118 protein-coding genes, 4 tRNA genes and 1 riboswitch (2 of these 123 only partly in view) are annotated in these 112,258 nt (G+C 72.4%); of the genes, 99 read left to right on the forward strand and 23 right to left on the reverse strand.

Annotation, left to right across the window (positions count from 1 at the left end):
• The 3 genes in view from GA0070610_RS01075 to GA0070610_RS01085 are tightly spaced (each overlapping or abutting the next) and all read left to right on the forward strand, a layout consistent with a single transcriptional unit that may run on beyond the window.
• On the forward strand, positions 1-280 hold the 3' portion of the coding sequence (locus tag GA0070610_RS01075; RefSeq protein ID WP_088998287.1) for an ABC transporter ATP-binding protein. The gene continues 485 nt to the left of window position 1, outside the view; the window shows 280 of its 765 coding nt (coding positions 486-765); its start codon lies off the left edge, out of view; the stop codon is at positions 278-280.
• Positions 280-1,170, forward strand: coding sequence for a branched-chain amino acid ABC transporter permease (locus tag GA0070610_RS01080; protein ID WP_088998288.1), 891 nt, complete (start codon positions 280-282; stop codon positions 1,168-1,170). Before GA0070610_RS01075 ends, GA0070610_RS01080 begins: the two co-directional genes overlap by 1 nt.
• Positions 1,167-2,294, forward strand: coding sequence for a branched-chain amino acid ABC transporter permease (locus GA0070610_RS01085; RefSeq protein WP_088998289.1), 1,128 nt, complete (start codon positions 1,167-1,169; stop codon positions 2,292-2,294). The genes GA0070610_RS01080 and GA0070610_RS01085 overlap by 4 nt, the downstream gene beginning before the upstream one ends.
• A gap of 185 nt (positions 2,295-2,479) precedes the next feature.
• Here GA0070610_RS01085 and GA0070610_RS01090 read toward each other — a convergent pair whose 3' ends face one another.
• Positions 2,480-2,956 carry a hypothetical protein gene (locus GA0070610_RS01090; protein WP_088998290.1) on the reverse strand — a complete coding sequence of 159 codons (477 nt, stop codon included), beginning with the start codon at positions 2,954-2,956 and terminating at the stop codon, positions 2,480-2,482.
• 109 nt (positions 2,957-3,065) lie between these two features.
• Here GA0070610_RS01090 and GA0070610_RS01095 point away from each other — a divergent pair, with 109 nt between their 5' ends.
• From GA0070610_RS01095 to GA0070610_RS01105, 3 genes are all read left to right on the forward strand, one after another.
• Positions 3,066-4,229, forward strand: a complete 1,164-nt coding sequence (locus GA0070610_RS01095; RefSeq protein ID WP_088998291.1) for a serine hydrolase domain-containing protein — start codon at positions 3,066-3,068, stop codon at positions 4,227-4,229.
• A gap of 62 nt (positions 4,230-4,291) precedes the next feature.
• Positions 4,292-6,427, forward strand: coding sequence for a RecQ family ATP-dependent DNA helicase (locus GA0070610_RS01100; protein WP_088998292.1), 2,136 nt, complete (start codon positions 4,292-4,294; stop codon positions 6,425-6,427).
• A gap of 165 nt (positions 6,428-6,592) precedes the next feature.
• The gene (locus GA0070610_RS01105; protein WP_392567282.1) at positions 6,593-7,609 is read left to right on the forward strand and encodes a hypothetical protein; all 1,017 of its coding nucleotides are present in this window, start codon (positions 6,593-6,595) and stop codon (positions 7,607-7,609) included.
• Positions 7,610-7,725: 116 nt separating this feature from the next.
• Here the strand turns inward: GA0070610_RS01105 and GA0070610_RS01110 are convergent, their stop codons facing one another.
• The 3 genes from GA0070610_RS01110 to GA0070610_RS01120 all read right to left on the reverse strand — a co-directional run bounded on the left by GA0070610_RS01110 (position 7,726) and on the right by GA0070610_RS01120 (position 11,438).
• On the reverse strand, positions 7,726-8,142 hold the full coding sequence (locus GA0070610_RS01110; protein WP_088998293.1) for a helix-turn-helix domain-containing protein: 417 nt from the start codon (positions 8,140-8,142) through the stop codon (positions 7,726-7,728).
• Between the two features lie 186 nt (positions 8,143-8,328).
• Positions 8,329-9,531 carry a class I SAM-dependent methyltransferase gene (locus GA0070610_RS01115; protein ID WP_088998294.1) on the reverse strand — a complete coding sequence of 401 codons (1,203 nt, stop codon included), beginning with the start codon at positions 9,529-9,531 and terminating at the stop codon, positions 8,329-8,331.
• Positions 9,532-9,785: 254 nt separating this feature from the next.
• Positions 9,786-11,438 (reverse strand): DEAD/DEAH box helicase, encoded by a 1,653-nt coding sequence (locus tag GA0070610_RS01120; protein WP_088998295.1) that lies wholly within the window; start codon positions 11,436-11,438, stop codon positions 9,786-9,788.
• Positions 11,439-11,752: 314 nt separating this feature from the next.
• On the opposite strand from GA0070610_RS01120, the gene GA0070610_RS01125 reads away from it, so the two are divergent.
• Complete coding sequence (locus GA0070610_RS01125) at positions 11,753-12,406, forward strand: ferritin-like fold-containing protein (RefSeq protein ID WP_088998296.1); 654 nt, start codon at positions 11,753-11,755, stop codon at positions 12,404-12,406.
• 61 nt (positions 12,407-12,467) lie between these two features.
• Here GA0070610_RS01125 and GA0070610_RS01130 read toward each other — a convergent pair whose 3' ends face one another.
• Together GA0070610_RS01130 and GA0070610_RS01135 are read right to left on the reverse strand one after the other, a co-directional pair.
• A complete protein-coding gene (locus GA0070610_RS01130) occupies positions 12,468-12,695 on the reverse strand; it encodes a DUF3107 domain-containing protein (protein ID WP_088960194.1) in 228 nt (75 codons plus the stop codon).
• 65 nt (positions 12,696-12,760) lie between these two features.
• Entirely contained in the window at positions 12,761-13,399 is a 639-nt protein-coding gene (locus tag GA0070610_RS01135) for a TetR/AcrR family transcriptional regulator (protein ID WP_088998297.1), read from the reverse strand.
• A gap of 145 nt (positions 13,400-13,544) precedes the next feature.
• On the opposite strand from GA0070610_RS01135, the gene GA0070610_RS32055 reads away from it, so the two are divergent.
• From GA0070610_RS32055 to GA0070610_RS01165, 6 genes are all read left to right on the forward strand, one after another.
• Complete coding sequence (locus tag GA0070610_RS32055; protein WP_449288791.1) at positions 13,545-16,658, forward strand: hypothetical protein; 3,114 nt, start codon at positions 13,545-13,547, stop codon at positions 16,656-16,658.
• A gap of 34 nt (positions 16,659-16,692) precedes the next feature.
• The gene (locus GA0070610_RS01145) at positions 16,693-17,667 is read left to right on the forward strand and encodes an alpha/beta fold hydrolase (protein WP_088998298.1); all 975 of its coding nucleotides are present in this window, start codon (positions 16,693-16,695) and stop codon (positions 17,665-17,667) included.
• Positions 17,668-17,672: 5 nt separating this feature from the next.
• Entirely contained in the window at positions 17,673-18,614 is a 942-nt protein-coding gene (locus GA0070610_RS01150) for a DUF3152 domain-containing protein (RefSeq protein ID WP_088998299.1), read from the forward strand.
• Positions 18,615-18,815: 201 nt separating this feature from the next.
• Positions 18,816-19,541 carry a DUF3152 domain-containing protein gene (locus GA0070610_RS01155; RefSeq protein WP_231925868.1) on the forward strand — a complete coding sequence of 242 codons (726 nt, stop codon included), beginning with the start codon at positions 18,816-18,818 and terminating at the stop codon, positions 19,539-19,541.
• 110 nt (positions 19,542-19,651) lie between these two features.
• Entirely contained in the window at positions 19,652-20,833 is a 1,182-nt protein-coding gene (gene moeZ, locus GA0070610_RS01160; RefSeq protein WP_088998301.1) for an adenylyltransferase/sulfurtransferase MoeZ, read from the forward strand.
• A 99-nt stretch (positions 20,834-20,932) separates the two neighbouring features.
• Positions 20,933-21,754 carry a prenyltransferase/squalene oxidase repeat-containing protein gene (locus GA0070610_RS01165; protein WP_088998302.1) on the forward strand — a complete coding sequence of 274 codons (822 nt, stop codon included), beginning with the start codon at positions 20,933-20,935 and terminating at the stop codon, positions 21,752-21,754.
• 93 nt (positions 21,755-21,847) lie between these two features.
• Here GA0070610_RS01165 and GA0070610_RS01170 read toward each other — a convergent pair whose 3' ends face one another.
• From GA0070610_RS01170 to proB, 8 genes are all read right to left on the reverse strand, one after another.
• Positions 21,848-22,363, reverse strand: a complete 516-nt coding sequence (locus GA0070610_RS01170) for an SUKH-4 family immunity protein (protein ID WP_088998303.1) — start codon at positions 22,361-22,363, stop codon at positions 21,848-21,850.
• A gap of 44 nt (positions 22,364-22,407) precedes the next feature.
• On the reverse strand, positions 22,408-23,028 hold the full coding sequence (locus GA0070610_RS01175; protein ID WP_088998304.1) for a hypothetical protein: 621 nt from the start codon (positions 23,026-23,028) through the stop codon (positions 22,408-22,410).
• Positions 23,025-23,642, reverse strand: a complete 618-nt coding sequence (locus tag GA0070610_RS01180) for a hypothetical protein (protein ID WP_088998305.1) — start codon at positions 23,640-23,642, stop codon at positions 23,025-23,027. The genes GA0070610_RS01175 and GA0070610_RS01180 overlap by 4 nt, the downstream gene beginning before the upstream one ends.
• On the reverse strand, positions 23,635-24,129 hold the full coding sequence (locus tag GA0070610_RS01185; RefSeq protein WP_088998306.1) for a WXG100-like domain-containing protein: 495 nt from the start codon (positions 24,127-24,129) through the stop codon (positions 23,635-23,637). The genes GA0070610_RS01180 and GA0070610_RS01185 overlap by 8 nt, the downstream gene beginning before the upstream one ends.
• Before the next feature lie 27 nt (positions 24,130-24,156).
• On the reverse strand, positions 24,157-24,483 hold the full coding sequence (locus GA0070610_RS01190) for a WXG100 family type VII secretion target (protein WP_088998307.1): 327 nt from the start codon (positions 24,481-24,483) through the stop codon (positions 24,157-24,159).
• A gap of 2 nt (positions 24,484-24,485) precedes the next feature.
• Complete coding sequence (locus GA0070610_RS01195) at positions 24,486-24,884, reverse strand: YbaB/EbfC family nucleoid-associated protein (RefSeq protein WP_088998308.1); 399 nt, start codon at positions 24,882-24,884, stop codon at positions 24,486-24,488.
• Between the two features lie 86 nt (positions 24,885-24,970).
• Entirely contained in the window at positions 24,971-26,215 is a 1,245-nt protein-coding gene (locus GA0070610_RS01200; protein WP_088998309.1) for a glutamate-5-semialdehyde dehydrogenase, read from the reverse strand.
• 10 nt (positions 26,216-26,225) lie between these two features.
• A complete protein-coding gene (gene proB / locus GA0070610_RS01205) occupies positions 26,226-27,335 on the reverse strand; it encodes a glutamate 5-kinase (protein ID WP_172896337.1) in 1,110 nt (369 codons plus the stop codon).
• A gap of 61 nt (positions 27,336-27,396) precedes the next feature.
• Between proB and GA0070610_RS01210 the strand changes: the two genes are divergently transcribed.
• From GA0070610_RS01210 to GA0070610_RS01220, 3 genes are read left to right on the forward strand one after another with little or no spacing between them, the layout of a single operon-like run.
• Positions 27,397-27,708 carry an MGMT family protein gene (locus tag GA0070610_RS01210; RefSeq protein WP_088998311.1) on the forward strand — a complete coding sequence of 104 codons (312 nt, stop codon included), beginning with the start codon at positions 27,397-27,399 and terminating at the stop codon, positions 27,706-27,708.
• 32 nt (positions 27,709-27,740) lie between these two features.
• On the forward strand, positions 27,741-29,159 hold the full coding sequence (locus tag GA0070610_RS01215) for an MFS transporter (RefSeq protein ID WP_088998312.1): 1,419 nt from the start codon (positions 27,741-27,743) through the stop codon (positions 29,157-29,159).
• 27 nt (positions 29,160-29,186) lie between these two features.
• Positions 29,187-30,770 (forward strand): pyridoxal phosphate-dependent decarboxylase family protein, encoded by a 1,584-nt coding sequence (locus GA0070610_RS01220; RefSeq protein WP_088998313.1) that lies wholly within the window; start codon positions 29,187-29,189, stop codon positions 30,768-30,770.
• A 43-nt stretch (positions 30,771-30,813) separates the two neighbouring features.
• On the opposite strand, the gene GA0070610_RS01225 is transcribed toward GA0070610_RS01220, so the two are convergent.
• The gene (locus GA0070610_RS01225) at positions 30,814-32,001 is read right to left on the reverse strand and encodes a hypothetical protein (protein WP_088998314.1); all 1,188 of its coding nucleotides are present in this window, start codon (positions 31,999-32,001) and stop codon (positions 30,814-30,816) included.
• Positions 31,994-32,548, reverse strand: coding sequence for a SigE family RNA polymerase sigma factor (locus GA0070610_RS01230; protein WP_088998315.1), 555 nt, complete (start codon positions 32,546-32,548; stop codon positions 31,994-31,996). The genes GA0070610_RS01225 and GA0070610_RS01230 overlap by 8 nt, the downstream gene beginning before the upstream one ends.
• A gap of 189 nt (positions 32,549-32,737) precedes the next feature.
• On the opposite strand from GA0070610_RS01230, the gene GA0070610_RS01235 reads away from it, so the two are divergent.
• Positions 32,738-33,298, forward strand: coding sequence for an NADH-quinone oxidoreductase subunit B (locus GA0070610_RS01235; RefSeq protein WP_089003196.1), 561 nt, complete (start codon positions 32,738-32,740; stop codon positions 33,296-33,298).
• 127 nt (positions 33,299-33,425) lie between these two features.
• Here the strand turns inward: GA0070610_RS01235 and GA0070610_RS01240 are convergent, their stop codons facing one another.
• Positions 33,426-34,175 (reverse strand): VOC family protein, encoded by a 750-nt coding sequence (locus GA0070610_RS01240; protein ID WP_088998316.1) that lies wholly within the window; start codon positions 34,173-34,175, stop codon positions 33,426-33,428.
• Positions 34,176-34,321: 146 nt separating this feature from the next.
• On the opposite strand from GA0070610_RS01240, the gene GA0070610_RS01245 reads away from it, so the two are divergent.
• Positions 34,322-35,638, forward strand: a complete 1,317-nt coding sequence (locus tag GA0070610_RS01245; protein ID WP_088998317.1) for a DUF2252 domain-containing protein — start codon at positions 34,322-34,324, stop codon at positions 35,636-35,638.
• A gap of 7 nt (positions 35,639-35,645) precedes the next feature.
• On the opposite strand, the gene GA0070610_RS01250 is transcribed toward GA0070610_RS01245, so the two are convergent.
• Entirely contained in the window at positions 35,646-36,692 is a 1,047-nt protein-coding gene (locus tag GA0070610_RS01250) for a glucose 1-dehydrogenase (RefSeq protein ID WP_088998318.1), read from the reverse strand.
• 170 nt (positions 36,693-36,862) lie between these two features.
• On the opposite strand from GA0070610_RS01250, the gene GA0070610_RS01255 reads away from it, so the two are divergent.
• Both GA0070610_RS01255 and GA0070610_RS01260 read left to right on the forward strand, forming a co-directional pair.
• Entirely contained in the window at positions 36,863-37,621 is a 759-nt protein-coding gene (locus GA0070610_RS01255) for an NADH-quinone oxidoreductase subunit C (RefSeq protein ID WP_088998319.1), read from the forward strand.
• Positions 37,621-38,583 (forward strand): complex I subunit 1/NuoH family protein, encoded by a 963-nt coding sequence (locus tag GA0070610_RS01260; RefSeq protein WP_088998320.1) that lies wholly within the window; start codon positions 37,621-37,623, stop codon positions 38,581-38,583. Before GA0070610_RS01255 ends, GA0070610_RS01260 begins: the two co-directional genes overlap by 1 nt.
• Positions 38,584-38,592: 9 nt before the next feature.
• On the opposite strand, the gene GA0070610_RS01265 is transcribed toward GA0070610_RS01260, so the two are convergent.
• The gene (locus GA0070610_RS01265; RefSeq protein ID WP_088998321.1) at positions 38,593-39,684 is read right to left on the reverse strand and encodes a glutathione S-transferase family protein; all 1,092 of its coding nucleotides are present in this window, start codon (positions 39,682-39,684) and stop codon (positions 38,593-38,595) included.
• Positions 39,685-39,837: 153 nt separating this feature from the next.
• On the opposite strand from GA0070610_RS01265, the gene GA0070610_RS01270 reads away from it, so the two are divergent.
• Positions 39,838-40,272, forward strand: coding sequence for an ester cyclase (locus tag GA0070610_RS01270; RefSeq protein ID WP_088998322.1), 435 nt, complete (start codon positions 39,838-39,840; stop codon positions 40,270-40,272).
• Here GA0070610_RS01270 and GA0070610_RS01275 read toward each other — a convergent pair.
• A complete protein-coding gene (locus GA0070610_RS01275; RefSeq protein ID WP_088998323.1) occupies positions 40,253-40,825 on the reverse strand; it encodes a Uma2 family endonuclease in 573 nt (190 codons plus the stop codon). The two genes, GA0070610_RS01270 and GA0070610_RS01275, sit on opposite strands and share 20 nt — an antisense overlap.
• Before the next feature lie 93 nt (positions 40,826-40,918).
• Between GA0070610_RS01275 and GA0070610_RS01280 the strand changes: the two genes are divergently transcribed.
• The 6 genes from GA0070610_RS01280 to GA0070610_RS01305 are packed head-to-tail and all read left to right on the forward strand — an operon-like array spanning position 40,919 to position 47,446.
• The gene (locus tag GA0070610_RS01280; protein WP_088998324.1) at positions 40,919-41,545 is read left to right on the forward strand and encodes a NuoI/complex I 23 kDa subunit family protein; all 627 of its coding nucleotides are present in this window, start codon (positions 40,919-40,921) and stop codon (positions 41,543-41,545) included.
• Entirely contained in the window at positions 41,542-42,153 is a 612-nt protein-coding gene (locus tag GA0070610_RS01285; RefSeq protein ID WP_088998325.1) for an NADH-quinone oxidoreductase subunit J family protein, read from the forward strand. The genes GA0070610_RS01280 and GA0070610_RS01285 overlap by 4 nt, the downstream gene beginning before the upstream one ends.
• Positions 42,150-42,473: an NADH-quinone oxidoreductase subunit NuoK gene (nuoK, locus tag GA0070610_RS01290; RefSeq protein WP_088998326.1), complete on the forward strand. Its 324-nt coding sequence runs from the start codon at positions 42,150-42,152 to the stop codon at positions 42,471-42,473. The genes GA0070610_RS01285 and nuoK overlap by 4 nt, the downstream gene beginning before the upstream one ends.
• Complete coding sequence (locus GA0070610_RS01295; RefSeq protein WP_088998327.1) at positions 42,470-44,428, forward strand: NADH-quinone oxidoreductase subunit 5 family protein; 1,959 nt, start codon at positions 42,470-42,472, stop codon at positions 44,426-44,428. Before nuoK ends, GA0070610_RS01295 begins: the two co-directional genes overlap by 4 nt.
• Positions 44,425-45,930, forward strand: a complete 1,506-nt coding sequence (locus GA0070610_RS01300) for a complex I subunit 4 family protein (protein WP_088998328.1) — start codon at positions 44,425-44,427, stop codon at positions 45,928-45,930. Before GA0070610_RS01295 ends, GA0070610_RS01300 begins: the two co-directional genes overlap by 4 nt.
• A 40-nt stretch (positions 45,931-45,970) precedes the next feature.
• Entirely contained in the window at positions 45,971-47,446 is a 1,476-nt protein-coding gene (locus GA0070610_RS01305; RefSeq protein ID WP_088998329.1) for an NADH-quinone oxidoreductase subunit N, read from the forward strand.
• Here the strand turns inward: GA0070610_RS01305 and GA0070610_RS01310 are convergent.
• On the reverse strand, positions 47,443-48,441 hold the full coding sequence (locus GA0070610_RS01310; RefSeq protein ID WP_157747286.1) for an IS481 family transposase: 999 nt from the start codon (positions 48,439-48,441) through the stop codon (positions 47,443-47,445). The genes GA0070610_RS01305 and GA0070610_RS01310 overlap by 4 nt on opposite strands.
• 502 nt (positions 48,442-48,943) lie before the next feature.
• Between GA0070610_RS01310 and htpX the strand changes: the two genes are divergently transcribed.
• Positions 48,944-49,819, forward strand: coding sequence for a zinc metalloprotease HtpX (htpX, locus tag GA0070610_RS01315; RefSeq protein ID WP_089003197.1), 876 nt, complete (start codon positions 48,944-48,946; stop codon positions 49,817-49,819).
• A 142-nt stretch (positions 49,820-49,961) separates the two neighbouring features.
• Positions 49,962-51,221 (forward strand): MFS transporter, encoded by a 1,260-nt coding sequence (locus GA0070610_RS01320; RefSeq protein WP_088998331.1) that lies wholly within the window; start codon positions 49,962-49,964, stop codon positions 51,219-51,221.
• 225 nt (positions 51,222-51,446) lie between these two features.
• Here the strand turns inward: GA0070610_RS01320 and GA0070610_RS01325 are convergent, their stop codons facing one another.
• Complete coding sequence (locus tag GA0070610_RS01325) at positions 51,447-51,941, reverse strand: YajQ family cyclic di-GMP-binding protein (protein ID WP_089003198.1); 495 nt, start codon at positions 51,939-51,941, stop codon at positions 51,447-51,449.
• 148 nt (positions 51,942-52,089) lie between these two features.
• Here GA0070610_RS01325 and GA0070610_RS01330 point away from each other — a divergent pair.
• The 60 genes from GA0070610_RS01330 (at position 52,090) to GA0070610_RS01625 (ending at position 101,828) form a co-directional block, all read left to right on the forward strand.
• Positions 52,090-52,173 (forward strand) — tRNA-Tyr (locus GA0070610_RS01330).
• A 511-nt stretch (positions 52,174-52,684) separates the two neighbouring features.
• Positions 52,685-53,380: a YdcF family protein gene (locus tag GA0070610_RS01335; protein WP_231925871.1), complete on the forward strand. Its 696-nt coding sequence runs from the start codon at positions 52,685-52,687 to the stop codon at positions 53,378-53,380.
• A 24-nt stretch (positions 53,381-53,404) separates the two neighbouring features.
• On the forward strand, positions 53,405-56,311 hold the full coding sequence (locus GA0070610_RS01340; protein ID WP_157747016.1) for a phage tail protein: 2,907 nt from the start codon (positions 53,405-53,407) through the stop codon (positions 56,309-56,311).
• An 800-nt stretch (positions 56,312-57,111) separates the two neighbouring features.
• Positions 57,112-59,640, forward strand: coding sequence for a putative bifunctional diguanylate cyclase/phosphodiesterase (locus tag GA0070610_RS01345; protein ID WP_088998334.1), 2,529 nt, complete (start codon positions 57,112-57,114; stop codon positions 59,638-59,640).
• A gap of 96 nt (positions 59,641-59,736) precedes the next feature.
• A tRNA-Thr gene (locus GA0070610_RS01350) sits at positions 59,737-59,809 on the forward strand.
• A 25-nt stretch (positions 59,810-59,834) separates the two neighbouring features.
• Positions 59,835-59,907 (forward strand) — tRNA-Met (locus tag GA0070610_RS01355).
• A 133-nt stretch (positions 59,908-60,040) separates the two neighbouring features.
• Positions 60,041-60,208, forward strand: coding sequence for a 50S ribosomal protein L33 (rpmG, locus tag GA0070610_RS01360; RefSeq protein WP_013288652.1), 168 nt, complete (start codon positions 60,041-60,043; stop codon positions 60,206-60,208).
• A 126-nt stretch (positions 60,209-60,334) separates the two neighbouring features.
• On the forward strand, positions 60,335-60,781 hold the full coding sequence (locus GA0070610_RS01365; protein WP_088998335.1) for a MaoC family dehydratase N-terminal domain-containing protein: 447 nt from the start codon (positions 60,335-60,337) through the stop codon (positions 60,779-60,781).
• A 1-nt stretch (position 60,782) separates the two neighbouring features.
• Positions 60,783-61,175 (forward strand): MaoC family dehydratase, encoded by a 393-nt coding sequence (locus tag GA0070610_RS01370; protein WP_088998336.1) that lies wholly within the window; start codon positions 60,783-60,785, stop codon positions 61,173-61,175.
• A 128-nt stretch (positions 61,176-61,303) separates the two neighbouring features.
• Positions 61,304-61,376: transfer RNA gene (locus GA0070610_RS01375), tRNA-Trp, on the forward strand.
• A gap of 214 nt (positions 61,377-61,590) precedes the next feature.
• On the forward strand, positions 61,591-61,983 hold the full coding sequence (gene secE, locus GA0070610_RS01380; protein ID WP_088998337.1) for a preprotein translocase subunit SecE: 393 nt from the start codon (positions 61,591-61,593) through the stop codon (positions 61,981-61,983).
• Between the two features lie 38 nt (positions 61,984-62,021).
• Positions 62,022-62,744 carry a transcription termination/antitermination protein NusG gene (gene nusG, locus GA0070610_RS01385; RefSeq protein ID WP_088998338.1) on the forward strand — a complete coding sequence of 241 codons (723 nt, stop codon included), beginning with the start codon at positions 62,022-62,024 and terminating at the stop codon, positions 62,742-62,744.
• A 184-nt stretch (positions 62,745-62,928) separates the two neighbouring features.
• A complete protein-coding gene (gene rplK, locus GA0070610_RS01390) occupies positions 62,929-63,360 on the forward strand; it encodes a 50S ribosomal protein L11 (RefSeq protein ID WP_088998339.1) in 432 nt (143 codons plus the stop codon).
• An 80-nt stretch (positions 63,361-63,440) separates the two neighbouring features.
• Positions 63,441-64,157 carry a 50S ribosomal protein L1 gene (gene rplA / locus GA0070610_RS01395; protein ID WP_088998340.1) on the forward strand — a complete coding sequence of 239 codons (717 nt, stop codon included), beginning with the start codon at positions 63,441-63,443 and terminating at the stop codon, positions 64,155-64,157.
• Positions 64,158-64,234: 77 nt separating this feature from the next.
• A complete protein-coding gene (locus tag GA0070610_RS01400; protein ID WP_088998341.1) occupies positions 64,235-65,056 on the forward strand; it encodes an ATP-binding cassette domain-containing protein in 822 nt (273 codons plus the stop codon).
• On the forward strand, positions 65,053-65,742 hold the full coding sequence (locus GA0070610_RS01405; protein ID WP_088998342.1) for a hypothetical protein: 690 nt from the start codon (positions 65,053-65,055) through the stop codon (positions 65,740-65,742). Before GA0070610_RS01400 ends, GA0070610_RS01405 begins: the two co-directional genes overlap by 4 nt.
• A gap of 457 nt (positions 65,743-66,199) precedes the next feature.
• Positions 66,200-66,745 (forward strand): 50S ribosomal protein L10, encoded by a 546-nt coding sequence (rplJ, locus tag GA0070610_RS01410; RefSeq protein WP_088998343.1) that lies wholly within the window; start codon positions 66,200-66,202, stop codon positions 66,743-66,745.
• Positions 66,746-66,799: 54 nt separating this feature from the next.
• Positions 66,800-67,183: a 50S ribosomal protein L7/L12 gene (gene rplL, locus GA0070610_RS01415; protein ID WP_088998344.1), complete on the forward strand. Its 384-nt coding sequence runs from the start codon at positions 66,800-66,802 to the stop codon at positions 67,181-67,183.
• A gap of 574 nt (positions 67,184-67,757) precedes the next feature.
• Positions 67,758-71,189: a DNA-directed RNA polymerase subunit beta gene (gene rpoB / locus GA0070610_RS01420; protein WP_088998345.1), complete on the forward strand. Its 3,432-nt coding sequence runs from the start codon at positions 67,758-67,760 to the stop codon at positions 71,187-71,189.
• Between the two features lie 80 nt (positions 71,190-71,269).
• Entirely contained in the window at positions 71,270-75,157 is a 3,888-nt protein-coding gene (locus tag GA0070610_RS01425; RefSeq protein WP_088998346.1) for a DNA-directed RNA polymerase subunit beta', read from the forward strand.
• Between the two features lie 109 nt (positions 75,158-75,266).
• Entirely contained in the window at positions 75,267-75,638 is a 372-nt protein-coding gene (locus GA0070610_RS01430; protein WP_088998347.1) for a hypothetical protein, read from the forward strand.
• 535 nt (positions 75,639-76,173) lie between these two features.
• The gene (locus GA0070610_RS01435) at positions 76,174-76,518 is read left to right on the forward strand and encodes a hypothetical protein (protein WP_089003199.1); all 345 of its coding nucleotides are present in this window, start codon (positions 76,174-76,176) and stop codon (positions 76,516-76,518) included.
• A gap of 493 nt (positions 76,519-77,011) precedes the next feature.
• Positions 77,012-77,386 (forward strand): 30S ribosomal protein S12, encoded by a 375-nt coding sequence (rpsL, locus tag GA0070610_RS01440; RefSeq protein WP_014440718.1) that lies wholly within the window; start codon positions 77,012-77,014, stop codon positions 77,384-77,386.
• Position 77,387: 1 nt separating this feature from the next.
• The gene (rpsG, locus tag GA0070610_RS01445; RefSeq protein WP_077938296.1) at positions 77,388-77,858 is read left to right on the forward strand and encodes a 30S ribosomal protein S7; all 471 of its coding nucleotides are present in this window, start codon (positions 77,388-77,390) and stop codon (positions 77,856-77,858) included.
• Positions 77,859-77,932: 74 nt separating this feature from the next.
• Positions 77,933-80,029, forward strand: coding sequence for an elongation factor G (gene fusA, locus GA0070610_RS01450; protein WP_088998348.1), 2,097 nt, complete (start codon positions 77,933-77,935; stop codon positions 80,027-80,029).
• Positions 80,030-80,248: 219 nt separating this feature from the next.
• The gene (tuf, locus tag GA0070610_RS01455; RefSeq protein WP_088998349.1) at positions 80,249-81,442 is read left to right on the forward strand and encodes an elongation factor Tu; all 1,194 of its coding nucleotides are present in this window, start codon (positions 80,249-80,251) and stop codon (positions 81,440-81,442) included.
• A 350-nt stretch (positions 81,443-81,792) separates the two neighbouring features.
• Positions 81,793-82,101, forward strand: a complete 309-nt coding sequence (gene rpsJ / locus GA0070610_RS01460; RefSeq protein ID WP_007073037.1) for a 30S ribosomal protein S10 — start codon at positions 81,793-81,795, stop codon at positions 82,099-82,101.
• An 11-nt stretch (positions 82,102-82,112) separates the two neighbouring features.
• Positions 82,113-82,778, forward strand: coding sequence for a 50S ribosomal protein L3 (rplC, locus tag GA0070610_RS01465; RefSeq protein ID WP_088998350.1), 666 nt, complete (start codon positions 82,113-82,115; stop codon positions 82,776-82,778).
• A complete protein-coding gene (rplD, locus tag GA0070610_RS01470; protein ID WP_088998351.1) occupies positions 82,775-83,425 on the forward strand; it encodes a 50S ribosomal protein L4 in 651 nt (216 codons plus the stop codon). The genes rplC and rplD overlap by 4 nt, the downstream gene beginning before the upstream one ends.
• Positions 83,422-83,724, forward strand: a complete 303-nt coding sequence (gene rplW / locus GA0070610_RS01475) for a 50S ribosomal protein L23 (protein ID WP_088998352.1) — start codon at positions 83,422-83,424, stop codon at positions 83,722-83,724. The genes rplD and rplW overlap by 4 nt, the downstream gene beginning before the upstream one ends.
• Before the next feature lie 12 nt (positions 83,725-83,736).
• Complete coding sequence (rplB, locus tag GA0070610_RS01480) at positions 83,737-84,576, forward strand: 50S ribosomal protein L2 (RefSeq protein ID WP_088998353.1); 840 nt, start codon at positions 83,737-83,739, stop codon at positions 84,574-84,576.
• A 12-nt stretch (positions 84,577-84,588) separates the two neighbouring features.
• On the forward strand, positions 84,589-84,870 hold the full coding sequence (gene rpsS / locus GA0070610_RS01485; protein ID WP_013735950.1) for a 30S ribosomal protein S19: 282 nt from the start codon (positions 84,589-84,591) through the stop codon (positions 84,868-84,870).
• Between the two features lie 40 nt (positions 84,871-84,910).
• Positions 84,911-85,378 carry a 50S ribosomal protein L22 gene (gene rplV / locus GA0070610_RS01490; RefSeq protein ID WP_088998354.1) on the forward strand — a complete coding sequence of 156 codons (468 nt, stop codon included), beginning with the start codon at positions 84,911-84,913 and terminating at the stop codon, positions 85,376-85,378.
• Positions 85,378-86,235 (forward strand): 30S ribosomal protein S3, encoded by an 858-nt coding sequence (rpsC, locus tag GA0070610_RS01495; protein ID WP_088998355.1) that lies wholly within the window; start codon positions 85,378-85,380, stop codon positions 86,233-86,235. Before rplV ends, rpsC begins: the two co-directional genes overlap by 1 nt.
• 3 nt (positions 86,236-86,238) lie before the next feature.
• Positions 86,239-86,664 carry a 50S ribosomal protein L16 gene (gene rplP, locus GA0070610_RS01500; RefSeq protein WP_007465292.1) on the forward strand — a complete coding sequence of 142 codons (426 nt, stop codon included), beginning with the start codon at positions 86,239-86,241 and terminating at the stop codon, positions 86,662-86,664.
• A complete protein-coding gene (rpmC, locus tag GA0070610_RS01505; RefSeq protein ID WP_007073028.1) occupies positions 86,664-86,900 on the forward strand; it encodes a 50S ribosomal protein L29 in 237 nt (78 codons plus the stop codon). The genes rplP and rpmC overlap by 1 nt, the downstream gene beginning before the upstream one ends.
• Positions 86,897-87,172 carry a 30S ribosomal protein S17 gene (gene rpsQ, locus GA0070610_RS01510; RefSeq protein ID WP_088998356.1) on the forward strand — a complete coding sequence of 92 codons (276 nt, stop codon included), beginning with the start codon at positions 86,897-86,899 and terminating at the stop codon, positions 87,170-87,172. The genes rpmC and rpsQ overlap by 4 nt, the downstream gene beginning before the upstream one ends.
• A 97-nt stretch (positions 87,173-87,269) precedes the next feature.
• The gene (rplN, locus tag GA0070610_RS01515) at positions 87,270-87,638 is read left to right on the forward strand and encodes a 50S ribosomal protein L14 (protein WP_007465279.1); all 369 of its coding nucleotides are present in this window, start codon (positions 87,270-87,272) and stop codon (positions 87,636-87,638) included.
• Positions 87,635-87,955: a 50S ribosomal protein L24 gene (rplX, locus tag GA0070610_RS01520; RefSeq protein ID WP_172896341.1), complete on the forward strand. Its 321-nt coding sequence runs from the start codon at positions 87,635-87,637 to the stop codon at positions 87,953-87,955. The genes rplN and rplX overlap by 4 nt, the downstream gene beginning before the upstream one ends.
• Positions 87,955-88,524 (forward strand): 50S ribosomal protein L5, encoded by a 570-nt coding sequence (gene rplE / locus GA0070610_RS01525; RefSeq protein ID WP_088998357.1) that lies wholly within the window; start codon positions 87,955-87,957, stop codon positions 88,522-88,524. The genes rplX and rplE overlap by 1 nt, the downstream gene beginning before the upstream one ends.
• Before the next feature lies 1 nt (position 88,525).
• Entirely contained in the window at positions 88,526-88,711 is a 186-nt protein-coding gene (locus GA0070610_RS01530) for a type Z 30S ribosomal protein S14 (RefSeq protein ID WP_088998358.1), read from the forward strand.
• Positions 88,712-88,828: 117 nt separating this feature from the next.
• Complete coding sequence (gene rpsH, locus GA0070610_RS01535) at positions 88,829-89,236, forward strand: 30S ribosomal protein S8 (protein ID WP_013288624.1); 408 nt, start codon at positions 88,829-88,831, stop codon at positions 89,234-89,236.
• A gap of 16 nt (positions 89,237-89,252) precedes the next feature.
• Positions 89,253-89,795: a 50S ribosomal protein L6 gene (gene rplF, locus GA0070610_RS01540; protein ID WP_088998359.1), complete on the forward strand. Its 543-nt coding sequence runs from the start codon at positions 89,253-89,255 to the stop codon at positions 89,793-89,795.
• Positions 89,792-90,181 carry a 50S ribosomal protein L18 gene (gene rplR / locus GA0070610_RS01545; protein ID WP_088998360.1) on the forward strand — a complete coding sequence of 130 codons (390 nt, stop codon included), beginning with the start codon at positions 89,792-89,794 and terminating at the stop codon, positions 90,179-90,181. The genes rplF and rplR overlap by 4 nt, the downstream gene beginning before the upstream one ends.
• 33 nt (positions 90,182-90,214) lie before the next feature.
• Complete coding sequence (rpsE, locus tag GA0070610_RS01550; RefSeq protein ID WP_007073019.1) at positions 90,215-90,829, forward strand: 30S ribosomal protein S5; 615 nt, start codon at positions 90,215-90,217, stop codon at positions 90,827-90,829.
• Positions 90,829-91,011: a 50S ribosomal protein L30 gene (gene rpmD / locus GA0070610_RS01555; protein WP_012015110.1), complete on the forward strand. Its 183-nt coding sequence runs from the start codon at positions 90,829-90,831 to the stop codon at positions 91,009-91,011. Before rpsE ends, rpmD begins: the two co-directional genes overlap by 1 nt.
• A complete protein-coding gene (gene rplO, locus GA0070610_RS01560) occupies positions 91,011-91,454 on the forward strand; it encodes a 50S ribosomal protein L15 (protein ID WP_088998361.1) in 444 nt (147 codons plus the stop codon). Before rpmD ends, rplO begins: the two co-directional genes overlap by 1 nt.
• A 234-nt stretch (positions 91,455-91,688) precedes the next feature.
• Positions 91,689-93,017 (forward strand): preprotein translocase subunit SecY, encoded by a 1,329-nt coding sequence (secY, locus tag GA0070610_RS01565; RefSeq protein ID WP_088998362.1) that lies wholly within the window; start codon positions 91,689-91,691, stop codon positions 93,015-93,017.
• Positions 93,018-93,671 (forward strand): adenylate kinase, encoded by a 654-nt coding sequence (locus tag GA0070610_RS01570; protein WP_088998363.1) that lies wholly within the window; start codon positions 93,018-93,020, stop codon positions 93,669-93,671.
• Between the two features lie 99 nt (positions 93,672-93,770).
• Positions 93,771-94,622 (forward strand): type I methionyl aminopeptidase, encoded by an 852-nt coding sequence (gene map / locus GA0070610_RS01575; RefSeq protein WP_088998364.1) that lies wholly within the window; start codon positions 93,771-93,773, stop codon positions 94,620-94,622.
• A 125-nt stretch (positions 94,623-94,747) separates the two neighbouring features.
• A complete protein-coding gene (locus GA0070610_RS01580) occupies positions 94,748-95,419 on the forward strand; it encodes a DUF1707 SHOCT-like domain-containing protein (RefSeq protein ID WP_231925872.1) in 672 nt (223 codons plus the stop codon).
• A gap of 489 nt (positions 95,420-95,908) precedes the next feature.
• Entirely contained in the window at positions 95,909-96,130 is a 222-nt protein-coding gene (infA, locus tag GA0070610_RS01585) for a translation initiation factor IF-1 (RefSeq protein WP_007073013.1), read from the forward strand.
• Positions 96,131-96,223: 93 nt separating this feature from the next.
• Positions 96,224-96,337, forward strand: coding sequence for a 50S ribosomal protein L36 (gene rpmJ, locus GA0070610_RS01590; RefSeq protein ID WP_012184307.1), 114 nt, complete (start codon positions 96,224-96,226; stop codon positions 96,335-96,337).
• 263 nt (positions 96,338-96,600) lie between these two features.
• The gene (gene rpsM / locus GA0070610_RS01595; RefSeq protein ID WP_088998365.1) at positions 96,601-96,981 is read left to right on the forward strand and encodes a 30S ribosomal protein S13; all 381 of its coding nucleotides are present in this window, start codon (positions 96,601-96,603) and stop codon (positions 96,979-96,981) included.
• 17 nt (positions 96,982-96,998) lie between these two features.
• Positions 96,999-97,406 carry a 30S ribosomal protein S11 gene (gene rpsK, locus GA0070610_RS01600; RefSeq protein ID WP_014440747.1) on the forward strand — a complete coding sequence of 136 codons (408 nt, stop codon included), beginning with the start codon at positions 96,999-97,001 and terminating at the stop codon, positions 97,404-97,406.
• Positions 97,407-97,419: 13 nt separating this feature from the next.
• Positions 97,420-98,046 (forward strand): 30S ribosomal protein S4, encoded by a 627-nt coding sequence (gene rpsD / locus GA0070610_RS01605; protein ID WP_088998366.1) that lies wholly within the window; start codon positions 97,420-97,422, stop codon positions 98,044-98,046.
• Between the two features lie 98 nt (positions 98,047-98,144).
• The gene (locus GA0070610_RS01610) at positions 98,145-99,167 is read left to right on the forward strand and encodes a DNA-directed RNA polymerase subunit alpha (RefSeq protein ID WP_013735931.1); all 1,023 of its coding nucleotides are present in this window, start codon (positions 98,145-98,147) and stop codon (positions 99,165-99,167) included.
• A 34-nt stretch (positions 99,168-99,201) separates the two neighbouring features.
• Positions 99,202-99,762 (forward strand): 50S ribosomal protein L17, encoded by a 561-nt coding sequence (rplQ, locus tag GA0070610_RS01615; protein ID WP_088998367.1) that lies wholly within the window; start codon positions 99,202-99,204, stop codon positions 99,760-99,762.
• Positions 99,763-99,831: 69 nt separating this feature from the next.
• Entirely contained in the window at positions 99,832-100,662 is an 831-nt protein-coding gene (gene truA / locus GA0070610_RS01620; RefSeq protein WP_088998368.1) for a tRNA pseudouridine(38-40) synthase TruA, read from the forward strand.
• Between the two features lie 113 nt (positions 100,663-100,775).
• Positions 100,776-101,828 carry a P1 family peptidase gene (locus GA0070610_RS01625; protein WP_231925873.1) on the forward strand — a complete coding sequence of 351 codons (1,053 nt, stop codon included), beginning with the start codon at positions 100,776-100,778 and terminating at the stop codon, positions 101,826-101,828.
• A gap of 98 nt (positions 101,829-101,926) precedes the next feature.
• Here the strand turns inward: GA0070610_RS01625 and GA0070610_RS01630 are convergent, their stop codons facing one another.
• Positions 101,927-102,979, reverse strand: coding sequence for a hypothetical protein (locus tag GA0070610_RS01630; protein ID WP_231925874.1), 1,053 nt, complete (start codon positions 102,977-102,979; stop codon positions 101,927-101,929).
• 189 nt (positions 102,980-103,168) lie between these two features.
• Between GA0070610_RS01630 and GA0070610_RS01635 the strand changes: the two genes are divergently transcribed.
• The 10 genes from GA0070610_RS01635 to thiC form a co-directional block, all read left to right on the forward strand.
• On the forward strand, positions 103,169-103,774 hold the full coding sequence (locus GA0070610_RS01635) for a class I SAM-dependent methyltransferase (RefSeq protein WP_088998371.1): 606 nt from the start codon (positions 103,169-103,171) through the stop codon (positions 103,772-103,774).
• A gap of 41 nt (positions 103,775-103,815) precedes the next feature.
• A complete protein-coding gene (locus GA0070610_RS01640) occupies positions 103,816-105,495 on the forward strand; it encodes an ABC-F family ATP-binding cassette domain-containing protein (RefSeq protein WP_088998372.1) in 1,680 nt (559 codons plus the stop codon).
• A 129-nt stretch (positions 105,496-105,624) separates the two neighbouring features.
• Positions 105,625-106,587, forward strand: a complete 963-nt coding sequence (locus tag GA0070610_RS01645; protein WP_172896346.1) for an aldo/keto reductase — start codon at positions 105,625-105,627, stop codon at positions 106,585-106,587.
• A 200-nt stretch (positions 106,588-106,787) separates the two neighbouring features.
• Positions 106,788-106,896: riboswitch (TPP riboswitch) on the forward strand.
• Positions 106,891-107,517, forward strand: coding sequence for a thiamine phosphate synthase (thiE, locus tag GA0070610_RS01650; protein ID WP_088998374.1), 627 nt, complete (start codon positions 106,891-106,893; stop codon positions 107,515-107,517). Its footprint overlaps the riboswitch before it by 6 nt.
• Positions 107,511-108,746, forward strand: a complete 1,236-nt coding sequence (gene thiO, locus GA0070610_RS01655; RefSeq protein ID WP_088998375.1) for a glycine oxidase ThiO — start codon at positions 107,511-107,513, stop codon at positions 108,744-108,746. Before thiE ends, thiO begins: the two co-directional genes overlap by 7 nt.
• On the forward strand, positions 108,737-108,937 hold the full coding sequence (gene thiS / locus GA0070610_RS01660; RefSeq protein WP_088998376.1) for a sulfur carrier protein ThiS: 201 nt from the start codon (positions 108,737-108,739) through the stop codon (positions 108,935-108,937). Before thiO ends, thiS begins: the two co-directional genes overlap by 10 nt.
• A gap of 4 nt (positions 108,938-108,941) precedes the next feature.
• Positions 108,942-109,712: a thiazole synthase gene (locus GA0070610_RS01665; RefSeq protein WP_088998377.1), complete on the forward strand. Its 771-nt coding sequence runs from the start codon at positions 108,942-108,944 to the stop codon at positions 109,710-109,712.
• A gap of 71 nt (positions 109,713-109,783) precedes the next feature.
• On the forward strand, positions 109,784-110,578 hold the full coding sequence (locus tag GA0070610_RS01670; RefSeq protein ID WP_392567308.1) for a thiamine phosphate synthase: 795 nt from the start codon (positions 109,784-109,786) through the stop codon (positions 110,576-110,578).
• The gene (gene thiD / locus GA0070610_RS01675; RefSeq protein WP_088998378.1) at positions 110,575-111,363 is read left to right on the forward strand and encodes a bifunctional hydroxymethylpyrimidine kinase/phosphomethylpyrimidine kinase; all 789 of its coding nucleotides are present in this window, start codon (positions 110,575-110,577) and stop codon (positions 111,361-111,363) included. Before GA0070610_RS01670 ends, thiD begins: the two co-directional genes overlap by 4 nt.
• 17 nt (positions 111,364-111,380) lie before the next feature.
• Positions 111,381-112,258 carry the 5' portion of a phosphomethylpyrimidine synthase ThiC gene (thiC, locus tag GA0070610_RS01680; RefSeq protein WP_088998379.1) on the forward strand. 715 nt of this gene lie beyond the right edge of the window, so only the first 878 of its 1,593 coding nucleotides appear in the window; the start codon lies at positions 111,381-111,383; its stop codon lies beyond the right edge, outside the window.

Genomic DNA, 112,258 nt, shown 5'->3' on the forward strand with positions numbered 1-112,258 from the left:
CACCAAGGGGCTCGCGCCGAAGGTGGTGACCGAGGTGGCCGAGGTGCTGGAACGGGTCGCCGAGTCCGTGCCGGTGCTGCTGGTCGAGCAGAACCTGGCCGTGGTGCGGCGGCTCGCCCGGGACGCGGTCGTGCTGGCCGCCGGCCGGGTCGCCTGGACCGGTGACGCGCAGGAACTGCTGCTGGAGACCGCCTTGACGAAGTCGCTGCTGGGCGTCGGCTCGGCGGAGGGACACCACCCCGCCGGTACGCCGGCCGGCGCGCGGAAGGACCAGCACTGATGGACACCGTCATCCTGTTGACGCTCACCGGGCTCGGCCTGGCGGCGCTCTACTTCCTGGTCGCCAGCGGTCTCTCCCTGGTCTTCGGCCTGGCCGACGTGCTCAACTTCGCGCACGGCGTCTTCCTGGGCGTCGGCGCGTACGGGACCTGGTGGGCGGCGCACAACCTGCCCGGCGCCGGCTCGGACGGCTTCGGCTTCGTGCTCGCGGTCGCCTTCGGGGTGGCCGCCGGCACGCTGGTCGCGGTGCTCGTCGAGCTGGTGCTGATCCGGCCGCTCTACTCCCGCACCATCGAGCAGGTGCTGGTCACCGTCGGCCTCTCGCTGGCCGGCGTGGCGTTGCTCCAGGCCACGTGGAAGGCGGACGCCCGGCCGTTCCCGCGCCCCGAGTGGACCCGGCAGGTCACCTCGATCCTCGGGGCGAACGTGCCCAACGGCGGCCTGCTGCTGATCATCGCCGCGGTGCTGGTGCTCGGCGCGATCCTGGCCTTCCTCCGCTGGACCCGCTACGGCCTGATCATCCGGGCCGGCGTGGAGAACCGGGAGATGGTCACCGCCCTCGGCATCGACGTGCGCAAGGCGTTCACCCTGGTCTTCGCGATCGGCGGGGCGGCGGCGGCGCTGGCCGGCGCGCTCGGCGGCGTCTACTTCGGCACCATCTCGCCCGGCCAGGGCAGCTCACTGCTGATCTTCGCGTTCATCGTGGTGGTCATCGGCGGGATGGGCTCGGTGATCGGCTCCGCGTACGCGGCGGTCGCCGTCGGCCTGACCCAACAGTTCGTCAACTACTACGGCACCTCCGGGCTGGGCGACATCTGCGTGGTCGCGCTGCTGGCCGTGGTGCTGCTGCTGCGCCCCCAGGGCATCGCCGGAAAGGTGGCAACGGCATGACCGAGGTCAAGAGCCCCGAGGTTCCGGCGCCGCCGGCGGCGGTGCCCGACGAGCTGACGCCGGGGCACCGGCGGTGGCACGGGCTGCGCCCGTTCCTGCCGCTGGTCGCGCTGGTGGTGGCGCTGATCCTGCCGTACTCCACCCTGCACCTGCCGGGCGTCTTCGAGGGGGCGCTGAACTCGCCGGGCACCCTGCAACTGCTCGCCGTCTGTCTGGTCTTCGGCGGCCTGGCGGCCGGCTACGACCTGCTGTTCGGGCGGACCGGGATGCTCTCCTTCGGGCACGCCCTCTACTTCGCCGCCGGCGTGTACGGCACCGACATCCTCGTCACCAAGGCGGGACTGCCGCTGTGGCAGGCGGGGCTGCTCGCGATCACCGGCGGCACGATCCTCGCCGCGCTGCTCGGGGCGGTGGCGCTGCGTACGGTCGGCATCGCGTTCGCCATGGTGACGCTCGCCTTCGCCCAGGTCGGGGCGATCCTGGTGGCCCGCGACTTCGGCGGGCTCACCGGCGGCGAGGAGGGGCTGCCGCTGGACGTTTCCGGGCTGCCGCAGGGGCTGGTCGGGGTCACCAACACCGTCAACCTCTACTGGCTGGCGCTGGCGTACCTGGTCGTGGTGGTCTTCGTGGTGCACCGGGTGTCGGGCTCGCCGACCGGGCGGGTGCTCGCCGGCCTGCGCGACGACGAGCGGCGGATCGGGGTGCTCGGGCTCGACCCGTACCGGTTCAAGCTGGTGGCGTTCACCCTGGCGGGTGGGCTCGCGGCGGCCGGCGGCGTGGTCTACGTCCTGATCGTCGGCGGTGCCTCGCCGCACATCACCTCCTCCGAGTGGACCCTGGCCCTGCTGGTCATGGTGGTGCTCGGCGGGCCGGGCACCCGGTGGGGTCCGGTGATCGGCGGCATCCTCTACATGTACCTGGACCACCGGCTGGTCGCGTTCGGCACGTCCGACGCGGTGGAGGCCCTGCCGGCGTTCCTGAGCAACCCGCTGTCGCAGCCGCTCTTCGTGCTCGGCACGGTCTTCATCCTGGCCGTCTACTTCTTCCCCGGCGGCCTGGCCAGCCTCGCCCCGCGCCTGGCACTGCTGCGGCACTCCCTGCGCACCCCGTCCCGCCGCCCCTGACGGTCGCGGGCCCGGCCCCGCTGATGACGACGTCGCCACCGCCTGGCGGCTGCTCGTCATCGGCGGGGCTTCCGTGTGGACGGGGATCGACGGCTCGCAGGGCGGTGGGCTGTCGAGGGGACCGTCGATCGTGTTCGGCGCGCGCCCGCCGTGCGCCGTGAGCGGGGTCGCGCCTGCGGATCCGATCAGGCGGAGGGTTTCGGCGGTGTGAGGTTGCGGAACCGCTCGTGCGCCGACTGCCGGCTGATGCCGAGCGCGTTGCCGATCTCGGCCCAGGAGAGCCCGGCCTCCCGCGCCGCCACGACGGCGCGCTCGATCAGCGGCCGTTGCCAGCGTTCCACCTCGGCGAGGATGCCGAGCGCCTGCAACGGCCAGGTGGTGGCCAGCTCGGCGACGTTGTCGCGGAGGGTGTCGGAACGGCCCAGCAGCCAACCGGGCGGTGTGGCGGCCAGGACCGGTCTGATGTGTCCGCCCCACTCGGAGGTGGCCATCCAGCGGCCCTCCTCGGCGGCCGGGTAGTCGCTGGTGCCGACCCAGCCGCAGCTGCACCGGGCCCGGTAGCCGACGGCCGTCGCGGGTGCTGCGGCGTCGGTACTCAGCGTCCCGTCCGGCAGTCGGAACCCGACGAGGTTCGCGTGCCCCGGGACCTCTGCCTCCGCCATCCCGCAAGCATATGCTTGTCAGGTCTTCCTGACTGACTCCGTCAGGCTATCCTGACATGGTTGCCCGGGCTGATCGTCGTCCGGGCCCGACGCCCCGAGAGGAGAGCGCATGTCCGTGGTCAGCGGCACCGTGGCGGCGGGTTACGAGCCGGTCCGGGAGGCGTTCCTGGCGAACTTCGAGACGCGGTCCGAGATCGGCGCGGCCCTCAGCGTCTACCGGCACGGCCGGGAGGTGGCCCGTCTGTGGGGCGGGCTCGCCGATCCCGCCACCGGCCGCGCCTGGCGGGCGGAGACCCTCCAGGTGGTCTTCTCGGCAACCAAGAGCGTGCCGGCGGCCTGCGCGCACCTGCTGGCGCAGCGCGGGCAGCTCGACCTGGACGCACCCGTCGCCGAGTACTGGCCGGAGTTCGCTGCGGCCGGCAAGGACGCCGTCCCGGTCCGCTGGCTCCTGTCCCACCAGGCGGGGCTGCCGGTGCTCGACCGTCCGGTTCCACAGGCGGAGGCACTGACCTGGGAGCCGGTCGTCGCCGCGCTGGCGGCCCAGGCGCCGGCCTGGGAGCCGGGCACGGCACACGGCTACCACGGGCTCACCTACGGCTGGCTGGTCGGCGAGGTGGTACGCCGGGTCTCCGGCCGCAGCCTCGGCACGTACTTCGCCGACGAGATCGCCACACCGCTGGGCCTGGACTTCTGGGTCGGCCTGCCCGCCTCCGAGGCGCACCGGGTCGCCCGGCTCGTCGAACAGCCGGCCGCTCCGCCCGCCGCCGCCGGGGTGGCGCCGGAGGCGCTCGCGGCGTACACCGATCCGACCTCGCTGGTGGTCCGCTCGACGATGGTGACCGACCCGCCGCTCGACCTCGTCGACCCGCGTGCCTGGGCGGCCGAGATCCCCTCGGTGAACGGCATCTGCACCGCCTCGTCGCTGGCCCGCTTCTACGCGGGCCTGATCGGCGAGGTCGACGGCGTCCGGATCCTCGACGCGACCACCCTCGACGCCGCCATTCGGCAGCAGGCGGGCGGAGTCGACCGGGTGCTGTTGGTGCCGACCCGGCCGGCGCTCGGCTTCGGCCTGCCGCTGCCCGAACAGCCGTGGTGGTCGCCGACCGCCTTCGGCTTCCCCGGCCACGGCGGCTCGCTCGGCTACGCCGACCCGGCCAGCGGCGTCGCCTTCGGGTACGTGACGAGCGGACTCCGCGTCACGATGGGCCCGGACCCCCGCACGACCAGCCTGGTCGAGGCGGTCCGGGCGGCGGTGTCCCGCGAGCCGGCCTGACCCCTGCCGGCTCGGCCCCGTCGTCCGGCGGGGACGTCCGGCGTAGCTGGTAGAAATGCCGGATGAGCCAGGATCGGACGGCGGTACGGGAGCGGGCCGAGGCGGTGCTGCGGCGGCTGGCCGGCGAGCACGCCCGACTTCGGGAGGACCAGTGGCGGGCGATCGAGGCGCTGGTGGTCGACCGCCGCCGGGTGCTCTGCGTGCAGCGCACCGGGTGGGGCAAGTCGGCGGTCTACTTCGTGGCCACCGCCCTGCTGCGGGACCGGGAGGCGACCGGCGCAGAAGGCGTCGCCGGCCCCACCGTGATCGTCTCGCCGCTGCTGGCGCTGATGCGCAACCAGGTCGAGTCGGCGGCCCGCGCCGGCATCCGGGCCCGCACCATCAACTCCGCCAACCTCGACGAGTGGGACGAGATCACCGCCGAGATCCACGCCGGCGCGGTGGACGTGCTGCTGATCAGCCCGGAACGGCTCAACAATCCGGACTTCCGGGACACCGTGCTGCCGAAGCTGGCGGCCACCACCGGCCTGCTGGTGGTCGACGAGGCGCACTGCGTCTCCGACTGGGGGCACGACTTCCGGCCGGACTACCGCCGGCTGCGTACGTTCCTGGGCAACCTGCCCGAGCGCACCCCGGTGCTGGCCACCACGGCCACCGCCAACGCCCGGGTCACCGCCGACGTGGCGGAGCAGTTGGGCGACGCCCTCGTGCTGCGCGGCAGCCTCGACCGGGAGTCGCTGCGCCTCGGCGTGGTCGAGCTGCCGAGCCCGGCGCACCGGCTGGGCTGGCTCGCCGACCACCTGGACCGGCTGCCCGGCTCGGGCATCGTCTACACGCTCACGGTCGCCGCGGCGGGGGAGACCGCCGAGTTCCTGCGGTCCCGGGGCTACGCCGTCGCCTCCTACACGGGCCAGGCCGAGGACGCCGACCGGCGGGCCGCCGAGCAGGACCTGCTGGACAACAAGATCAAGGCGCTGGTCGCCACCAGCGCGCTGGGCATGGGCTTCGACAAGCCCGACCTCGGCTTCGTGGTGCACCTCGGCGCGCCGCCGTCCCCGATCGCGTACTACCAGCAGGTCGGCCGCGCCGGCCGGGCCGTCGCGCACGCGGAGGTGCTGCTGCTGCCCGGCGCCGAGGACGCCGCCATCTGGCGCTACTTCGCCTCGCTCGCCTTCCCGCCGGAGGGGCAGGTCCGTGCCGTCCTGGCCGCCCTGCACACCGACCGCCCGCTCTCCACCCAGGCGCTCGAACCGATCGTCGACCTGCGGCGGGCCCGGCTGGAGTTGATGCTCAAGGTGCTCGACGTCGACGGCGCGGTCCGCCGGGTGCGCGGCGGCTGGCTGGCCACCGGTGAGCCCTGGGTCTACGACGAGGCCCGGTTGCGCCGCGTCGCCGAGGCACGCACCGCCGAGCAGCAGGCCATGCGGGAGTACGCGGCCACCGCCGACTGCCGGCTGCGCTACCTGCGCGAGTGCCTGGACGACGCGGGGGCCGCCGACTGCGGCCGGTGCGACCGCTGCGCCGGCCCGCTCTTCACGGCCGACGTGTCGGACGCCGCGCTGAGCGCCGCGCAGACCTTCCTCGGCCGGCCCGGCGTGGAGATCGCGCCGAAGAAGCTCTGGCCGACCGGTCTGGAGGCGGTGGGCGTACCCCTGAAGGGGCGGATCGCCCCGGCGGAGCAGGCGTTGCCGGGGCGCGCGGTGGGGCGGCTGTCCGACCTCGGGTGGGGCGGCCGGCTGCGTGACCTGGTCGGGCCGGAGGCGGCGGACGTGGCCGTCCCCGACGACGTGGCCGCCGCCGTGGTCGAGGTGCTCAAGGCGTGGGCGCACGGCGACGAGCGGTGGCCGCGCCGCCCGGTCGGCGTGGTGGCGGTCGGTTCGCGTCGCCGGCCCCGCCTGGTCGGCTCGCTCGCCGAGCGGATCGCCGCCGTGGGCCGGCTGCCGCTGCTCGGGCAGGTGACGTCGGTCGGCGCGCCCGCCGGGGGCCCGCGCGGCAACAGCGCCCAGCGGGTACGCGCCCTGCACGGCGCCTTCGCCGTGCCGGACGAACTGGCCGACGCCCTCGCCGGGCTCGACGGGCCGGTGCTCCTCGTCGACGACCTGGTCGACTCGGGCTGGACGATGACGATGGCCGCCCGGGAGCTGCGCCGGGCCGGCGCCCCCGACGTGCTCCCCCTCGCGCTGGCCGTGGCCGGCTGAGCCGCCCGCGCCGCCGATGCTTCCCGGCAGGGCCCGAGCTGCGGCGACGTCGGTCGAGCAGCGATCGGGAAAGTTCCCGGCGGGAGCGGACTGCGACCGTCGCCACGCCGCACCGCTGGCGGGCCGGCGTCGTGCCGACGGGCGGTAGCGTGGGCGGCATGACCGATGAGCAGCACGGCCGTGACCGGGACGGCGGCGGTGCCTGACCAGGTGTCGGCGGCGCCCGACCACGCAACGGACGTGCCGGACGGCATGACCACCGCCCCGGAGCACGTGTCGGCCGTGCCGGACCGGAGCACCCTCCGGCTGGCGCTGGTCGTCGGCGGGCTGGTGCTCGCCGTCCTGCTCGGTTTCGGCCTCGGCCGGCTCAACGGCGGCGGCCCCTCCGCGGCGGTGGGAACCGACAGCGCCCTCACCGGGCACAGCCACGCGCCGGGCACCGGCGCCCACGAGCACGGCGCCGACCAGGCCGCGGCGGCGCAGGCGGGCGGCCTCTCGGTCAGTTCGGCGGGCTACACCCTCACCCCGGTGGCCGCCGCGTTCACCGCCGGCCGTCCGGGCGAGCTGCGCTTCCAGGTGCGGGACGCGCAACGTCGGCCGGTGACCCGGTTCGCGGTCGTGCACGACAAGCCGATGCACCTGATCGTGGTGCGGCGCGACCTGACCGGCTACCAGCACCTGCATCCGACGATGGCGGCCGACGGCACCTGGTCGGTGCCGCTGAACCTGCCGCAGGCCGGGGTCTGGCGGGCGTACGCCGACTTCACCGCGCTCGCCGACGACGGCCGGCAGACCGCCGTGACCCTCGGGGTCGACCTGACCGCGCCGGGCGGCTACCAGCCGAGGCCGCTGCCGGCACCGGCGTCCTCGGCCACCGTCGACGGGTTCACCGTCAGCTACCAGGGCACGCCGCAGGCCGGCGTGACCGTGCCGCTGACGTTCCGCGTCGACTCGGCGGGCGGGCGCCCGGCGCTGGAGCGCTACCTCGGCGCGTACGGGCACCTGGTCGCCCTGCGCGAGGGGGATCTCGGTTACCTGCACGTCCACCCCGAACCGCAGCCGGTCGACGGGGCAGTGACGTTCTGGGTGACCGCGCCCGACCCGGGCCGCTACCGGCTCTACCTGGACTTCCAGGTCGCCGGCGTGGTGCGGACCGCCGAGTTCACGGTCACGGTGGCCTGACTGTGGGCTGGCCGGGTTGGCCCGAAGGTGATCAGGACACCGTGGACCTCAAGAGCGCCCGATAGCGTCCACAGCGTCCTGATCACCGGGGCGCGCACCGGGTGGCGGTGGGGTGCTCAGCCGGCGCGGCGGATGGGGCGGCGGGCCAGGTAGCGCAGCAGGTCGCGGATGTGGTGCTTCTCCTCGGCCGGCACGGTGGGGTCGGCCAGCCGTTGCAGGATCACCCGGACGTCCGCCTCGACCGGGCCGTCGTCGGCGCGGCGGCGGGGTGCGGCACCGGCGTCGGGCAGACCGAGCGCGCGGAACGCCGCCGCGACCGGCAGGTCCAGCGCTGCGCAGAAGCCGCGCACCTTCGCCAGCTCGGGGTAGTCCTGCCAGTCCCCGGCGAGCCAACGGAACACGGTCGACCGACCGACGCCCGTGTGGGACGCCAGGTCGGTGACGGTCCAGCCGCGTTCCTCGCGGGCGTCGTCGATGGCGCGCCGCACGAAACGTGCGAAGGCCATCTGCGGCGAAACCTCTACGGAACCCATCCCTGCGGGTCTTCCCTCCCGGCCGGCACCCGGCGGTGCGCCCTCGAGGGTAGTACGGAAAGGTAAGGAAACGATTGACTGACCGACCAGACCGTCTCGTGTATGGGATGTTCCGCCCTCTCCAATGGCGCGGATCACATCCGAGGACCGCCGCTCAGGCGGGCGGCCGGTCCGGGCGGCGTCCCGTCAGTGGGCGGCCGCGACGTCGTCGGGCACCGGGGCGTCGGGGGCGGTGCCCGGCGAGGGCAGCGGTGGCAGCAGGGCCGCCAGCCGTGGGGTCACCGCCCACTGGTCGATGAGTTCCCGGTACTCCGCCCGCTGGGCGACGGTCGGCGCGGTGCCGGTGCGTCGCGCGCGGATGAGCAGGTTGCGCGGGGTGTGCCGGGAGTCGACGAACTCCACCACCTCGGCCCGGTAGCCGTGCAGCCGGAGCAGCCCGGCCCGCAGCGCGTCGGTGAGGACGTCCGCGAAGCGCTCGCGGAGGATGCCCTGCCGGGTCAGCAGCTCGTACGGAGCCGGGGCCGGCCGCGCGCGGAGCTGGGCCGCGACGTCGTGGTGGCAGCAGGGCGCGGCGAGCACCCAGCGGGCCTTCCAGCGCACCGCCCGGGCCAGCGCCTCGTCGGTGGCGGTGTCGCAGGCGTGCAGGGCCAGCACCAGGTCGGGGGCGGGCTCCACGACGGCGTCGGCGATGGTGCCGGCCACGAAGCTGACCCGGTCCGCCCAGCCCAGCCGCTCGGCCAGCTCGGTGTTGCGTCGCCGCTGGTCCTCCCGGACGTCCACGCCGACCAGCTCGACGTCGAGCCCGCGCTGCGCGAGCCACCGGTACGCGGCGAAGGTCAGGTAGGCGTTGCCGCAGCCTAGGTCGACCACCCGCAGCGGGCCGGTCAGGTCGTCCGGCAGGGTCGCCGCCAGCGCCCGCAGGAACGCGTCGACCTGGCGGCGCTTCGCCGCCGAGCCACCGATCTCGGCGAAGATCGGGTCGCCGGGATCGAGCAGGTACTCCTTCGCCCGGTCGTGCCCACCCGGCTCGGCGGCCGGCCGGCTCGCGGCGGCCCGGTGCACCTGCGCCTCGCCGGACTTGGTGACCCGCAACTGGAGCGTGGCGTCGGCCGTCTCCACGTGCCAGTTGCCGAACGGCTCGGCGAGCAGCGCGTCCACCGCCGCGTCCGCCTCCGGGCCCGGGGCCACGTTGCGGGTGTACGGGCGGGAGCCGTCGGAGGTGGAGATCTGCAACCGGGCGCCGGCCTTGAGCGCGACCGGCCGCAGTTCGGCGCGGACCATCGAGGGCCGGTGACCACGGCGTCGGCCGGCGGCGACCGCGCGGGTGAGTGCCGGGTCGAGCAGCAGTGCCCGGACCTCGGTCAGGGCGGCGTCCAGCGGTTCGGGCATTGCTCCATCTTCCTCGTCGACCGGCGACTTCCCCGGCACACGGGGTGCCCGCCGGGGCTCTTCCCCGTGGGGCACCCGCCCCGGGGCCGGTGCCCCACGGGGCCAGGTGTCCGCCTGGGGTGAGTGTCTGCCCGGGTCGGCGTCCGCCCAGGGCCGGTGCCCGTCCGGGGTCAGTGTCCGCCGGGGCAAGTGCCCGTCCGGACGAGGAGATCCCCCGGACACGGGTCCGGGGGATCTCGGGTGACGTGCGTCGGTCAGTCGGCGGTCGCCTCGGCCGGCGTACCGCTGGCGGAGCCACCACCACGACGGCGCCGGCGGCGGCGGGGCTTCGCGGCCTCGCCCTCGGCGGCGGCCGGGGTCTCGCCCGCCTCGGCGGCGATCACCGTGGTCGGCTCGCCCGCGACGGTCTCGCCGGCACGGCGACGACGACGGCGACGCGGGATGCGCGGGCCCTCCTCGGCGGCGTCGGCGGGCGCGTCGGTCACCGGCGCGTCGGTCGCACCACCGGCGCGGCCCGGACGGCGGTCGCCGCGACCGCGACCCTCGCCGCGCCGGGCGCCCCGGCCGCCCTCGCCCCGGCGGGAGCGTCCGCCGCCGAGGTCCTCCTCGACCTCGGCCGACAGCCCGGCGCGGGTGCGCTCGGCGGTCGGCAGGGTGCCGCTGACGTCCGTGGGGATGTGCAGCTCGGTGTAGAGGTGCGGGGACGTGTGGTACGTCTCCTGGGGCTCCGGCATGTCCAGGCCCAGCGTCTTGTCGATGATCCGCCAGCGGGGCATGTCGTCCCAGTCGACGAAGGTCACCGCGACGCCCGTCGCCCCGGCCCGGCCGGTACGACCGATCCGGTGGGTGTAGGTGTCCTGGTCCTCGGGGCAGTCGTAGTTGATGACGTGCGTCACGCCGCTGACGTCGATGCCGCGCGCGGCGACGTCGGTGGCGACCAGGGTGTCGATCTTGCCAGCCCGGAACGCCCGCAGCGCCCGCTCGCGCGCGCCCTGCCCGAGGTCACCGTGCACGGCGGCGACCGCGAAGCCCCGGAAGTCGAGGTCCTCGGCGACCCGGTCGGCGGCCCGCTTGGTGCGGGTGAAGATCATGGTCAGCCCGCGCCCCTCGGCCTGGAGGATGCGGGCCACGATCTCGACCTTGTTCATCGAGTGGGTGCGGTAGGCCAGCTGCTCGGTCTGCGGCGACGGGCCGGTCTCGGCGGTGTGCCCGGCGTGGATCGTCATCGGCTGGCGCAGGAAGCGCCGGGACAGGGTGACGATCGGGTCCGGCATCGTGGCCGAGAAGAGCATGGTCTGCCGGTCCTCCGGCAGCATCGCCAGGATCTTCTCGACGTCGTCGAGGAAGCCCAGGTCGAGCATCCGGTCGGCCTCGTCCAGCACCAGCGCGCGGACCCGGTCCAGCCGCAGGTGCTTCTGCTTCTGCAGGTCCATCAGGCGGCCGGGGGTGCCGACCAGGATCTCGACGCCCTTGCGCAGCGCGTCGATCTGCGGCTCGTACGCCACGCCACCGTAGATCGGCAGCACGCGCACGCCCCGGGTCCGGCCCGCGGCGGCGAGGTCCTTGGCCACCTGGATGCCCAGCTCACGAGTGGGTACGACGACCAGCGCCTGCGGCACGCCGTCGCTGCCCTCGCCCGGCGCGAAGACCCGCTCCAGCAGCGGTACGCCGAAGCCGAGGGTCTTGCCGGTGCCGGTGGGCGCCTGGCCGATCATGTCGACGCCGCGCATCGCGATCGGGATCGCGTACTCCTGGATGGCGAAGGCGCGGGTGATGCCGGCCGCGGCCAACGCGTCGACGGTCTCCTGACGCGCGCCCAGCTCGGCGAAGGTGGGTGCCTCCGGGCGTACCGGGGCGGTGGCGGCCAGTTCCTGGCCGTCCATGAGGTCCTGAGTCAGCTCGCTCATGTGGATTTGGGGGTGCCCTCTCGTGGGTGCGCCCCGTCATGTCCTCAGGGCGCGTTCGGTGTGGCGCGGGCCACACGGTCGGCGGCTGACTGCCTTGCCGGACCGGGCCGCACGCGCGCCGCGGGCCTCACACTCGATCGAACCGCCTGATCGCGCGGATCAGGCTGGCCAGGTCGGCGCCCGCGGCAACTGCTCCATGCTACCTGAACCGGCCCGGAGTCGTCCTGATTCCGTACGCACGCGCCACGCCGGGGGCGGTGGGTGTGACTTGCGTCACTTCCGACCGGGTTGCCGGCGGGCGGTAGCCTGCGCTCGTGTCCGAGACCGATCTGCCCGACCGTGCCGTCGTCGATCTGCTCGGCCTGGTGGCCCTCGGTGAGCTGCTCGCCTTCGAACGGATGGCCGTCGACGCCCGACTCGCCCCGGACCTGCGCCGGCGGGCGGCGCTGGGGGAGATGGCCGCCGCCGAGATCGGCAACTACCGGCGGCTGGCCGACCGGATCGCCGCGCTCGGCGTACTGCCCGACGACGCCATGGCGCCCTACGTGGGGCCGCTCCAGGCGTACCACGACTCGACCGAGCCGCGGGACTGGGCCGAGGCGGTGACGAAGGCGTACGTGGGCGACGCCATCACCGACGACTTCCTCCGGGGGGTCGCCGCGACGCTGGCCGAGCCGGACCGTCAGCTCGTCCTCGACGTGCTGCACGACTCGTCGTACGCAGACTTCGCCGTCGCCGAGATCCGGGCGGCCGTCGAGGCGGACCCCAGGGTGGCCGGCCGGCTCTCGATGTGGGCGCGGCGCCTGCTCGGCGAGGCGCTGTCGCAGGCCGGCCGGGTGGCCGCCGCCGAGGGCGGGGCGTTCGCCGCGCTCGTCACGCGCGGCGGGCGGGTGGACGTGCCGGAACTGTTCCGGCGGCTGACCGCGGCACACACCACGCGGATGACCGCCGCCGGGCTGAACAACTGACCGCGACCGGCGGTCCGCGACGGGCGACCGTCCGGCCACCCGTCGCGGCCGACCGGACCACTCAGCGGACGGTGAACCCGACCGCGCGCGGCGACGCCTCGGCGATCTCGACGTAGGCGACCTTGTTGACCGGCACGATGACCCGCCGGCCCTTCTCGTCGGTCAGGGAGAGGGTGCCCTCGTCCTTGCCGAAGGCGTCGGTCACGATCTGCTCGATCTCGGCCGGCGACTGCGCGCTCTCCAGGACCAGCTCACGGGGCGCGTACTGCACGCCGATCTTGACCTCCACTGTGCCTCCTCATTCGGGCGAAAGAGCCGCCGATGGGAAGGCTATCCGATCTCGGGGCCGGATGTTCAGGCTGACTCACCTTGCAGCGGGAAGCTGGCGATGCCCCGCCAGGAGAGCGCCGCGACCAGTGCCTCCGCCTCGGCCTTGGGCAGTTGCCGGCCCCGGGCCAGCCAGAACTGCGCGGCGGTCTCGGCCGCGCCGACCAGGCCCGAGGCGAGCAGCTCGGCGTGCGCCCGGCTGATCCCGGTGTCCGAGATGATGGTGTCGGTGATCGCCGCGATGCAGCCCTGCTCCACCCGCTCGACGCGCTGGCGCACCGCCGGGTCGTTGCGCAGGTCCGACTCGAAGACGAGACGGAACGCCTCGCTCTCGTGGTCGACGAAGTCGAAGTACGCGCGCACCGACGCGCCGACGCGCTCCTTGTTGTCGTTGGTGCCGCGCATCGCGTCGTCCACCTTCGCGAGGATCGCGTCGCAGTGCGTGTCCAGCAGGGCGAGGTAGAGCTCCATCTTGCCGGGGAAGTGCTGGTAGAGCACCGGCTTGGAGACCCCCGCCCGTTCGGCGATGTCGTCCATCGCGGCCGCGTGGTAGCCCTGGGCGACGAACACCTCCTGGGCCGCGGCGAGCAACTGCTTGCGGCGCGCGGAACGGGGCAGGCGGGTGGGCCGGCCGGCGGTCTGGGCACCGTTCCCCACAGCGGTCATGGGAACCTCCGAGTTCTTCGTACGAGCCGGCATTTCACCCGAACCGGTCGGGGCCCGGGACCCGTCGCGGAATTGGCCCGCCGCCGTAACTTATCGCCACTGTCACCACACGGTAGCCTCAGCGGGGGCGACCAAGGAGCGCGCGGTGAGTGAAACAGGGCAACCCGGTGCCGCCACCCCGGGAGAGCACGGCGACGGCACGGGTCCGCAGGACGACCTGGCCCGTTCCGGCAGCGGGTGGGAGCCCTCGGCGGCCGGTTGGGCCCGGGGCGGGGAGATCTCCGGCACCCGCGAGCCGGCTTCGCCGTGGGGTCCGCCCGAGCAGAGCCCCGGCTGGGCCGCCTCGTCGCCGCGCCACGGCGACCTGCCGCCACCGCTGCCCGGCCTGCCGGCCGAGCCACCGGCCCGGGTCAACGGCCACCGCGCCAACGGCGTCGACCACGCCGCCGACGACGCTCCGGTCAACCGCCAGGCCCCGGTGAGTGCCCCGCCCGGCATCCACGGCGAGCAGCGCCGCGACCCGGGCAACGACCGGCTGGTGGTGCCCGCGCAGCGCCCGGCGCCGACGGCCGAGCAGCCGCCGGGGCCGCAGCACGGGTTCACCGACCCCGAGCCCGGTCCGGTCCGGCGCTCCTCCGACGACCCGTCGACCGGCCGCCAGACCCGCTGGTCGGACCCCGGGTTGCCGACCTCGGCGCCCCCGGCCGTCCAGGTCCCGCCCGTCGGCACCGCCGCCAGCGGTTTCGAGGTGCCGCCCGGCTTCCACGCGCCGACCGTCGACCGCGCCGCCGAGGGGCCCCCGTCTGCCGCCGGCCCGGCGCGCGGTTGGAGCGACCGCTTCCCGCCGGAGCCGCCGGCCCACGACCCGCGTCCCTTCCCGCCGCCGGCCGAGCCTTCGTCCACCGAACGGGTCGACGCCGCACCCGCCGCAGCCGACCAGGGGGGCGACCGGGTCACCGGCGTCGACCGCGCGCTGGGCGCGGAGCGCGCCTTCCGTGAGGACCAGGGCCCCTACCCGGTCGCCGCCGGCTCGGACGGCGCGTCCGGGGAATCCGGCCAGGACCGCGCCACCGGCGGGCCGGGCCAGGGCGGCCGCCGCGCCGAGCGGACGCCAGGTGCCGGCGGCCAGGACCGGGCGCCGGACGCGTACGACCAGGACCGCACGGCGGCTGGGCCCGGGCAGGACCGCGCGTCGCGCGCCGCCGGGCACGATCGCGCCGGCCGTGGCGTCGGCGCGGAGCCGAACCAGTCGCCGGCCGCCGATCCGGCCGCCGCTGCCGAGCACCCCGACCGGGCAGCGTCGTCCGACCCGGAGACGGGCGCCCCGCGGCAGTCGGCCGCCGAGTGGCCGCCGACGACCGAGCCCGACTGGACCGGCCCGAACTGGAACCGCCCGAGCTGGGGCGCCGCGTGGGCGCCGCCCTGGTCCCGCGAGGAGCCCGAGTCGACGGGGCGGCGCTCCCGCGAGGAGGCCGCGCCCGTCGGCCGCCGTTCCCGGGAGGAGCCCGAGTCCGTCGGCCGTCGGTCCCGTGAGGAGCCCGAGCCGGCGGGGCGGCGCTCCCGCGAGGAACAGCCTCCGGCCTGGGCCGGCGAGCCGCATCGACCGTACGAGCCGCTGCGCGCCGAGCCCGCCCGGCCCTACGAGCCGCCCCGCGAGCCCGGCCGCCCCTACGAAGCCGCCCCGACCGCTTCAGTGCCCCGACCGTCGTACGAGCGGCCGGCCGGGCCCGACGCCGAGCAGGCGGTTCCGACCGAGCGGCCGGCCTGGGCCGCCGGCGGTTCCGTCCCCGCGCCGGCGGGCGCGCCCCCGCTCGCGTACGCCCCGGAGGCGGCGCCCCGCGCGGAGGACGCCCCGGAGCGGGTGACCCGGCCGTTCCGGCTCCGGCCGGAGAGCGTCGAGCCGCCCCCCGTAGCTCCGGTCGGCCCCCAGGCCCCCGGCGCCGAGGCCGCCACCGGCGGGTTCGGGCGGCGTGACCGCGATCCGTCCCTGCCCGCCCCGACGGGTGCACCCTCCTACGCGGCCCGTCGATCCGCTTCCGAGCCGGTGCCGACGGCCCCGCCGGCCGCCGCCGACCAGGCGCCGGAGCCGGCGTCGGCGGTGTTGCCGCAGCGCGTCCCCGCCGAGCCGGACGTGCCCGTCGTGCCGGAGCCGCCAGCCGTGGAGCCACCCGCCGAAACCCCCGAACTCGCCCGCATCGCCACCCACCTGCGCCGCGACGACGAGCCCGCCCCGCTGCGGGAGCGCCCGGAGGGCTTCGACGTCAACGCCATCCTCGACGCCGTCCGCGGTGTGGCCGGCGTCCGCGACGCGGCGCTGCGTCGCACCCCGGCCGGCGCGCACAGCCTGCGGCTCGACCTCGCCGACGGGGCCGACCCGGCCGAGGTGAGCCGGCAGGTCGCCCGCCTGCTCCAGGACCGGATGGGGTTGGCCGCCGCGCCGCAGAACCTGCCCGGCATGCCGGCCGCGCCCGCCCCGCCGGTACGCCGCCGCTCGGCCGAGCCGCGCGGTGTCGAGCCCAGGTCAGCGGGCCCGGCGACGCGTACCGGCGAGCCGTCCTCCGCCGAGCCCCGGGTGCCCGGCGGCAGGGTGGCCGGCAGCCCGCCGGAGGCCCCGCCGACCCGCACCGAACCGCGTCCCGAGACCGAGGGCCCGCGTCGGCGCCGGCAGCCCGCGGCCCCGCACCGGGGCCGGGCCACCGTGGAGGAGCCGGGCTCGGTCTCGGCCGCCCCGGCCGGGGCGGCGTCCGGTGTCCCGGCGACCGTCGGCACGTCGTACTCCGGTGGGCAGGTGACGACGACGGAGACCGCGCCGTCGCGGCCGCTGGACACCGGCGGCGCGGTGGGTCCCCGGGTGGTGATCGACCACGTCCAGGTGAGCACCTTCGGGCTCGACGCCACGGTGGAGGTACGCCTGCTCGCGGGCGGGGAGAGCGCCGCCGGCTACTCGACCGGGCCGGCCGTCGACGGCTACGTGCTGCGGCTGTGCGCGGTGGCTGCCGCGGCGGCGGTCGACGAGCTGCTGCGCGGCGGTGAGCGTGCCCCCGACGCCGGCCCCGACCGGGGCCGCTGCTTCGTCGAGCACGCCGCCGTGGTGCCCTTCGGCAACTGCGACGTGGCGACCGTCGTGGTGCTGCTGGTCTGCGACGGCTGGGTGGAGCAGCTGGTCGGCTCCGCGCTGGTCGCCGGCGATCCCCGGCAGGCGGTCGTCCGGGCCACCCTGGCCGCGGTCAACCGCCGGCTCGAGGCGCTGCTGGCCTGAGCGCCCCGGGCGGCACCTCGGGCAGACTGGAGTCATGAAGAGCGCCACCCTTCGGCCGGACCACCTGCTCCCCGGGCATTCCGTGCCACCGCCCTGGCCGGGGCGGGAGGTACGCCTCGACGGCACGGTGACGTACGTGCGGGACACCCCCGCCACCGCGCCCGGTGCGGAGCCCGCGCTCTACGTGCACGGGCTCGGCGGCTCGTCGCAGAACTGGACCGATCTGGCGTACCTGCTCGCCGACCGCCTCGACGGGCAGGCCATCGACCTGCCCGGGTTCGGCCGCAGCGAGCCGGGCCGCCGGTACACCGTCCCGGCCTTCGCCGACCGGGTGATCCGCTGGATCGAGCACTCGGGTCGCGGGCCGGTGCACCTCTTCGGCAACTCGCTGGGCGGGGCGATCTCGGTGCAGGTGGCGGGGGTGCGGCCGGACCTGGTCCGGAGCCTGACGCTGATCTCGCCGGCCCTGCCGTTCCTGGACTTCCGGCGCTCGTTGCAGGGCCGGATGCTGCCGCTGCTGGCGATCCCCCGCGGCGAGCGCCTGGCGGCCTGGCGGCTGGCCCAGATCGCGCCCGAGGTGATGGCCCAGCAGGTGATGGAGTCGTGCGTCGCCGACCTCAGCCGCATCAGCGACCAGCGCCGGGAGGAGGCGCTGGAGGAGATCCGGGTGCGCCACGAGGTCCCGCACTACGCCGCCGCGTACGTGCGGACGTTCCGTGGGCTGGTCTCCAGCTTCCTGCGGTCGTACCTGCCGGGGTCCGGGTCGCTGTGGCGGCTCGCCGCGACGGTCGCGGCGCCCACCCTGGTCGTCGGGGGCCGGGCCGACCGGCTGGTGGACGTGCGGGTGGCGCCGCAGACGGCGCGGGTCGTGCCGGACAGCCGGCTGCTGATGCTCGACGGCGTCGGTCACGTGGCCCAGCTGGAGGTGCCGCGCCTGGTGGCCCGGGCCGTGTTGGGCCTGCTCACCGAAACGGGGGACACCGCCGAGCGGTCCGACATGGCAGGCTGACCGGGATGCCCCCTGCCCGTCGCCCCACCCCGACCCGCCGTGCCCCGGCTTCCGCCGACGGCCGCCGCCGTGCCCCGGCCGGCTCACCCCCGCGCGACGCCGGCGTGGACCTGACCCGCGCGCGACACCGTCGGCCGGCGCGCCGGCGACGGCTCGTGGAGCTGGTCGCGCTGGTGCTCGCGGTCGGCGCGGCGGTGGCGGTGATCGCCGACCGGCGTGCCGACGTCGGGGCGGAGGCGCTCACGCCCGAGGAGTTGGCCCCCGCGCCGATGCTCGCGCCGGCGGCGGCCTCGCCGTCGTCGCCCGCCGCGTCGCCCTCGGCCGCCGCGCCCCCGCCGGCCGTGCTCCGGCTGCCCGGGCCGGTGCCGTCGGCGGGCCGGGGCAGCTTCGGCTACGACGACCGGACGGGCCCGGTGCTGGGCGACGCCGGCACGCTGCGCCGCTACCGGGTCGCCGTGGAGTCGGGCGCCGGCGAGGACGCGGGCCAGTTCGCCGCCGCCGTCGAGCGGGCGCTCGCCGGGCCGGGGAGCTGGGTCGACGGCGAGCTGCGGTTGCAGCAGGTGGGTGCCGCCTCCCGACACGACTTCACGGTCTACCTCGCCACGGCGAGGACGGCGGGCCGGATGTGCGCGGCCGGAGGGGTCGACATCCGGGTGGGCGGGCGGCCCTACACGTCCTGCCGGGCGCCCGGCAAGGTGATCGTCAACCTGGAGCGCTGGCGGCTCTCGGTGCCGCACTTCGTGAGCGCGAAGGTGCCGCTGTCGGTCTACCGGACGTACGTGGTGAACCACGAGGTCGGGCACCAGTTGGGGCACCGGCACGAGCGCTGCCCCGGCAGGGGGCGGGTGGCGCCGGTCATGATGCAGCAGACGCTCTTCCTCAACGGCTGCGTCGCGAACCCCTGGCCGTACCGGGACGGGCGGCGGTACGCGGGGCCCCGGCTCTGACGCAAGGCCCCGACGGGCACGGCGAGGAGGAACGAGCACGCGGCACAGTCGGGGGTTGAGCGGGATTCGCGTTTTACGCGGCGCAATGCCCGATTGGTGTGCAACGCTCGGCTCATGACGTCGTCGTCCCCTTGCGACCCGCCTGGCCCGGCCCGCCGCGCGACTCCGCCCCGACCGTCGGCCCCGCTCCACGGGCGGCGCGTGGTGGGGTTCGGCGTACTCCTGCTGCTCGCGGCGACCGCCACCGTGACGCTGGCCCGGGCCGGCGACCGCGCGAGCGTGCCGGCCACCGGCGACGGGCGTCGCACGTCGTACGCGGCGGGAACGGACGAGCGGCCCCGGCCCTCCGCCTACCCCCGCGCGGGTACGGGCGACTTCGTCACGGCGCCCGGCGAGTCCCCGGTGCGGGGCACCGACGGGCCGCTCCTGCACTACCGGGTGGCCGTGGAGCAGGGCACCGGCCAGGACGTCGACTCCTTCGCCGTGGCCGTCGACGAGGTGCTGGGCGATCCCCGGAGCTGGATCGCCTCGGAGGAGCTGCGGCTGCGGCGGGTGGCGGAGGCGGACGACGCCGACTTCACCGTCTACCTCGCCACCCCGGACACCTCCGAGCGGATGTGCGCCGAGGGCGGGCTGAGTACCGAGGGCTACACCTCGTGCCGGCTCCCCGGCCAGGTGATCGTCAACCTGGCGCGCTGGCTGGAGGCGGTTCCCGACTACGGGGCGCCGCTGGCGATCTACCGCGCCTACGTGGTCAACCACGAGGTGGGCCACGAGCTGGGCGAGGTGCACCAGGCGTGCCCGGGGCCCGGCGAACCGGCGCCGGTGATGCAGCAGCAGACGTACGGCCTGGACGGCTGCGCCGCCAACGCCTGGCCGTACGTGGACGGCTCCCGCTACGACGGCGAGGTCGTTCCCGGCACCTGAGTTATTCCCCTTCCCGCAGTTCGGGCGACGTGTCGCTCCTCATGGCCGATCGAGGCCGGTGCGAGCGACAATGGCTCGGTTCGCCTTCAGCCGATCCCGGGGAGTCCACCGTGTCGTTGCCCCCGCTCGTCGAGCCCGCCGCCGAGCTGACCGTTGACGAGATCCGCCGCTACTCGCGCCACCTGATCATCCCCGACGTCGGGGTGGAGGGGCAGAAGCGGCTGAAGAACGCCCGGGTGCTCTGTGTCGGCGCCGGTGGTCTCGGCTCGCCGGCGCTGATGTACCTCGCCGCCGCCGGGGTCGGCACGCTCGGCATCATCGACTTCGACACCGTCGACGAGTCCAACCTCCAGCGCCAGATCATCCACGGCGTCTCCGACGTCGGGCGCTCCAAGGCCGAGTCGGCCGCCGCCTCGATCCGCGAGATCAACCCGCTGGTGCACGTGGAGATCCACAACACGGCGCTGGACCGGGAGAACGTGCGGGACATCTTCTCCCGCTACGACCTGATCGTCGACGGCACCGACAACTTCGCCACCCGCTACATGGTCAACGACGCGGCGGTGCTGCTCGGCAAGCCGTACGTCTGGGGGTCGATCTACCGCTTCGACGGCCAGGCGTCGGTGTTCTGGGCCGAGCACGGCCCCTGCTACCGCTGCCTCTACCCGGAGCCCCCGCCGCCCGGCATGGTCCCCTCCTGCGCCGAGGGCGGCGTGCTCGGCGTGCTCTGCGCGTCGATCGGCTCCATCCAGGTCAACGAGGCGATCAAGCTGCTCGCCGGCATCGGGGAGCCGCTGGTCGGCCGGCTGATGGTCTACGACGCCCTGGAGATGAGCTACCGCAAGATCAAGGTCCGCAAGGACCCGGACTGCGTGCTCTGCGGCGAGAACCCCACGGTCACCGACCTGCTGGAGGACTACGAGGACTTCTGCGGCGCGGTGTCGGTGGAGGCCCAGGAGGCGGTGGTCGACGCGACCATCACCGCGCTGGAGCTCAAGGAGTGGCAGGACGCCGGCAAGGACATCTTCCTCGTCGACGTGCGCGAGCCGGCCGAGTACGAGATCGTCCGGATCCCCGGCGCGACCCTGATCCCCAAGGGCGAGATCATCTCGGGCGAGGCGCTGGCCAAGCTGCCGCAGGACCGGCAGATCGTGCTGCACTGCAAGTCCGGCGTCCGCTCGGCGGAGGCGCTCGCCGCGCTCAAGTCGGCCGGCTTCCGCGACGCCGTGCACGTGCAGGGCGGCGTGCTCTCCTGGATCAAGCAGATCGACCCGTCGCTGCCGGCGTACTGACCCGGCGCCGGCCGAGGTCGCGGCGGGGCCGTCCCGACCCCCGCGACCTCGGCCGATCTGCGGAGGCGCGATCATGTTTACGCAGGTAGCGTTGCCGCCGTGGTCGACATTGATGCGGCGGTGGGGTTCGTCGTGGCGCACGGGGACGCGGTGGATCGCGCCCGGCTGTCCCGGCTGCGCACCGGCGCGCCGCCCCCCGACAAGCTGCTCGACGACGCGGAGGTCGGTCAGGCGCCCGACGGCGGCTGGCCGGCGACGCTGGGCGGCGAGGTCTCCTCCGTGGACGCCACCTGCTTCCGACTGTCCGAGTTGGACGATCTGGGCGCGCTGGGCCGTCCGGCCGCCCGCCGGGCGCTGGACTGGCTGGCCGCGCGGCAACTGCCCGACGGCGGCTGGGAGGAGGACCCGGCGCTGGCCGGGGTCGCCCCCGAGTGGGCCCGGCCGGGCGACCCCGAGGCGGCGTTCCACCTGACCGCGAACGCCGGTTTCTGGCTGACCGTCGCCGGCCTGGACGCGCGGGCCGCCGGGCCGCTCGACCACCGCGTCGGCGGCGCGTACGCGGGCGTCGTGCACGCCGCCGCGCAGTCGCTCGTCGCCCGGCTGCGCCCGGACGGCAGTTGGCCGTCCTTCCTGCCCGCCGGCTGGCTCAGCGCGGCCGTCCTGTACCGGCAGGAGATGTTCCACGAGGCGGCGCGGATCCAGGTGATCCTCGCCGAGCGCATCCCGGAGCTGTCCCCGGGCGACGTGGCCTGGCTGGCCGCGACACTGCGCCGCGTCGGCATCGTCGGGGACGAGTGGCTGCTGGCACGGGCACGGCGGCGGCTGGCCGAGACCCAGCGCAGCGACGGCGGCTGGGAGAGCGACGACGGGCACCAGTTCGACGTGCACGCCACGCTGAGCGCCATCCGTGCCTGCCGCTGACCGCGACTGACCTGCCCGCCGCCGGGGCCGGGGCGTGTCGTCTGCCGGGCCGCCGCCGTCGGCCCGTATGCCCCAGGCCGCCTCCCGTCCGACCTACTTGAGCTGACTGATCACCAGTGGCCACCAGGCGTCCGGGGCGAACGCGGCACGGTCGACGCTCTCCAGGACGGTGCGCAGCGTCTCCGCCCGCTCGGCCCGGCCCGGCTTGCCCTCGTCGGCCTCCACGAAGAGCGCGAACTGGTAGAGGAACTCGACGAAGGTGCGGAAGTTGCTGTTGACGGCCTGGACGTCCTGCTGCTCCAGGTCGAACTGGAGGATCTCGCCGGTCTTCGGGTCGAGCACGTAGAGCAGGTCGGGGTTGTCGGCGACCGCGCCCACCACGATCAGCCGGATGTCCAGCGAGCCGTCCTCGGTGCTGAGCTGGATCGTGTCGAACAGCTCGATGTCGCCTTCGAGGAACGCGGTGTAGACGACCGCCACGTCCAGTGGGATCTCGTCGCCGGCGGGCAGCAGGTCGGGGTCGAATCCCCCCTCCAGCCACGCCTCGCGCGGGTACGGGATGAGCTCGTCCTCGTTCCACAGTGAGCGGAACCGGGGGTCAGCGGCCATCGTTGGTCCTTCGCGTCTCGGGTGCGGACGGCGTGCGGGCGGCGTCAGGACGCCAGGTCGGCGGCGATCAGCAGGCGCCGCCAGTTGTCGGCGTACTCGCCGGCGTGCCGGCCGGAGCGGAGCCGCCGGTCCCGGACTCCGGGGCCGAGGACGACGGCGACGAGTTCCGGGTAGGCGGGGCCCAGCACGTGCTCGTCGAAGAACGTGGCCACGTCGGGCGCGACGACGGTGAACTCCACGTCCTCGTCGGGGTGCTCGTACTGGAAGACGTAGTCGTCCGGCTCCATCCAGTAGACGTCGAGATCCTCGGGGTCGAGGTAGATGGGCGCCCCCGCCTCGATCTCGCCGCGCAGCCGTTCCGGGATGCTGTGCACCTCGTGGCCGACCGCGAGCGGGCTGCCCATCGGGTCGTCCTCGTCCACCGTGCGGGCCGCCCAGGCGGCCGGGCTGCTGATCTCCTCGGGCGTCTCGAACCGGAAGTTGTCGCCGGCCAGCCGGCCGAAGAGGCCGTAGACCTCGGCCACGCCGGGCAGGTCGGGGATCGGCTCCAGCGGGGTCGGCTCACCGATCACCACACCGAAGCCGCGCTCGGCCTCCAGGCGCCGCAGCAGCGCGAGCTTCTCCCGGATGCGCTCCAGGCGCGCCGGGTCCTGCAGGCTGGTCACGGGATCACCTTCACGATGACCGGGGTGCCCTCGGGAACGTCCCGCAGCGCGACGGAGATGTCGCTGCCGAGCTGGCGATTCGTCCAGGCGTCCATCGGCCTGAGGTTATCGTACGTGTCCGTTCCGTCCAGTTGCAGCTCCTGGATGTGGTCGGGGTCGTAACCCTGGCCCCGGGCGGTGATCGGCCCCTTGCCCGCGTAGAGGCGCTCGACCACGTTCTTGTTGGCCAGGTACTTGTTCGTCTCCGGGGTGCCCATGTCCTGGGTGAGGCGGCCGTCCTTGGTCAGGTTGCGGATCATCCGGTCCCGGTAGACGTTGGTGCGGGTGCGTCGCTTGCCCGTGGAGGGGTCGTAGACCTTGTTGCTGTCCCGGTCCGACGGCGCCTTCTTCAGCGCCCCGTCCTGGCCGAGCCGTTGCAGGTCGCGGGCCTTGCGGTCGAAGTCCCGCCTGTCGAAGTCCGGCCGGTTCTTCAGCACCAGCACCGCCGGGCCCTTCGGCTTCGTGCCGGCCGACTTCGCGGTGCGGAAGACGTCGGCGTTCTCCAGATAGGCCGAAACGACGCGGGCGCCCTTGGCCTGCGTCTGCCGGGGCGGGCTGGTCCGCTTCCTAGCCATTGAGCACCGTCTCGACGGCCATGCCGATGAGCTGGTCGATGATCATCCCCGTGATCATCTTGAAGATCGGGATCTGGAGCAGGGACGCCCCGAAGGTGACCGCCGCCGTCACGATGGCCTGCGCGATCTGGATCGCCAGCAGGGCCAGTTGGACGATCACCTGGATCTTCAGGGCCAGCACCACGCCCGCCGCGACCATCAGCCCGACGCCGATGACGGTGGCCGGGCGGGCGACGTCGGCGACGTTGCGGGCGGCCGACTCCTTGTCGTTCCACTCGCCGGCGAAGGCGGTGAAGCTCTCGCCCCGGTTGTTGTCGAGCACCGTGCGCGCCGCCGACTCCAGCTGCGCCACCGAGCCGGAGATCTGGCCGGCCATGCCGGTCCACTCCCCGGCGAGCTGGAAGATCGCCGTCTCGTCCGACTGGGGCCACTCGTAGCCGAGCATCGAGAGCAGGGAGGCGAGCTCACCCGGGAGCGTCAGACCCACCGCGACTCCTTTCCTAGGTCGGGCGGCTCAGGCGCCCAGCGAGCCGAGGATCGAGCGGAACGACGCGGCCGCGTTCTCCTCGGCGGCGCGGTAGCCGTCGGCCATCCCGCGCAGGCCGTCGACGTAGCTCTCCAGCTCGGTGATGTTCGTGCCCAGGCACTCGGCCAGCGCGTCCACGCACGCCTGGTGGGCGACCCCCAGCAGCGAGCCGATGTCGTCGCCGCCGAAGGCCGCGGCGTAGCCGCCGACCGCCGCCTGGAAGCCCTCGAAGACCTGGCGGACGGACTCCTTGGCCTGCTCCAGCTCGTCCGCGCCGCGACCCAGCGCGTCGAGGTCGACGTCGAGGCTCTCCACGCTCAGCTCCCGTGCAGTTTCCGCATTGTCTCGCTGACGGCCTGGCTGATCTCCCGCATCTGCCGCAGGCCCTGGTCCTGGAGGCGTTCGATGGTGGCGGTCATCGCGGCGAGGTCGGGCATCGGTTCGCTGGCGGCGACCCCGTCGTCCTGGCCGTCGAGCGCGGCGTTGACCGCCTGGCGCAGCTCGGCCGCGAGGTATTCCGAGCCCTCCCGGAGCACCCGCGGGTCGATGTCGACGGCGCTGACCCGGCCGTCGGTGCCGAGCGTGACGCGGATGCGGCCCTCGGCGGCCTCGGCCACCGACTCCGTGCGCTCCCGGGGTGCGGCGGCGCCACCCACCTCGCGCAGCGCGGCCCGCGCCTGCGCCAGTTGCTGTTCCAGGGCACTCTCGCCCAGCATGCCGCCTCCCCAAGACAAGCCGTGCCGAACCCGACCCAGACTAGCGGTCGCCCGCACCCGGGCGGGGACCCCGGAGCCGGCGGCGGTCAGCTGCGCAGGTGGCCGTCGCCGGTGACCACGTACTTGGTGGAGGTCAGCTCGGGCAGGCCCATCGGCCCGCGCGCGTGCAGCTTCTGCGTGGAGATGCCGATCTCGGCGCCGAAGCCGAACTCACCCCCGTCGGTGAACCTGGTCGAGGCGTTGACCATCACGGCCGCCGCGTCCACCCGGGCCACGAACTCCCGGGCGGCGGTGGTCGAGTCGGTGACGATCGCCTCGGTGTGCCCGGTGCCGTACCGCCGGATGTGCGCGACCGCCGCGTCGAGCGAGTCGACGACGGCGACCGCGATGTCGGCCGAGAGGTACTCGGTGGCGAAGTCCTCGTCGGTGGCCGGCCGTACGGCGGCCGAGTGGGCGGCGACCCGCTCGTCGCCGTGCACGGTGACGCCGGCCTCGACGAAGGCGGCCAGCATCGGCGGCAGGAAGGCGTCGGCGACGGCCGCGTGCACGAGCAGCGACTCGGCGGTGTTGCAGGTGGACAGCCGCTGGGTCTTCGCGTTGAGCGCGATCGCGACGGCCTTGGCGAGGTCGGCGGCGGCGTCCACGTAGACGTGGCAGTTGCCGACGCCGGTCTCGATGACCGGCACGGTCGACTCCTCGACCACCGTGCGGATCAGGGACACGCCGCCGCGCGGGATCAGCACGTCGACCAGGCCCCGGGCGCGCATCAGCTCCTTGACCGAGTCGCGGCTGCTGGCGTCGAGCAGCTGCACCGCGTCCGCCGGCAGGCCGGCGTCGCCCACCGCGTCGCGCAGCACGGCGACCAGGGCGGCGTTGGAGTTGGCCGCCGACGACGAGCCGCGCAGCAGCGCCGCGTTGCCCGACTTCAGGCAGATGCCGGCGGCGTCGACGGTCACGTTCGGGCGGGCCTCGTAGATGATGCCCACCACGCCGAACGGCACCCGGATCTGGCGCAGCTCCAGCCCGTTGGGCAGGGTCGAGCCCCGGACCACCTCGCCCACCGGGTCCGGCAGCGCCGCCATCTGCCGCAGTGCGTCGGCGATGCCCGCCACCCGCCCCGCGCCGAGGGCGAGCCGGTCCAGCACGGCCGCGCTCAGCCCGGCCTCGCGCCCGGCCGCCAGGTCCGCCGAGTTCGCGGCCAGGATCTCCGGCGTACGCGCCACCAGCGCGTCGGCCATCGCCGTCAGCGCGGCGTCCTTCGTCGTACGCGTGGCGACGGCCAGCGCCTCCGCCGCCGTACGCGCCCGCCGGGCCTGCTCGCTCACGCTCATCGCGCACTCCTCACAACAGCACGAGGTCGTCGCGGTGGACGACCTCCCGTTCGTACGCCGGGCCGAGCGCCGCGGCGAGTTCCGTGGTGGAGCGGCCGAGCAGCCCCGGCAGCTCGACCGCGTCGTAGTTGACCAGTCCCCGGGCTACCGGCGCTCCCTCGGCGTCCACCAGGTCGACCGGGTCGCCGGCGGTGAACGCCCCGTCTACGGCCGTGATGCCGGCGGGCAGCAGCGACTTGCGCCGGCCCACCACCGCCGCTACCGCGCCCGGGTCGAGGTGCAGCCGGCCCCGGGGCGAGGTGGCGTGGGCGAGCCAGAAGAGCCGGGCGGTCGGGCGCCGGCGGCTGGGGTGGAACAGGGTGCCGACGGGCTCGCCGGCCAGCGCCGGGGCGGCCAGCGGCGCGGCGGTCAGCACCACCGGGATGCCGAACCCGGTGGCGATCCGGGCCGCCTCCACCTTCGTCACCATGCCGCCGGTGCCCACGCCGGCCCGGCCGGCGCCGCCGATGGCGACCCCGGTCAGGTCCCGCTCGTCGTGCACCTCGCTGATCCGGCTGGAGCCCGGACGGGCGGGATCGCCGGTCCAGAGGGCGTCCACGTCGGAGAGGAGCACCAGCAGGTCGGCGTGGACGAGAGCGGCGACGAGGGCGGCCAGCCGGTCGTTGTCGCCGAACCGGATCTCCTCGGTGGCGACCGTGTCGTTCTCGTTGACGATCGGCACCGCCCGCAGGTCGAGCAGTTTGCGCAGGGTGCGGTACGCGTTGCGGTAGTGCGCCCGCCGGGTCACGTCGTCGACGGTGAGCAGGACCTGTCCGACGGTCAGCCCGTGCCGGGCGAAGGCGGTCGCGTACCGGCCGATCAGCAGGCCCTGCCCGACGCTGGCGGCGGCCTGCTGGGTGGCCAGGTCGCGCGGGCGCCGGGACAGCCCCAGCGGCGCGAGGCCGGCGGCGATCGCGCCGGAGCTGACCAGCACGACCTCCCGGCCCTCGGCGGCGAGCGCGCCCAGGGTGCCGACGAGCGCGTCGACCCGCCCGTCGTCCAGCCCGCCCTCGGCGGTGGTCAACGAGGAGGATCCGATCTTGACGACGACCCGCCGGGCCGCCGTGACCATGTCGCGCACCCGCCCATTCTGCGTGGTCGGTCCCGGCGGACTCCGGCGCCTTCTCATATCGTGGCCGGTCGTGAGACCTGACGAGTACGTCGAGGCGGTGCTGGAGCTCGTCGAGCGGATCCCGCCCGGCCGGGTGATGTCGTACGGGGCGGTCGCCGACGCGCTGGCGGAACGCTCGGGGCGGGCGTCGGCGCGGCTGGTCGGTTCGATCATGGCCCGGCACGGCGGGGGCGTGCCCTGGTACCGGGTCGTGAACTCGGCCGGCCGCCTGCCGCCCGGGCACGAGCGGGAGGCGCGGGAGCGGCTGCGCGCCGAGGGCACGCCGCTGCGCGGCACCGGGGTGGACATGACGGCGAGCTGGTCCCCCGAGGAGGGGATGTGACCCGTGCCATAACGTGAGTAACATTCGGCGCCATGGACGCGCCGTCGGGTGGAGCAGGTCCGGTCGCTGGCGCGCTGCCGCGCCGGGTGCACGCCGGTTACGCACTCGGATCGCTGGCCACCGGCGCGTTCGGCACCGTGCCCGGCCTGCTCCTGCTGCCGTACCTGACCGACACCCTCGGCGTCGCGGCGGGCGCGGCCGCCCTGCTGGTGCTCCTGCCGAAGGCGTGGGACGTGCTGGTCAACCCGGTCGCCGGCCGGATTTCCGACCGCACCCGCTCGCGCTGGGGCGCCCGCCGGCCGTACCTGCTGGTCGCCGGGCTCGCCCTCGGCGTGCTCTTCGCCGCCATCTTCGCCGCGCCGTTCGGTGCCGGGCCGGCCGCCGGGGCGTACGTGGCGGTCGCCTTCCTCGCCACGGCCACCGCGTTCGCCTTCTTCCAGGTTCCGTACGTGGCGATGCCGGCGGAGCTGACCGACGACTACGCCGAACGTACCCGCCTGATGAGCTGGCGGATCGCGGTGCTGGCGCTGGCCATCCTGGTCTCCGGCGCGGTGGCCCCGCTGGTGCGCGACGCCGGCGGCGGAGGCCTGCCCGGGCACCGCTGGATGGGCCTCTTCGTCGCCGGGCTGATCGTGCTCGGCGCGGTCGGCGCGTTCCTCGGCACCCGGTCCGCCCCCGGTGGCACGGTGGCGGAGAGCGAGCCGACGCTGCGCGCCCAGCTCGCCGTCGTCGCCGGCAACCGGCCGTTCCGGGCGCTGCTGGTCTGCTTCGTGGTGCAGTCCGCCGGGGTCGCCACCGTCCTCGCCGGGGTCAACTACTTCGCCGAGCAGATCCTGCGCGACCCCGGGGGCGGGCCGACCATCCTGTTCGCCTGCTTCGTCGCGCCGGCGCTGCTGGTGATGCCGCTCTGGACCCGGGTCGGCGCGCGGGTCGGCAAGCTCGCCGCCCTGGTCGCGGCGTCGCTGATCTTCGCGGCGGGCGCGCTGGCCCTGGTCGCCGCCCCGGTGCTGCCCGCCCTCGCGGTCTACCCGCTGGTGGCGCTGATCGGCGTCGGCTACGCCGGGCAGCAGGTGTTCGCCCTCGCCATGCTCCCGGACTGCATCGCGTACGACACGGCGCGTACCGGCCGGCGGCAGGCCGGCGTCTTCACGGGGGTCTGGACGGCCGGCGAGACCTTCGGGCTGGCCCTCGGGCCGGGCATCTTCGGCCTGGTGCTCCAGCTCACCGGCTACGTCTCCTCCGACACCGGCACGGCGGCCACCCAGTCCGACACCGCCCGACTGGGCATCCTGATCGGCTTCACGGTCCTCCCCGCCCTCCTGGTGGGCCTGGCGGTCCTCTTCCTCCGCCCCTACGACCTGACCTCGGCCCGCCTGGCCGCCGAGCCCGACCCGACCCCCCACACCCACCCGGCCGATCATGCGGTTGTGGTGGGGGACGAAAGCCGCTGACCCGCATGGAAAGGGCACCGCAACTCCATGATCGACGACGAAGCTGACCGGCGGGCGCTGCCCGGGAACGGCCTGCCCGCCGAGCGCGTGTTGGCGGAGGTACGGGCGCTGCGCGCCGCCGACCGGCCCACGCACGGGGGACGGCTGTTCGCCTACGTCTACGACCCGGCGGTGCCCGGCCTGGACGAGCTGGCCGCCGCCGCGTACGCCGGCAGCGCCCACGTCAACGGGCTCGACCCGACCGCCTTTCCGTCGCTGCTGGCGATGGAGAACGCGCTGGTCGGTGCGGCCGCGCGGCTGCTCGGCGGCGGCCCCGGCAGCGCCGCACCGGACGTCGTCGGCAGCGTCACCAGCGGCGGCACCGAGTCGCTGATCCTGGCCGTGAAGGCCGCCCGCGACGCCCACCCGGAGATCGCCGCGCCCCGGATCGTGGTGCCGGCCAGCGCGCACGCCGCGTTCGCCAAGGCGGCGCACTACCTGCGGGTCGCCGTGGACACGGTGCCCGTGTCGGCGTCGACGCTGCGGCCGGCCGCCGCCGACGTGGCAGCCGCCATCGGCCCCGACACGGTGCTGGTGGCCTGCTCCGCCCCCTCGTACGCGCACGGCGTCGTCGACCCCGTCGCCGAGATCGCCGGGGCCGCCGCCACGGCCGGGGTGCGCTGCCACGTCGACGCCTGCTTCGGCGGCTGGACCCTGCCGTATCTGCGCCGGCTCGGGGTGGACGTACCGCCGTTCGACTTCGCCGTCGCGGGGGTCACCTCGATCTCCGTGGACCTGCACAAGTACGCGTACGCCCCAAAGGGCGTGTCCGTGCTGCTGCACCGCGACGCGGCGCTGCGCGCCCCGCAGTACTTCGCGTACGCGGACTGGCCCGGCTACACGATGGTGAACCCGGTCATCGCCTCCACCCGCTCCGGCGGGCCGATCGCCGCCGCGTACGCCACCCTGCGGCACCTCGGCGACGACGGGTACCTACGGCTCGCGGCGGCCACCCGGGACGCCGTCGCCGGCCTGGCCGACGCCGTGCGCGCGGCCGACGGGCTGCGGCTGATGGCCGAGCCGGAGTCGACCGTGGTCTGCTTCACCGCCACCGACGCGGGTCTCGACCTCTTCGTGCTGGTCGACGAGCTGGCCGCCCGCGGCTGGCACACCCAGCCCCAGCTGTCGTACGCCGATCTGCCGCCGAGCGTGCACCTGACGGTGACGGCCGCGGTGGCGCCGCGGGTGGCCGAGTTCGGCCCGGACCTCGCCGCCGCCGTGGCCGCCACCCGGGCCGCCGGGCCGGTGGCGCTCCCCGCCGAGCTGCTGGCCCTCGCGACCACGCTGACCCCTGACGCGCTCACCCCCGACCTGGTCGCCGGCCTGGCCGCCGGACTGGGCCTGACCGGCCCCGCACCCACCGCCGCCGACTCCGCCGGTGCCGAAGAGGCCGCAGGCCCCGCCGCCCCCGCCGACTTTGCCGGCGACGGCGACGGCGCCAGCGCCAGGACCGCCGCGCCGCCGCCCGGGCGGATGGCGGTGGTGAACACCCTGCTCGACGCCGCGCCGCCGGCGCTACGGGAACGGCTGCTGGTGGAGTTCGTCGGCCTGCTGCAACGCCCCACCTGGTGAGCGGCGGCGGCGTCCACCGCGCCGGGTGGACGCCGCCGCCGGATCATCCGTCCACCCGCAGGTCGATCTGGTTGTCCCCGGGTGCCAGGTCCGGCCAGTAGCGGTGGTCGGCGCTGTGGTGGACCACCCGGGCCGACACGTCCGCCCCCGGACCCTCCGGCTCGACGCGGAAACGGAAGGTCCAGCTCCGGCGCTCCCCGGCCGGCACCCCGTCGGTCAGGCACGGCGGCCAGTCCGACCTTCCCCGGGCCGACTCGCACCGGTCCCAGTCGCCGCCGTCGGGCGTGCCGACGCGCTCCAGCTCGTGGAAGGCGACACGGTCCGCGTCGACGGAACCCCGGTTGGTCACGGTCACCGTCACCGTGCCCCGCCGCCGGCCGAGCTGGTCCGCCGGCTCGAGGACGAGTGGCCCGGCGGAGATCGCCAGGTCGGTGAGGCGGGAGTCCCGGCCCCAGGTGGTCGGCCCGGCGGTCTGGGTGAACCGCTCGCCGTCCCAGCCGTACGTCCGCCACTGCTGTCGCGCCCAGTACGCCGGGATGCTGCAACAGGGCTGGATGTCGGCGACCTGGATGCGGACCTTCCCACCGGCCACGGCGACGGCACGGACGTCCTCGAAGCCGCCGTCGCCCTTCTCGTGCGTCCGGGCCACCCGGCCCAGCGTGACGATCCGCCCGGCGGCGTCCCGGTCGAAGGCGACCACCTGCTTCGCCGACGCCTCGCCGATGCGGCAGCCGAGCAGGGCCAGCGTCTCGGTGGCGCCGTCGGCGTCGACGTCGCCGTGCGTGACGCTGATCAGGTACGGCCGGTCCACCTCCGTCGTGGCGGCGGGAAGCAGGGTGACCCGCGTGGTGTCGGCGCAGCTCCGGCCGGCCCACGCCGGCAGGTCGAGTGCGACGGCGCGTAGCTGCCGTCCGGTGATCCGGCCGTCCGGCGCGGTCGGTGCCGACGGTGACCGCGACGCGTCGGGAGAGGGTTCGGGCGACGGGGACCACGTCGGGCCGGCCGTCGGTGTGGCCGCTGGCGGCCCCGGGGGCGCGGCGTCCCGCAGCGCCGCGACGGCGGCGATCGGGGCCACCACCAGCGTGACGGCGAGGGCCCCGGTCGCGACGGTGGCGCGGCGGCGACGCCGCAGCGTGCGCCGGGCCGCGTCCGGACCCGGACCGTCGATCCGGTCCGTCAGATCTCCGCGGTACGCGGCGAAGCGCGCCCGCAGCGGGTCCTGCTCAGGCATGGCCGACTCCCTCCGGGTTCTCGTCGAGCAGGGTGGCCAGGGCGGCGCGGCCCCGGTGCAGCCACGACTTGACCGTGCCCTCCGCGACCCCCTCCTGCGCCGCGATCTGGGCGACGGACATGTCGGCCAGGTAGTGCAGGACGACGGCCCGCCGGTGGTTCGCCGGCAGCGCCGCGAGTGCCCTCTCGATGTCCACCCGGTCCGGCGTAGGTCCCGCGACCTGCGTCTCCACCCGCCGCTGTCGCAGCAGGTGGCCGCGGGCGGTACGCAGCCGACGCCACCGGCTGCGCGCGAGGTTCCAGGCCACCCGCCGGATCCAGGCCACCGGGTCGTCGTAACGGGCCAGCCGGTCCCACCGGGCGAGCGCCCGGCAGAACGCCTCCTGGGCCAGGTCCTGGGCCTGGCCCAGGTCGCCGGTGTACGCGCAGAGTTGCGCGGTGACACCCCGGAAGTGCGCGTGGTAGAAGTCGTCGAAGGTGATCGGCGTCCCGCCCTCGGCGGCCCGCGCGTCGACCGTCGGGGGTGGTTCGTTGGCGCGGGCTCCCATCGTCACTGTCACTGTCCCTCCCCGTTCGAGCCACCGTGGCTGTCTGGCGGCGGTAACACTCCACCGGGCTCCGGCCGGTTGCGGCCGGCGCGGTCGTGGATCCGACGGCGACCCGCGGCCGCCGACGGGTCGACCGGTGCCGCCGCGGGCTGTGGTTGACTTGGGGCGGTGCTCGGGAAGGGGGCGGTCGTGCAGGTGCCGGGAGTGCTCGGTGAGCCGATCCGGTTCGTGCTGAACTGGGGCCGCCGCTACTCGCTCTGGGTCTTCAACTTCGGCCTGGCCTGCTGCGCGATCGAGTTCATCGCCACCAGCATGGGCCGGCACGACTTCATGCGGCTGGGCGTGATCCCGTTCGCGCACGGGCCCCGGCAGGCCGACCTCATGGTCGTCTCCGGGACGGTCACCGACAAGATGGCCCCCGCGATCAAGCGGCTCTACGACCAGATGCCCGAGCCGAAGTACGTCATCTCGTTCGGTGCGTGCTCCAACTGCGGCGGCCCCTACTGGGACTCGTACTCGGTGACCAAGGGCGTCGACCAGCTCATCCCGGTCGACGTCTACGTGCCCGGCTGCCCGCCCCGGCCCGAGGCGCTGCTGCACGGCATCCTGCGTCTCCAGGAGAAGATCGCCGCCGAGCAGTCCGGCATCGGCGGCGTGCCCCGGCCCGACGCGCTCGCCGCGCCGGTCGACGCCGCGCCCCGCCCGGTGGAGTCCCTCACCGCGCCCCCGGTACGGCCCCCGGCCGACTGAACGACCCACCCACTCCGCGCCAGCCGAGGTGATCAAGAGGTTTGGTCGCGGCGTGGAGATCGAACCGCACCGAAACCTCTTGATCGACGGTACGCACAGTTCGGCGGGCCACCATCGGGTCGAGGCGTCAGGTCCCCGTCGGCAGCCACGACGTGAGCAGGGCGGGGTCGGCGACGGCGGATTCGACCTCACGACGCTCCTGCCCGGTCAGGGCGAGCTGCCGGAGCCGGGCCCCGAACTCCGCCACCCGTTCCGGCTCGTCGAGGGCCGTGCACAGCTCGACGAGCATGGCGAGCGCAGTCGCCTGCTGCACGACCGACGCGCCGTCGCCATGGCGGCGCAGCCCCGAGTTCAGCGCCCGGAACGCGGCGCGGTCATCGGTCTTGAACTCCCGCAGGATCCGCGCGTTGTCCAGGACCCGGGCCAGCCCTTCGAGCCGCTTGGAACCGCCGTACTCCAGCTCCGTCGGCTCGTCCCGCCGAATGAAGACGATCGAGTTTCCGGACGGGTCCAGGACGGTGAACCGGGAGGCGCCCGGCCGGTACCGGGTCATCCGGGGCAGCCCCTTGTCGAGCACCCTGCCGTACGCGCGGCGCATGGCCTCGGTGAACGCGGCGTGGTAGGGCGCGACGTCGTCGACCATCACGAGGCATCCGCCGGTGTCCTCCAGCGCCGCATCCACGTTGCCGGACGCGGCCTTGTATTGCAGCTCGAACCCGCTCCACCGGAACGCCAGGGACAGGTAGGGCTTCTTCTGCTCGTAGGTCACGGCGAAGCCCAACGCACGCCAGAAGGCCAGCGTCGCGTCGGGATCGACGCAGGGCAGCAACGGCACGACGGTCTCGGTCGGCGGGACGGGGTTTTCCAGCATCGTCATCGCATCCTCCTGAGCTGGGACGCGACGACTGTGCCAAACGATCGACGAATGCGCACATGCAAACGTTTGCAACGAGACCGCGCCGGGGCGGCGAGGGTCCGGCCGGTCGAGCGGAAGAGTGGCGACCGGGGGTTAGCCTGCGCACCATGAACCACTCCGCCGACCAGCGTTCCGCCCACATCGTCGACGTACTCACCGAGGAGTTCGGCGCGTCGATGGCTCTCGACCCGGCCGCCTTCCGGCGCAAGTTCCGCAAGATGGCCGCGTCGCCGTTCGCCTTCTACCGGGGCAGCGCCTCGCTCTTCTACGCCGACCAGGTCGGCGACTTCGCCGACGACCGGTTCCTCGACGACCGCACCAGCCGGGTGTGGATCCACGGCGACCTGCACGCGGAGAACTTCGGCACGTACATGAACGCCTCCGGGCAGCTCGTGTTCAACGTCAACGACTTCGACGAGGCGTACGTGGGGCCGTTCAGCTGGGACCTGAAGCGGCTCGCGGCCAGCGTGGCGCTGCTCGGCTACGCCAAGGCGCTCTCCGACCGGGCGATCAGCGACCTGGTCACCGGCTTCGCGCAGTCGTACCTGACCGAGCTGCGGGCCATCGCCGCCGGTGGCGACGACGCGATCGGCTCGATCACCCTGGACAACGCCGACGGCGTGCTGCGCCGGGTGCTCCAGCAGGCGCGGCTCAGCACCCGGGTCGACCTGCTCGCCACGCAGACCACCATCGACAACTACGAGCGCCGGTTCTCGCTGGGCGACGGCGTCTTCGAGATCGACGCCGAGACCCGGGAGCGGGTCTGCGCCGCGTTCGAGGACTACCTCGGCACGCTGCCCACCTCCTCCGCCCAGTCCCGTCCGGTGGCCACGCACATCAAGGACGTGGTGCTGCGCAAGGGCGTGGGCATCGGCTCGGCCGGGCTGCCGTCGTACAACCTGCTGCTGGAGGGGCACACCCAGGCGCTGGAGAACGACGTCGTCATCTACATGAAGCAGGCCCAGGTGCCGGCGGTGGCCCGACACATCGCCGACGAGTCGGTCGCGGGCTACTTCCAGCACCAGGGGCACCGCACCGCCGAGTCGCAGCGCGCACTCCAGGCGCACGCCGACCCGTGGCTGGGCTTCACCGAGCTGGACGGGGCCGGCCAGCTCGTCGCCGAGGTCTCCCCGTACGCGGCCGACCTCGACTGGTCCGACGTGAACGAGCCGGAGGAGCTGGCCGGGGTGCTGGCCGACCTGGGCCGGGCGGTCGCCCGGATGCACTCGGTGGCCGACGACGAGTCCAGCCACGACCTGGTCGACTACTCCACCGAGGAGGCGATCGTGGCGGCCGTGGACGCCGACGAGGCGGGCTTCGTGGCCCACCTGGTCGACTTCGCCCACGCGTACGGCGTCCGCGCCCGACAGGACCACCAGCTCTTCGTCGACCTGTTCCGCAACGGCCGGCTGCCCGGCCTCTGAACGGGGGTCAGGAGCCGAACTCCAGCACCACCTTGATGTCGTCCGGCTCGGGGGTGTACGCCTCGGCGTACCCCTCCACGGGCACCCGGCGGGTGATCAGCGCGTCGAGCCAGGACGGGTCGGCACGGGCCAGCGCGGCGGCGGCGAGGTCCCAGTGCCGGCGGTTGGCGTTCACCGAGCCGAAGACCACGTTGTTCTCCAGCACCAGGGAGCGGTTGAGCGCCCCGGCGTCGAGGTCGATGGTCCGCCCGCCGCTGGAGACGCCGGTCAGGCAGACGATGCCGGTCGGCGCGATCTTGTACATCACGTCGAGGACGACGACCGGCGCCCCGGTGCACTCCAGCACCACGTCCGGCTCGAAGTCCAGCTCGCAGACGGACTCGGTGTGGTAGCTCGCCCCGAGCGCGCGTACCAGACCCGGCTTCGGCCCGGTGGTGTTGCGGTCCAGCACGTGCACGGCGAGCCCGCGCTGCGTGGCCAGCAGCGCGGCCAGGAGGCCGATCGGCCCGGCCCCGGTGACCAGTACGCTGCGCGGCTGCCACTCGGCGCGGGCACCGATGCGCTCGATGTGCTCCCACGCCTTCGCCACCACGCTGGTCGGTTCCAGCAGCATGCCGACCGGGGCGAGGGACGGGTCCAGCCCCACGGCGAAGCGGGGTTGCAGCCGCCAGCGGTCCCGGGCGAAGCCGGGCAGGGCCTTGATGCCGTGCTCGGTGAACTGGCCGTTGCGGCACATGTCCCACTCGTCGACCGCGCAGTTCGGGCAGGGCACCGGGTCGGGGTGCCGGACGACGCCCGCCACCAGGTCGCCGGGTTGCAGGGTGCCCGACGGGTCCTCCAGCACCCGGCCCAGCGACTCGTGCCCCAGCACCAGCCGGTCCGCGCCGGGCGGCGCCTCGCCGTACTGGCCGGCGATGATCTCGTGGTCGGTGCCGCAGATCCCCACCGCCAGCGCCTCGACCAGGATCGCGCCCTCCTCGGGCAGCGGTTCCGGATGGTCCTCGACCAGCCGCAGTGAGTCGGCGACCCCCGGGTTGACAGTCACAGCGCGCACGCCCCCATCCTTCCTCGTCGCCCGTCCCCCCGCCGCCAAAGCCTCACATCCCCACCCCGGGTTCGCCCCGTGCCCCGCGCCTCCCCGCCCCGCCCGGGGCGCGGGGGAAGGGAGGTGGGTGGGGCGTTCGGTTGGGTGGGGGGTGCGGGGGAGGACCTAGGATCAGCGGCATGACTCCGGAAGAGGTCGGCCAGCGGATGGTCGCGCTGCTCGCGCCCGTCGAGGTGACCCCCTCGGTCTCCGGTGGCCAGGCGCACGCCCGCGCCACCGTCGACGTACCGCCGGTGAACTGGCCGGACGCGCTCCGCGCCGCCCGCGACGACGCCGAGTTGGCCTGCGACTACTTCGACTGGCTCTCCGCGGTCGACGAGCTCGCCGAAGGCTTCGACGTGGTGGCGCACCTCTGGTCCACCACCCGCCGGCACGGCCTCCTGCTGCGTACCCGGGTGCCCCGGGAGTCCCCGGCCGTCGCCTCGGTGGTCGACGTCTACCCGGGTGCCGCGTGGCACGAGCGGGAGACGCACGAGATGTTCGGCATCGACTTTCCCGGCCACGGCGGGCTGGCGCCGCTGCTGCTGCCGCCCGAGTTCGAGGGGCACCCGCTGCGCAAGGAGTTCGTGCTCGCCTCCCGGGTGGCGAAGCCGTGGCCGGGCGCCAAGGAACCGGGCGAGTCCGAGGCCGGCGGCGGGCGCCGGCCGATCCGCCCGCCGGGCGTGCCCGCGCCGGGGGAGTGGGGTACGACGCCGACGCCGGCCGGCGCGGGCGGGGTCGGGGAGGGGCCGCGCGGCGGCACCCCGGCCCGGCCGGCCCGGGAGCGGCCCGCCCGGCCGGCCCCGGGGGCCCGTCCACCCCGTACCGCCCGGCCCGCCCCCACCACCGACGGCCCGGCCGCGTCGGAGCGGTCCGGCGACGACGGAGGTACGCCCTGATGCCACTGTGGCTGGAGCTGGTCATCCGCGTGGGGGGCGTGCTCGTCGCCTTCCTCACCCTGCCGCTGCTGGTTGGGCAGGCCGAGCACAAGGTGATGGCGCACATGCAGGGCCGGCTCGGCCCGATGTACGCGGGCGGCTTCCACGGCTGGGCCCAGCTGGTCGCCGACGGCGTGAAGTTCGTGCAGAAGGAGGACGTCACGCCCCGCGAGGCGGACCGGGCGGTGTTCCGGCTCGCCCCGGCGGTCGCGCTCGTGCCCTACCTGCTGGTCCTGCTGGTGATCCCGCTCGGCCCGGACGACCTGGTCGGGCAGCCGCTGGACATCGGCCTGTTCTTCGTGCTGGCCGTCGTGGGCGTGGGCGTCGTGGCGGTGCTGATGTCGGCCTGGGCGTCGGCCAACAAGTACAGCCTCCTCGGCGGCCTGCGCGGGGCGGCGCAGCTGCTCGGCTACGAGCTGCCGCTGGTGCTGGCCGCCGCCTCGGTGGCGATGGCGGCCGGCACGCTCAGCCTCTCCGGCATCGTCGAGGCATGGCAGCCGTGGTGGCTGCTCTGGCAGGCCCCCGCCATGGTCGTCTTCTTCCTCGCCGGGCTCGCGGAGATCCGCCGCCCGCCGTTCGACATGCCGGTCGCCGACTCGGAGCTGGTCTTCGGCTACATGACGGAGTACACGGGCCTGCGGTTCGCGTTCTTCCTGCTCGCCGAGTACGTCGGCATCGTGGTGATCGCCGCCCTCACCACCGTGCTCTTCCTCGGCGGCTGGCAGGGCCCGTTCGCCGACGCGCAGCTCGGCTGGCTGTGGACCCTGCTGAAGGTCTTCGCCGTCTCGTTCCTGATCATCTGGATCCGGGTCTCCTACCCCCGGCTGCGCGAGGACCAGCTCCAGCGCCTCTGCTGGCTCGTCCTGGTCCCCGTCTCCCTGGGGCAGCTCGTCCTCACGGCCGCCGTCCGCGTCGCGCTCTAGGACGCGCCGTCAGGGCAGCGGCGTGTGGGCGGGGTCGACGCGCTCGGCGGGCGGGGGCGGCGGGGGCGGGGTGCCGTCGCCGAAGGGGCGGCCACCGAGGGCCTCCCGGCCGTGCGGAGTGAGCCAGTTCGCCAGGTCGGGGCCGAGCGGCACCACCCCGGTCGGATTGATGTCGCGGTGCACCTCGTAGTAGTGCCGCTTGATGTGGTCGAAGTCGATCGTGTCGCCGAAGCCCGGCGTCTGGAACAGGTCCCGGGCGTACGCCCAGAGCACCGGCATCTCGGCCAGCTTGCTCCGGTTGCACTTGAAGTGGCCGTGGTAGACCGGGTCGAAGCGGACCAGGGTGGTGAACAGCCGGATGTCCGCCTCGGTGATGGTGTCCCCAACCAGGTAGCGCTGCCCGGCCAGCCGCTCGCCCAGCCAGTCGAGCCGGTCGAAGAGCCGGTGGTACGCCTTCTCGTACGCCGCCTGGTCGCCGGCGAAGCCGCACCGGTAGACGCCGTTGTTGACGTCCCGGAACAGCGCCGCGCTCACCTCGTCGATCTCGTCGCGCAGCCGCTCCGGGTAGAGGTCGGGCGCTCCCTCCCGGTGGTACGCCGTCCACTGGGTGGAGAGGTCGAGGCTCATCGGCCCGAAGTCGTTGGTGACCACCTGCCCGGTCGGCACGTCCACGATCGCCGGCACGGTGATGCCCCGCTCGTAGCCGGGAAAGCGGGCGAAGTACGCCTCGGCCAACCGCTCGACGCCGAGCACCGGGTCGCGCCCGCCCGGGTCGAGGTCGAACGTCCAGCTCCGCTTGTCGTGGGTGGGGCCGGCCACCGCCATCGAGATCGCGTCCTCCAGCCCGAGCAGCCGCCGTACGATGATCAGCCGGTTCGCCCAGGGGCAGGCGCGGCTGACCGCCAGCCGGTACCGGCCGGGCTCCACCGGCCAGCCGTCGCGGGCGTCGGCCGTGATCCGGGTGGCGATGTAGCGCTGGTCGCGGGTGAACTCGCCGCCCGGCTCGACGTACCTGCCGCCGGTGCGCATCAGCACCTCGTCGCCGCTGGTGGCGGTGCCTCCCGCGTCAGCCGTCGTGCCGCCCTCGGTCGTGCCGCCCATGCCCCACCCCTCCGCCGTCGCCCGTCGCTCGTCCCATCATGGCGGCTGCGCCGCCCTCAGGCGCGCCGAGTGCCGACCTGGGCCGTCGCGCCGTCCGACGGTGGCGGGCCGCGGCCGGCGGGGGCCGGGCCGGCTGGCGGTTAGGCTGCCGCGATGATCGATGTGGAGACGGCGGCCCGGCGCTTCATCGCCGACGTGTGGAACGGCGCGCGGGAGGAGTCCGCGTACGAGCTGGTGTCGCCGGAGTGCCCGGGGCTGGGCGGGGCCGGCCCGGAGGCGACGCTGGCGTGGCACCGGGAACGCCGCGCCGCCTTCCCGGACCTGCGCTACAAGCTCGTGGACGTGGTGGCCGCCGGGGACCGGGTGGCGGTGCACTGGCGGGCGGCGGGCACCCAGGCCGGGCCGTTCGGGCCGGTGCCGCCGACCGGGCAGGTGGTCAGCTATTCGGGGGCGAGCTTCCTGCGCTTCGACGACGCGGGCCGGATCGTCGACGTGTGGAGCTGCAACGAGCTGTTCCAGCTCCTCCAGCAGTTGGGTGTGGAGATGCTCCCGCCCGCGCCCGGCGGGATCAGCGGGACCGGGGCGTGATCCTGCTCAGCGGGATGTCGATCTCCCACGGCTCCGGGACGAGGATGCCGTCGGTCATCCGGGCCTGCTCGACGTAGACGCGCTTGGCCGGGTCGAGCTTGTGGGCGTGCACGACGCTCCCGGACTCGGTCTCGATCCGCCAGAAGTAGGGGATGTCGGCCTCGGCGTAGAGCGCGGGCTTGAGCACCCGGTCGATGCTCCGCGACCCCTCGGAGACGATCTCGACCACCAGCATCACCTCGTGGGGCCGGTAGTGCGACGGGTTGCGCGAGGCCGCGTCCAGCTCCGTGACCAGCACGTCGGGGATGAACGCCCGGGTGCGGGAGAGCCGCACCTCGACGCCCTGCGTGACGTCGAGGTCGGCGGGGCAGCTTTCCTGAAGAGCCGCACCGAGCATCAGTGCGATCGACTGGTGGAGTCGCGTGGGGGAGGGCGACATGATGAGGTTTCCGTCCAGGAGCTCGTGGCGGCGGCCGTCGTCGGGCAGGCGGTCGAGGTCGTCGGCCGTCCACTTGCCCGGCGGCGGATAGTCGTCGTGCAGCGCGGCGGTCATGGCGAGCCCTTTCCGGTGCGTCGTTCTCCCCGCCCCACCGTACCGCCGGCAGACCCCGGGTGGTGGTCGCGCGCGCCGCGGCCACAGGGCAGGATGGTCGGCATGACCGACCGCAGCGAGCGCAGCGAGCCGGGCGGCGCCGGCGGAGACCGGGGCCTGCCGGGCGCGGGCCTGGTGAAGGGGCTCGCGGTCACGTTGAAGACGATGACGCGCCGCTCGACCACCCAGCAGTACCCGGACGTCGCCCCCGAGCTGCCGCCCCGCTCGCGCGGGGTGATCGCGCTGCTGGAGGAGAACTGCACGGTCTGCATGCTGTGCGCCCGGGAGTGTCCGGACTGGTGCATCTACATCGACTCGCACAAGGAGGAGGTGGCGGTGCCCGGCGCCGCCCGCCCCCGCCAGCGCAACGTGCTCGACAAGTTCGACATCGACTTCTCGCTCTGCATGTACTGCGGCATCTGCGTGGAGGTCTGCCCCTTCGACGCCCTCTACTGGTCGCCGGAGTTCGAGTACTCCGAGTACGACATCAAGGACCTGCTGCACGACAAGGAGCACCTCGGGCAGTGGATGGGCACCGTGCCGCCGCCGCCCGCGCACGACCCCAACGGCGAGCCGGCGAAGGAGGAGACCGCCGCCGCGCGCAAGGCCGCGGTCCCGGCCGCGCCCGCCGCCCGTCCCGCCGCCCCGGCCGTACGCCCCGAGCCCGAGGCCGGCGCATGACGGGTGCTGACGTGCTGCTGCTCGCCCTCGGCGCGCTGGCGGTCGGTTCGGGGGTGCTGGTGGTGGCCACCCGCCACCTGGTCCGGGCCGGCCTCTACCTGGTGCTCTGCCTCGGCGCGCTGGCCGGGATGTACCTGGTGCTCACCGCCGAGCTGGTGGCGTGGGTGCAGGTGCTGATCTACGTCGGCGCGGTCGTGGTGCTGCTGCTCTTCGCGGTGATGCTCACCCGCGCCCCGATCGGGGCCTCCGACGACCTGGACCGGCCCGGCTGGGCGGCGGCGCTGGTCGGCGGCGGCGCCGGGCTCGGGCTGGCCGCCCTGCTGGTCGACGCCTACCGCTGGACGGCCGTGGAGCTGCCCGAGGCGGGCACCGCGGAACGCCTGGGCGAGGCGATCTTCCGCAGCTGGGTGCTGCCCTTCGAGGTGCTCTCGGTGCTGCTGCTGGCCGCCCTGGTCGGCGCCATCGTGATCTCCCGCCCCGACATCGGCCGGCCGAAGGCCGGGGAGCCGGGCACCGCCCGGTCCCGCACCGGCGGGCCGGGCCCCGGGGGTTCCGGCACGGCGGTCGGCGGCGGACGTCCGGGCGACGACAACGGGCGGTCGCGGTGAGGCCCGTCATCCCGTACGTCACCGCCGCCCTGCTGTTCGGCCTCGGCGTCTACGGCGTGCTGCGCCGGCGCAACGCGGTGCTGGTGCTGATGGCCGTCGAGCTGATGCTCAACGCGGTCAACCTGATCCTGGTCACCGCCGACACCACCGTGCGCGCGCAACTGCCGCACGGCGGGCAGGTCTTCGCGCTCTTCGTGATCGTGCTGGCCGCCGCCGAGATCGGGGTCGGCCTGGCCATCGTGCTCCAGCTCTACCGGCTGCGGGCCACCGTCGCCGTCGACGAGGTGCCGCTGGCCGAGCGCCCGGAGGGGGAGCGGTGAGCACGACCACGCTGCTCGGCGCGCTGCTGCCGGCCGTACCGCTGGTGGCGGGCCTGCTCGGCCTGCTGCTGCCGCCGGCGCCGCGCGCCGCCGACCAGACCCGGACGGGCGACCAGGCCGCCGGCGACCGGGCGCGGCGGGTGGCGATCGCGCTCGGCGTGGCGGGGGCGACCGGTGCGCTGGCGCTCGCCGTCGCCCTGCTGGTCACCCTCGACCGGCCCGCCGAGGCGTCCACGACCTGGGTGGACCTGGGCGGGCTGACGGTCAGCCTCGGGGTGCGGCTGGACGGCGCCGCCGCGCTGGTCGCCGTCGCGGTGGCCGCGGTGGCGCTGGCCGTGCAGGTCTACTCGATCGGCTACCTGCGCCGGGGCCCGCACGACGACGTCGACACCGACCACCGCTACCCGCCGTACGCGGCGCAGATCAGCCTCTTCACCGCCGCCATGCTGTTGGTGGTGGTCGCCGGCGACCTGATCCTGCTGCTGGTCGGCTGGGAGGTGATGGGCATCTGCTCCTACCTGCTCATCGCCCACGACCGCCGGCTGCCCGAGGCGCCGGCCGCCGCCATGAAGGCGTTCCTGGTGACCCGGGTCGGCGACGTCGGCTTCCTGCTCGGCATCGCGCTGCTCGGCGTCTCGGCCGGCAGCTTCCGGATCGCCGACGTGCTCGCCCACGACCACGCCACCGGCACGCTGACCGCCGCCTGCCTGCTGCTGCTCGCCGGGGTGGCCGGCAAGAGCGCCCAGTTCCCGCTGCACACCTGGCTGCCGGACGCGATGGCCGGCCCGACGCCGATCTCGGCGCTGATCCACGCCGCCACGATGGTCGCCGCCGGCGTGTACGCCGTCACCCGGCTCTACCCGCTGTTCGAGGTGACGCCGACCGCGTTGGCCGTGCTCGGCGTCATGGCCTCGGTGACCCTGCTGCTCGGCGCGTTCGCCGCCACCGCCCAGGACGACCTCAAGCGCGTACTGGCCTGGTCGACGGTCTCCCAGATCGGCTACATGACGGGCGCGCTGGCGGTCGGCTCCACCCCGGCCGCGCTGTTCCACCTGCTCACCCACGCCGCGTTCAAGGCGCTGCTGTTCCTCGCCGCCGGCGCGGTCATCCACGCCGTCGGCACCACGCTGATGTCCCGCATGGGCGGGCTGCGCCGCAGCATGCCGGTCACCTTCTGGTGCACGGTGATCGGCCTCGGGGCACTCGCCGGGGTGCCGCCGCTGTCGGGCTTCTGGAGCAAGGACGGCGTGCTCACCGTCGCCCAGGAGGCCGCCCTGCACGGCACCGGCCCGGCCCCGGCCTGGGTGGGCTGGCTGGTCTGGCTGGCCGGGCTCGTCGGCGTCGCGGTCACCGCCTGGTACGCCACCCGGCTGCTCCTGCGTACCTTCTTCGGTGAGACGCGGATGCCGCTGGCACACCCGCACGACCCGCCCGCGGTCATGCGCTGGCCGGTGCTGCTGCTCGCCGCGCCGGCCGCCCTGCTCGGCCTCGCCGGCTTCGACTGGGCCTTTGCGCGCCGGCTGCTGCTCACGCACACCGCCGGTGTGCCGGCCGGCGAGCATCTCCTGATCCACGTCGGCCCGGAGCTGCTGCTGCCGCTGGCGCTGCTGGTCGTCGGGGCGGGGCTCGCCTGGCTGCGCTGGCGGCGGGACCCGGCCGCCGACCCGGCGACCGCGCTGGGCCCGCTGCGGCCGGTCTTCGCCGCCGCGTTCCAGCTCGACGACGTCCAGCGCGCCCTGGTCGTACGCCCCACGAAGGCGCTGGCCCGCGCGGCGCGTACGGCCGACGAGGTGGTGGTGGACGGCGCGGTCGAGGGCAGCGGCCGGGCCGCGCTCGGCCTCGGCGGCGGCCTGGCGGCGCTGCACCGCGCGGCGCTGCCGCGTGCCGCGGTCGGCGTGCTGGCCGGGGCGCTGCTGATCGGCCTGGCGGCCGTCGTGATCGGAGTCTCCGCATGACCATGGGGGAGTTCCTGCTGGTGGCGGTGCTGGCGCTGCCGGCGCTGGGCGCGCTCGCGGTGGCGGCGACGCCCCGGGACCGGGCGGCCCGGGCGCTCGGCACGGCCGTCGCGGGGCTGACCCTGGTGGCCGCCGCGCTGCTCTTCCTCGGCGACCGCTCCTGGACCACCTACGCGGCCGGCACCCCCGCCGTGCGCCCGTGGCACCGGCTGGACCTGCCCTGGGTGCCGGGCCTCGACCTGCGCTTCCACCTCGGCGTGGACGGCATCTCCTGGCCGCTGGTGGTGCTGACCGCGCTGCTCACGCTGCTGTGCTGCGTCTACACCCTGTGGAAGGTCCCCGACGGCGGCAGCGGGCGGGCCCTGGTGGCACTGCTGCTGGTCGTCGAGGTCGGCATCCTCGGCACCTTCCTCGCCCTCGACCTCGTGCTCTTCTTCGTCTTCTTCGAGGTCGTCCTGCTCCCGATGTACGCGATCATCGCCGGCTGGGGCGGCGCGGACCGGCGGCGGGCGGCGGCGAAGTTCGCCCTCTACACGCTGTTCGGCTCGGTGCTCCTGCTGGTCGGCGTCTACGTGGTGGTGTCCGCCGCCGGCACGGCCGACATCGTGGCGCTCACCGGCGGGACGGGGCTGTCCCGGGGCACCCAGCTCGCGGCGTTCACGCTGCTCGCGCTGGCCTTCGCGGTGAAGAGCCCGCTGTGGCCGCTGCACTCCTGGCTGCCCGACGCGCACACCCAGGCACCCACCGTCGGCAGCGTGGTCCTCGCCGGGGTGCTGCTCAAGATGGGCACGTACGGGCTGATCCGGATCGCGGTCGGGGTGGCCCCGGAGGGCGCCCGCTGGGCCGCCCCGGTGCTCGGCGTGCTGGCCGTGGCGGCGATCCTGGTCGGGTCGCTGGTCTGCCTCGCGCAGCGGGAGCTGAAGCGGCTGATCGCGTACTCCAGCGTCGGGCACATGGGCTTCGTGCTGCTCGGGGTCGCCACGCTCACCACCACCGGCATCCAGGCGGCCCTGATCGGCAACGTCGCGCACGGGGTGATCACCGGCCTGCTCTTCTTCCTCGCCGGGGCGGTCAAGGACCGTACGCACACCGGGGCGCTGGACGAACTCTCCGGGCTGCGGGAGACCGCACCCCGGCTCGCCGGGCTGCTCGGCTTCGCCGCCGTCGCCTCGCTCGGCCTGCCGGGGCTGGCCGGCTTCTGGGGCGAGGCGTTCGCCGTGGTCGCCGCCGTCGAGGTCGGCGGGGCGCTGTGGACCACCCTGGGCGTGCTGGCGGCGATCGGCGGGGCGCTCACCGCCGCGTACCTGCTGCGGCTGCTGCGCCGGGTGACGCACGGGCGGCCCAGCGCGGCGGTCGGGCGGCTGACCCCCGGCCTGGCCGGCGTGGAGCTGGTCGCGTGGGTGCCGCTCGTGCTGCTCGCCCTCGCGGTCGGCCTGGCCCCGACCCTGGTGCTCGGCGTCGCGGAGGCACCCGTCGACGCCCTGGTGGAGGTGCTGCGGTGAGCGAGGCGGGCCGGCGGTACGGACGTGACGGGATATCGGCATGAGCGTGGTGCAGAGCGTCGACAACGTGGCGCTGCTCCCGGCGTACCTGGCGGCCGGGACGGCCGTGCTGGTGCTGCTGGCCGACCTGCTGGTGGCCCGGGGCCGGGTCACGCTGGCGACGGCCGCCGTCGGTGCGGCGGCCACGGCGCTGGGCGCGGTCCTGGTCGGCGCCGGGGGTGAGCGGCGCACGTTCTGCGTCGGCCCCGACTGCTCGTACGTCTTCGGCGGCCGGGCCGCCCTGGTCGCCGTCGTCGTCGCGCTGCTCACCCTCGGCGTGCTGGCCCTGTCCGGCCCGTTGCTGCGGGCGGGGCAGTCGCCGACGGGGGAGTACTGCTTCCTGCTCGCCTGCTCGATGACGGGCGGCGTGGTGCTCGGCGCGGCCGGCGACCTGATCACCCTGATCGTGGCGCTGGAGACGCTCACCCTCCCGCTGTACGTCCTCGTCGGGTTGCGCCGCGACAGCCTGGCCAGCGCCGAGGCGGCCGTCACCTTCTTCGTGGTGAGCGTGGTCGCCACCACGCTGACGCTGCTCGGGGCGGCGCTGCTCTACGCGGCCACCGGCGGGCTGCACCTGGGCCGGATCGGCGCGATCCTCGCCGACCGGCCGGACCTGCTGGACCTGCCGCTCACCACCGCCGCCGTGGCGCTGGTGGTGCTGGGGCTGGCGTTCAAGGTGGCGGCGGTGCCGTTCCACGCCTGGGCGCCGACCACCTACGACGGCGCGCCGCTGCCGGTGGCGGCGTACCTGTCCACCGCCTCGAAGCTGGGCGGCGTGGTGGCCCTGCTCGCCGTCGTGCAGTACGCGCTGCCGGCCGACGTGACCGGCCCGGTGCTCGCCCTGCTCGCGGTGCTGACGATGACCGTCGGCAACCTGGTGGCGCTGCGCCAGCGGCGTACGGTCCGGCTGCTCGCCTGGTCCTCGGTCGCCCAGGCCGGCTACATCCTCGCCCCGCTCGGCGCGCTGGCGCTGGCCGCCGGGCGCACCGCCGACGCCCGCACCGTCGCGTACGCGGCCGCCGTCGCGTACGCCGTCTTCTTCGTGGTGCTGGAGCTGGCGGCCTTCGCGGCCGTGGTGGCGCTGCGCCCGGCGGGCGCGGACGGCGGCACCCTCGACGACCTGCGCGGGGCGGCCCGGCGGCACCCGTGGCGGGCGGCGGCGTTCGGGCTGGCGCTGGTCGGGCTCGCCGGCCTGCCGCCGGGCCTGGCCGGCCTCTTCGCCAAGGTGACCGTGGTCCGTTCGCTGCTGGACGGGGGCGCGGGCTGGCTCGCCGTGGTGGTGGCCGTGAACGCGGTGATCGGCCTCGCCTACTACCTGCGCCTCACCGCCACCCTGTGGGCCGCGCCGGCCGCCGAGCGGGTCACCGTGGCCCCCGTGCGGGCCCGGACGGTCGGGGTGGTGCTGGCCGTGGCGACGGCGGTGGCCCTGGTGCTGGGCTTCGCCCCGCAACTCGTGCTGGGCCTCGCGGCCCGCTAGATGTACTGCCCAGGGAGGTTGGTCAACCTGGTGATGGGCGGTTTGCCTGCGGTGGCGGTGTGGGGTCGGTGGTGATTGTAGTGATGGAGCCATGTGGGTAGGGCTGCTCGGCGGGCGTGCTCTGAGTTGTAGAAGCGTCGTAGTGCCCAGCCGTCGGTCATGGTGCGGTGGAACCGTTCGACCTTGCCGTTGGTTTGGGGCCGGTAGGGGCGGGTCTTTTTCGGTGTGATGCCGAGTTGGTGGCAGGTGTCGCGCCAGGCGTGTGACTTGTAGGCCGAGCCGTTGTCGCTTAGGACGCGTTCGACGGTGACGCCGCGGTCGGCGAACCAGGCGACAGCGTTGCGGAGTACGTCGATGGCGGTGGTGGCGGTTTCGTCGTTGTGGATCTCGGCGTAGGCGACGCGGGAGTGGTCGTCGATGACGGTGTGCACGAACGCCGTGCCGATGCGGGGGGCGTAGCGGGTGTTACGGGCGCCGGTGCGTCGGGCGGTGGCTTGGCGGTGGCGCTCGCCTTGGGCTCGGCCGACGTAGCGCCAGCCGCCGCCGTCGGGGATGCTGCCGTACTTCTTGACGTCGACGTGCAGCATCGCGCCGGGGTGGTCGTGTTCGTAGCGGCGGATCGGCTCGCCGGTGGCGCGGTCGATGTGGGACAGGCGGTTGATCCGGCAGCGGGTCAGCACGGCGTGCACGGTCGAGGCCGGCATCGCCAGCTGGCCGGCGATCTGCACTGGTCCGAGTCGCTGTTTCCAGCGCAGGTGCACGATTTTGCGCACCAACGGCTGGCCAGTCTTGGCAGGGCTGCGGTGCGGGCGCGACGACCGGTCCGTCATCGCGGCCGCACCATGCTCGGCATACCGCACGGCCCACCGCTTCGCGGTCGGCCAGGACACGTCGTAGCGCTCGGCCGCCCGAGCGACCGGCCAGCCCTCGTCCACGATCAGACGCGCCAAACGAAGACGTGCACGAGGAGTCAAAGCGGCGTTAGCGTGGGACACGAAGGCCTCCTGGTTGGCGGAGCGGTTCCTAGACAGCTCCACTCCACAACCGGAGGCCTTCGTCATCACGTCTATCTACGTCGTGTCGTCACACGACCTCAAACAACGTCCCTGGGCAGTACAGCTAGAAGGCTGTCGCACAGGGGTTCGTCCGAGCGGGTCGAGGTCCTTGTCGGGAGCGGGGAAGGAATGTCGTCGCGATACCTGTCAGGCATTTAGATGCCTGACAGGTATCGCGCACCAGGAGGCCACGCCCCCGCCGACACCCCGACCGCGCGCCGCCTCCGGCGAACCGACAATGCCCGCCGATCGTTGCGTCGGGCGTCCAGGCTCAGGGGACAGACCGAGGCGGTCGCTTTCCCGAATTCCGGTGTGACACTCGCGACGGGCACTCCGGACATCTCAGGCAACTCTCAGCCATGAGACGGATGGTTGACGGGTACCGGGTTGTTGGACCGGTCAGCGGATCCCGCGCGATCCGTGCTGCACCGAAGGAGTGATCGTGCACCACAACCGTCTGAAGACCGCCGCGCTGCTCGGCCTGCTCACGTCGCTGATCCTGGCGGTGGGCTACTGGTTCGGCGGCAGTGGCGGCCTGGTCATCGCCGTCGTCGTCTCGCTGCTCATGAACGGCGTCACCTACTTCTACTCCGACAAGCTCGCGCTGCGCTCGATGCGGGCGCAACCGGTCAGCGAGGCACAGTTCCCCGAGCTGTACCGGATGGTCCGCGAGCTGGCCACCGAGGCCGGGCAGCCCATGCCCCGCCTGTACGTGAGCCCGACGTCGCAGCCCAACGCGTTCGCCACCGGGCGGAACCCGCAGCACGCGGCCGTCTGCGTCACCCAGGGGATCACGGAGATCCTCGACTACCGGGAGCTGCGCGGCGTGATCGGGCACGAGCTGTCGCACGTCTACAACCGGGACATCCTCATCTCCAGCGTGGCGGCCGGTCTGGCCGGCATCATCACCATGCTGGCGAACATCGCCTGGTTCATCCCGCTGGGCGGTGGCGACGACGAGGACTCCCCGAACCCGGCCGTGCTGCTGCTCACCATCATCCTGGGCCCGATCGCGGCCACCGTGATCCAGCTGGCGATCAGCCGCAGCCGGGAGTTCCAGGCGGACGCCTCCGGCGCCCAGCTCACCCGGGACCCGCTGGCCCTGGCGAGCGCCCTACGGAAGATCCACATGGGTGCCCAGCGCCGGCCGCTGCCGGCCCAGGGGCAGCTCACCAGCACCGCCCACCTGATGATCGCCAACCCGTTCAAGGGCGGCGGCGTGGCGGCGCTCTTCTCCACCCACCCCAAGATGGAGGAGCGGGTCGCCCGGCTGGAGCGGATGGCCGCCAACAGCGGCCCCGTGCAGTTCCAGCGCTGAGGCGCTGATCACCTTTCCGCCCGTGTCCGGTCCGCCGGACACGGGCGGAACGCCGTGTGAGCGCGTTAACCGTTCCTCTCGCGCCGTCGGCGGCGTTAGGGTCGAAAGGTTCCCCACTCGTTACATCCCCTGGAGGTCGACCGTGGCCGCACTGCGCCAGTACCTGGGCGTCTGGCGGATCCCCGGAGCGCCGATGCTGCTGCTCACCGGCATCCTCGGCAGGCTCGGGATCGGCATGACGCCGCTGGCGCTGCTGCTGGTCGTCGAGCAGGTCACCGGCCGCTACTCACTGGCCGCCGTCGCCGGGGCCATCTACGCCCTCTCCGGCGCCGCGCTCAGCCCCGTGGCGGGCCGGATCGCCGACCGGATCGGTCCCACCCCGGTGCTCGTCGGCACCGCCGTCGCCCACCCGTTCGCCCTGCTCGCCCTGCTCTGGTCCGCCCGCTCCGACGCCGGCAGCCTGGCGCTGGTCTTCGTGGCATCCGGCGTCGCCGGGGCCACCTACCCGCCGCTGACCGCCGCGATCCGCGGCGCCTGGAACGACCTGACCTCGCCGGCGTCCGGCCGGTGGCACCTGCGTAACACCGCTCTCGCCGCCGAGACCACGCTCTTCGAGATCGTCTTCGTGCTCGGCCCGCTGCTGGTGGCCGGCTTCATCCTGTTCGCCGACGCCGGGGCCGCCCTGATCGGAGCCGCCGTGGTGACCCTGGTCGGCACGATGGCGGTGGCCCTCGGCCGCGTGATGCGCGGCTGGCAGCCGCACCCGCGCGAGCACCGCACCACGGGGCTCGGCCCGTTGCGCGTGTCCGGCTTCCCGGCGCTGCTGCTCTGCGTGGCCACCCTCGGCATCGCCTTCGGCGCGGCCGGCGTGACCGTGCCGGCGTTCGCCTCCGCCTACACGTCCGACGACCCCGACAGCCTCGCCGGGGTGCTGCTGGCCGTCTGGGGCGTCGGCAGCGCCGTGGGTGGCTTCTGGTTCGGTGTCCGCAAGCCCGCCCGGAACATGACCCGGCAGTTCTCGCTGCTGCTCGGCGCGGTGGCGGCCAGCTTCGCCGTCTTCGCGGTGATGCCCACCCCGGTGGCGCTGGGGACGGCCCTCGTGATCGGGGGCGCCACCATCGCACCCGCGCTCACCCTGGAGAACACCCTGGTCGGCCGGGTCGCCCCGACCAGCATGCTGAACGAGGCGTACACCTGGGTGGTGACCATGTCGGTGGGTGCCAGCGCCGCCGGCGGCGCGGTGGCCGGCCTGATCGTCGACCACGGCGGCGGGCCGCCCTGGGCGTTCGTCTTCGCCGGGGCGGCGGTGGCCGTCGGGGCCGGGGTGGCGGCCCTGCCCGCCGGGCCCATCGCCCGCGCGGAGGCCACGGCGGTACGCAGCGAGGAGCTGCTGCCCGCCTGACGCCTACGGGGTTCCCGTCGCGTCGGAGGGGTACCCCCGGGCATGTTCGTCTTCTTCTCGAACCGGGTGGGCTGCCTCGGATCCCTGCTGATCAGCGCGATCCTGACGGTCGTGCTGCTGCTCGTCTTCTCCCGCTGAACCGGCATGGTCCTCTCGACCCGGGTTGTCAGGGTCGGCCGTCCGCCGTCCGGTCGGCCCCGCCGCGGCGGGGCCGACCGGACACCGTCAGCGGTAGTTGGTGAACTGGAGGGCGACGCCGAAGTCCTCGCCCTTGAGCAGCGCGATGACGGCCTGGAGGTCGTCCCTCTTCTTGCCGGTGACGCGCAGCTGGTCGCCCTGGATCTGGGCCTGGACGCCCTTCGGGCCCTCGTCGCGGATCTTCTTGCTGATGGCCTTGGCCTTGTCCGAGTCGATGCCCTGGATCACCTTGCAGTCGATCTTGAAGATCTTGCCCGACGACCGGGGATCGCCGGCGTCCAGCGACTTCAGCGAGATGTTCCGCTTGATCACCTTCTCCTTGAAGACCTCCAGCGCCGCCCGCACCCGCTCCTCGGTCTCCGCCTGGAGGCTGATGGCCTCCTCACCCGACCAGGAGATCTCGGCGCCGGTGCCCCGGAAGTCGAACCGCGTCGCGAGCTCCTTCTCCGCCTGGCGGAGAGCGTTGTCGACCTCCTGGCGGTCGACCTTGCTCACGATGTCGAACGACGGGTTCGCTGCCATGCTCATGCTCCTGCTGTCCGGCGGTCTGTGGTCCTTCGTCCCCCGCTGACCAGCGGTACGACCCCCTGACGGTACCCGGTTGCGCCGGTGCCGGGGTGAGCCGCTATCCTTGCTTCCGCTGCCGCGTTACGACGCGGTGGGGTGCCCTGGCGGGTTGCCCGAGCGGCCAATGGGAGCGGACTGTAAATCCGTCGCGAAAGCTACAGAGGTTCGAATCCTCTACCCGCCACCAGGTGCACGAACAGCCCCGTGAGATGCGGAAACGCGCTCCGGGGCTGTTCTCGTTCCATCCAGCGAAGTCCAGCCCGATCCGGCGCTCTGTGCACGCGAACCACATCGACGGGGAGAGGACGGGGGTGAACGAGCGCATTGGCGACGCGCTGGATGACCGGTGGCGGTGAGGCGTGCCTCGGGGAGTGTGAAGAACCCTGCCGTGCTGTGTGCGGCTCAGCCCCGAGGATCCTCGACAAACTCGACTTTTGCTCCGGGGCTCTTCCGTCTCCTTGGAGATCTCCTCCTGAAGCTGGGCCCAGAGCGCATCGTCGCTGAAGTCCGCACGGATCACAGGAACGCGGTGTGTGTCGGGCAGATAGGCCATGGCGCAGTCTAAGTGCCGTTGTTGACCGCCGTTGCCTGGTCAACCGCGCATCGGGCACGCCGGCCGGCCTGAGGGCTGGAAAGATCGCGTACATGATCACTCTTCCTCAACCCGACGGCCTTCCCGACGCGGCCGGGGTGGTTCGGTGAACCCCCACAAGGCGGCTCCTCGGGTTGTGGCGCAGGAGGATCTGGCCGGCTTCACAGCGGGCCAGCTTGCGGGGGTGCTGAAAGCCCTCACCGTGATCCTGACCCTGCCCCAGTCGGCCGCCGACCACGTCGACGCTCTCGTGGTAGCCACCGGTCAGGGCGAGGAATGGCGTCTCACTCATGCGATCCGCAACTGGGAGGCGAACCCAGCGCTTCGCTACCTTCTGGTGGCGAATGGGAATCCGGATGAAGAGACCTATGTCGAGATCACGCTCGACTACCTGCGGAGCCTCGGCCTTCGTCGCACCGACGGAGTCCACCTCCAAGCCGAACCGGCCTCCAACACCGGCCTGCAGGCGGCATGGATCGTCGACCAGGTCCAAGCCCGCAGGATCGCCAGCCTCGCGCTCGCTGTCTCTCCCTACCACCTGGCCCGCGTCTACCTCACGGTCCTCAAGGCCTTCACCAGGACTGGAATACGCCTCCCCATGATCCCGCTCCCCGTGGCCGTCTCCCCTGACACACCCGTCCCGGAGACCGGAGCGACCGCCTACGACCTCGTACCCGGCGAGATCACGCGCATCCTCAACTACATGGACAACGGATGGGTCGCCACGCCGGAGGAGGTGCAGCAGTACCTACAGTGGCTCTGGAGCCACCACAAGGCCCTCCTCGTCACCGGCCGGGTCTGAGGCAGTCGTAGCCCGTCCGGCCAGGTGGCGAGCCCGCTCGCATCCCCGGATACATGCCAGGGACTGCGTCCAGGTCAACGGATCCGGGGCGTTCTTGGTCGCGGCGGCGTGCGATCCTCTTCGCGGCTGATAATCGCCGCCTGTCCATCATGGGGAGACCACGTGGGTAACGCTCCGCGCGCTCGTCAGCGTGCCATGGCTCTGATCATGGCCTCGACACTTGGCTGCGGAACGATCGTGGGGCTCACCGCGGCCCCGGCCGCCGCGGCCGCGGGCGCACCCACCGACCTGAAGACCGCCAACCAGTCGTGCGCCATTGCCGCACCGGGGCCGTACCTGAGCCCGGTCCTGCTCAACGCCGCTCAGGCCGTCGTGCTGAAAGGCACCTTCGACCGTACGGGTGCGGGCCCCCAGCTTGAGGCCGACTTCCAGGTGTGGGACGTGGCCGACCCGGAGCACCCGCAGCAGTGGCTCCGCACCATAGGCGAGCAGAGCAACGAGGTCTACGTCCAGCTCGAGGACGATGCGAAGCAACTCGACGGTGTCACGTACGCCTGGCGGGTGCGGGTCCTCGACGGCGCGGCGGCGTCGGCGTGGAGCGACACGTGCCATTTCACCATCGACCGCAGCGGTGGCCCGGCACCCACCGTCACCTCTGCCGAATATCCCGCAGGCAGCTGGGACGACGCCAGCGGCGCGATCGGCGTCCCCGGCGCGTTCGCGCTGGCCCCGGTCTCCGCCGACACCGTCAGCTACCGGTACCGGTTCTACTCGGGCGAGCTGCCGGAAGACACCGTGGAGGGCACGGTGAACGCCGAAGGTCTCGGCGGGCCCGCAACCGTCCGCTGGAGCCCGCGAGCTGCCGGCCACCACTCGCTCACCGTCCGAGCCATCGACCGGGCTGGCAACGCGTCAGAGCCGGCCTACCACGAGTTCTACGTCAAAGAGACCCGGCCGTCGGTCTTCTCTGCCGCGTACCAGGACCTGGCTCCGAACCTCGACTACAACGTCGGCGTGCCCGGCGCGTTCGAGTTCACCGCCACGCTCGCCGGCACGGCGTCGTTCGCATGGCGGATCGACGAGGGCGGACCATCGGGAACCGTGCCCGCGGACGCCGCCGGAAAGGCGACGGTCATGATTGCTCCGACGCGCGGCGGCTGGCAGACCCTCTACGTGCACAGCGTCACGCACGACGGCACGGCGCACGCTGACCGCGCCTACCGGTTCATCGTCGACAACGGCCCGACGCTCACCGGGGACACGCGCGGCGACGTGGTCATCGGGTCGTCGCTCACCTTCCGCCTCGCGCCCCGGATGCCGAACGTCGAGGCGTACGTCTACTGGGCGGAATACTCGAGCCTGGAGCAGCGGCCGATCGAGAAGATCACCGTTCCCGCTCGGCCGGACGGCACCGCCGACCTGACCTGGACGGCCACCGAGACCGGCGTCGCCGGCCTGCGGATCCAGAGCCGGAGCGCCGACGGCACCCTCTCCCATCCGCGCTGGCAACCGATCTCCGTCGACGGAGCGGCACCGACGGTGACCCGCACCGGCGGCACCGACCTGGGCACGCCGGCGGCCTTTACGGCCCGCAGCCGGATGGCCGACGTGGTCGACTACGTGGCGACGCTCCACTACGACGAAGCCAGCAGCCAGGTCGTCAAGCCGGCCGCCGACGGCACCGCCACCTTCAGCTTCACCCCGACCAGGAGCGGCTACAAGGCCGTCACCGTCGTCGCCCGCAACGCCGCCGGCGTGCAGACGGAGTCGGACGGCGTGACCTGGACCGTGACGGACGGGCCCCGGGTTGCATCGACCGACTTCCCGGCGACCGGCAGCGGTCACCTCGCCCCGGGCACCTTCAGCTTCACGCCGCGCATGTCCGGCTCGACCTCGTACCAATGGTGGGTCAACGACGGCTCGGGCGGCACCGTTGCCGCCAAGGCCGATGGCAGCGCGGCGCTGACCTGGACACCGCCGGGCGCTGGCAGGTACGTCCTGAGCGTCCGCAGCTTCACGGCCGACCGCACCGCCTCCATGGTCACCACGTACGGCTTCACCGTCGAGGGCCCACCGATGGTGTCGAACTTCAAGGCGACCGGTGGTGTCGGCTCGGCCGCGCTGTCCTGGACGCTGCCGTCGATCACCGATCTGGACCAGGTGATCGTGCGAAGTGCCACGGGCCCGACGGCGCCGTCGTCACCAACCGCCGGCACGGCGGTGTACGGGGGCACGGGCGGCAGTGTCACGGCGACGGGGCTGGCGCCGGGTACGACGTACACGTTCGCGGCGTGGGTCAGGGACAGCAGCGGGAAGCTGTCGGCCGCGCCGAGTGTGACCCTGGTCGGCAGCACGACCACGATCACGGCCAGCGCCACCTCGCTCGCGCACGGCTCGGCGGTGACGGTGTCGGGCGCGGCAGTCCGCGCGGACACCGGTGCGGGCATCGCGGACGCTCCGATGCAGCTCTACGGCAGGCGTAAGGGCACCAGCCAGTGGACGTTGATCACCACGTCGACCACTGACAGCTCAGGCGAGGTGAGCTACAGCCACCAGCCCTCGTGGGGCCTGGACTACAAGTGGCGGCACCGCGGCTCGACGGCCCACCTGGGTTCGGAGAGCGGCCTCACGACGGTCTGGGTGAAGACAGCCGTCACCGCCACGCTGTCGAAGACGTCCGTCCCCCTCGGCGGCTCGGTCACCCTGTCGGGCAGTGTCTTCCCGGCCCACCCGGGCAGGACGGTGCACCTGGAGCGTTACGTGAACGGAAGCTGGTCCCCGGTGAGCAGCGCGGCGTTGTCGTGGACCGGCGCCTACTCGTTCACCGTCCAGCCGTCCGCGAAGGGCACCCACCACTACCGGGTTCACATGCCGCCCGACCTCGACCACCTGGCCAGCTACAGCGACACCCGCAGCTTCGAGGTCTTCTGAATCCTCCAGCCGCCAATCGCGCCAACGGCCCCCGACCAGCAGGGATGCTGATCGGGGGCCGTTGGCGTTCGGCTGAGCCGCCGCCGGCCGTTGCCCAGCCGTACTCCCTCGGCGCGCTGTCCAGCCCAACCGGCCGCACGTCACGGGGGTCAACCGATGAGCGTCGGGCGCCACAGCACCGTCGTTCCGCCGCCGCTGCTCATCTCGACCTCACCGCGGCTCCCCTCAGCCGGACCGGGCGGCCGGTGCCTGTCCCCGGGTCCGCGCACGAGGTCTGTCGGGCGGCCGGCAGAAGCTGTGGCATGCTGGCGCAGAACGAGTATGGTGGTCGATGTCCGGTCGAGTCTCCCCTCGGCGGGGGGCGCCGACGGTGGTGGTGGGTACGTCTGGACTCTCGGACCTTCCCCGAATTGCGTGGAAGGTCGCAATCCGCAATGTGCGAAGTGCACGGTGCCCGCTCAGCCCCGTGATCAGGGCTCGGTCGGGGCGGCCCGGTGGCCGAACGGCGCAACGTCGTCGACGCTCGGTCCGGCGGTACGCGCACCGCTTTTCTGGGTACCTGCCTTGTGGCACGATCGTGGAACCTCCACCATCCCCGTGAGACTTCCCCGACAGGAGCAAACATGTCTGGTCGAAGGCTGGGCCGGCTGCTTGGCTCGCTTTTCGCACTCGCCGTCCTCGCGAGCGGCGTCATGATTGGTGACTTCCAGACCGCCGACATCATCTGGAACATGCCCGCACCTCGCTGAGCAACCACCGCTCGATGACGTGAGACCGGCGGGCCGGTAAGGGGGCACGGGATGGCGGGTCGTGGCCCCACCGGCCCCCGCTCGACTGAATACGCGTGGCTGATCACCGGGCCGTTGGCCCTGATCGCCATCGTCTGCACGACGGCGGTCGGCCTCGTGGCGCCGCAGCCGTTCGGCGGGTGGTCGCTCGCGCTGCCACTCCTCGTGGCCATGGTGGCCGCCGGGCTCCCGGTGCTGAACTTCACCGTCCGGCGGCAGTCCCTCGGCGTGACCCTGACCGAGATTCCGCTGGTCCTCGCGTTCTACCTCGTCGAGCCGCTGACGGTCGTCGTGATCTACACGGTCGCGTCGGCGGCGACCCACCTGCGGCACCGGTTCGGCGCGACGAAGTTCTGGTTCAACGTGGGCCGGGCGGCCGCGGGCTCGTCGCTGGCCGTCCTCGTGCTCGAGGCGTTGCCGCCCGTCGAGGGCGTCGGCCCGGCCACCTGGCTCAAGCTGTCCCTCGCGGCCAGCATGGTCAACCTGTTGAGCCTCGCCTCGGTCGCCGGCGTGCACACCCTGTTGCAGGGCTGGCAGGCTGGCCGGGGCACGCTCCGGCAGTCGCCGCCCGCGCTCCTGGCCGCGATGATCAACATCGCCAGCGGCATGATCGTCGTCATCCTCATCGCGGCCACCTGGTGGTCGCTGCTGCTGCTCGGGGCCCTCCTCGTCGCCCTGGCCCTCGTCTACCGGGCGTACGCGCAGTTCTTCCGGCAGCACCGCACCCTCACCGACATGTACGAGCTGAGCCGCGCGGTCAGCGAGAGCGGCGAGTACGGCACCCTGCCCGACGCCCTCCTGGGCCGCGTGCGCGCGCTCATGCAGGCGGAGTACGCGACGCTCTGGCTGCCCGCGCAGGGCAGGCACCCCGAGGTGCTGCTCACCGCCCGCAACGACGCCCCCGGTCTGCTCGACTTCGCCAAGACCCCGGTCGTCCTGCGGGAACGGGCCCGGGACGCGGGCCGCACCGTGGCCGTCGGCCGAGGGTTGACGACCGACGGCGACCTGCGCGCCCCGCTGTCGGCGCACCGGGTCAAGGACGTCATCGTCCTTCCCCTGCGCTCCGGTCAGGCGGTCATCGGGACGCTGGAGGTGGCCAACCGGCTGGGGGACAGCAACCACTTCGTCCGCACCGACGTGCCGCTCTTCGAGACGGTGGCGGCGCACGCGGCGGTGGCGCTGGAGAATTCGCGGCTGGTCGACCGGCTCCGGCACGACGCCAGCCACGACACGCTCACCCGGCTGCCCAACCGGCGGCGGATCACGGGCGCGCTGGAGGAGGCCGTCAAGATCCGGGCGCCCGGCGAGGTCGTGGCCCTGCTGCTGTTCGACGTCGACCGGCTGCGCCAGGTCAACGAGTCGCTCGGGCACGCCGCCGGCGACAAGGTCCTGGTGGAGGTCGCCAACCGGCTGCGTGCCTGCGTACCCTCGTCGGCCCTGGTCGGACGGGCCGGCGGGGACGAGTTCCTGGTGACGCTGCGGCTGGAGAGCGCGGAGGCGGCGGTGGAACTGGCCGCGCAGTTGCGCGAGCAGATCCGCGACGAGATGGTCTTCGACGCGCTCACCCTCGACGTGGACACGGCCGTCGGTGTCGCCGTGCATCCCGACCACGGCAGCGACGCGGCGTCCCTGCTGCAACGGGTGGACCTGGCCGCGACGGCGGCCAAGTCCGTACCGGGCAGCGTGCAGCTGTTCAGCCCGGCGCTGGAGTCGCGGTCGTTGCGGCGGCTCGGCCTCGCCGGCGACCTGCGGCGGGCCCTGGACGACGGCGAGCTGGAGGTCTACTTCCAGCCCAAGGTGACGCTGCGCGACCGTCGGCTGGTCGGCGTGGAGTGCCTGGCCCGCTGGGAGCATCCGGCGCACGGCACGGTCGCGCCGGAGGACTTCGTGGCGGTGGCCGAGCACACCGGTCAGCTCGGCCGGTTCACCGAGCTCGTGCTCCGGGAGGGGCTGCGGCGCAGCCGGGACTGGACGCACGCCGGCCAGCCGCTCGCCGTCGCGGTCAACCTCTCCGCCCGTACGCTCACCGACCAGCACTTCCCGGCCCGCGTCAAGGAGCTGCTCGACGAGTACGGCGTGGCGCCGCAGCTGCTCACGCTGGAGATCAAGGAGGCCGGAGTGCTGGACGGCACCGACCGGCCCATCCCGACCCTGCGGCGGCTGCGGGACCTCGGCGTACGGCTGTCGGTGGACGACTTCGGCACCGGCGACTCGTCCCTGGCCCACCTGCGCCGGCTGCCGGTGCACGAGGTGAAGGTCGACCGCTCGTTCGTGCAGGGCATGGCGACGGACCCGGGCGACCTGGCGATCGTCAACGCGGTGGTCACGCTCTCCCAGCAGTTCGGCCTGGCCGTGGTCGCCGAGGGCGTGGAGAGCGAGCTGACGCTGGAGTTGCTCCAGGACATCGGCTGCGAGATCGGCCAGGGCTTCCTGTTCAGCCGCCCGCTGCCGTACGAGCGGCTGGAGGCCTGGTTCGGTGCCCAGGTGGACCCGGAGACGATCTCGCCGGGGGAGCTGCCCCGGCTGCGGGCCGTGCCCTGATCTGCGGAAACGCCCTGGTGGGGGATCCGATTTCATCTCCGCCGCACGGCCGTGTAATGTATCCCCTGCGCGTCACCCCCCGGGGAGATCGCGCAGGCCCCCTTAGCTCAGTCGGCAGAGCGTCTCCATGGTAAGGAGAAGGTCTACGGTTCGATTCCGTAAGGGGGCTCAGAGGGTCCGGCTGGACCCGCCACGGCGGTGTAGCTCAGATGGCAGAGCAAGCGGCTCATAATCGCTGTGTCGCCGGTTCAAGTCCGGCCACCGCTACTCTCGTCCACCGGGCCAGCTCCCGGCGGTCGGTGGTGATGGGCGCCACAGGCGCCCACTTTGCATGTCCGCGCCGTCAGCGCGTAGGCTGATGCGCCGTAGTTGTTACCCGTAGCGAGGAAGGCACTCCGCCGTGGCGAAGGCGACCGATGTCCGGCCGAAGATCACTTTGGCGTGTGTGGAGTGCAAGGAGCGCAACTACATCACGCGCAAGAACCGTCGTAACGACCCCGACCGCATCGAGCTGAAGAAGTTCTGCCCGCGGGACGGCAAGCACACGGTCCACCGCGAGACCCGCTGACCCACGGCCGGTCCGCCGGCCAGGTCCTCAGGCACTTCCCGATCGCCGGTCCGTATGGACGGCGCGGCTCCGGCCGTCGCCGACCGTACGGACCGGCGATCAGCGTATGCGTGTAGGTTCGCGGGCATGTCCCTGGACCCGTCCTTCGTCGGCCGGACGTATCCGCCGACCGCCCCCTACCAGGTGGGCAGAGAAAAGATCCGCGAGTTCGCCACGGCGATCGGCACCGCCGATCCGGCCCACCACGACCCCGCGGCCGCCCGTGCGCTGGGCCACCCGGACGTGGTCGCCCCGCCGACCTTCCCCATCGTGCTGACCCTGGCGGCCAACCAGCAGATCATCGACGACCCGGATCTCGGCGTCGACTACAGCCGCGTCGTCCACGGCGACCAGCGCTTCGCCTACACCCGTCCCGTGGTGGCGGGGGACGAGCTGGTCTGCGTCAGCGTCATCGACGACGTCAGCAGCCGTGGCGGGCACGGCTTCCTGACCACCCGCACCGAGGTCGCCACTGCGGCCGGCGAGCCGGTGGTCACGGTCTGGTCGAAGCTCGTCGTACGTGGGGAGGGCTGAGATGGAGCTGCCAACCAGGACGTTCCGGGTGACGCGCGCGGACCTGGTCCGCTACGCCGGCGCCTCCGGGGACTTCAACCCGATCCACTGGAGCGACCGGACCGCGACGAAGGTGGGTCTGCCGGGCGTGATCGCCCACGGCATGTTCACCATGGCGCTGGTGGGCCGCGCGGTGGCGGAGTGGGCCGGGGCGCCCGACGCGATCGTCGACTACAACGTGCGTTTCACCCGGCCGGTGGTCGTCCCCGACGACGACGAGGGCACCGAGATCGAGGTCTCGGCAAAGGTCCGGGAGGTCACCGAGGACGGCCTGACCAGGCTCGACGTGACCGCCGTCTGCGGTGGCGAGAAGGTGCTGTCGCAGGCGCGGGCGACCGTCCGGACGGCCCGCTGACCAGGCTCTCGACGCGCGAGGGGCAGACCGGTTGGGAAAGTCGTGCCGCTACCCGTACACTGGTCCGCCGTGGGGCAAGTAACCCCTGCACGGTCGTGCATGACCGGGTGGGGCGAGCATTGCCGCACAGGGGTGTAGCTCAATTGGCAGAGCAGCGGTCTCCAAAACCGCAGGCTGCAGGTTCAAGTCCTGTCACCCCTGCGCCTCAGGCCTGACCGTTCCCGTGGGTCGCGCCGCCGTACGGCGGCGTCCGGCCCGTGGTGGTGGCATCGGCGGGGTGGCCCCGAGGCATTCGGGCCCTCCCGGCTGATCCGCCGGCCGCGGCCCGTCGCGGGACGGTTGGTCCGGCCGGCGTGACCAAGCGCCGCGCACGCCCGACAGCGTGCGACCCCGACATCCCGCGACGGAGGGCGAAGTGGCCGACAAGAAGCGGCGCGGCGAGGACGCCGGCGACGACCGTCTGCACGACGAGGTCGTCGACGACGTGGCCGACGACGACGCCACCGACGCGGAGGAGCCGGTTTCCCGCGGCGGCACCGCGACGCGGTCGCGGGCGAAGGCGGATTCGGCGGACAGCAAGCCGAAGACCAAGGCGGAGACCGATCGGGTCGGTCTGTTCGGCCGCATCGCCCGATTCATCCGCGAGGTCGTGGCGGAACTGCGTAAGGTCATCTGGCCGACCCGCAAGGAGCTGCTGACCTACACGGCCGTGGTGGTCGCCTTCGTCGCGGTGATGCTGACGATCGTGGCCGGCCTTGACTTCGCCTTCGCGAAGGGCGTGCTGTGGGTCTTCGGCAACCCCAGCTGACCGGCCGACTGAGCCGATAGTGACGGAAGTGAGCGAGCGTGCCTGAGTACGACGAGACCGCCGAGACCACGGACGAGCAGTCCACGGTGGCGACGGCGGCTGGTGACGAGTCGGTCGAGGCCGCCAGCGAGCCGGAGTTCCCCACCACCGAGCCCGCGCCGGACGAGGACTACGACCCGGTCGCCGAGCTGCGGCAGAAGCTGCGCTACGCGCCGGGCGACTGGTACGTGGTGCACTCGTACGCCGGCTACGAGAACAAGGTCAAGACCAACCTCGAGACCCGGATCACGAGCCTCGACATGGAGGACTACATCTACCAGGTCGAGGTGCCGACCCGGGAAGAGGTGGAGGTCAAGAACGGGAAGCGGTCGCAGATCCAGGCCAAGGTCTTCCCGGGCTACATCCTCGTCCGGATGGAGCTGACCGCCGAGTCCTACTCCTGCGTTCGCAACACGCCGGGCGTCACCGGCTTCGTGGGCGCCACGGACCGGGCCGACCGGCCGGCCCCGCTCTCCCTCGACGAGGTGCTGAAGTGGCTGGCGCCGGCGGTCGAGACCGAGCAGAAGAAGGCCAAGCCCGAGATCAAGGTCCTCGACTTCGAGGTCGGCGACTCGGTCACCGTCACCGACGGCGCCTTCGCCTCGCTGCCGGCGACGATCAGTGAGATCAACGCCGACCAGCAGAAGCTCAAGGTGCTGGTGTCGATCTTCGGCCGCGAGACGCCGGTGGAGCTGAACTTCAACCAGGTCGCCAAGATCTGACGTCCGGAGCGCCGGCGGTGGGCAGCGGCCCGCCGCCGGCGTACCCGTTCCGCCCTCGCGCCCGACCTCGGCGCAGGCGACGGCGGGACGCTGCGCTACTCTAGAACGTCGCCGCTGTCGCATCGCGCTGACCGTGCGCGCCCGCGGCCGGCACCTTTCCCAGTTTCAAGCCCCAGGAAGAGACATGCCTCCGAAGAAGAAGCTCGTCAAGACGTTCACGCTTCAGCTGCCGGCGGGCCAGGCCACTCCGGCGCCGCCGGTCGGCCCCGCGCTCGGCCAGCACGGCGTGAACATCATGGAGTTCTGCAAGTCCTACAACGCGCAGACCGAGTCCCAGCGGGGCGACATCGTCCCCGCCGAGATCAGCGTCTACGAGGACCGCAGCTTCACCTTCGTGCTGAAGACCCCGCCCGCCGCCCGGCTGCTGATCAAGGCCGCCGGTGTGCAGAAGGGCTCGGGCGTCCCGCACAAGGAGAAGGTCGGCTCGGTCAGCCGCGCCCAGCTGCGTGAGATCGCCGAGAAGAAGATGGCCGACCTCAACGCCAACGACATCGACCAGGCTGAGAAGATCATCGCCGGCACCGCCCGGTCGATGGGCCTCAACGTCACCGACTGACCTCGGTAACCACCAGATCCAGTTCGTGGGAGGGCGCGCGGACCCCGCGGCCCGCCATAGACCACAGGAGTACGCAGAACATGCAGCGCAGCAAGAGCTACCGCAAGGCCGCCGAGGTCATCGACCGGTCGAAGCTCTACACCCCCGCCGAGGCCGTGAAGCTGGCCAAGGACACCACCACCGCCAAGTTCGACGCCACGGTCGAGGTCGCCATGCGCCTCGGCGTCGACCCCCGCAAGGCGGACCAGATGGTCCGTGGCGTGGTCAACCTGCCGCACGGCACCGGTAAGACCGCCCGCGTGATCGTCTTCGCCGCCGGCGCGAAGGCCGAGGAGGCCGTCGCCGCCGGTGCGGACGAGGTGGGCACCGACGAGCTGGTCGCCCGGATCCAGGGCGGTTGGCTCGACTTCGACGCGGCGATCGCCACGCCGGACCAGATGGCCAAGATCGGTCGGATCGCGCGGATCCTGGGCCCGCGCGGTCTCATGCCGAACCCGAAGACCGGCACGGTGACCATGGACGTCACCAAGGCCGTCTCGGACATCAAGGGCGGTAAGATCACCTTCCGGGTGGACAAGCACTCCAACCTGCACCTCATCATCGGCAAGGCCTCGTTCTCCGAGTCCCAGCTGATCGACAACTACGCGGCGGTCCTCGACGAGGTCCTGCGGGCCAAGCCGTCCGCCGCGAAGGGCAAGTACCTCAAGAAGGTCACCCTCACCACCACCATGGGCCCGGGCGTCCCGGTCGACCCCAACGTGGTGAAGAACCTTCAGGAGGCCTCGGCCGAGGGCTGATCCCCAAGCACCCGTGACGGGGCGTCGCCACATCGTGGCGGCGCCCCGTTCCGTGTCCGTTGTGGCATGCTCGGCCGGTGCGCCTGGAGAACGTCTGGCTGCGCTACCGGCGGCGGGGACCGTGGGTGCTGCGGGAAGCCGCGGTGCGGGTCGGCCCCGGTGAGGTCGTGGTCGTGCTCGGCCGCAACGGTGTGGGCAAGTCGACCCTGCTCCAGGTGGCCGCCGGGGTGCTGCGCCCGAGCCGGGGGCGGGTGACCGGTCGACCCCGGCACGTCGGGTGGGTGCCGGAGCGCTTCCCGGCCGATCAGCCGTTCACCGTCGCGCACTACCTGACCGCCATGGGCCGGGTCGCCGGCCTCGATCCGGCCGCCGCCGCCCACGCGGTCGACCACTGGACGTCCCGGCTGGGCCTGGCCGGGTTCCACCGCGTCCGGCTGCCGGAGCTGTCCAAGGGCACCGCCCAGAAGGTCGGCCTGGCCCAGGCGATGCTGCGTACGCCCGGCCTGCTGGTGCTCGACGAACCGTGGGAGGGCCTCGACGCCGCGACCCGGGACCTGGTCCCCGCGCTGATCGACGAGGTGGCCACGGCGGGCGGTTCGGTGCTGGTCAGCGACCACCGTGGCGAGATCGCCCGGCTGCCCGGCGCCCGCCGGTGGACGGTGGCGGACGGCACGGTCACCGAGGCCGCGCCGTCGGCGGACGCGCCACTCGCGGTGGTCGAGGTCGCGGTCCCGGCCGCGCGGGTCGAGGGCACCGTCGCCCGGTTGCGCGCCGATGGCCACCGGATCGTCGGCGTACGCCGGCCCGCCGAGCCCGCCCCCGACGGGCCGTTGCCGGGGGCCGTGGACGCGGTGGGGGCCCCGGAGGCCACGGGCGGGACCACCGGAGGGTCGTCGTGACCGCGCTGCTCCGGCTGCGGCTGGCGGGCTTCCTGCGTACGGGACGCGCGTTGGCCCCGGTGCTGGCCGGCCTGGTGGCGCTCGGCGTCCTCTACGGCGGCGGGCGGGCGCAGCCGGGGGAGGCGTACGGCGTCTCGGCGGTGGTGCTCTTCCCGGTGCTCGCGTGGCAGACCAAGGTGCTGCTGGACGTCGAGCCGGACGTGCAGCGCCGGCTGGCCCAGGCACTCGTCGGGGTACGCCGGGAGCGGCTGGCGGGGCTGCTGGCGGCCGGCGTGGCCGGGCTCGGCACGGTGGCCGTCGCGCTGGTCTTCCCGTGGCTCGTCGGCGGCGTCGCCGGCCCGGTCGAGCCGGGCGACCGGTCGGTGCCGCTGGGCGTCGCCGTCGGGCTGTGGGCGCACCTGCTGGCCGTACCCGCGGCGGTGGCGCTCGGGGCGCTGGCCAGCCGCGCGTCGACGGGCAGCGCCGGCTACGGCGTCGCGGTGCTCGCGCTCGGCGGGGTCGGCGCGGTCGTGCTCGGCCTGGGCGGGTCCGTGGCGCCGTGGCTGGCGCCGCCGGTGATGGCGACCGCGCGGGCCGCCGCCGACGGGCTGGAGGCGTCGACCGTGGTGCTGCACACCGCCTGGGCGGCGGCCTGGAGCGCGGCGGCCGGCGCCGCGTACCTGTGGCGGCGGCGCTCCCGGCCCTGACGGTGCCGGCCCTCACGGTGTCGGCCCTGATACCGATGCCGGCCCCGACCAAGGCCGGCGCGTCCGGTTCGCCGGGCGTGACCGGCGCCGGCCCACCGCCGCTCGGGGAAGCCGGGGTGGTCGCTCCGGGGCGGCTCGGTGGGCCGGGTGACCCGGGCCACGCCGGGGCGATTTGGTGGTCGCGGGGGTCCTCGCGTAACCTGGGCCGCGAAGTTCCACCCAGAGACCGCTGGTCACCGTGCCCCGGCACGGTCGAAGGTCCCGCGACTACGGGCGACCCGCGCAGGGCGGTAAGCGAAAATCGGTGCTGAGCATGGTCTGTCGACCGTGTCCGTGTGTCGGCCCTCGCCCCGTGCGCCCTGCGCCGGGGCTTTTCTCGTTGTCGTGGCGCCTCCGCCCCCGTCGAAAGCTTCGGCCGACGACGGTGACCGGCCTCGAGTAACGAGAGAGGAGGGACATGGCGGACAAGCCGATCCGGGCCGACAAGGCCACGGCCGTCGCTGAGCTGACCGAGAGCTTCCGCAACGCGGGTGCCACGGTGCTGACCGAGTACCGCGGTCTGACGGTTTCCCAGCTCACCCAGCTGCGGCGCTCGCTTGGCCAGGAGACCAGCTACACGGTCGCGAAGAACACGCTCGCGAAGCGTGCCGCGACCGACGCTGGCATCTCCGGCCTCGACGAGATGTTCACCGGTCCTACCGCGCTGACTTTCGTTTCGGGCGACGTCGTCGAGGCGGCGAAGGGGCTTCGCGACTTCGCGAAGGCCAACCCGAAGCTCGTCATCAAGGGCGGTGTCTTCGAGGGCAGGGCCATTACCGCGGCCGAGGTCACGAAGCTCGCCGACCTGGAGTCCCGTGAGGTGCTGCTGGCCAAGCTGGCCGGCGCGATGAAGGGCAACCTGAGCAAGGCCGCGGCCCTGTTCCAGGCCCCGCTGTCGAAGACCGCCCGTCTGGCGGCCGCCCTGCAGGACAAGCGCGAGAAGGAGGGCGCCGAGGCGGCCTGAGGCCCCGCGGCGCACCCAGTTCTTACCTAACAGATTCAGGAAAGGACGCCAGACATGGCGAAGCTCAGCACCGACGAGCTGCTCGACGCGTTCAAGGAGATGACGCTGATCGAGCTCTCCGAGTTCGTGAAGCAGTTCGAGGAGACCTTCGAGGTCACCGCCGCGGCTCCGGTCGCCGTCGCCGGCCCGGCCGGCCCGGCCGCCGCCGCCCCGGTCGAGGAGGAGAAGGACGAGTTCGACGTCATCCTCGACGCCGACGGTGGCAAGAAGATCCAGGTCATCAAGGTCGTGCGCGAGCTGACCGGCCTGGGCCTCAAGGAGGCCAAGGACCTGGTCGAGGCCGCTCCGAAGGCCGTCCTGGAGAAGGCCAACAAGGAGACCGCCGAGAAGGCCAAGGCCAAGCTCGAGGGCGAGGGCGCCAAGGTCACCCTCAAGTGACCTGACGTACCACCAGGCGCGTGTGCCCCGGCTCGGGTGAGCCGGGGCACACGCGTCACGGCGGGCGGTGATCCGACACTGGATCGCCGCCCGCCGTCTTGGTGGATCCGACGGCAGGCCCGGTGAGCAGGGCGTGGGCACTCCGAAGCGGTCGGTTGCCGCGCCCCGGCGGTAGCCCGTGGGTGGGAAAGAAGCGGCGACCCGGATGCCGGGCCTTGACGCGGCCCCGGGCTGACAGGCACGCTGACACAGCAAGACCTTCCGCGCTTGCAACGGCCACCACTTGGGTAATGGCAGCGGCGACACCGTCGGCTGCGACACCTGAGCGGCCCGGCAGGAACGTCGCGTTCCGAGCGGCCCGGTGAGACCCTGTTCGAGGGGTCCCGAGGCACGTTCCGCGACGACCTGCGGGGTGGGCTGGACAGCGGTTAGCCTCTCGGCTACACTGCTAGTTTGCGCTGCCTTCCGACTTGACCCCTGCTCGGAAATGTCCGTTTACGGATATTTCTGGTGGGGTCATTGGAGTGCACGCGTACCAGCCGTTATGCAGCACCGGTCCTCGGAAGGACGCATCTTGGCAGCTTCCCGCCCTGCGAAGACCAGTCGTACGTCGAGCGCATTCGCTCCCCGCCGAGTTTCATTCGGCAGGATCACCGAACACCTCGAGGTCCCCAACCTCCTCGCCATCCAGAACGAGTCCTTCGACTGGCTCGTCGGCAACGAGGCTTGGCAGGGCCGGTCGGCGGACGACCCGCACGCACGCTCGGGTCTCGCGGAGATCCTCGACGAGATCAGTCCCATTGAGGACTTCTCCGGCACCATGTCGCTCTCCTTCTCGGCTCCGCGCTTCGACGAGGTCAAGGCCTCGATCGAGGAGTGCAAGGAGAAGGACCTGACCTACTGCGCCCCGCTGTTCGTGACCGCGGAGTTCACCAACAACACCACTGGCGAGATCAAGAGCCAGACGGTGTTCATGGGTGACTTCCCGATGATGACGCCGAAGGGCACCTTCATCATCAACGGCACCGAGCGCGTCGTGGTCAGCCAGCTCGTCCGTTCGCCGGGCGTCTACTTCGACAAGCAGCCGGACAAGACCTCCGACCGCGACCTCACCAGCGTCAAGGTCATCCCCAGCCGGGGTGCCTGGCTCGAGTTCGACATCGACAAGCGCGACACGGTCGGCGTCCGCATCGACCGCAAGCGCCGGCAGGCCGTCACGGTCCTGCTCAAGGCCGTCGGTTGGTCGGCCGAGCGGATCCGCGAGCGGTTCGGCTGGTCCGAGCTGATGATGACCACGCTCGAGAAGGACCACATCGCCGGCGCGGACGAGGCGTTGCTCGACATCTACCGGAAGCTCCGCCCTGGCGAGCCGCCGACCCGCGAGAACGCCCAGACCCTGCTCGACAACCTCTTCTTCAACCCGAAGCGGTACGACGTCGCCAAGGTCGGTCGTTACAAGTTCAACAAGAAGCTCGAGCTGGAGGTGCCGATCACGACCGGCACCCTGACCGAGGACGACATCGTCGCCACCGTGGAGTACCTCTGCCGGCTGCACGCCGGTGAGGACGGCTACGAGGCCGACGACATCGACCACTTCGGCAACCGGCGCCTGCGTACCGTGGGCGAGCTGATCCAGAACCAGGTCCGGGTCGGTCTGTCCCGGATGGAGCGCGTCGTCCGCGAGCGGATGACGACCCAGGACGTCGAGGCGATCACGCCGCAGACCCTGATCAACATCCGTCCCGTGGTGGCGGCGATCAAGGAGTTCTTCGGCACGTCGCAGCTGTCCCAGTTCATGGACCAGACCAACCCGCTGGCGGGTCTGACCCACCGGCGCCGGCTGAGCGCGCTCGGCCCGGGTGGTCTGTCCCGGGAGCGGGCCGGCTTCGAGGTCCGCGACGTGCACCCGTCCCACTACGGCCGGATGTGCCCGATCGAGACGCCCGAAGGCCCGAACATCGGTCTGATCGGCGCGCTGTCCACCTTCGCCCGGGTCAACCCGTTCGGCTTCATCGAGACGCCGTACCGGAAGGTCGTCGACGGTCGGGTCACCGACCAGATCGACTACCTGACCGCGGACGAGGAGGACCGGTTCGTCAAGGCGCAGGCCAACGCGCCGCTGAAGGCGGACGGCACGTTCGCCGAGGACCGCGTCCTGGTGCGCCGTAAGGGCGGCGAGACCGAGGACGTCGCGCCGTCGGCCGTGGACTACATGGACGTCTCGCCGCGGCAGATGACCTCGGTCGCGACCGCGATGATCCCGTTCCTCGAGCACGACGACGCCAACCGCGCGCTGATGGGCGCGAACATGCAGCGCCAGGCGGTGCCGCTGGTCAAGGCCGAGTCCCCGCTCGTCGGCACCGGCATGGAATACCGTGCCGCGGTCGACGCCGGTGACGTGGTCGTCGCCGAGGTCGGTGGCGTCATCGAGGACCTCTGCGCCGACTACATCACGATCCACCAGGACGACGGCCACCGCCGCACGTACCTGCTGCACAAGTTCCGCCGCTCCAACGCCGGCTCCTGCGTCAACCAGAAGCCGGTCGTCTTCGAGGGCGACCGCGTCGAGGCCGGCCAGGTCATCGCCGACGGTCCCTGCACCGACGAGGGCGAGATGGCGCTCGGGCGCAACCTGCTCGTGGCGTTCATGTGCTGGGAGGGCCACAACTACGAGGACGCGATCATCCTGTCGCAGCGCCTCGTGCAGCAGGACGTCCTCACCTCGATCCACATCGAGGAGCACGAGGTCGACGCGCGGGACACCAAGCTCGGCCCGGAGGAGATCACCCGCGACATCCCGAACGTCAGCGAGGAGATGCTCGCCGACCTCGACGAGCGCGGCATCATCCGGATCGGCGCCGAGGTCGTTCCCGGCGACATCCTGGTCGGCAAGGTCACGCCCAAGGGTGAGACCGAGCTGACCCCGGAGGAGCGGCTGCTCCGCGCGATCTTCGGTGAGAAGGCGCGCGAGGTCCGGGACACCTCGCTGAAGGTGCCGCACGGCGAGACCGGCACGGTCATCGGTGTGCGTACCTTCTCCCGCGAGGACGGCGACGAGCTGCCCCCGGGCGTCAACGAGCTGGTCCGGGTCTACGTCGCCCAGAAGCGGAAGATCCAGGACGGCGACAAGCTCGCCGGCCGGCACGGCAACAAGGGCGTCATCTCCAAGATCCTGCCGATCGAGGACATGCCGTTCCTGGAGGACGGCACCCCCGTCGACATCGTGCTCAACCCGCTGGGTGTGCCGTCCCGGATGAACATCGGCCAGGTGCTGGAGACGCACCTCGGCTGGGTGGCGAAGACGGGCTGGAGCGTCGACGGCGACGACGCCGAGTGGAAGCGCCAGCTGCGCTCCATCGAGGCGCACGAGTCGGAGCCGGACACCAACGTGGCCACGCCGGTCTTCGACGGTGCCCGCGAGGAGGAGATCTCCGGCCTGCTGTCGTCGACCCTGCCCAACCGGGACGGCAAGCAGCTGATCGGTTCCACCGGCAAGGCGCAGCTGTTCGACGGTCGCTCCGGCGAGCCGCTGCCGGACCCGATCGCGGTCGGCTACATCTACATCCTGAAGCTCAACCACCTGGTCGACGACAAGATCCACGCCCGGTCGACCGGTCCGTACTCGATGATCACGCAGCAGCCGCTGGGTGGTAAGGCGCAGTTCGGTGGCCAGCGCTTCGGCGAGATGGAGTGCTGGGCGATGCAGGCGTACGGCGCCGCCTACGCCCTGCAGGAGCTGTTGACGATCAAGTCCGACGACGTCCTCGGCCGGGTGAAGGTCTACGAGGCCATCGTCAAGGGCGAGAACATCCCGGAGCCGGGCATCCCGGAGTCGTTCAAGGTGCTGCTCAAGGAGCTCCAGTCGCTGTGCCTCAACGTCGAGGTGCTCTCCAGCGACGGTGTGGCCCTGGAGATGCGCGAGACTGACGACGAGGTGTTCCGCGCCGCGGAGGAGCTGGGCATCGACCTGTCCCGGCGCGAGCCGAGCTCGGTCGAAGAGGTCTGAGGTGGTGGTCCGGGGCAGGGTGACCCTGCCCCGGACCCCGCCGGTTAGCTAGCAGTACAGACGACGACATAGGGGACATAGTGCTCGACGTCAACTTCTTCGACGAGCTGCGCATCGGCCTCGCCACCGCTGACGACATCCGTCAGTGGTCGCACGGTGAGGTCAAGAAGCCTGAGACGATCAACTACCGCACCCTGAAGCCGGAAAAGGACGGGCTCTTCTGCGAGAAGATCTTCGGTCCGCAGCGGGACTGGGAGTGCTACTGCGGTAAGTACAAGCGGGTCCGGTTCAAGGGCATCATCTGCGAGCGCTGCGGCGTCGAGGTGACCCGGTCGAAGGTCCGCCGTGAGCGGATGGGGCACATCGAGCTCGCCGCGCCGGTGACCCACATCTGGTACTTCAAGGGCGTGCCGAGCCGGCTGGGCTACCTGCTGGACCTCGCCCCCAAGGACCTCGAAAAGATCATCTACTTCGCCTCGTACGTCGTGACGAGCGTGGACGCCGAGTCGCGTCACCGTGACCTCTCGACGATCGAGAACGAGATCCTGGCCGAGAAGCGGCAGGCCGAGAACAGCCGCGACTCGGAGATCGAGAAGCGGGCCACCAAGCTCGAGGCCGACCTGGCCGAGCTGGAAGCCGAGGGTGCCAAGGCGGACGTCCGGCGCAAGGTCAAGGAGGGCGGAGAGCGCGAGATGCGCCAGATCCGCGACCGGGCCCAGCGCGAGATCGACCGCCTCGACGAGGTGCTGGACACCTTCCGCAAGCTGGAGCCGAAGCAGCTCGTCACCGACGAACTGCTCTACCGCGAGCTGCGCGACCGCTTCGGCGAGTACTTCACCGGCGGCATGGGCGCCGAGGCCATCAAGGCGCTGGTCCAGAACATGGACCTCGACGCCGAGGCCGAGAACCTGCGCGAGACCATCCGCTCCGGCAAGGGGCAGCGGAAGATCCGGGCGCTCAAGCGGCTGAAGGTCGTCGCGGCGTTCCTGAACACCCGCAACTCGCCGCTCGGCATGGTGCTCGACTGCGTGCCGGTCATCCCGCCGGACCTGCGCCCGATGGTGCAGCTCGACGGTGGCCGCTTCGCGACCTCCGACCTGAACGACCTGTACCGCCGCGTGATCAACCGGAACAACCGCCTCAAGCGGCTGATCGACCTCGGCGCGCCCGAGATCATCGTCAACAACGAGAAGCGGATGCTCCAGGAGGCCGTCGACGCGCTGTTCGACAACGGCCGCCGCGGCCGTCCGGTCACCGGGCCGGGCAACCGCCCGCTGAAGTCGCTCTCCGACATGCTCAAGGGCAAGCAGGGCCGGTTCCGGCAGAACCTGCTCGGCAAGCGCGTCGACTACTCCGGCCGTTCCGTCATCGTCGTCGGCCCGAAGCTCAAGCTGCACCAGTGCGGCCTGCCCAAGCAGATGGCGCTGGAGCTGTTCAAGCCGTTCGTGATGAAGCGGCTGGTCGACCTCAACCACGCGCAGAACATCAAGTCCGCCAAGCGGATGGTCGAGCGGCAGCGTCCGGTCGTGTGGGACGTGCTGGAAGAGGTCATCGGCGAGCACCCGGTGCTGCTGAACCGGGCGCCGACCCTGCACCGCCTGGGCATCCAGGCCTTCGAGCCGCAGCTCGTCGAGGGCAAGGCCATCCAGATCCACCCGCTGGTCTGCACCGCGTTCAACGCCGACTTCGACGGTGACCAGATGGCGGTGCACGTTCCGCTGTCCGCCGAGGCCCAGGCCGAGGCGCGGATCCTGATGCTGTCGTCGAACAACATCCTCAAGCCGGCCGACGGCAAGCCCGTCACCATGCCCACCCAGGACATGGTCATCGGCCTCTACCACCTCACCCACCTCACGGCGGGCGAGAAGGGCGAGGGCCGGGCGTTCAGCTCGGACGCCGAGGCGCGGATGGCGTACGACAACGGCGAGCTGCACCTCCAGGCCCCGGTGAAGATCCGCCTGCGGGGCGTGGTCGGGGTCGACAACGGCGCCGGCGCCGAGGCGTGGACCGCCCCGGAGGGCTGGGTCGAGGGCGACCCGCTGACCGTCGAGACGACCCTCGGCCGGGTGCTGTTCAACGAGACGCTGCCGCAGGGCTACCGCTTCGTGAACTACGAGATCCGCAAGGGTCAGCTCTCCGCGATCGTCAACGACCTCGCCGAGCGCTTCCCCAAGGTGGCGCTGGCCGCCACCCTGGACGGGCTCAAGGAGGCCGGTTTCCACTGGGCCACCTGGTCCGGCGTGACGATCGGCATGGAGGACGTCATCGCCCCGCCGCGCAAGCGGGAGATCCTGGAGCGGTACGAGAAGGAAGCCGACCAGATCGACAAGCAGTACCAGCGCGGTCTGATGACCCCGGAGGAGCGTCGCGGCGAGCTCATCCAGATCTGGACCAAGGCGACCAACGAGGTCGCCAAGGAGATGGACACCGCCCTGCCGCAGGAGAACCCGCTGTGGAAGATGATCAACTCGGGTGCCCGCGGTAACCTCCTCCAGCTCCGGCAGATCGCGGCGATCCGTGGTCTGGTGGCCAACCCGAAGGGCGAGATCATCCCGCGGCCGATCAAGGCCAGCTACCGGGAGGGTCTGTCCGTGCTGGAGTACTTCATCTCCACGCACGGTGCCCGCAAGGGTCTCGCGGACACCGCCCTGCGTACCGCCGACTCGGGTTACCTGACCCGTCGTCTGGTGGACGTCTCGCAGGACGTCATCATCCGCGAGGAGGACTGCGGCACCGACCGCGCCATCCCGATGCAGATCGGCGAGCGGATCGACGGCAAGCTGGTCGTGCACGAGCACGCCGAGACCAGCGTGCACGCCCGGACGCTGGCCGACGACATCAAGGGGCCGGACGGCGTCGTCGTCGCCGAGCGGGGTCAGGACATCAACTCGATCCTGGTCGACAAGATCGTCGCCGCCGGGACGGAGACGGTCCGGGTGCGCAGCGTGCTCACCTGCGAGTCGAAGCTGGGCGTCTGCGGTGCGTGCTACGGCCGCTCGCTGCCGACCGGCAAGACCGTGGACGTCGGCGAGGCGGTCGGCATCATCGCCGCCCAGTCGATCGGTGAGCCGGGTACGCAGCTGACGATGCGTACCTTCCACACCGGTGGTGTCGCGGGTGAGGACATCACCCAGGGTCTGCCCCGTGTGCAGGAGATCTTCGAGGCCCGGGTCCCGAAGGGCAAGGCGCCCATCGCCGACACCCCGGGTCGGATCCGGATCGAGGACGGCGAGCGTTCGCGGAAGATCATCGTGGTGCCGGACGACGGCAGCGACGAGATCGTCTACGACAAGATCTCCAAGCGGGTCCGGCTGCGTACCCACGACGGCGGTCACGTCGCGGTCGGCGAGAAGCTGACCGAGGGCACCATCGACCCGCACGAGCTTCTGCGGATCATGGGTCCGCGGGCGGTCCAGGTCCACCTGACCAGTGAGGTCCAGGAGGTCTACCGCTCGCAGGGTGTGCTCATCCACGACAAGCACATCGAGATCATCATCCGCCAGATGCTCAAGCGGGTGACGGTCATCGACTCCGGCTCGACCGAGTTCCTGCCGGGCGTGCTGGTCGACCGGGCGCTGTTCGAGTCGGAGAACCGCCGGCTCGTCTCCGAGGGCGGCGAGCCCGCCGCCGGCCGTCCGGTGCTGATGGGTATCACCAAGGCCTCGCTGGCCACCGACTCCTGGCTCTCGGCGGCCTCCTTCCAGGAGACCACCCGGGTGCTGACCGACGCGGCGATCAACTCGCGCAGCGACTCGCTCGTCGGCCTCAAGGAGAACGTGATCATCGGTAAGCTCATCCCGGCCGGTACGGGCATCAGCAAGTACCGCAACGTCCGGGTCGAGCCGACCGAGGAGGCGAAGGCCAAGGTCTACTCGATGACCGGCTACCCGGAGACCGACTACGGCTTCGGGCCGGCCAGCGGCCAGGCTGTTCCGCTGGACGACTTCGACTTCGGGTCGTACCGCTAGGCAGCATGATCGACGAGGCCCCCGGCACGCGCCGGGGGCCTCGTCGTGTCCGGGCCCGGGGTGGCCCGTGCGGGCGCCGCGGCGGCGCGCACCGGGGCATGATGGGGGCATGACGACCGCACCCGGGCAGGCGCCCGTCGCCCAGCCGGGGCCGCCCCGCCACCCGCTCGATCCGGACCCGGTCCGGGCCACGAAGGCGCGCGCGGTCTTCGCACTGGGCCTGATCGGCGCGTTGACCGGCCTGTTCATCGGCGGCATCGTGCCGGCTACGGTGGCGCTCCAGCTCGCGCGCCAGGCGCGCCGGGAGGCGTACACCTCGGGGGGTTTCCTGACCGGCGCGGCCTGGCTGCGTCGGGGGGAGCGACTGGCCTGGGCGGGCCTGGTGCTGGCCGCCGTCAGCGTGGTGGCCGCGGTGGTCCTCGGGGTGGTCCGGCTCGCCGACACGCCCTACGGGCAGGACTTCGCACCGAACGTGGACTAGCCCGACCGTCAGGGACGTGTCCGCGCCGGGCGCGGGCCGTCGACCGGCGGCGGTAGCCTGGCCCGGGTGTCCGTCGCGCGGCGGTGGACGCCGATCGTCGACAGGAGGACCCGTGACGGAACCGGCGCGCCACCCCGGCGATCCCGTGGCGCCCCCCGCCGCGAACCCCGACGCCCCGCCCGGCGGGCAGTGGGCGCGGCCCGACACGGCCCAGAGCAGCCCGTCCGGCGCGCCGGGCTACCCGCCGCCGGTGTCGCCCTGGGGTGTTCCGCCGGCGGCGCAGGGGTCGGGTCGGCCGTCCTTGTCGCCCTGGGGTGCCCCGCCGGCCGCAGGGGAGTCGGGTCCGTCGCCGGTGTCGCCCTGGGGCGCGGGGGAGTCGGGCCCGCCGTCCGTGTCGCCCGGGGGCACCTCGGCCGCGGCTCCGTCGCCGGCTCCGGGCTGGGGCCCGGGCCCGGCCGCCCCGCCCCCGCCCCCGCGCGAGGCCGCCCGGCCGCCGAAGCGGGTCGACCCGGTCGCGGGTACGCCGTTCGGCGTCGTGCACCTGGACGTGCCGCCGGTCACCTCCGGCCTGGCCGTGGGTTCGCTGGTGGCCGGCATCGTGTCGACCCTGGTCTCGCTGCTGGTGATCTGCGTCGGCGCGGTCGGCGGCGTGGGCGGCGCGTGGGCGGCTGGCGCGTTCACGGTGCTGGGCGTCCTGGCCGGCGCGGGCGCCGTCGTCGCCGGCCTGCTGGGGATGCGGCAGATCCGGCGCCCCGCGCCCCCGCCGGCGGTCCGGTTCACCGGGCGGGGCCTGGCGGTGGCCGGGGTCTGCTGTGGCGGCGCGGGGCTGGTGCTCAGCCTGCTCGGCCTGGGACTGGCGTTGCTGCTGGGGCTCGGGTGACGGCCGCGCCCGGCCGGGAGGCCTGACCGCCGCCGTGACGGGGTCGACGGGCCGCTCCACGGGGAAGCCGGTACACTGGGATCCGTAGGTGCCCACCACGGGCGGGTAGGCGCGACGGACTGGATCGGACGGGCGGTGGACGCTCCGCCAGCCGCTCCGTTTTGACCTGTGCGGTTGTGGTAGGTACTCTTTCCCCTTGTGCCCGGGCAAGCCCGGGCAACTCGTGCGTGCGCTGGATCCGGTGAGCCGGAGATCGCGTGGGAGCACGACAAAGCCACAGAACCGGCGCGCGGCCTGCCGTGTGCCAGTGCAAGACCCGGTCGACACGCGCGAGCGTCGGCACCGGGGCCGTGAGCTGGGCGACACGCCCGACCGCGGGTGCCGGGGCCATCGCGAGGTGGCCCTGGTCGGAATGTAGGAGAGTCGGCCATCAGGTCGGCTACGGCAGACGGTGCGGCCGCCACCAGGCGGTCGAAGGGAGCGGAGAAACCCGGTGCCCACGATCCAGCAGCTGGTCCGAAAGGGCCGCCAGGCGAAGACGAGTAAGACCAAGACCCCGGCGCTGAAGGGTTCCCCTCAGCGGCGCGGCGTGTGCACCCGCGTGTACACCACCACCCCGAAGAAGCCGAACTCGGCGCTGCGCAAGGTCGCTCGTGTCAAGCTCAGCAGCCAGATCGAAGTGACCGCCTACATCCCGGGCGTCGGCCACAACCTGCAGGAGCACTCGATCGTGCTCGTCCGTGGCGGCCGTGTGAAGGACCTCCCCGGCGTGCGTTACAAGATCGTCCGCGGTTCGCTGGACACCCAGGGCGTCCGCAACCGCAAGCAGGCGCGCAGCCGTTACGGCGCGAAGAAGGAGAAGAGCTGACATGCCGCGCAAGGGACCCGCTCCGCGGAAGCCGCTGGTCGCTGACCCGGTGTACAACTCGCCGTTGGTCACCCAGCTGGTGAACAAGATCCTCCTGCGCGGTAAGCGTCAGCTCGCTGAGCGCATCGTCTACGCCGCCCTCGAGGGCTGCCGTGAGAAGTCCGGCACCGACCCGGTCGTCACCCTCAAGCGGGCGATGGACAACGTCAAGCCGACCCTCGAGGTGCGCAGCCGCCGCGTCGGTGGCGCCACCTACCAGGTCCCGGTCGAGGTGCGCCCCGCCCGGGCGACCACCCTGGGCCTGCGCTGGCTGGTCACCTACTCCCGCGCCCGTCGCGAGAAGACGATGATCGAGCGCCTGATGAACGAGCTGCTGGACGCGAGCAACGGCCTCGGTGCCGCCGTCAAGCGGCGCGAGGACACGCACAAGATGGCCGAGTCCAACAAGGCCTTCGCGCACTACCGCTGGTAACACCCTGGTTCCGGCGCCCTCGGGCGCCGGAACCGCCACCAGTTGTGTCGAGACGACGATAAGTAGGGATTGAAGTGGCCGCCGCAGACGCGCTCGCCAACGTACGCAACATCGGCATCATGGCCCACATCGATGCCGGTAAGACCACCACCACCGAGCGGATCCTGTTCTACACCGGCATCACGTACAAGATCGGTGAGGTCCACGAGGGCGGTGCCGTCATGGACTGGATGGAGCAGGAGCAGGAGCGTGGTATCACCATCACCTCCGCTGCTACCAAGTGTGAGTGGAAGGGCCACACGATCCAGATCATCGACACGCCCGGCCACGTCGACTTCACGGTCGAGGTCGAGCGTTCGCTGCGGGTGCTGGACGGCGCGGTCGCGGTCTACGACGGTGTCGCCGGCGTGGAGCCGCAGACGGAGAACGTCTGGCGGCAGGCGGACAAGTACAACGTCCCCCGGATGTGCTTCGTCAACAAGCTCGACCGTACCGGCGCCGACTTCTTCCGCTGCGTGCAGATGATGATCGACCGGCTGAACGCCACCCCGCTGGTGCTCCAGATCCCGATCGGCGCCGAGTCCGACTTCATCGGCGTGGTCGACCTGGTCGAGATGCGCGCCCTCACCTGGCGCGGCGAGACCCAGAAGGGTGAGGACTACGCGGTCGAGGAGATCCCGGCCGACCTCGCCGACTCCGCCGCCGAGTGGCGCGAGAAGCTGGTGGAGACCCTGGCCGACGTCGACGACGCGGTGATGGAGAAGTACCTGGAGGGCGAGGAGATCTCCGTCGAGGAGATCAAGGCCGCCATCCGTCGGGCCACCATCGGCGGCAAGGCCAACCCGGTCCTCACCGGCACCGCCTTCAAGAACAAGGGCATCCAGCCGATGCTCGACGCGGTCGTCGCGTACCTGCCGTCGCCGCTGGACATCCCGGCGATCGAGGGTACGGCCACCGACGGCGAGACCCCGATGCAGCGCAAGCCGTCGAAGTCGGAGCCCTTCTCGGGCCTCGCCTTCAAGATCCAGACGGACAAGCACCTCGGCAAGCTCACCTACGTGCGGATCTACTCCGGCACGCTCGAGTCCGGTTCCCAGGTGGTCAACTCCACCAAGGACCGCAAGGAGCGGATCGGCAAGATCTACCAGATGCACGCCAACAAGCGGGAAGAGCGCAGCTCGGCCCAGGCTGGCGACATCATCGCGGTGCAGGGTCTGAAGCAGACCACCACCGGTGACACGCTGTGCGATCCCGCGAACCCGGTCATCCTGGAGTCGATGACCTTCCCGGAGCCGGTCATCGAGGTCGCCATCGAGCCGAAGACCAAGGCCGACCAGGAGAAGCTCAGCACCGCCATCCAGCGGCTGGCCGAGGAGGACCCGACCTTCCGCGTCAAGCTGGACGACCAGACCGGTCAGACGGTCATCTCCGGCATGGGCGAGCTGCACCTGGACATCCTGGTCGACCGGATGCGCCGCGAGTTCAACGTCGAGGCCAACATCGGCAAGCCGCAGGTGGCCTACCGCGAGACCATCCGCCGCAAGGTGGAGAAGGTCGAGTACACCCACAAGAAGCAGACCGGTGGTTCCGGCCAGTACGCCCGGGTGATCATCAGCCTGGAGCCGCTGCCGCTGGGCAACGACGCACCGACCTACGAGTTCGCCAACGCGGTGACCGGTGGCCGTATCCCCCGGGAGTTCATCCCGTCGGTGGACGCGGGCGCCCAGGACGCCATGCAGTACGGCATCCTCGCCGGCTTCCCCCTGGTGGGCGTCAAGCTCACCCTGGTGGACGGCCAGTACCACGAGGTCGACTCGTCGGAAATGGCGTTCAAGATCGCCGGCTCGATGGCGATGAAGGAGGCGGCCCGCAAGGCCGACCCCGCACTCCTCGAGCCGATGATGGCCGTTGAGGTCACCACTCCTGAGGAGAACATGGGTGACGTCATCGGCGACCTCAACTCCCGCCGCGGCATCATCCAGGCGATGGAGGAGCGCAGCGGCGCCCGCGTCGTCAAGGCTCTGGTGCCGTTGTCGGAGATGTTCGGCTACGTCGGCGACCTGCGGTCGAAGACCCAGGGCCGGGCTAGCTACAGCATGCAGTTCGACTCCTACGCCGAGGTTCCGTCCTCGGTCGCGAAGGAGATCATCGCCAAGGCGACGGGTGAGTGACCCTCACCTGACGTGATCGATGATCCGGGGCGGTCGCGGGAGGGTGCTCCCCGCCCGCGACCACCTCGGTCGGGATGCGTGAGACCGGGCCTGTAGGCTTCATCGCCGCAGAACCCACCAAAGCTCTCCGGCCGTCAGGCCGGAAAGGCTGTCGACAGAGTCCTAAGCGCCGACCGGCGCGCCGGGGCGAACGAACCAAGAAGTCCACAGGAGGACCCAGTGGCGAAGGCGAAGTTCGAGCGGACTAAGCCGCACGTCAACATCGGCACCATTGGTCACATCGACCACGGTAAGACGACGCTGACGGCGGCCATCACCAAGGTCCTGCACGACCAGTACCCGGACCTGAACCCGTACACGCCGTTCGACGAGATCGACAAGGCGCCGGAGGAGAAGGCCCGCGGCATCACGATCTCCATCGCGCACGTCGAGTACCAGACCGAGGCGCGGCACTACGCGCACGTCGACTGCCCCGGTCACGCCGACTACATCAAGAACATGATCACCGGTGCCGCGCAGATGGACGGCGCGATCCTGGTGGTGGCGGCGACCGACGGCCCGATGCCGCAGACCCGCGAGCACGTGCTGCTGGCCCGCCAGGTCGGCGTGCCGTACATCGTCGTGGCGCTCAACAAGAGCGACATGGTCGACGACGAGGAGCTCCTGGAGCTCGTCGAGCTCGAGGTCCGTGAGCTGCTGTCGAACCAGGACTACCCGGGCGACGACCTGCCGGTCGTGCGGGTCTCCGCGCTGAAGGCCCTCGAGGGTGACCCCGAGTGGACCGGCAAGCTGCTGGACCTGATGACCGCGGTCGACACCGCGATCCCGCAGCCGGAGCGCGAGACCGAGAAGCCGTTCCTCATGCCCATCGAGGACGTCTTCACGATCACCGGTCGTGGCACGGTCGTCACCGGCCGCGCCGAGCGTGGCGTGCTCAAGCCGAACGAGGAGGTGGAGATCGTCGGCATCCGCGAGAAGTCGATGAAGACCACCTGCACCGGCATCGAGATGTTCCGCAAGCTGCTCGACGAGGCCCGCGCGGGCGAGAACGTCGGTCTGCTGCTGCGTGGCATCAAGCGCGAGGACGTCGAGCGCGGCATGGTCGTCATCAAGCCGGGCACCACGACCCCGCACACGGAGTTCGAGGCGACGGTCTACATCCTCTCCAAGGAGGAGGGTGGCCGCCACACCCCGTTCTTCCAGAACTACCGTCCGCAGTTCTACTTCCGGACCACGGACGTCACCGGTGTCGTCACCCTCCCCGAGGGCACCGAGATGGTCATGCCGGGTGACAACACCACCATGACGGTGAAGCTGATCCAGCCCATCGCCATGGAGGAGAACCTCAAGTTCGCGATCCGCGAGGGTGGCCGCACCGTCGGCGCCGGGTTCGTCACCAAGATCATCAAGTGAGCTAGGTAACCCCGATTAGACCCGCCGCCGGTCGTGCGGCATACTAGTCAGGTTGCGTAACGACAGTTCGCTGCCTGTGTTCGGCTTTCGCTGAACCTCCGGGTGGCAGAGCAGTCGAGCGTAGGGTGGTTGGCGGCCAGTCCGCCAACCACCCTCGCGCGGCGTTCAGGTCGCGGTAGTGCGATCGGCGCCTTGACCCACCGCGCGGTCAGAGTCGCTCCGGAGTCCCGGGGCGGAGTCTGGCCCGAGGGCGCGACACGCCCGACCGCGGGGGTCGGCGAAGTGGGCCTGTGCCAGCCGGTACAGGCGCCCGCAACACAGCGGCATCGAGAGAAGGAACAGAAGCCACCATGGCGGGACAGAAGATCCGCATCCGGCTCAAGGCCTATGACCACGAGGTCGTCGACTCCTCGGCTCGGAAGATCGTCGAGACGGTGACGCGTACCGGGGCGCAGGTCGCGGGCCCGGTGCCGCTGCCCACGGAGATCAACCGTTTCTGCGTTATCCGCTCGCCGCACAAGTACAAGGACTCGCGCGAGCACTTCGAGATGCGCACGCACAAGCGGCTGATCGACATCATCGACCCGACCCCGAAGACGGTCGACTCGCTCATGCGCCTCGACCTGCCGGCTGGCGTCGACATCGAGATCAAGCTGTAGGGACCGGACAAATGGACAGGCAAGTCAAGGGGATCCTGGGCGCAAAGCTCGGCATGACCCAGGTCTGGGACAACAACCGTGTTGTCCCGGTGACCGTGGTCGAGGCCGGCCCGTGCGTCATCAGCCAGGTTCGTAGCGCCGACAAGGACGGTTACTCCGCGGTCCAGCTGGCGTACGGCACGATCGACCCGCGCAAGGTCAAGAAGCCGATCAGCGGGCACTACGCGAAGGCCGACGTCGCGCCGCGGCGCCACATCGTCGAGCTGCGCACGAGCGACGCCGACGACTACTCGCTGGGCCAGGAGGTCACGGTCGAGGAGTTCCCGGCGGGGATGCCGATCGACGTGACCGGCAAGACCAAGGGCAAGGGCTACGCCGGCCCGATGAAGCGGCACGGCTTCCACGGTCTGCGCGCCAGCCACGGTGTCGAGCGCAAGCACCGCTCGCCCGGCTCCATCGGCGCCTGCGCCACCCCGGGTCGTGTCTTCAAGGGCACCCGGATGGCCGGCCGGATGGGTGGCGTGCGCTACACCGTCCAGAACCTGACCGTCCAGGCGGTCGACACCGAGAACAACCTCCTGCTCGTCCGTGGCGCCATTCCCGGCCCCAAGGGCGCGCTGGTCCTGGTCCGTACCGCGGCCAAGACCAAGGCGAAGAAGGGCGGTGCGGCCAAGTGACCACCGTTGACGTCCTCACCGTCGAAGGCTCCAAGAGCGGCTCCGTCGAGCTGCCCGCCGACATCTTCGACGTCCAGGCGAACGTCGCGCTGATGCACCAGGTCGTGGTGGCTCAGCTCGCGGCTGCCCGGCAGGGCACGCACAAGGTCAAGACCCGCGGCGAGGTCGCCGGCGGCGGCAAGAAGCCGTACAAGCAGAAGGGCACCGGTCGCGCCCGGCAGGGCTCGATCCGCGCGCCGCAGTTCGCCGGCGGTGGCGTCGTGCACGGCCCCGTGCCGCGCGACTACAGCCAGCGGACCCCGAAGAAGATGAAGGCCGCCGCCCTGCGTGGCGCCCTCTCCGACCGGGCCCGCGCCGGGCAGGTGCACGTCGTCGAGGCGTTCGTCTCGAGCGAGAAGCCGTCGACGAAGGCCGCTCTGGCCACGCTGGCGAAGCTGACCGAGGCCCGTCGGGTCCTGGTCGTGCTGAGCAGCACCGACGAGCTGAACTGGGTGTCGCTGCGCAACGAGCCGCGGGTGCACCTGATCGAGGCCGGCCAGCTCAACACGTACGACGTGCTGGTGGCCGACGACGTGGTCTTCACCAAGGACGCCCTGGACGAGTTCCTGGGTGTTCCCGCCGAGACCACCGAGGAGGGTGGCAAGTGAGCACGATCGCCGACCCGCGCGACATCATCGTGGCGCCGGTCGTCTCGGAGAAGAGCTACAGCGAGCTGAACCGCAACTGGTACACCTTCCTGGTGCACCCGGACGCGAACAAGACCGAGATCAAGATCGCGATCCAGCAGATCTTCGACGTCCGCGTCCTGACGGTTAACACGCTCAACCGCCAGGGCAAGCGCAAGCGGACCAAGACCGGTTTCGGGCAGCGTAAGGCCACCAAGCGGGCGATCGTGAAGCTGGCTGACGGTGACCGTATCGAGGCCTTCGGCGGCCCGGTCAGCTGAGGGGTGTAGACAATGGCTATCCGTAAGTACAAGCCGACGACGCCGGGCCGGCGTGGCTCCAGCGTCGCCGACTTCGCTGAGATCACCCGGTCGACGCCCGAGAAGTCGCTGCTGGCTCCGCTGCCGAAGAAGGGCGGGCGTAACGCCCACGGCCGGATCACCACGCGGCACCACGGTGGCGGTCACAAGCGCCAGTACCGTCTGATCGACTTCAAGCGGGTCGACAAGGACGGCGTGCCGGCGAAGGTCGCCCACATCGAGTACGACCCGAACCGCACCGCGCGCATCGCGCTGCTGCACTACGCCGACGGCGAGAAGCGCTACATCATCGCGCCGAAGGACCTGAAGCAGGGCGACCGCGTCGAGTCCGGCCCGGGCGCCGACATCAAGCCCGGCAACAACCTGCCGCTGCGCAACATCCCGGTCGGTACCACCATCCACAACGTGGAGCTGCGTCCGGGCGGCGGCGCCAAGCTGGCCCGCTCGGCCGGCGTCGGCATCCAGCTGCTCGGCCGTGAGGGCGTGTACGCGACCCTGCGTATGCCGTCCGGCGAGATCCGGCGGGTCGACGTCCGCTGCCGCGCCAGCATCGGCGAGATCGGCAACGCCGACCAGTCGAACATCAACTGGGGCAAGGCCGGCCGCATGCGGTGGAAGGGCAAGCGCCCGACCGTCCGTGGTGTCGCGATGAACCCGGTCGACCACCCGCACGGTGGTGGTGAGGGTAAGACCTCCGGTGGTCGCCACCCGGTCAACCCGCAGGGTAAGCCCGAGGGCCGCACCCGTCGTAAGGGCCAGCCGAGTGACCGGCTGATCGTCCGCCGCCGCTACGCCACGCGTAAGCGCGGCTGAGGGAGATAAGACATGCCTCGCAGCCTGAAGAAGGGCCCGTTCATCGACGACCACCTGCTCAAGAAGGTGGAGACGCAGAACGAGAAGGGCTCGAAGAACGTCATCAAGACCTGGTCGCGGCGCTCGACGATCATCCCGGAGATGCTGGGCCACACGATCGCCGTGCACGACGGACGCAAGCACGTCCCGGTGTTCGTGACTGAGGCGATGGTCGGGCACAAGCTCGGCGAGTTCGCGCTGACCCGCACGTTCAAGGGTCACGAGAAGGACGACCGGAAGAGCCGTCGGCGCTGACGCCGCGGGCATACGGATAGAGGAACAAGGGGTTACAGCGATGCCAGGAAAGGGCGACGCTCCGGTGCTTCCGGGCGCGCGGGCGGTTGCGCGGCACGTGCGCATCTCGCCGATGAAGGCGCGCCGGGTGGTCAACCTCGTCCGCGGCCTGCCCGCGAAGGAGGCGCTCACGGTGCTGCAGTTCGCGCCGCAGGCTGCGAGCGAGCAGGTGTACAAGGTGCTCGCTAGCGCGATCGCCAACGCGGAGAACAACGAGCGGCTGGACCCCGACGCGCTGCTCGTCAGCGAGGCGTACGTCGACGAGGGCCCGACCATGAAGCGGTTCCAGCCGCGGGCGCAGGGCCGGGCGTACCGGATCCGCAAGCGCACCTGCCACATCACCGTCGCGGTCGAGGCGGTGGCGCCGGCCGCGCCGAAGAAGGCGGCCGCGAAGAAGGCGGCCCCGGCGAAGCAGGCGGAGCCGGCCGAGACGGCCGAGACGCAGAGCAAGACGGAGGGCGCCGAGTAATGGGTCAGAAGGTTCACCCGCACGGGTTCCGGCTCGGCATCTCGACCGACTGGAAGTCCCGCTGGTTCGCGGACAAGCTCTACAAGGACTACATCGGCGAGGACGTCAAGATCCGCCGCATGATGTCCAAGGGCCTCGAGCGTGCCGGCATCTCCAAGGTCGACATCGAGCGCACCCGGGACCGGGTCCGCGTCGACATCCACACCGCCCGGCCGGGCATCGTCATCGGCCGTAAGGGTGCGGAGGCCGACCGGATCCGCGGCGAGCTCGAGAAGCTGACCGGCAAGCAGGTCCAGCTGAACATCATCGAGGTGAAGAACCCCGAGTCGGACGCGCAGCTCGTCGCACAGGGTGTGGCCGAGCAGCTCTCCAGCCGGGTCAGCTTCCGTCGGGCGATGCGCAAGGCCATGCAGTCCGCGATGAAGAACCCGGTCTGCAAGGGCATCCGGGTCCAGGTCTCGGGCCGGCTCGGCGGCGCCGAGATGAGCCGGACCGAGTTCTACCGCGAGGGCCGGGTCCCGCTGCACACGCTGCGGGCCAACATCGAGTACGGCTTCTTCGAGGCCCGTACGAGCTTCGGCCGGATCGGCGTGAAGGTCTGGATCTACAAGGGCGACGCGGTGCCGGGTCGGGAGACCCCGGCCGAGGCGCCGTCGCGCCCGCGCCGTGACCGTGGCGACCGTCCGGAGCGGCCGCGCCGTGGTCGGTCCGGCTCGTCCGGCACGACCGCCGGCGGGACCGAGGCCGGCAGGGCCGCCGCCGCGACGACCATCGCGCAGCAGGCCGAGACGCCGAGTGGTGACGCGGTGGATCCCGCCGCCGTCGCCGCCGCGGCAGAAACTCAGCAGGAGGGCTGACAGATGCTGATGCCGCGCAAGCCCCCGAAGGGCTTCCGCAAGCCGCACCACCCGGACCGCAGTGGCGCGTCCAAGGGTGGTAACCGGGTGGTGTTCGGCGAGTTCGGGATCCAGGCTCTCGAGCCGGCGTACGTGACCAACCGCCAGATCGAGTCGGCGCGTATCGCGATGACCCGCCACATCAAGCGTGGTGGCAAGGTCTGGATCACGATCTTCCCGGACCAGGCTCTCACCAAGAAGCCGGCCGAGACCCGGATGGGTTCCGGTAAGGGTTCGCCCGAGTGGTGGGTCGCCAACGTCAAGCCGGGGCGGGTTCTCTTCGAGATGTCCTTCCCCAACGAGCAGATCGCGCGAGAGGCGATGCGTCGCGCGATCCACAAGCTCCCGATGAAGTGCCGCATTGTTACGCGCGAAGTGGGTGAATCCTGATGGCAGCGGGCGTTAAGGCCTCCGAGCTGCGTGAGCTCTCCGAGGAGGAGCTGGTCACGAAGCTGCGTGAGGCCAAGGCGGAGCTGTTCAACCTCCGCGTGCAGGCCGCGACCGGCCAGCTGGACAACAACCGGCGGTTGCAGGTCATCCGTCGGGAGATCGCCCGGATCTACACGATCATGCGTGAGCGCGAGCTGGGTCTCTCGGCCGCGCCGACTGAGGTGACTGCATCATGAGCGAGAACACCACCGCCGCCGCGCGGGCCCGCCGCAAGGTGCGTGAGGGCCTCGTGGTCAGCGACAAGATGGAAAAGACCGTCGTCGTCGAGGTCGAGGACCGGGTCAAGCACGCGCTGTACGGCAAGATCATGCGCCGTACCAGCAAGTTGAAGGTGCACGACGAGCAGAACACCGCCGGCATCGGCGACCGGGTCCTGATCATGGAGACCCGGCCGCTGTCCGCCACGAAGCGGTGGCGGCTCGTGGAGATCCTGGAAAAGGCCAAGTAGCGAAGGCTCGAGCTCGCCCGGCGTCTGTCGGGCGCGGGTTCCGCCAGGCTCCGGCCGCCGAGCGCGGCCGGAGAACCGGCAGACATAGGAGATAGACGTGATTCAGCAGGAGTCGCGACTGCGCGTCGCCGACAACACGGGTGCCCGGGAGATCCTGTGCATCCGGGTTCTCGGTGGCTCGGGTCGGCGCTACGCGAGCATCGGCGACGTCATCGTGGCCACCGTCAAGGACGCGATCCCCGGTGCCGGTGTGAAGAAGGGCGACGTCGTCAAGGCCGTCGTCGTTCGCACCGCCAAGGAGCGGCGGCGGCCGGACGGTTCGTACATCCGCTTCGACGAGAACGCCGCCGTCATCATCAAGGACGGCGGGGACCCGCGCGGTACCCGTATCTTCGGCCCGGTGGGCCGGGAGCTGCGGGACAAGCGGTTCATGAAGATCATCTCTCTCGCGCCGGAGGTGTTGTGACCGTGAAGGTCAAGAAGGGCGACACGGTCGTCGTCATCGCCGGCAAGGACAAGGGTGCCAAGGGCAAGGTCATCGCGGCCTACCCGCGGCAGGACAAGGTCCTGGTCGAGGGCGTGAACCGGGTCAAGAAGCACACCCGCATCAGCACCACCCAGCGTGGCGCCAAGACCGGTGGCATCGTCACCCAGGAGGCCCCGATCCACGTCTCGAACGTGCAGGTCCTGGACTCCGACGGCAAGCCGACCCGCGTCGGTTACCGGATCGACGAAAACGGCCAGAAGGTCCGCATCGCGCGTAGCACCGGTAAGGACCTGTGATGACCACGGCTACCGAAACCAAGACCATGCCGCGCCTCAAGGAGCGGTACCGCAACGAGATCGTGGCGCAGCTGCAGGAGCAGCACCAGTACGGCAACCCCATGCAGGTGCCGCGGCTCGTCAAGATCGTCGTCAACATGGGTGTCGGCGAGGCCGCCCGGGACGCCAAGCTGATCGACGGCGCCGTGCGGGACCTGGCCACCATCACCGGCCAGAAGCCGCAGGTGCGGCGGGCGACCAAGTCCATCGCGCAGTTCAAGCTTCGCGAGGGCATGCCGATCGGCGCGAAGGTGACCCTTCGCGGCGACCGGATGTGGGAGTTCCTGGACCGGCTGCTGTCGATCGCGCTGCCGCGTATCCGTGACTTCCGTGGTCTGGACGGGCGCAAGCTCGACGGGCACGGCAACTACACGTTCGGTCTGACCGAGCAGTCGGTGTTCCACGAGATCGACCAGGACAAGATCGATCGGCAGCGGGGCATGGACATCACGGTGGTCACGACCGCCACGACCGACGACGAGGGCCGGGCGCTGCTCAAGCTCCTGGGCTTCCCGTTCAAGGAGAACTGAGATGGCCAAGAAGGCGCTGATCCACAAGGCGGCCGCGAAGCCGAAGTTCTCGGTTCGCGCGTACACCCGCTGCCAGCGGTGCGGGCGTCCCAAGGCGGTCTACCGCAAGTTCGGTCTCTGCCGGGTCTGCATCCGGGAGATGGCCCACCGCGGTGAGCTGCCGGGCGTTTCCAAGGCTTCCTGGTAAGGGCGACCGCGTCCCGGCCTCGCGCCGGGACCCCTTGCACCGATCACGTATTGCTCTTCGCCGTAGGCCCGGGGCTTGAGGCCCCGGGAACCCCGGCGAGAAAGGCTGACGAAATCCATGACGATGACCGACCCGATCGCAGACATGCTCACGCGTCTGCGTAACGCCAACCAGGCGTACCACGACCGGGTGACGATGCCCTACTCGAAGATCAAGGCGAACATCGCCGAGGTCCTCAAGGCCGAGGGCTACATCGCCACCTGGTCGGTCGAGGAGCCCGAGGAGGGCGCCGTCGGCAAGCGACTGGTCGTCGAGCTGAAGTACGGCCAGAACCGGGAGCGGAGCCTGGCCGGCATCAAGCGCGTGTCCAAGCCCGGTCTGCGGGTTTACGCCAAGTCGGACGGGCTCCCGCGGGTGCTCGGCGGGCTGGGCGTGGCGATCATTTCGACGTCCCAGGGGCTGCTCACCGACCGGCAGGCCCGCAAGCGGAGCGTTGGCGGGGAAGTCCTCGCCTTCGTCTGGTAACGGGAGACAGGTAGAAATGTCGCGTATTGGACGTAAGTCGATCCCGGTGCCAGCCGGCGTCGACATCACGATCGACGGGCAGACCGTCAAGGTCAAGGGCCCGAAGGGCGAGCTCTCGCACACCCTGGCCGAGCCGATCACGATCGACCGGGCCGAGGACGGGCAGCTGAGCGTCAACCGCCCGAACGACGAGCGCAAGGCCAAGGAACTGCACGGCCTCAGCCGTACCCTGGTCGCCAACATGATCGTCGGCGTCACCGAGGGCTACCGCAAGAGCCTGGAGATCGCCGGCACCGGTTACCGCGTGACCGCCAAGGGCAAGGACCTGGAGTTCGCGCTCGGGTTCTCGCACCCGGTGCACGTGCCGGCGCCGGACGGCATCACCTTCACGGTGGAGAAGCCGACGCTGTTCCACGTGGCCGGCATCGACAAGCAGCTCGTCGGTGAGGTTGCCGCCAACATCCGGAAGATCCGCCCGCCGGAGCCCTACAAGGGCAAGGGCGTGAAGTACCAGGGCGAGGTCATCCGCCGCAAGGCTGGAAAGGCAGGTAAGAAGTGAGCGCCACGCTGCTCAAGCGCCGCCGCGGCGTCGCCGCCAAGCGTGCCGTCGGGCGTGCGCGCCGGCACTTCCGGGTCCGCAAGAACGTCAGCGGCACCGCCGAGCGTCCCCGCCTCGTGGTCACCCGCTCCCTGCGGCACATCGTCGCCCAGATCGTGGACGACACCAAGGGGCACACCCTGGCGTCGGCCTCGACCCTGGACGCCTCGCTGCGCGGCACGGAGGGCGACAAGAGCGCCCTGGCCGGCAAGGTCGGCGCGCTGCTCGCCGAGCGGGCCAAGGCCGCCGGCGTCTCCAAGGTCGTCTTCGACCGCGGTGGCAACCGGTACGCGGGGCGGGTCGCCGCGCTTGCCGACGCCGCCCGCGAAGCCGGGCTCGAGTTCTAGAAACCCCGTCACGAGAGAGAAGGAAGGCTGCTGATGCCAGGTCAACAGCGCCGTGGCGGCGGGTCCGGTGGCAACGAGGGTGGTCGCCGCGACAACCGCCGTGAGGGCGGCCGCGGAAACGCGCCCGTCGAGAAGACCCCGCACCTCGAGCGGGTCGTCGCGATCAACCGCGTCGCCAAGGTCGTGAAGGGTGGTCGTCGCTTCAGCTTCACCGCCCTGGTGATCGTGGGCGACGGCGACGGCACCGTCGGTGTGGGCTACGGAAAGGCCAAGGAGGTGCCCGCGGCGATCGCCAAGGGCGTCGAGGAGGCCAAGAAGCACTTCTTCAAGGTGCCGCGCATCGCCTCGTCCATCCCGCACCCGGTGACGGGTGAGGCGGCGGCCGGCGTGGTGCTGCTCAAGCCGGCTTCCGCCGGTACGGGTGTCATCGCCGGTGGTCCGGTGCGCGCCGTGCTGGAGTGCGCGGGTATCCACGACGTGCTCTCCAAGAGCCTCGGTTCGTCGAACCCGATCAACATCGTGCACGCCACCGTGGCGGCGCTGAAGGGGCTCGAGTCCCCCGAGGCCGTCGCCGCCCGTCGTGGTCTGCCGGTCGAGGACGTCGCGCCGGCCGCCATGCTGGCGTCGCGGGCGGGGGTGGCTTCCTGATGGCTCGCCTGAAGGTCACCCAGGTCCGGTCCGAGATCGGGACCAAGCAGAACCAGCGTGACTCGCTGCGTTCGCTCGGTCTCAAGCGGATCAACGACGTGGTGGTCAAGGAGGACCGTCCGGAGATCCGCGGCATGATCTTCACGGTCAACCACCTCGTGAAGGTCGAGGAGGTCGAGTAATGACGATCAAGGTCCACCACCTGCGCCCGGCGCCCGGTGCCAAGACCGCGAAGACCCGTGTGGGTCGCGGTGAGGGCTCCAAGGGCAAGACCGCCGGTCGCGGTACCAAGGGCTCCAAGGCCCGCAAGAACATCTCGGCGGCGTTCGAGGGTGGGCAGATGCCCATCCACATGCGCCTGCCGAAGATGAAGGGCTTCAAGAACAAGTTCAAGGTGGTCTTCCAGGTGGTCAACCTGGACCGGCTCGCCGAACTGTTCCCGAACGGCGGCCAGGTCGGCCCCGTCGAGCTGGTCGAGGCCGGCGCGGTCCGCAAGGGCCACCCGGTCAAGGTCCTCGGCACGGGGGACCTGGGCGGGGTCGCTCTCCATGTGTCGGCGCACGCGTTCAGCGCGTCGGCCAAGGAGAAGATCACCGCCGCCGGTGGCTCGGTCACCGAGCTGTAAGGGCTGTACGACCCGTGGCGCCCGCTCAGTTGTCGAAACTGGGCGGGCGCCATGGTCTGCCTGGCATGTGTGCGCCGGGTAACATCGGATTCGGTTTATGTAGCCGGGCACATCTGCCCGGACCGGGATCGGGCTGTTAGAGTCCCTTCCCAGCCATGGATATCGGGCACTCGCCCGGCACCCACCCGCCCCGCCAGGGATCACCGGCGGCCCGCCTCGCGCAGGAGGAAGAAGTTGCTGTCCGCCTTTCTCAGTGCGTTCCGTACGCCTGACCTGCGCAAGAAGCTGCTGTTCACAGTAGGCATCATCGCGGTCTACCGGCTCGGGGCGACGCTGCCCAGCCCGGGTGTCTCGTACGGCAACGTCCAGAAGTGCATCGACGCCATGGAGAACGGCTCCACCGGCGTGATGAACCTGCTCAACCTCTTCTCCGGCGGAGCGCTGCTGCAGCTCTCGGTCTTCGCGCTGGGCATCATGCCCTACATCACCGCGTCGATCATCCTGCAGCTGCTGACCGTGGTGATCCCCCGGCTGGAGCAGCTCCGCAAGGAGGGCCAGTCCGGCCAGGCGAAGATCACCCAGTACACCCGCTACCTGACCCTGGGTCTGGGTGTCCTCCAGGCGTCGGCGTTCGTGGCGCTGGCCCGCTCCGGGCAGCTCTTCAACAACCAGTGCGACCAGTTCCCGATCATCCCTGAGGGGACCGGGATCCCGGACTGGCTGACCCTGAGCCTCCTGGTCATGACGATGACCGCCGGCACCGGCGTGGTGATGTGGCTCGGCGAGCTGATCACCGACCGGGGCGTCGGCAACGGCATGTCCGTCCTGATCTTCACCTCGATCGCCGCCCGGCTGCCCAGCGAGGGCTGGCAGATCAAGCAGACGGGCGGCTGGGGCAAGTTCCTGCTCGTCATCGCGCTGGTCCTGGTGGTCATCACCGCGGTCACCTTCATCGAGCAGGCGCAGCGCCGCATCCCGGTGCAGTACGCCAAGCGCATGATCGGCCGGCGGATGTACGGCGGCACCTCGACCTACATCCCGCTCAAGGTCAACCAGGCGGGTGTCATCCCGGTCATCTTCGGCTCGTCGCTGCTCTACCTGCCCCAGCTGGCGCTGCAGTTCTTCGACCAGAACGACCCGGGCAAGACCCAGACGTGGATCCAGAACAACCTGGTCGACCCGACCAGCCCGATCTACATCGCGGTCTACTTCCTGCTGATCATCTTCTTCACCTACTTCTACGTCTCGATCACGTTCAACCCGACCGAGGTCGCGGACAACATGAAGAAGTACGGCGGCTTCGTGCCGGGCATCCGCCCCGGCAAGCCGACCGCCGACTACCTCGACTTCATCCTCAGCCGGATCACGCTGCCCGGCGCCCTCTACCTGGGCATCATCTCGATCCTGCCGAACTTCTTCTTCATCTGGCTGGACAAGCAGCAGTACCTGAACTTCCCGTTCGGCGGCACCGCTGTGCTGATCATGGTCGGCGTCGGTCTGGAGACCACGAAGCAGATCGAGAGCCAACTCATGCAGCGGAACTACGAAGGGTTCCTGCGGTAGATGAGACTCGTTCTGGTTGGCCCGCCGGGTGCGGGCAAGGGTACGCAGGCCGAGTTCATCGCCGCGCACCTCTCGGTCCCGAAGATCTCGACCGGTGACATCTTCCGGTCGAACGTCTCGCAGGGCACCCCGCTCGGCGTCGAGGCGAAGCGCTACATGGACGCCGGCGAGCTGGTGCCCGACGAGGTCACCATCAACATGGTGCGGGAGCGGCTCGCCGAGCCGGACGCCTCGGAGGGCTTCCTGCTCGACGGCTTCCCGCGGACCACGCCGCAGGCCGCCGCGCTGGACAAGCTCCTCGCCGACCTCGGCACCGCGCTGGACCTGGTGCTGGAGCTGGTCGTCGACGACGACGAGGTGATCCGGCGGCTCTCCGGTCGGCGCACCTGCCGGGGCTGCGGCAAGATCTGGCACGTCGAGTTCGACGCCACCTCGCGCGAGGGCATCTGCGACCGGTGCGGCGCCGAGCTGTTCCAGCGCGACGACGACAAGCCGGAGACCATCGCCACCCGCCTGCGGGAGTACGCGGACAAGACCGCGCCGTTGGTCGACTACTACGGCGCCCAGGGCAAGCTGGTGGGCATCGACGCCACCGGCCCGGTGGAGGACGTCACGGTCCGCGCCATCGACGCCCTGCGGTCGTACGGCGGCTGACGTCCCGCCGGGTCCCGGCGGATAGAGTGCGAAGAGCGGGGTACGTGCGACGTGCCCCGCTCTTCGGCATCGGCATCGGCAACGAAAGGTAACGGCTCCATGCGTCGTCCCCAGCTGGACATCCAGCTGAAGACCCCTGACCAGATCGAGAAGATGCGCGCCGCCGGGCTGGTGGTGGCCGAGGCGCTGCGTCGGATGCGGGAGGCGGTCGCCCCCGGGGTCAGCACCGCCGACCTGGACGCCATCGCCGAGTCGACCATCCGCGAGGCGGGTGCCGTCCCCTCGTTCAAGGGCTACCACGGCTTCCCCGCGTCGATCTGCTCGTCCGTCAACGAGCAGGTCGTGCACGCGATCCCGTCGGCGCAGCAGGTGCTCCGCGACGGCGACCTGATTTCCATCGACTGCGGTGCCGTGCTCGACGGCTGGCACGGCGACGCTGCCATCACCGCCGGCGTGGGCGAGGTCGACCCGGCGCTGCTGAAGATGGCGTCGGTCGCCGAGGACGCCATGTGGGCGGGCATCGCGGCGGCGGCCCGCGGCGCGGCCAGCGGCAAGGGCCGGCTCACCGACATCTCGCACGCCGTGGAGAACGCGGTCCGCAAGGGCGGGCGGTACGGCATCGTCGACGGCTACGGCGGGCACGGCATCGGCACCGAGATGCACCAGGACCCGCACGTGCTCAACCACGGGCGGCCTGGCAAGGGCCCGCGCCTGGTGCCGGGCATGGCGCTGGCCATCGAGCCGATGATCACGATGGGCTCGCCCCGGACGGTCGAACTCTCCGACGGCTGGACCGTGATCACCCGGGACCGGTCGATGGCGGTGCACGTCGAGCACACGATGGCGCTGCTTCCGGACGGCGTCTGGGTGCTGACCGCGCCGGACGGCGGACGCGCCCGGCTGGGCGAGCTGGTCACCTCCCGCCAGCCGGCCGACTCGCCCGCGCGCTGAGCCCCGATCCGCCGCCCGGGCCGGCACCCGAGCTGTCCGGGCCGGCACCCGGGCCGCCCGGAGCGGCACCCGGGCCGCCCGGAGCGGCAGGCCCCGGGTGGAGGGGCGGTGGCATGCTTGCGGGCATGGAGGGACGCGACGGGATGCGGGCCGCCGACGCCGACCGCCAGGCCGTGGCGGAGCGGCTGCGGGTGGCCGTCGACGAGGGCCGGCTGGACCTGCACGAGTACGACGAGCGGTTGCAACGTACGTACGCCTCGCGTACGTACGGCGAGTTGGACGCGCTGGTGACCGACCTGCCGGCGCCGGCGGCTCCGGCGGCGTCGGAGCTCGCCACGAGGTCGGACGCCGTCCCCGCGCCGTCGGACGCCGTCCCCGCGCGGCCGGAAGGTGCCCGGTCGTCGTCGCTGACGGCCCGGTGGTTGGCCGAGGTCTGGCTGCCGTACCTGCGGGTGATCGCGATCGTGGTGACCGTCTGGGCGGTGACGTCCGCGCTCTCCACGGATCTGCTCTACTTCTGGCCCGCCTGGGTGGCCGGGCCGTGGGGAGGGGTGCTCCTGGTGCGCACGGTTGCCGGGCTCGTCGGCGGGGAGCCGCAGCGGCAGGCCGAGCAGCGGGAGCGGCGGCGCGAGCGCCGGCGGGCGAAGCGGGCGCGCAAGCGGGAGCTGGCTGCCGCCGAGGGGAACACCCGGGATCCGGAGCAGGCCCTGCCGGCCGCCGAGGAGGACCGCCGGATCTCGGGCGGGGAACTGCCGGCCGCCGGCGAGGAGCGCCAAGGGCCGGTGTCGGCCGCCTAGGTCTGCTTGATGACCGTGACTGGCTGCGCCGGGCCTCGACGGCCTTGCGGTGTGGTCCCCGCGTCTCGATACCACACAGGTATTTTTATGCCCGGTAGGTATCAGACGTTGGGGCGGCAGTGGTTCATCGGGTCCACGTGCCTTCCGCAGCTCCACGCGCCCGGAACTGACCACTTCTGAAGCGCGCCGTAGGGCGGAGGCATGTACCGATAGCGGCCGTCCAGCGAAAACGCCCGTACGGCGGCCGGCGCGGAGGGGCGAATGGCCCGTTGTGTCCGATCCGACGCACCGATTTCCGGCCGGTTTGGCGACGGCCCGCAGGCGGGCGTACACTTTCTGATCGGCGCACAGCGTCCACTCCGGCATGCCCACCCTGCGCTTCGGTGGGAGTCGGAGCCGCGGCTGGCGCGGGCCATTCGATCTTGATCGGTGACCCGTGTAAGACGTTGTGGGCCGTCCGGAGTAACCGACGTCAGGACAGCGGAGTACATGCCGAAAAAAGACGGAGCCATCGAGATCGAGGGTCGGGTCATCGAGCCCCTGCCGAACGCCATGTTCCGGGTGGAGCTCGCGAACGGCCACAAGGTGCTGGCTCACATCAGCGGCAAGATGCGGCAGCACTACATCCGTATCCTGCCGGAGGACCGGGTCGTCGTCGAACTCTCGCCGTACGACCTGACCCGCGGGCGCATCGTCTACCGCTACAAGTAAGCCTGACGACGGCCGGGACGTCCCCGTGTCCGTCTTCGACGTCCGGTGTCGCGCCTCGGCGCGTCGTCGGGCCAGATGGGAAGTAAGGCAACCGTGAAGGTCAAGCCGAGCGTCAAGAGGATCTGCAACAAGTGCCGGGTCATCCGCCGGCACGGCCGGGTCATGGTGATCTGCACCGACCCGCGCCACAAGCAGCGCCAGGGCTGAACCAGTTCCGCCCGACCGTGTGACAACGGTCGGTCGACACCGGTCCAGGCCGCAGATCCAGACAACGAATCACATGCTCGTTCCAGCCGCGAGCGGTGCGCAGCGCGTACCTCTTCGTGGTTGACCCCCGGTCGGAGGCCGGGGCCCGCTCGGGCAGCGACCGTCCCCGGTCGCCGGCGCACGACGCCGGTGGCGGAACGGTCGGTAGCGGGGTGGGACGGGTCCACACCTCCGCCAGAACATCACGAGGAGTACGCCCGCACATGGCACGTCTAGTCGGCGTCGACCTCCCCCGCGAGAAGCGGATGGAGATCGCGCTCACCTACATCTTCGGCGTGGGTCGCACCCGGGCCCTGGAGACGCTCTCTGCCACCGGCATCTCGCCGGACAAGCGCGTCCGGGACCTCACGGACGAGGAGCTGGTCCAGCTCCGCAACCACATCGAGGGCAACTACAAGGTTGAAGGCGACCTGCGCCGCGAGGTCGCCGCTGACATCCGCCGCAAGGTCGAGATCGGCTGCTACGCCGGCATCCGGCACCGCCGGGGCCTGCCCGTGCGTGGCCAGCGGACCAAGACCAACGCCCGGACCCGGAAGGGCCCGAAGCGGACCGTCGCCGGCAAGAAGAAGCCCGGCAAGAAGTAATAGGAGCGCACAGACTTATGCCACCGAAGGCTCGTGCCGGAGCCGCCGTCAAGAAGGTCCGGCGCAAGGAACGCAAGAACGTCGCCCACGGGCAGGCGCACATCAAGAGCACCTTCAACAACACCATCGTGTCCATCACGGACCCGACCGGTGCGGTCATCTCCTGGGCCTCGTCCGGCCAGGTGGGCTTCAAGGGCTCCCGCAAGTCGACTCCGTTCGCCGCGCAGCTGGCCGCCGAGGCCGCCGCTCGTCGGGCCATGGAGCACGGCATGCGCAAGGTCGACGTGTTCGTCAAGGGCCCCGGCTCCGGCCGGGAGACCGCCATCCGTTCGCTGCAGGCCGCCGGTCTCGAGGTCGGACAGATCTCCGACGTCACCCCGCAGCCGCACAACGGGTGCCGTCCGCCCAAGCGTCGTCGGGTCTGAGAGGTAGAGAGAGATGGCTCGTTACACCGGTGCTGACTGCCGCCGTTGCCGGCGGGAGAAGATGAAGCTGTTCCTCAAGGGCAGCAAGTGCGATGGCCCGAAGTGCCCGTTCGAGTCCCGGCCGTTCCCGCCCGGACAGCACGGCCGTGGCCGCACGAAGGAGACGGAGTACCTGCTCCAGCTCCGTGAGAAGCAGAAGGCCCGTCGCGTGTACGGCGTGCTGGAGAAGCAGTTCCGCGGCTACTACGAAGAGGCCGTGGGCAAGAAGGCCAAGACCGGTGAGGTTCTCCTTCAGATCCTCGAGTCGCGGCTGGACAACGTGGTCTACCGGGCCGGCTACGCCAAGTCCCGCGACATGGCCCGCCAGCTGGTCAAGCACGGCCACTTCACCGTGAACGGCAAGAAGGTCGACATCCCGTCGTACCGCGTCAAGGAGCACGACATCATCGAGGTCCGGGGCAAGAGCAAGGAGCTCACCCCGTTCATCGTGGCGCAGGCCGAGGCCGGCTCGAAGTCGGTTCCGGCGTGGCTGGAGGCTATCCCCAGCCAGATGAAGGTGCTCGTGCACTCGCTCCCGGCCCGCCAGGTCATCGACACGCAGGTCCAGGAGCAGCTGATCGTCGAGCTCTACTCCAAGTAGTCGGAGCTCGTTGCGGTGGCCCGTCCTTCCGGGGCGGGCCACCGGAACAGTTTGTCGTGGGCGTCATATGGCGGGCGCCCCGGAAGAGAAGAGAAGACATGCTCATCAGCCAGCGACCGACTCTCTCCGAGGAGTCGATCAACGAGACCCGGTCCCGGTTCACCATCGAGCCGCTGGAGCCGGGCTTCGGCTACACCCTGGGCAACTCGCTGCGGCGCACGCTGCTGTCGTCGATCCCGGGTGCGGCGGTCACCTCGATCAAGATCGACGGCGTGCTGCACGAGTTCACCACGATCCCCGGTGTCAAGGAGGACGTGGTCGAGCTCGTCATGAACATCAAGGAGCTCTGCGTCAGCTCCGAGCACGACGAGCCGGTCAGCATGTACCTGCGCAAGCAGGGCCCGGGCGACGTGACGGCGGGCGACATCCAGCCGCCGGCCGGCGTTTCGGTGCACAACCCGGACCTGAAGCTCGCCACCCTCAACGGCAAGGGCCGGCTCGACATGGAGCTGACCGTCGAGCGGGGTCGCGGCTACGTCACGGCGGCCCAGAACAAGCAGGCCGGCGCCGAGATCGGCCGGATCCCGGTCGACTCGATCTACTCGCCGGTGCTGAAGGTGACGTACCGCGTCGAGGCGACCCGTGTCGAGCAGCGGACCGACTTCGACCGGCTGATCATCGACGTCGAGACCAAGCCGTCGATGGGCCCGCGTACCGCGCTGGCCTCCGCCGGCTCGACGCTGGTGGAGCTGTTCGGCCTGGCCCGGGAGCTGGACGAGACCGCCGAGGGCATCGACATCGGGCCGTCCCCGCAGGACGCCCAGCTCGCGGCCGACCTGGCGCTGCCGATCGAGGAGCTGGACCTGACCGTCCGCTCCTACAACTGCCTCAAGCGCGAGGGCATCAACTCCGTTGGTGAGCTCATCGGGCGCACCGAGGCCGACCTCCTCGACATCCGCAACTTCGGTCAGAAGTCGATCGACGAGGTCAAGATGAAGCTCGCCGGGATGGGTCTGGGGCTGAAGGACTCGGCCCCGAACTTCGACCCGGCGCACGTCGTGGACGCCTTCGGCGAGGCCGACTACGACACCGACGACTATCGCGAGACCGAGCAGCTCTAGTCCGCGCTGCCGCCACACCTGAGGAGCACCAAGCATGCCCACGCCCACCAAGGGCCCCCGCCTCGGCGGCAGCCCCGCGCACGAGCGGCTGATGCTGGCCAACCTGGCCACCGCGCTGTTCCAGCACGGCAAGATCAAGACCACCGAGACGAAGGCCCGGCGGCTGCGTCCGCTGGCCGAGCAGCTCATCACCAAGGCCAAGCGCGGCGACCTGGCGTCCCGCCGGCGGGTGCTGGGCGTCGTCAAGGACAAGGACGTGGTCTACGCCCTGTTCGACCAGATCGCGCCGCGGTTCGCCACCCGCAACGGTGGCTACACCCGGATCGTGAAGACCGGTCCGCGCAAGGGTGACAACGCGCCGATGGCGATCATCGAGCTGGTCGAGGAGCTCCAGGTCGCCGAGCCGAAGGCGAACAAGAAGACCGCCGCCCGCAAGGCCGCGCAGCAGGACAAGGTCGAGGCGCTCGCCCCGGCCGAGGAGGCCCCGAAGTCGAACTCGGGCGACCAGGACGCCGAGCCGCCCGTGTCGGCGTCCGGCGACACCGCCGCCGCCCGCGAGGACAGCGACGAGGCCGGCGAGAACGACAAGGCCTGATCCAGGCCACCGTCGGGCCCGGCACCCCACGTGGGGTGCCGGGCCCGACCCCGTGAGGCGGAGGTACGAGTGGACGAGCGCACCCGGCTGCGGCTGGACGTCGCGTACGACGGGTCGGGCTTCTCCGGCTGGGCCGCCCAGCCGACGCGGCGCACGGTCGCCGGGGTGCTCGTGGAGACCCTCGACCTGGTGCTCGGCGCGGGAACGGCGACCGGGCTGACCGTGGCGGGCCGCACCGACGCCGGGGTGCACGCCTCGGGGCAGGTCTGTCACGTCGACCTCCCGAGCGCCGTGTGGCGTGAGCAGGACGGGCGGCTGCTGCGCCGCCTGGCCCGACTGCTCCCCACCGACGTCCGGGTACGCGCGATGACCGAGGTGCCCGCCGACTTCGACGCCCGGTTCTCGGCCACCTTCCGCCGCTACGAGTACCGGGTCACCGACGCCCCCTGGGGCGCCGAGCCGCTGCGCCGGCACGAGGTGCTGGCCTGGCCGAAGCCGCTGGACCTGACCGCGTTGAACGCCGCCGCCGCCGGGCTGGTGGGGGAGCACGACTTCGCCGCGTACTGCCGGCGCAAGGAGCACGCCACCACGCTGCGGGAGGTGACCCGGCTGGACTGGCGGCGGGACCCCGACGGCATCCTCGTGGCGACCGTGCAGGCCGACGCGTTCTGCCAGGCGATGGTGCGCAGCCTCGTCGGCGCCATGCTGGTCGCCGGGGACGGGCGCCGGCCGGTCGAGTGGCCGGGCAGTCTCCTGGCCCGCCGGGAACGCTCCAGCGAGGTGACCGTGGCGCCGGCGCACGGGCTGACCCTGGTGGCCGTCGGCTACCCCGAGGACCCGGCCGAGTACGCCCGCCGCGCCGAGGCGACGCGCCAGCTGCGCGTACCCGTGCAGGGCTGACCGCCCGGGGCTCGCCTCCCGGCCGCCGGATCGTCGAGCCGGGCCCGACCGCCCGCCCGCACGGGCCGCGCGCCGGCCCGGCAGCGCATCGTCGATCTGAAGGAGTGGAAGCCGTGCAGGAGCCTCGCCGTTGCCGGGAACTCGGCATCGTCGTCGGAGCGATGCCGACGGGACCGCTGAACGCCGTGACCGACGTGCCCGGGGTCCGGGTGGGGCACACCACGCTCGTCGAGGGCGACGGCATCCGCAGCGGGGTGACGGCGATCGTCCCGGATCAGCTGACCGACCGCCGGTCGCTGCCGGCGGGACTGTTCGTGGGCAACGGGCACGGCAAGATGGTCGGCGCGACCCAGGTCGCCGAGCTGGGCGAGATCGAGACCCCCGTGGTGCTGACCGCGACGCTGTCGACGTTCCGGGCCGCGGACGCGCTGCTCACCTACATGCTCGCGCAGCCGGGCCGGGAGACGGTCGAGTCGCTGAACCCGGTGGTGGCGGAGACCAACGACGGGTACCTGTCCGACATCCGGGCGCGGCCGGTGCGGGCGGAGCACGTCCTCGCCGCGCTGTCGGCGGCCAGCGGCGGGGTGCCCGCGGAGGGCGCCGTCGGCGCCGGTACGGGCACGGCCGCGCTCGGCTTCAAGGCGGGCATCGGCACGTCCTCGCGGCGCGCCGCGACCTCGCGCGGCACGGTCACCGTCGGTGTGCTGGTGCAGGCCAACTTCTCCGGCGTGCTGCAGGTGGCCGGGGTGCCGATCCGGCCGGAGCAGGTGGGGGTGCCGACCCTGGCGCGCCCCGGCCGGCCCGAGCACCCGGGCAACTCCTGCGTCATCGTGGTCGCCACGGACGGCCGCCTCGACGCGCGTCAGTTGGGTCGCGTCGCCCGCCGGGCCATCTTCGCCATGGCGCGCGTCGGCTCGGACTTCGCCGGTGGCAGTGGCGACTACGCCCTGGCGTTCTCCACCGCCGACACGCAGACCCCGACGGCGCCGGAGTCCGACCTGGAACCGGTCTTCGCGGCGGTGCTGGAGGCCGTCGAGGAGGCGCTGCTGAATTCGCTGTTCATGGCGCGTACCACCGTCGGCGTCGCGGGGCGGGTCAAGTACGCCGTCCCGCACGACCGGATGCTCGACCTGCTCCGGGCGCACCGGGTCGAACTGCGGGCGTGACCGGGCTCGCCGCGGGCGCGCGGCGGCAGGGACCGGCGGCCGTACGCGCGAACGGGTGCGCGGCCGTGGGCCACGCACCCGTTCCCGTCGCGATCCGGTCAGTCTTCGCCGTCCTGGGTGCCGGTGTCGCCCGCGCCCTCGTCGGTCGGCTGGCCGGCCGTGCCGCCGGCGGCACGGCGCTCCAGCACGCCCCGGTTGAGGTGCAGCTCGATCATGTCGAAGAGGATCTCCCGGGCCTTCGTGTCGCCGGACCTGATCGTCTCGCCGTCGCTGCGGGCCACCACCGCGTACGCGAGGTAGTGGCCGCGCACCTGCCAGCCGACGCGGGCCGGTGCGGTGGCGATCGCCGCGCTGTCCTCGTCGGCCGCCATGCCCCGGAACCGGCCTTCCCGTTCGTCGAGCAGCAGCCGGATGCGGTCGCGGGCGCGTTCGGCGTTGGCCCGGTCGGTCAGGTTGAACAACCCGGTGGTGACGAGGTGGTCGCCGTCGGACGTCCGCAGCGTGGCCCGGACCACCTGGGTGCAGCCGAGGCGGACCAGCAGGTCGGCGACCTCACCGGTGGCCGCCACGGCGCAGCTGGCGCTGGACTGCGTCTTCAACACCCGGTAGGCGGGCTCGCCGTCGGTGACGACGAGCTGCCTGCCGGGAAAGAGCTCCTTGGCGGTCAGCGGCGCCTGGTCGGTGTCCCGGGAGTCGAGGGCCTGCGGCTCGACCCCGGCGGACTCGGCCGCCTCCGGCTGGACCGTGGGCGTGGCCTGCGGGTTCTTGTCGCGCTCGGCCAGCAGGGCGGCGGCGCCGAGGCCGCAGAGCGCGAGCAGCGCGAGGACGGCCGCGCCGCCGACCACGACCTGCCACAGCCGGCCGCCGCCGCCCCGCTGCCGACCCGCCGACGTGGGCGGCTCGGCAGGCCCGGCCGGTGCGAGCGGCGGGGCCGGCGGGGGCGGCTCGACCGGCGCCTGCGCCCGCGCGTGGGCGGTCAGCGGCGGCGACACCTGCGCGGCGGCGCGGACCGGCTCCTGGGCGGAGGGCAGCACGAGCCGGTTGGCGCGGGGCAGCGACGGCGTCGGGAAGCGGGAGGGGGAGGGCCCGGCCGGGGGAGGCGGACCGGCACCGAGCACCGACCGGTCGGACCCGGGCTCCGGGTACTCCATGAATGCGTCCTCATCGGACTCGTACCGATACACCATGCCGCCCAGAGTAGGAGGCATTGTCCCTTTAGGTGTAAATAATGGGGAAATTGCGTGCGGGGTCGTCTCGCACCGTGCCGCCGTGGCCGCGCCTTCCCGGCGTGGACCCGGGCCCGCGCCGCCGGGCCGGGCGACGGTGCGAGAATTGCCGGCGTGACCGGCGAACACTACTTCACCGCTGAACCCACGACCGCCGCCAATCCGCGCGAGGTCGAGTTCTCCGTCGCCGGCCGCGACTACACCCTGGCCTCCTCCGCCGGCGTCTTCTCCGCCGCCCGCCTCGACCCCGGCACGGCCGTGCTGCTGCGCAAGGCCGAACTGCCGTCCGCCGAGACCACCGGCGCCCTGCTCGACCTCGGCTGCGGCTTCGGCCCGATCACCTGCGTGCTCGCCAGCTCCGCGCCGTCGGCGACGGTGTGGGCCGTCGACGTCAACGAACGGGCCCGCGAACTCACCGCGGCCAACGCGGCGCGGGTCGGCGCGGCCGACCGGGTGCGCGTCGCCGCGCCGGACGACGTACCGGCCGACCTGACCTTGGCCGAGATCTGGTCCAACCCGCCGATCCACGTCGGCAAGGACGAACTGCACGGGATCCTGCTGCGCTGGCTGCCCCGGCTCGCCCCGGACGGCGTCGCCTGGCTGGTGGTGGCCCGCTACCTCGGCGGTGACTCGTTGCAGCGCTGGCTGGTCGAGCAGGGCTGGCAGGTGGGGCGGCACGCCAGCCAGAAGGGCTACCGGGTGCTGCGGGTCACCCGGTAAATGGTTGGGCCGCCCGGCCCCTGCTCGGGCAGGATGCCGACGTGGGATACGTGGACGTGGCAGCGGTCGGGCACATCCTTCCCGACGGCCGGGAACTCTTCTCCGACGTGTCCTTCCGCGTCGGGGAGGGTGCCAAGGTCGCCCTGGTCGGGCCCAACGGCGCAGGCAAGACGACGCTGCTGCGGATGGTCGCCGGCGACCTGCCGGTGCAGACCGGCGCGATCGCGCGGGCCGGCGGGCTGGGCGTCATGCGCCAGTTCATCGGGATGATCGGCGACGAGTCCACGCTGGCCGACCTGGCGCTGTCGCTGGCCCCGCCGGCGCTACGCGACGCCGGCCGCCGCCTGGCCGAGACCGAGGCGGCCATGCGCGCGGCCGAGGTCCGCGGCAAGTACAGCACCGCCGCCGGCAAGGCCCAACTGGCGTACGCGGACGCACTCGCGGCCTGGGGCGAGACCGGCGGGTACGACGCCGAGGTGCTCTTCGACACGGTCGCCACCATCGTGCTCGGCCTGCCCTGGGACAGCGCCCGGGAACGGGGGGTCCGGACGCTCTCCGGCGGCCAGCAGAAGCGCTTCGCCCTCGAACTGCTGCTGCGCGGCCCCGACGAGGTGCTGCTCCTCGACGAGCCGGACAACTTCCTCGACGTGCCGGGCAAGCGCTGGCTGGAGGCGCGGCTGCGCGAGTCCGGCAAGTCGGTGCTCTACGTCTCGCACGACCGGGAACTGCTCGCCCAGACCGCCGACCGGGTGGTCGCTGTGGAGGGCGGCAGCGCGTGGGTGCACCCGGGCGGCTTCGCCAGCTGGCACTCCGCGCGGGTGGCCCGGCACGCCCGCCTCGACGAGCTGCGCAAGCGGTGGGACGAGGAACACCAGAAGCTGCGCGAGCTGATGCTGATGTACAAGCAGAAGGCCGCGTACAACGACGGGATGGCGTCGCGCTACCAGGCCGCGCAGACCCGGCTGCGCAAGTTCGAGGAGGCCGGGCCGCCGCCCGTACCGCCGAAGGACCAGGACATCCGGATGAAGCTGACCGGCGGGCGGACCGGCAAGCGCGCGGTCATCTGCGAGCAGCTCGAGCTCGACGGCCTGACCTTCCCGTTCGACCTGGAGATCTGGTACGGCGACCGGGTCGCGGTGCTCGGCGCCAACGGCACGGGCAAGTCGCACTTCCTGCGGCTGCTGGCCCGCGGCGGCAGCGACCCCGACCCCGCCAACGGCCCCGTCGACGGCGCCGCCGCGCTCGCCCCGGTGGCCCACGACGGGGTGGCCCGGCTCGGCGCGCGGGTACGCCCGGGTCACTTCTCGCAGACCCGCGACCGGCCGGAGTTGACGGCGAAGACCCTCGTCGAGATCCTCTGGCGCGGCGACGAGCACCGGGCCGGCATGGACCGGCACGCCGCGATGGCGGCGCTGAGCCGCTACGAGCTGGCCGGGCAGGGCGACCAGCGCTTCGGCACCCTCTCGGGCGGGCAGCAGGCCCGCTTCCTGGTGCTGCTGCTGGAACTGTCCGGCGCGACGCTGCTGCTGCTCGACGAGCCCACCGACAACCTCGACCTGGCCTCGGCGGAGGCGCTGGAGGCCGGGCTGACCGCATTCGAGGGGACCGTCGTGGCGGTGACCCACGACCGCTGGTTCACCCGTACCTTCGACCGGTTCGTGCTGTTCCGGGGCGACAACGAGGTGGTGGAGACCCCGGAGCCGGTCTGGGACGTGGCGTGATCCCCGCCGACCTGGCCGACCGCCTCTGCGCGGTCGGCGGGTCGTCGCCCTTTCCGTCGCCGTCGTGCGCGGCTGACCAGGGCGGGTCGGTTTCCAGCTCCTCGGCGTGCGGCTCGTGGCCGGCATAGGGTGGATCTCGTGACAGAGATGACCTACCGCCGGTTGGGCGACTCCGGGCTCGTGGTGTCCGTGGTCGGCGTCGGCTGCAACAACTTCGGCCGCAAGCTCGACCTCGACGGCACCCGGGCGGTGGTCGACGCCGCGCTCGACGCCGGGATCAACTTCTTCGACAGCGCCGACATCTACGGCGAACCGCAGGGCGGCTCCGAGGAACTGCTGGGCCAGGCGCTCAAGGGCCGGCGCGACGACGTGGTGGTGGCCACCAAGTTCGGCATGGACATGGAGGGCATGAACGGCCCCGACTTCGGCGCCCGGGGCGCGCGTCGCTACATCGCCCGGGCGGTGGAGGCGTCGCTGCGCCGGCTCGGCACCGACCACATCGACCTGTACCAGATGCACGAGCCCGACCCCGGCACCCCGATCGACGAGACGCTCGCCGCGCTCGACGACCTCGTGCGCGCCGGCAAGGTCCGCTACCTGGGCAACTCCAACTTCGCCGGCTGGCAGATCGCCGACGCAGACTGGGTGGCCTCGTCGAACGGCCGGTCCCGGTTCATCAGCGCGCAGAACCACTACAGCCTGCTGGAGCGTGGCGTCGAGGCCGAGGTGGTGCCGGCGTGCGAGCGGTTCGGCCTCGGGCTGCTGCCGTTCTTCCCGCTGGCCAACGGGCTGCTCACCGGCAAGTACAAGCGCAACGAGGCCCCGCCGGCCGGCAGCCGCCTCGCCGGTGGCGGCCGGTACGCGCAACGCCTCGCCGCCGCCGACTGGGACACCATCGAGGCGATCGAGGCGTACGCCGCCGAGCGGGGGCTGTCGATGCTCCAGGTGGCCATCGGCGGGCTGGCAGCCCAGCCGGCGGTGACCTCGGTGATCGCCGGCGCCACCACGCCCGAGCAGGTACGCGCCAACGCGGAGGCGGGCACCTGGCAGCCCACCGACGAGGACCTCGAAGCCCTGCGCGCGATTCTCTGACGGGACGCGCCCGCCCTGCCTCGTCCGGGGCCTGGCCCGGCAGGAAGGCCAGGCGGGTACCCGGGCGGCGCAGGGCATCCGGACAGCATCGCGTGACGGAGCGCTCACGTGCCGCCCCCGGCGTCGGGATGGGGCGGTCGGTGTGAAATCCGCAGCTCGACCTTGGCGGATCCGGCGATCCGTCGTACGGTGACACCCGCAAGTGACCCACGGGAGCCCGGTACACCGGGCTGAGAGGGGGGCTGTGAGCCCCCGACCGTCGAACCTGATCCGGGTAATGCCGGCGCAGGGAGGAGTGTTGCCGTGCCGTCCCTCGGACGACTGCATCTCATCACCGACACCCGCCCCGGGCGGGATCCGCTCGCCGTGCTGCGGGCTGCCCTTCCGGTGGCCCGCGCGGAACTGGTCGTGCAGGTCCGGGTGACCGACGACGCCACCGACCGGGAGGCGTACGACCTGGCCCGCCGGGTCGTCGCGCTCTGCGCCCGGTACGACGCCACCTGCCTGGTGAACGACCGGCTGCACGTGGCGCTGGCGGTGGGCGCCGCCGGTGGGCACGTCGGCGCGGACGACCTGCCGGCCGGGGCGGCCCGCCGGGTGCTCGGCGCGACGGCGGTGCTCGGCGCCACCGCCCGCGAGCCGGGTACGGCGGCCGAGGCGGTCGCTGCCGGAGCCAGCTACCTGGGCGTTGGCCCCTGCAACGCCACCAGCACCAAGGATGGGCTGCCGGCGCCGATCGGCCCGGCCGGGGTGCGCGCCGTCGCCGCCGCCGTGAACGTGCCGGTCGTCGCGATCGGCGGGGTGACCGCCGCCGACGTGCCCGCGCTGCTGGCGGCCGGGGCGTACGGGGTGGCGGTGGTGGGGGCGCTCTCCGGGGCGGCCGATCCGGCCCGGGCGACGGCGGAGCTGCTGGGAGCCCTGGGGTGCTGAACCGGCCGGACGTCGCCGTGCTGGGGGCGGGACCGGTCGGGCTGGCGATCGCCTGGCGCTGCGCGCAACGTGGACTGCGGGTCGTCGTGCACGATCCCGCCCCGGGCTCCGGCGCGTCCCATGTGGCCGCCGGGATGCTCGCCCCGGTCGCGGAGGCGTACTTCGGCGAGCACGAGCTGACCGGACTGCTGACCGCCTCCGCCGCCCGCTGGCCGGCGTTCGCCGCCGAGCTGACCGCCGCCACCGGCGTGGACGTCGGCTACCGGAGCGAGGGCACGCTGATGGTCGGGCTGACCGCCGACGACCTGGCCGAGGCGCGCCGGCTGTGGGCGTACCAGCAGGGGATCGGGCTGCCGGTGACGCCGCTGCGCCCGTCGGCGCTGCGGGACCGCGAGCCGGCGCTGGCCCCCCGGGTGCGCGGCGGTGCGTTCGCCGCCACGGACCACCAGGTCGACCCGCGCCGGCTGGTGCCGGCGCTGCGCGTGGCCGCCGAGCGGGCCGGCGCCGCGCTGGTGCCCGCCGCCGTGCGTGCCCTGTCCGAGGTGGACGCCCGGGTCACGGTCGTCGCGGCCGGCTGCGGCGCGGCGGCCCTGACGGGACTGCCGGTGCGACCGGTGAAGGGCCAGCTGGTCCGGCTCCGCGCGCCCGGTGGCGGCGCGCCGGGCTTCCGGCACGTCATCCGGGGGTACGCCGACGGCGAGCACGTCTATCTCGTCCCCCGCGTCGACGGGGAGGTGGTGGTGGGCGCGACCGTCGAGGAGCGCTCCGACACCGACGTCTCCGCCGGGGCGGTGCTGCGCCTGCTCCGCGCCGCCGTCGACCTGCTGCCCGAGCTGGCCGAGTACGACCTGGTGGAGACCCTCGCCGGCCTGCGTCCCGGCACCCCCGACAACGCCCCGATCCTCGGCCCGCTGCCCGGCCGGCCCGGCGTGCTCGCCGCGACCGGGCACCACCGGCACGGCATCGTGCTCACGCCGGTCACCGCCGACCTGATCGCCGACCTGGTCGTCACGGGCGCGGTGGACCCGCTGCTCGCCCCCTTCACCCCGGCCCGGTTCGCGCCGTCCGCCGCTGCCGCGCGGGGTGCCACCGCACCGTCCGCATCCGCCGGGCCGGGTGCCGCCGCCGCGCCGTCCGCCGCCAGACCGACGGGATCCGTCGGGCCGGACGCCGCAGGGGCCGGGCGGGCCGGTCCCTTCGTACCCGAGGAGGAGCACACGTGGAACTGACGGTGAACGGCGCCGGGCGCGACCTGCCCGGCGGCTCGACGGTGGCGGACCTCGTCCGCGCGGTCACCGACCAGCAGCGCGGCCTCGCCGTCGCGGTCAACGGCGAGGTGGTGCCGCGTACGGGCTGGCCGGCGACCGTGCTGCGCGACGGCGACCGCGTCGAGGTGCTCAGCGCCGCGCAGGGCGGGTGACGGGGTGAGCTTCGACCTGGGTGGCGTGAGCTTCACGTCCCGGCTGATCCTCGGCACCGGCGGCGCGGCCAACCTGCGGGTGCTGGAGGACGCGATCCGCGCCTCCGGCACCGAACTGGTCACCCTGGCGCTGCGCCGGGTCGACACCGCCCCCGGCACCGCCGGCGGCCTGCTGGACCTGCTGGACCGCTGCGGCGTGCGGCTGCTGCCGAACACCGCCGGCTGCTACACGGCGGGCGAGGCCGTCAAGGTGGCGCACCTGGCCCGGGAGGCGTTCGGCACGGACTGGGTGAAGCTGGAGGTGATCGGCGACGAGCGCACGCTGCTGCCCGACGGGGTGGAGCTGCTGCGCGCCGCCGAGGAGCTCGTCGACGACGGGTTCGTGGTCCTGCCGTACACCTCGGACGATCCGATCCTGGCGCGCCGGCTGGCCGACGTCGGCTGCGCCGCGGTGATGCCGGCGGGCGCGCCGATCGGCTCCGGCCTGGGCGTGTCGAACCCGCACCACATCCGGCTGATCCGGCAGGGCGTCGACGTGCCCGTGATCCTGGACGCCGGCATCGGCACCGCCTCCGACGCCGCGCTCGCCATGGAGCTGGGCTGCGACGCCGTGCTGCTCGCCAGCGCGGTCACCCGCGCCGCCGACCCGGTGGCGATGGCCACCGCGATGCGGTACGCGGTCGAGGCGGGCCGGCTCGCGTACGGGGCGGGTCGGATCGCCCGGCGCTTCCACGCGCTCGCCTCCACCCCCGACGAGGGACGGCCGGACCTGTGACCGCCAGCTCTGGTCCCGCTTCTACGGATCTTGGTACGGAAGGGCCCCTGGATGGGCCGTTTCCCACCAAGATCTCGGGCGGCCCGGCCGGCGTCCTGCTGCTGACCGACCGGTGGCAGGCGCGGCGGCCGTTGGCCGAGGTCGTGGCGGGGGCGGTGGCCGGGGGAGTGCGGTGGGTGGTGCTGCGGGAGAAGGACCTGCCCCGGGCCGAGCGCGCCGCCCTCGCCGTCGACCTGCGTGCGATCCTCGCCGAGGCGGGCGGCACGCTGATCGTCGCCGGCCCCGACCCGCTCGACGGGGACGCCGTGCACCTGCCGTCGGCGGGACCGTACCCGCCGCCGCGCCTCGGCCTGGTGGGCCGCTCCTGCCACGACCGGGTGGAGCTGGCGCGCCTGACCACGGAGGACTACGCCACCCTCTCGCCCGTCTACCCGACCAGCACCAAGCCCGGCCACGGCCCACCGCTGCGCCCGGACGGGCTTGGCGCGCTCATCGCGGTCAGCCCCGTGCCGGTCCTGGCGCTCGGCGGAGTGCAGAGCCCGGGCCAGGTGACCGCCTGCGTCGCGACGGGTGCCGTGGGGGTGGCGGTGCTGGGCGCCGTCATGCGCGCCGACGACCCCGAGGCGGCGGCAGCCACCCTCACGGCAGCCGCCGCCACGGCGAGCCGGACCCGGCACGGCAGCCCGGATCCCGCCGGGGCGACGCGGACCCGGCACGGCAGCCCGGATCCCGCCGGGGCGACGCGGACCCCGCACGGCAGCCCGGATCCTGCCGGGGCGGCGCGCAGCCGGCCGCAGCCCGCAACCGCCACCACCGCGCAGGCCCGGCGCGGGCTCCCGTACGCCACCACGGAAGAGGAACGATGACCCCGACGACCGTGCTCACCATCGCCGGCTCGGACTCCGGCGCCGGTGCCGGCATCCAGGCCGACCTGAAGGTCTTCGCGGCCCTCGGCGCGTACGGCACCAGCGTGCTCACCGCCGTCACCGCGCAGAACACGCGGGGCGTCGACGCCGTGCTGCCGCTGCCGCCGCGCACGGTCACCGAGCAGCTCGACAGCGTGCTCGCCGACTTCGCCGTCGGGGCCGCCAAGACGGGCATGCTCGGCACCCCGGCGGTCGCCGACGCGGTGGCCGACGCCGCGAAGGACGGACGGCTGCCGCACCTCGTCGTCGACCCGGTGCTCGTCGCCACCAGCGGGCACCGGCTGGGCGTGGTCGCGGCCGTCGAGCGGCTGCTGCCGTACGCCGAGGTGGCGACGCCGAACTGCGCGGAGGCCGCGGCCATCACCGGACGCCCGGTGACCACGGTCGAGGAGATGGTCGCCGCCGCCGAGGCGCTCGCGGCCGGCGGCCCGGCGCACGTGGTGGTGACCGGCGGCGACGTGGACGCCGACGGCGAGGCGGTGGACGTGCTGCACGGCGGCGGCGTCACCACCCTGCTGCGCGGGCCCCGGGTCGACACCCGGCACAACCACGGCACCGGGTGCTCGTTCTCGGCGGCGATCGCCGTGCGGCTGGCCCTCGGCGACCCGGTGCCGACGGCGGTCGCCGCCGCCAAGGAGTACGTCTTCCGCGCGCTGACCGGCGCGCGGGACTGGGAGCTGGGCGCGGGACGCGGCCCGCTGGACCACTTCGGCTGGTCCGCTTGATCACCAGGGAGGCTGTCGTGCAGGCACGTCGCAAGGTGTACGTGGAGGGATCCCGGCCGGACGTGCGGGTGCCGTTCGCCGAGGTGGAACTGGCCGGCGGCAACCCGCCGCTGCGGCTCTACGACACCTCCGGACCCGGCTCCGACCCGGAGGTGGGGCTCCCGCCGCTGCGCGGGGCGTGGATCGCCGAGCGCGGCGACGTGGCCCCGGTCCGCGGCGCGGGCACCCCGCTCGCGGGCGCCGACGGGCGGCGCCCCACCCAGCTCGCGTACGCGCGGGCCGGCGTGGTGACGCCGGAGATGGAGTTCGTGGCGATCCGGGAGGGGATGGCGCCGGAGTTCGTCCGCGACGAGATCGCCGCCGGGCGGGCCGTGCTGCCGCTCAACGTCAACCACCCCGAGTGCGAGCCGGCGATCATCGGCAAGGCGTTCCTGGTCAAGGTCAACGCCAACATCGGCACCTCGGCGGTCACCTCGTCGGTCGCCGAGGAGGTGGAGAAGCTGACGTGGGCGACCCGGTGGGGCGCGGACACGGTGATGGACCTGTCGACGGGGAAGCGGATCCACGAGACCCGCGAGGCGATCGTGCGGAACTCGCCGGTGCCGATCGGCACCGTGCCGATCTACCAGGCGCTGGAGAAGGTCGGCGGCGACCCGGTGAAGCTGAGCTGGGAGGTCTTCCGGGAGACCGTCGTCGAGCAGGCCGAGCAGGGCGTCGACTACATGACGGTGCACGCCGGGGTGCTGCTGCCGTACGTGCCGCTGGCGGTGGACCGGGTGACCGGCATCGTCTCGCGGGGCGGCTCGATCATGGCGGCCTGGTGCCTGGCGCACCACGAGGAGAACTTCCTCTACACCAACTTCCGCGAGCTGTGCGAGATCCTGGCCCGCTACGA

The sequence above is a fragment of the Micromonospora echinofusca genome (genome assembly GCF_900091445.1).
GTDB lineage: Bacteria > Actinomycetota > Actinomycetes > Mycobacteriales > Micromonosporaceae > Micromonospora > Micromonospora echinofusca.

Bases quoted from the DNA above. Each gene is read 5' to 3' on its own strand.
- GA0070610_RS01080 (WP_088998288.1), top strand. From the start codon at position 280: ATGGACACCGTCATCCTGTTGACGCTCACCGGGCTCGGCCTGGCGGCG.
- GA0070610_RS01085 (WP_088998289.1), top strand. From the start codon at position 1,167: ATGACCGAGGTCAAGAGCCCCGAGGTTCCGGCGCCGCCGGCGGCGGTG.
- GA0070610_RS01090 (WP_088998290.1), bottom strand. From the start codon at position 2,956: ATGGCGGAGGCAGAGGTCCCGGGGCACGCGAACCTCGTCGGGTTCCGA.
- GA0070610_RS01095 (WP_088998291.1), top strand. From the start codon at position 3,066: ATGTCCGTGGTCAGCGGCACCGTGGCGGCGGGTTACGAGCCGGTCCGG.
- GA0070610_RS01100 (WP_088998292.1), top strand. From the start codon at position 4,292: ATGAGCCAGGATCGGACGGCGGTACGGGAGCGGGCCGAGGCGGTGCTG.
- GA0070610_RS01105 (WP_392567282.1), top strand. From the start codon at position 6,593: ATGAGCAGCACGGCCGTGACCGGGACGGCGGCGGTGCCTGACCAGGTG.
- GA0070610_RS01110 (WP_088998293.1), bottom strand. From the start codon at position 8,142: ATGGGTTCCGTAGAGGTTTCGCCGCAGATGGCCTTCGCACGTTTCGTG.
- GA0070610_RS01115 (WP_088998294.1), bottom strand. From the start codon at position 9,531: ATGCCCGAACCGCTGGACGCCGCCCTGACCGAGGTCCGGGCACTGCTG.
- GA0070610_RS01120 (WP_088998295.1), bottom strand. From the start codon at position 11,438: ATGAGCGAGCTGACTCAGGACCTCATGGACGGCCAGGAACTGGCCGCC.
- GA0070610_RS01135 (WP_088998297.1), bottom strand. From the start codon at position 13,399: ATGACCGCTGTGGGGAACGGTGCCCAGACCGCCGGCCGGCCCACCCGC.
- GA0070610_RS01145 (WP_088998298.1), top strand. From the start codon at position 16,693: ATGAAGAGCGCCACCCTTCGGCCGGACCACCTGCTCCCCGGGCATTCC.
- GA0070610_RS01150 (WP_088998299.1), top strand. From the start codon at position 17,673: ATGCCCCCTGCCCGTCGCCCCACCCCGACCCGCCGTGCCCCGGCTTCC.
- GA0070610_RS01170 (WP_088998303.1), bottom strand. From the start codon at position 22,363: ATGGCCGCTGACCCCCGGTTCCGCTCACTGTGGAACGAGGACGAGCTC.
- GA0070610_RS01180 (WP_088998305.1), bottom strand. From the start codon at position 23,642: ATGGCTAGGAAGCGGACCAGCCCGCCCCGGCAGACGCAGGCCAAGGGC.
- GA0070610_RS01195 (WP_088998308.1), bottom strand. From the start codon at position 24,884: ATGCTGGGCGAGAGTGCCCTGGAACAGCAACTGGCGCAGGCGCGGGCC.
- GA0070610_RS01200 (WP_088998309.1), bottom strand. From the start codon at position 26,215: ATGAGCGTGAGCGAGCAGGCCCGGCGGGCGCGTACGGCGGCGGAGGCG.
- GA0070610_RS01215 (WP_088998312.1), top strand. From the start codon at position 27,741: ATGGACGCGCCGTCGGGTGGAGCAGGTCCGGTCGCTGGCGCGCTGCCG.
- GA0070610_RS01220 (WP_088998313.1), top strand. From the start codon at position 29,187: ATGATCGACGACGAAGCTGACCGGCGGGCGCTGCCCGGGAACGGCCTG.
- GA0070610_RS01225 (WP_088998314.1), bottom strand. From the start codon at position 32,001: ATGCCTGAGCAGGACCCGCTGCGGGCGCGCTTCGCCGCGTACCGCGGA.
- GA0070610_RS01230 (WP_088998315.1), bottom strand. From the start codon at position 32,548: ATGGGAGCCCGCGCCAACGAACCACCCCCGACGGTCGACGCGCGGGCC.
- GA0070610_RS01240 (WP_088998316.1), bottom strand. From the start codon at position 34,175: ATGACGATGCTGGAAAACCCCGTCCCGCCGACCGAGACCGTCGTGCCG.
- GA0070610_RS01245 (WP_088998317.1), top strand. From the start codon at position 34,322: ATGAACCACTCCGCCGACCAGCGTTCCGCCCACATCGTCGACGTACTC.
- GA0070610_RS01255 (WP_088998319.1), top strand. From the start codon at position 36,863: ATGACTCCGGAAGAGGTCGGCCAGCGGATGGTCGCGCTGCTCGCGCCC.
- GA0070610_RS01260 (WP_088998320.1), top strand. From the start codon at position 37,621: ATGCCACTGTGGCTGGAGCTGGTCATCCGCGTGGGGGGCGTGCTCGTC.
- GA0070610_RS01265 (WP_088998321.1), bottom strand. From the start codon at position 39,684: ATGGGCGGCACGACCGAGGGCGGCACGACGGCTGACGCGGGAGGCACC.
- GA0070610_RS01270 (WP_088998322.1), top strand. From the start codon at position 39,838: ATGATCGATGTGGAGACGGCGGCCCGGCGCTTCATCGCCGACGTGTGG.
- GA0070610_RS01275 (WP_088998323.1), bottom strand. From the start codon at position 40,825: ATGACCGCCGCGCTGCACGACGACTATCCGCCGCCGGGCAAGTGGACG.
- GA0070610_RS01280 (WP_088998324.1), top strand. From the start codon at position 40,919: ATGGTCGGCATGACCGACCGCAGCGAGCGCAGCGAGCCGGGCGGCGCC.
- GA0070610_RS01285 (WP_088998325.1), top strand. From the start codon at position 41,542: ATGACGGGTGCTGACGTGCTGCTGCTCGCCCTCGGCGCGCTGGCGGTC.
- GA0070610_RS01300 (WP_088998328.1), top strand. From the start codon at position 44,425: ATGACCATGGGGGAGTTCCTGCTGGTGGCGGTGCTGGCGCTGCCGGCG.
- GA0070610_RS01305 (WP_088998329.1), top strand. From the start codon at position 45,971: ATGAGCGTGGTGCAGAGCGTCGACAACGTGGCGCTGCTCCCGGCGTAC.
- GA0070610_RS01325 (WP_089003198.1), bottom strand. From the start codon at position 51,941: ATGGCAGCGAACCCGTCGTTCGACATCGTGAGCAAGGTCGACCGCCAG.
- GA0070610_RS01345 (WP_088998334.1), top strand. From the start codon at position 57,112: ATGGCGGGTCGTGGCCCCACCGGCCCCCGCTCGACTGAATACGCGTGG.
- GA0070610_RS01365 (WP_088998335.1), top strand. From the start codon at position 60,335: ATGTCCCTGGACCCGTCCTTCGTCGGCCGGACGTATCCGCCGACCGCC.
- GA0070610_RS01370 (WP_088998336.1), top strand. From the start codon at position 60,783: ATGGAGCTGCCAACCAGGACGTTCCGGGTGACGCGCGCGGACCTGGTC.
- rplK (WP_088998339.1), top strand. From the start codon at position 62,929: ATGCCTCCGAAGAAGAAGCTCGTCAAGACGTTCACGCTTCAGCTGCCG.
- rplA (WP_088998340.1), top strand. From the start codon at position 63,441: ATGCAGCGCAGCAAGAGCTACCGCAAGGCCGCCGAGGTCATCGACCGG.
- rplJ (WP_088998343.1), top strand. From the start codon at position 66,200: ATGGCGGACAAGCCGATCCGGGCCGACAAGGCCACGGCCGTCGCTGAG.
- rplL (WP_088998344.1), top strand. From the start codon at position 66,800: ATGGCGAAGCTCAGCACCGACGAGCTGCTCGACGCGTTCAAGGAGATG.
- GA0070610_RS01430 (WP_088998347.1), top strand. From the start codon at position 75,267: ATGACGACCGCACCCGGGCAGGCGCCCGTCGCCCAGCCGGGGCCGCCC.
- rpsG (WP_077938296.1), top strand. From the start codon at position 77,388: ATGCCGCGCAAGGGACCCGCTCCGCGGAAGCCGCTGGTCGCTGACCCG.
- rpsJ (WP_007073037.1), top strand. From the start codon at position 81,793: ATGGCGGGACAGAAGATCCGCATCCGGCTCAAGGCCTATGACCACGAG.
- rplC (WP_088998350.1), top strand. From the start codon at position 82,113: ATGGACAGGCAAGTCAAGGGGATCCTGGGCGCAAAGCTCGGCATGACC.
- rplB (WP_088998353.1), top strand. From the start codon at position 83,737: ATGGCTATCCGTAAGTACAAGCCGACGACGCCGGGCCGGCGTGGCTCC.
- rpsS (WP_013735950.1), top strand. From the start codon at position 84,589: ATGCCTCGCAGCCTGAAGAAGGGCCCGTTCATCGACGACCACCTGCTC.
- rplV (WP_088998354.1), top strand. From the start codon at position 84,911: ATGCCAGGAAAGGGCGACGCTCCGGTGCTTCCGGGCGCGCGGGCGGTT.
- rpsC (WP_088998355.1), top strand. From the start codon at position 85,378: ATGGGTCAGAAGGTTCACCCGCACGGGTTCCGGCTCGGCATCTCGACC.
- rplP (WP_007465292.1), top strand. From the start codon at position 86,239: ATGCTGATGCCGCGCAAGCCCCCGAAGGGCTTCCGCAAGCCGCACCAC.
- rpmC (WP_007073028.1), top strand. From the start codon at position 86,664: ATGGCAGCGGGCGTTAAGGCCTCCGAGCTGCGTGAGCTCTCCGAGGAG.
- rpsQ (WP_088998356.1), top strand. From the start codon at position 86,897: ATGAGCGAGAACACCACCGCCGCCGCGCGGGCCCGCCGCAAGGTGCGT.
- rplE (WP_088998357.1), top strand. From the start codon at position 87,955: ATGACCACGGCTACCGAAACCAAGACCATGCCGCGCCTCAAGGAGCGG.
- GA0070610_RS01530 (WP_088998358.1), top strand. From the start codon at position 88,526: ATGGCCAAGAAGGCGCTGATCCACAAGGCGGCCGCGAAGCCGAAGTTC.
- rpsH (WP_013288624.1), top strand. From the start codon at position 88,829: ATGACGATGACCGACCCGATCGCAGACATGCTCACGCGTCTGCGTAAC.
- rplF (WP_088998359.1), top strand. From the start codon at position 89,253: ATGTCGCGTATTGGACGTAAGTCGATCCCGGTGCCAGCCGGCGTCGAC.
- rpsE (WP_007073019.1), top strand. From the start codon at position 90,215: ATGCCAGGTCAACAGCGCCGTGGCGGCGGGTCCGGTGGCAACGAGGGT.
- rpmD (WP_012015110.1), top strand. From the start codon at position 90,829: ATGGCTCGCCTGAAGGTCACCCAGGTCCGGTCCGAGATCGGGACCAAG.
- rplO (WP_088998361.1), top strand. From the start codon at position 91,011: ATGACGATCAAGGTCCACCACCTGCGCCCGGCGCCCGGTGCCAAGACC.
- GA0070610_RS01570 (WP_088998363.1), top strand. From the start codon at position 93,018: ATGAGACTCGTTCTGGTTGGCCCGCCGGGTGCGGGCAAGGGTACGCAG.
- map (WP_088998364.1), top strand. From the start codon at position 93,771: ATGCGTCGTCCCCAGCTGGACATCCAGCTGAAGACCCCTGACCAGATC.
- GA0070610_RS01580 (WP_231925872.1), top strand. From the start codon at position 94,748: ATGGAGGGACGCGACGGGATGCGGGCCGCCGACGCCGACCGCCAGGCC.
- infA (WP_007073013.1), top strand. From the start codon at position 95,909: ATGCCGAAAAAAGACGGAGCCATCGAGATCGAGGGTCGGGTCATCGAG.
- rpsM (WP_088998365.1), top strand. From the start codon at position 96,601: ATGGCACGTCTAGTCGGCGTCGACCTCCCCCGCGAGAAGCGGATGGAG.
- rpsK (WP_014440747.1), top strand. From the start codon at position 96,999: ATGCCACCGAAGGCTCGTGCCGGAGCCGCCGTCAAGAAGGTCCGGCGC.
- rpsD (WP_088998366.1), top strand. From the start codon at position 97,420: ATGGCTCGTTACACCGGTGCTGACTGCCGCCGTTGCCGGCGGGAGAAG.
- GA0070610_RS01610 (WP_013735931.1), top strand. From the start codon at position 98,145: ATGCTCATCAGCCAGCGACCGACTCTCTCCGAGGAGTCGATCAACGAG.
- rplQ (WP_088998367.1), top strand. From the start codon at position 99,202: ATGCCCACGCCCACCAAGGGCCCCCGCCTCGGCGGCAGCCCCGCGCAC.
- GA0070610_RS01630 (WP_231925874.1), bottom strand. From the start codon at position 102,979: ATGGAGTACCCGGAGCCCGGGTCCGACCGGTCGGTGCTCGGTGCCGGT.
- thiD (WP_088998378.1), top strand. From the start codon at position 110,575: ATGACCCCGACGACCGTGCTCACCATCGCCGGCTCGGACTCCGGCGCC.